At 39.9% G+C, this 115,343-nt stretch carries 111 protein-coding genes, 1 tRNA gene, 6 pseudogenes and 1 riboswitch (1 of these 119 running past the window's edge); of the genes and pseudogenes, 83 read left to right on the top strand and 35 right to left on the bottom strand.

Features of this window, described 5'->3' with window-relative positions; all coding sequences use genetic code 11:
- On the bottom strand, positions 1–875 hold the beginning of the coding sequence (gene acsA, locus AB1A03_RS05535; RefSeq protein WP_354623604.1) for an acetate--CoA ligase. It extends 880 nt beyond the left edge of the window; only the first 875 of its 1,755 coding nucleotides appear in the window; the start codon lies at positions 873–875; the stop codon falls past the left edge of the window.
- 516 nt (positions 876–1,391) lie between these two features.
- Between acsA and AB1A03_RS05530 the strand changes: the two genes are divergently transcribed.
- The 5 genes from AB1A03_RS05530 (at position 1,392) to AB1A03_RS05510 (ending at position 6,199) form a co-directional block, all read left to right on the top strand.
- The gene (locus AB1A03_RS05530) at positions 1,392–2,597 is read left to right on the top strand and encodes a cation:proton antiporter (protein WP_354623603.1); all 1,206 of its coding nucleotides are present in this window, start codon (positions 1,392–1,394) and stop codon (positions 2,595–2,597) included.
- A 138-nt stretch (positions 2,598–2,735) separates the two neighbouring features.
- Complete coding sequence (locus AB1A03_RS05525; RefSeq protein WP_354623602.1) at positions 2,736–4,139, top strand: DUF4397 domain-containing protein; 1,404 nt, start codon at positions 2,736–2,738, stop codon at positions 4,137–4,139.
- 293 nt (positions 4,140–4,432) lie between these two features.
- Positions 4,433–4,999 (top strand): PEP-CTERM sorting domain-containing protein, encoded by a 567-nt coding sequence (locus tag AB1A03_RS05520; RefSeq protein WP_354623601.1) that lies wholly within the window; start codon positions 4,433–4,435, stop codon positions 4,997–4,999.
- A 646-nt stretch (positions 5,000–5,645) separates the two neighbouring features.
- Positions 5,646–5,870 (top strand): hypothetical protein, encoded by a 225-nt coding sequence (locus AB1A03_RS05515; protein WP_354623600.1) that lies wholly within the window; start codon positions 5,646–5,648, stop codon positions 5,868–5,870.
- 161 nt (positions 5,871–6,031) lie between these two features.
- Positions 6,032–6,199 (top strand): PEP-CTERM sorting domain-containing protein, encoded by a 168-nt coding sequence (locus tag AB1A03_RS05510; protein ID WP_354623598.1) that lies wholly within the window; start codon positions 6,032–6,034, stop codon positions 6,197–6,199.
- Positions 6,200–6,264: 65 nt separating this feature from the next.
- Here the strand turns inward: AB1A03_RS05510 and AB1A03_RS05505 are convergent.
- From AB1A03_RS05505 to rpsU, 5 genes are all read right to left on the bottom strand, one after another.
- Positions 6,265–6,341 (bottom strand) — tRNA-Ile (locus AB1A03_RS05505).
- Positions 6,342–6,563: 222 nt separating this feature from the next.
- Positions 6,564–8,411, bottom strand: a complete 1,848-nt coding sequence (gene rpoD, locus AB1A03_RS05500; protein WP_354623597.1) for an RNA polymerase sigma factor RpoD — start codon at positions 8,409–8,411, stop codon at positions 6,564–6,566.
- Between the two features lie 83 nt (positions 8,412–8,494).
- Positions 8,495–10,246 carry a DNA primase gene (gene dnaG, locus AB1A03_RS05495; protein ID WP_354623596.1) on the bottom strand — a complete coding sequence of 584 codons (1,752 nt, stop codon included), beginning with the start codon at positions 10,244–10,246 and terminating at the stop codon, positions 8,495–8,497.
- Positions 10,247–10,359: 113 nt separating this feature from the next.
- Entirely contained in the window at positions 10,360–10,803 is a 444-nt protein-coding gene (locus AB1A03_RS05490; RefSeq protein WP_354623595.1) for a GatB/YqeY domain-containing protein, read from the bottom strand.
- A 21-nt stretch (positions 10,804–10,824) separates the two neighbouring features.
- Positions 10,825–11,040 (bottom strand): 30S ribosomal protein S21, encoded by a 216-nt coding sequence (gene rpsU, locus AB1A03_RS05485; protein WP_011768738.1) that lies wholly within the window; start codon positions 11,038–11,040, stop codon positions 10,825–10,827.
- A 254-nt stretch (positions 11,041–11,294) separates the two neighbouring features.
- Here rpsU and tsaD point away from each other — a divergent pair, with 254 nt between their 5' ends.
- The 4 genes from tsaD to AB1A03_RS05465 all read left to right on the top strand — a co-directional run bounded on the left by tsaD (position 11,295) and on the right by AB1A03_RS05465 (position 15,951).
- Positions 11,295–12,314, top strand: coding sequence for a tRNA (adenosine(37)-N6)-threonylcarbamoyltransferase complex transferase subunit TsaD (tsaD, locus tag AB1A03_RS05480; RefSeq protein ID WP_354623594.1), 1,020 nt, complete (start codon positions 11,295–11,297; stop codon positions 12,312–12,314).
- A 282-nt stretch (positions 12,315–12,596) separates the two neighbouring features.
- On the top strand, positions 12,597–13,769 hold the full coding sequence (locus tag AB1A03_RS05475; protein ID WP_354623593.1) for a phosphoglycerate kinase: 1,173 nt from the start codon (positions 12,597–12,599) through the stop codon (positions 13,767–13,769).
- Between the two features lie 124 nt (positions 13,770–13,893).
- Positions 13,894–14,970, top strand: a complete 1,077-nt coding sequence (gene fbaA, locus AB1A03_RS05470) for a class II fructose-bisphosphate aldolase (RefSeq protein ID WP_354623592.1) — start codon at positions 13,894–13,896, stop codon at positions 14,968–14,970.
- Between the two features lie 288 nt (positions 14,971–15,258).
- On the top strand, positions 15,259–15,951 hold the full coding sequence (locus AB1A03_RS05465; protein ID WP_354623591.1) for an SIMPL domain-containing protein: 693 nt from the start codon (positions 15,259–15,261) through the stop codon (positions 15,949–15,951).
- Between the two features lie 25 nt (positions 15,952–15,976).
- Here the strand turns inward: AB1A03_RS05465 and AB1A03_RS05460 are convergent, their stop codons facing one another.
- The 5 genes from AB1A03_RS05460 to AB1A03_RS05440 form a co-directional block, all read right to left on the bottom strand.
- A complete protein-coding gene (locus AB1A03_RS05460) occupies positions 15,977–16,336 on the bottom strand; it encodes a hypothetical protein (RefSeq protein WP_354623590.1) in 360 nt (119 codons plus the stop codon).
- Complete coding sequence (locus tag AB1A03_RS05455; RefSeq protein WP_354623589.1) at positions 16,336–16,791, bottom strand: hypothetical protein; 456 nt, start codon at positions 16,789–16,791, stop codon at positions 16,336–16,338. The genes AB1A03_RS05460 and AB1A03_RS05455 overlap by 1 nt, the downstream gene beginning before the upstream one ends.
- 5 nt (positions 16,792–16,796) lie before the next feature.
- A complete protein-coding gene (locus tag AB1A03_RS05450) occupies positions 16,797–17,474 on the bottom strand; it encodes a potassium channel family protein (RefSeq protein ID WP_354623588.1) in 678 nt (225 codons plus the stop codon).
- Positions 17,475–17,693: 219 nt separating this feature from the next.
- Positions 17,694–18,335, bottom strand: coding sequence for a cAMP-activated global transcriptional regulator CRP (crp, locus tag AB1A03_RS05445; protein WP_354623675.1), 642 nt, complete (start codon positions 18,333–18,335; stop codon positions 17,694–17,696).
- 242 nt (positions 18,336–18,577) lie between these two features.
- Complete coding sequence (locus AB1A03_RS05440; RefSeq protein ID WP_354623587.1) at positions 18,578–18,802, bottom strand: YheU family protein; 225 nt, start codon at positions 18,800–18,802, stop codon at positions 18,578–18,580.
- 46 nt (positions 18,803–18,848) lie between these two features.
- On the opposite strand from AB1A03_RS05440, the gene can reads away from it, so the two are divergent.
- Both can and AB1A03_RS05430 read left to right on the top strand, forming a co-directional pair.
- Entirely contained in the window at positions 18,849–19,478 is a 630-nt protein-coding gene (can, locus tag AB1A03_RS05435) for a carbonate dehydratase (RefSeq protein WP_354623585.1), read from the top strand.
- A 30-nt stretch (positions 19,479–19,508) separates the two neighbouring features.
- A complete protein-coding gene (locus tag AB1A03_RS05430) occupies positions 19,509–19,742 on the top strand; it encodes a c-type cytochrome (protein WP_354623584.1) in 234 nt (77 codons plus the stop codon).
- Between the two features lie 152 nt (positions 19,743–19,894).
- Here the strand turns inward: AB1A03_RS05430 and AB1A03_RS05425 are convergent, their stop codons facing one another.
- From AB1A03_RS05425 to AB1A03_RS05405, 5 genes are all read right to left on the bottom strand, one after another.
- The gene (locus tag AB1A03_RS05425; protein ID WP_354623674.1) at positions 19,895–20,500 is read right to left on the bottom strand and encodes a peroxiredoxin C; all 606 of its coding nucleotides are present in this window, start codon (positions 20,498–20,500) and stop codon (positions 19,895–19,897) included.
- A 141-nt stretch (positions 20,501–20,641) separates the two neighbouring features.
- Positions 20,642–21,484, bottom strand: a complete 843-nt coding sequence (gene menB, locus AB1A03_RS05420; RefSeq protein WP_354623583.1) for a 1,4-dihydroxy-2-naphthoyl-CoA synthase — start codon at positions 21,482–21,484, stop codon at positions 20,642–20,644.
- Between the two features lie 59 nt (positions 21,485–21,543).
- A complete protein-coding gene (gene menH, locus AB1A03_RS05415) occupies positions 21,544–22,341 on the bottom strand; it encodes a 2-succinyl-6-hydroxy-2,4-cyclohexadiene-1-carboxylate synthase (RefSeq protein WP_354623582.1) in 798 nt (265 codons plus the stop codon).
- Entirely contained in the window at positions 22,325–24,067 is a 1,743-nt protein-coding gene (gene menD, locus AB1A03_RS05410) for a 2-succinyl-5-enolpyruvyl-6-hydroxy-3-cyclohexene-1-carboxylic-acid synthase (RefSeq protein WP_354623581.1), read from the bottom strand. The genes menH and menD overlap by 17 nt, the downstream gene beginning before the upstream one ends.
- Positions 24,068–24,077: 10 nt before the next feature.
- A complete protein-coding gene (locus AB1A03_RS05405; RefSeq protein ID WP_354623580.1) occupies positions 24,078–25,355 on the bottom strand; it encodes an isochorismate synthase in 1,278 nt (425 codons plus the stop codon).
- Between the two features lie 122 nt (positions 25,356–25,477).
- Between AB1A03_RS05405 and menA the strand changes: the two genes are divergently transcribed.
- Both menA and fusA read left to right on the top strand, forming a co-directional pair.
- Positions 25,478–26,401: a 1,4-dihydroxy-2-naphthoate octaprenyltransferase gene (menA, locus tag AB1A03_RS05400; protein WP_354623579.1), complete on the top strand. Its 924-nt coding sequence runs from the start codon at positions 25,478–25,480 to the stop codon at positions 26,399–26,401.
- A 230-nt stretch (positions 26,402–26,631) separates the two neighbouring features.
- The gene (gene fusA, locus AB1A03_RS05395; RefSeq protein WP_354623578.1) at positions 26,632–28,731 is read left to right on the top strand and encodes an elongation factor G; all 2,100 of its coding nucleotides are present in this window, start codon (positions 26,632–26,634) and stop codon (positions 28,729–28,731) included.
- Between the two features lie 64 nt (positions 28,732–28,795).
- On the opposite strand, the gene AB1A03_RS05390 is transcribed toward fusA, so the two are convergent.
- Positions 28,796–29,638, bottom strand: coding sequence for an MBL fold metallo-hydrolase (locus tag AB1A03_RS05390; RefSeq protein WP_354623577.1), 843 nt, complete (start codon positions 29,636–29,638; stop codon positions 28,796–28,798).
- On the bottom strand, positions 29,631–30,125 hold the full coding sequence (locus AB1A03_RS05385) for a PaaI family thioesterase (RefSeq protein WP_354623576.1): 495 nt from the start codon (positions 30,123–30,125) through the stop codon (positions 29,631–29,633). Before AB1A03_RS05385 ends, AB1A03_RS05390 begins: the two co-directional genes overlap by 8 nt.
- A gap of 92 nt (positions 30,126–30,217) precedes the next feature.
- Between AB1A03_RS05385 and nqrM the strand changes: the two genes are divergently transcribed.
- The gene (gene nqrM, locus AB1A03_RS05380; RefSeq protein WP_354623574.1) at positions 30,218–30,406 is read left to right on the top strand and encodes a (Na+)-NQR maturation NqrM; all 189 of its coding nucleotides are present in this window, start codon (positions 30,218–30,220) and stop codon (positions 30,404–30,406) included.
- Here nqrM and AB1A03_RS05375 read toward each other — a convergent pair.
- Both AB1A03_RS05375 and AB1A03_RS05370 read right to left on the bottom strand, forming a co-directional pair.
- Positions 30,403–30,870 carry a NifB/NifX family molybdenum-iron cluster-binding protein gene (locus tag AB1A03_RS05375; RefSeq protein WP_354623573.1) on the bottom strand — a complete coding sequence of 156 codons (468 nt, stop codon included), beginning with the start codon at positions 30,868–30,870 and terminating at the stop codon, positions 30,403–30,405. The genes nqrM and AB1A03_RS05375 overlap by 4 nt on opposite strands.
- Positions 30,871–30,998: 128 nt before the next feature.
- Positions 30,999–31,289: a DUF134 domain-containing protein gene (locus AB1A03_RS05370; RefSeq protein ID WP_354623572.1), complete on the bottom strand. Its 291-nt coding sequence runs from the start codon at positions 31,287–31,289 to the stop codon at positions 30,999–31,001.
- A 195-nt stretch (positions 31,290–31,484) separates the two neighbouring features.
- Here AB1A03_RS05370 and dmeF point away from each other — a divergent pair, with 195 nt between their 5' ends.
- The 16 genes from dmeF to AB1A03_RS05295 all read left to right on the top strand — a co-directional run bounded on the left by dmeF (position 31,485) and on the right by AB1A03_RS05295 (position 45,979).
- Positions 31,485–32,462, top strand: coding sequence for a CDF family Co(II)/Ni(II) efflux transporter DmeF (dmeF, locus tag AB1A03_RS05365; protein WP_354623571.1), 978 nt, complete (start codon positions 31,485–31,487; stop codon positions 32,460–32,462).
- Positions 32,463–32,882: a MarR family winged helix-turn-helix transcriptional regulator gene (locus tag AB1A03_RS05360; RefSeq protein ID WP_354623570.1), complete on the top strand. Its 420-nt coding sequence runs from the start codon at positions 32,463–32,465 to the stop codon at positions 32,880–32,882.
- A gap of 55 nt (positions 32,883–32,937) precedes the next feature.
- A riboswitch (TPP riboswitch) is annotated at positions 32,938–33,089 on the top strand.
- 87 nt (positions 33,090–33,176) lie between these two features.
- Positions 33,177–35,153 (top strand): phosphomethylpyrimidine synthase ThiC, encoded by a 1,977-nt coding sequence (gene thiC, locus AB1A03_RS05355; RefSeq protein ID WP_354623569.1) that lies wholly within the window; start codon positions 33,177–33,179, stop codon positions 35,151–35,153.
- 112 nt (positions 35,154–35,265) lie between these two features.
- A complete protein-coding gene (locus AB1A03_RS17335; protein WP_502945925.1) occupies positions 35,266–35,667 on the top strand; it encodes a bifunctional hydroxymethylpyrimidine kinase/phosphomethylpyrimidine kinase in 402 nt (133 codons plus the stop codon).
- Between the two features lie 20 nt (positions 35,668–35,687).
- Positions 35,688–36,671 carry a thiamine phosphate synthase gene (gene thiE / locus AB1A03_RS05350; protein WP_502945924.1) on the top strand — a complete coding sequence of 328 codons (984 nt, stop codon included), beginning with the start codon at positions 35,688–35,690 and terminating at the stop codon, positions 36,669–36,671.
- Positions 36,672–36,688: 17 nt separating this feature from the next.
- Positions 36,689–37,438: a HesA/MoeB/ThiF family protein gene (locus AB1A03_RS05345; protein ID WP_354623568.1), complete on the top strand. Its 750-nt coding sequence runs from the start codon at positions 36,689–36,691 to the stop codon at positions 37,436–37,438.
- Positions 37,439–37,639 (top strand): sulfur carrier protein ThiS, encoded by a 201-nt coding sequence (gene thiS / locus AB1A03_RS05340; protein WP_354623567.1) that lies wholly within the window; start codon positions 37,439–37,441, stop codon positions 37,637–37,639.
- A 4-nt stretch (positions 37,640–37,643) separates the two neighbouring features.
- Positions 37,644–38,444, top strand: coding sequence for a thiazole synthase (locus AB1A03_RS05335; RefSeq protein ID WP_354623565.1), 801 nt, complete (start codon positions 37,644–37,646; stop codon positions 38,442–38,444).
- Positions 38,441–39,562 (top strand): 2-iminoacetate synthase ThiH, encoded by a 1,122-nt coding sequence (thiH, locus tag AB1A03_RS05330; protein ID WP_354623564.1) that lies wholly within the window; start codon positions 38,441–38,443, stop codon positions 39,560–39,562. The genes AB1A03_RS05335 and thiH overlap by 4 nt, the downstream gene beginning before the upstream one ends.
- A gap of 18 nt (positions 39,563–39,580) precedes the next feature.
- On the top strand, positions 39,581–39,940 hold the full coding sequence (locus AB1A03_RS05325; protein WP_354623563.1) for an RNA-binding S4 domain-containing protein: 360 nt from the start codon (positions 39,581–39,583) through the stop codon (positions 39,938–39,940).
- Between the two features lie 10 nt (positions 39,941–39,950).
- Positions 39,951–40,313 (top strand): VanZ family protein, encoded by a 363-nt coding sequence (locus tag AB1A03_RS05320; protein ID WP_354623562.1) that lies wholly within the window; start codon positions 39,951–39,953, stop codon positions 40,311–40,313.
- A gap of 118 nt (positions 40,314–40,431) precedes the next feature.
- Positions 40,432–41,874: a sodium:proton antiporter NhaD gene (gene nhaD, locus AB1A03_RS05315; protein ID WP_354623561.1), complete on the top strand. Its 1,443-nt coding sequence runs from the start codon at positions 40,432–40,434 to the stop codon at positions 41,872–41,874.
- Complete coding sequence (locus AB1A03_RS05310; RefSeq protein WP_354623560.1) at positions 41,875–42,024, top strand: hypothetical protein; 150 nt, start codon at positions 41,875–41,877, stop codon at positions 42,022–42,024.
- A 501-nt stretch (positions 42,025–42,525) separates the two neighbouring features.
- A complete protein-coding gene (locus AB1A03_RS05305) occupies positions 42,526–42,936 on the top strand; it encodes a pilin (protein WP_354623559.1) in 411 nt (136 codons plus the stop codon).
- A 6-nt stretch (positions 42,937–42,942) separates the two neighbouring features.
- Positions 42,943–44,631 carry a type IV-A pilus assembly ATPase PilB gene (pilB, locus tag AB1A03_RS05300; protein ID WP_354623558.1) on the top strand — a complete coding sequence of 563 codons (1,689 nt, stop codon included), beginning with the start codon at positions 42,943–42,945 and terminating at the stop codon, positions 44,629–44,631.
- Between the two features lie 118 nt (positions 44,632–44,749).
- Entirely contained in the window at positions 44,750–45,979 is a 1,230-nt protein-coding gene (locus AB1A03_RS05295; protein ID WP_354623557.1) for a type II secretion system F family protein, read from the top strand.
- A 64-nt stretch (positions 45,980–46,043) separates the two neighbouring features.
- Here the strand turns inward: AB1A03_RS05295 and AB1A03_RS05290 are convergent, their stop codons facing one another.
- The 3 genes from AB1A03_RS05290 to nagB all read right to left on the bottom strand — a co-directional run bounded on the left by AB1A03_RS05290 (position 46,044) and on the right by nagB (position 49,320).
- Positions 46,044–47,273 (bottom strand): ROK family protein, encoded by a 1,230-nt coding sequence (locus AB1A03_RS05290; protein WP_354623556.1) that lies wholly within the window; start codon positions 47,271–47,273, stop codon positions 46,044–46,046.
- 64 nt (positions 47,274–47,337) lie between these two features.
- Complete coding sequence (nagA, locus tag AB1A03_RS05285; RefSeq protein WP_354623555.1) at positions 47,338–48,480, bottom strand: N-acetylglucosamine-6-phosphate deacetylase; 1,143 nt, start codon at positions 48,478–48,480, stop codon at positions 47,338–47,340.
- A 39-nt stretch (positions 48,481–48,519) separates the two neighbouring features.
- Entirely contained in the window at positions 48,520–49,320 is an 801-nt protein-coding gene (gene nagB / locus AB1A03_RS05280; protein ID WP_354623553.1) for a glucosamine-6-phosphate deaminase, read from the bottom strand.
- A gap of 303 nt (positions 49,321–49,623) precedes the next feature.
- Between nagB and nagE the strand changes: the two genes are divergently transcribed.
- Positions 49,624–51,081 (top strand): N-acetylglucosamine-specific PTS transporter subunit IIBC, encoded by a 1,458-nt coding sequence (nagE, locus tag AB1A03_RS05275; protein WP_354623552.1) that lies wholly within the window; start codon positions 49,624–49,626, stop codon positions 51,079–51,081.
- Positions 51,082–51,229: 148 nt separating this feature from the next.
- Positions 51,230–51,463 (top strand): YecH family metal-binding protein, encoded by a 234-nt coding sequence (locus tag AB1A03_RS05270; RefSeq protein ID WP_354623551.1) that lies wholly within the window; start codon positions 51,230–51,232, stop codon positions 51,461–51,463.
- Between the two features lie 202 nt (positions 51,464–51,665).
- Here the strand turns inward: AB1A03_RS05270 and rsmD are convergent, their stop codons facing one another.
- Both rsmD and AB1A03_RS05260 read right to left on the bottom strand, forming a co-directional pair.
- A complete protein-coding gene (gene rsmD / locus AB1A03_RS05265; protein ID WP_354623550.1) occupies positions 51,666–52,286 on the bottom strand; it encodes a 16S rRNA (guanine(966)-N(2))-methyltransferase RsmD in 621 nt (206 codons plus the stop codon).
- An 87-nt stretch (positions 52,287–52,373) separates the two neighbouring features.
- Entirely contained in the window at positions 52,374–52,985 is a 612-nt protein-coding gene (locus AB1A03_RS05260; protein WP_354623673.1) for a pentapeptide repeat-containing protein, read from the bottom strand.
- On the opposite strand from AB1A03_RS05260, the gene ftsY reads away from it, so the two are divergent.
- The 9 genes and pseudogenes from ftsY (at position 52,933) to AB1A03_RS17330 (ending at position 58,112) form a co-directional block, all read left to right on the top strand.
- On the top strand, positions 52,933–53,862 hold the full coding sequence (gene ftsY / locus AB1A03_RS05255; RefSeq protein ID WP_354623672.1) for a signal recognition particle-docking protein FtsY: 930 nt from the start codon (positions 52,933–52,935) through the stop codon (positions 53,860–53,862). The genes AB1A03_RS05260 and ftsY overlap by 53 nt on opposite strands.
- 14 nt (positions 53,863–53,876) lie before the next feature.
- Positions 53,877–54,557, top strand: coding sequence for a cell division ATP-binding protein FtsE (ftsE, locus tag AB1A03_RS05250; RefSeq protein ID WP_354623548.1), 681 nt, complete (start codon positions 53,877–53,879; stop codon positions 54,555–54,557).
- On the top strand, positions 54,550–55,194 hold the full coding sequence (locus AB1A03_RS05245; RefSeq protein ID WP_354623547.1) for a cell division protein FtsX: 645 nt from the start codon (positions 54,550–54,552) through the stop codon (positions 55,192–55,194). The genes ftsE and AB1A03_RS05245 overlap by 8 nt, the downstream gene beginning before the upstream one ends.
- Complete coding sequence (locus tag AB1A03_RS05240) at positions 55,143–55,325, top strand: cell division protein FtsX (protein ID WP_354623546.1); 183 nt, start codon at positions 55,143–55,145, stop codon at positions 55,323–55,325. The genes AB1A03_RS05245 and AB1A03_RS05240 overlap by 52 nt, the downstream gene beginning before the upstream one ends.
- Positions 55,310–55,537 (top strand): cell division FtsX domain-containing protein, encoded by a 228-nt coding sequence (locus AB1A03_RS05235; RefSeq protein ID WP_354623545.1) that lies wholly within the window; start codon positions 55,310–55,312, stop codon positions 55,535–55,537. The genes AB1A03_RS05240 and AB1A03_RS05235 overlap by 16 nt, the downstream gene beginning before the upstream one ends.
- Before the next feature lie 381 nt (positions 55,538–55,918).
- A complete protein-coding gene (locus AB1A03_RS05230; protein ID WP_354623544.1) occupies positions 55,919–56,236 on the top strand; it encodes a hypothetical protein in 318 nt (105 codons plus the stop codon).
- 134 nt (positions 56,237–56,370) lie between these two features.
- Positions 56,371–57,216, top strand: a complete 846-nt coding sequence (gene rpoH / locus AB1A03_RS05225; RefSeq protein WP_354623543.1) for an RNA polymerase sigma factor RpoH — start codon at positions 56,371–56,373, stop codon at positions 57,214–57,216.
- 69 nt (positions 57,217–57,285) lie between these two features.
- A pseudogene (locus AB1A03_RS05220) lies at positions 57,286–57,770 on the top strand (prephenate dehydratase domain-containing protein); the annotation flags it as partial.
- Positions 57,768–58,112: an ACT domain-containing protein gene (locus AB1A03_RS17330; RefSeq protein WP_502945927.1), complete on the top strand. Its 345-nt coding sequence runs from the start codon at positions 57,768–57,770 to the stop codon at positions 58,110–58,112. The pseudogene AB1A03_RS05220 and the gene AB1A03_RS17330, both read left to right, overlap by 3 nt.
- Before the next feature lie 3 nt (positions 58,113–58,115).
- On the opposite strand, the pseudogene trmA reads toward AB1A03_RS17330, so the two are convergent.
- Positions 58,116–59,212, bottom strand: a pseudogene (gene trmA / locus AB1A03_RS05210) (tRNA (uridine(54)-C5)-methyltransferase TrmA).
- A 107-nt stretch (positions 59,213–59,319) separates the two neighbouring features.
- Here trmA and AB1A03_RS05205 point away from each other — a divergent pair.
- Both AB1A03_RS05205 and AB1A03_RS05200 read left to right on the top strand, forming a co-directional pair.
- On the top strand, positions 59,320–59,655 hold the full coding sequence (locus AB1A03_RS05205) for an aspartate/glutamate racemase family protein (protein ID WP_354623540.1): 336 nt from the start codon (positions 59,320–59,322) through the stop codon (positions 59,653–59,655).
- Positions 59,652–60,137, top strand: a complete 486-nt coding sequence (locus AB1A03_RS05200) for an aspartate/glutamate racemase family protein (protein ID WP_354623539.1) — start codon at positions 59,652–59,654, stop codon at positions 60,135–60,137. Before AB1A03_RS05205 ends, AB1A03_RS05200 begins: the two co-directional genes overlap by 4 nt.
- 51 nt (positions 60,138–60,188) lie before the next feature.
- Here the strand turns inward: AB1A03_RS05200 and malK are convergent, their stop codons facing one another.
- The 3 genes from malK to AB1A03_RS05185 all read right to left on the bottom strand — a co-directional run bounded on the left by malK (position 60,189) and on the right by AB1A03_RS05185 (position 64,148).
- Positions 60,189–61,322: a maltose/maltodextrin ABC transporter ATP-binding protein MalK gene (malK, locus tag AB1A03_RS05195; RefSeq protein ID WP_354623538.1), complete on the bottom strand. Its 1,134-nt coding sequence runs from the start codon at positions 61,320–61,322 to the stop codon at positions 60,189–60,191.
- 271 nt (positions 61,323–61,593) lie between these two features.
- A complete protein-coding gene (gene malT, locus AB1A03_RS05190) occupies positions 61,594–63,858 on the bottom strand; it encodes an HTH-type transcriptional regulator MalT (protein WP_354623671.1) in 2,265 nt (754 codons plus the stop codon).
- Positions 63,859–63,893: 35 nt separating this feature from the next.
- Positions 63,894–64,148, bottom strand: a complete 255-nt coding sequence (locus AB1A03_RS05185; RefSeq protein ID WP_354623537.1) for a hypothetical protein — start codon at positions 64,146–64,148, stop codon at positions 63,894–63,896.
- Between the two features lie 681 nt (positions 64,149–64,829).
- Between AB1A03_RS05185 and malE the strand changes: the two genes are divergently transcribed.
- From malE to AB1A03_RS05165, 4 genes are all read left to right on the top strand, one after another.
- Entirely contained in the window at positions 64,830–66,014 is a 1,185-nt protein-coding gene (gene malE / locus AB1A03_RS05180) for a maltose/maltodextrin ABC transporter substrate-binding protein MalE (RefSeq protein WP_354623536.1), read from the top strand.
- A gap of 78 nt (positions 66,015–66,092) precedes the next feature.
- Positions 66,093–67,655: a maltose ABC transporter permease MalF gene (gene malF, locus AB1A03_RS05175; RefSeq protein ID WP_354623535.1), complete on the top strand. Its 1,563-nt coding sequence runs from the start codon at positions 66,093–66,095 to the stop codon at positions 67,653–67,655.
- Positions 67,656–67,667: 12 nt separating this feature from the next.
- Positions 67,668–68,564, top strand: coding sequence for a maltose ABC transporter permease MalG (gene malG, locus AB1A03_RS05170; RefSeq protein WP_354623533.1), 897 nt, complete (start codon positions 67,668–67,670; stop codon positions 68,562–68,564).
- 158 nt (positions 68,565–68,722) lie between these two features.
- On the top strand, positions 68,723–70,798 hold the full coding sequence (locus AB1A03_RS05165; RefSeq protein ID WP_354623532.1) for a S9 family peptidase: 2,076 nt from the start codon (positions 68,723–68,725) through the stop codon (positions 70,796–70,798).
- Positions 70,799–70,842: 44 nt separating this feature from the next.
- On the opposite strand, the gene AB1A03_RS05160 is transcribed toward AB1A03_RS05165, so the two are convergent.
- A complete protein-coding gene (locus tag AB1A03_RS05160) occupies positions 70,843–71,313 on the bottom strand; it encodes an RNA recognition motif domain-containing protein (protein ID WP_354623531.1) in 471 nt (156 codons plus the stop codon).
- A 480-nt stretch (positions 71,314–71,793) separates the two neighbouring features.
- On the opposite strand from AB1A03_RS05160, the gene lepA reads away from it, so the two are divergent.
- From lepA to AB1A03_RS05100, 12 genes are all read left to right on the top strand, one after another.
- Positions 71,794–73,590: a translation elongation factor 4 gene (gene lepA, locus AB1A03_RS05155; RefSeq protein ID WP_354623530.1), complete on the top strand. Its 1,797-nt coding sequence runs from the start codon at positions 71,794–71,796 to the stop codon at positions 73,588–73,590.
- A gap of 204 nt (positions 73,591–73,794) precedes the next feature.
- Positions 73,795–74,709: a signal peptidase I gene (gene lepB, locus AB1A03_RS05150; RefSeq protein WP_354623529.1), complete on the top strand. Its 915-nt coding sequence runs from the start codon at positions 73,795–73,797 to the stop codon at positions 74,707–74,709.
- Positions 74,709–75,395 carry a ribonuclease III gene (rnc, locus tag AB1A03_RS05145; RefSeq protein ID WP_354623527.1) on the top strand — a complete coding sequence of 229 codons (687 nt, stop codon included), beginning with the start codon at positions 74,709–74,711 and terminating at the stop codon, positions 75,393–75,395. The genes lepB and rnc overlap by 1 nt, the downstream gene beginning before the upstream one ends.
- Positions 75,396–76,298, top strand: a complete 903-nt coding sequence (era, locus tag AB1A03_RS05140; RefSeq protein WP_354623526.1) for a GTPase Era — start codon at positions 75,396–75,398, stop codon at positions 76,296–76,298.
- 9 nt (positions 76,299–76,307) lie between these two features.
- Complete coding sequence (gene recO / locus AB1A03_RS05135) at positions 76,308–77,009, top strand: DNA repair protein RecO (protein ID WP_354623524.1); 702 nt, start codon at positions 76,308–76,310, stop codon at positions 77,007–77,009.
- A gap of 15 nt (positions 77,010–77,024) precedes the next feature.
- On the top strand, positions 77,025–77,759 hold the full coding sequence (pdxJ, locus tag AB1A03_RS05130) for a pyridoxine 5'-phosphate synthase (RefSeq protein WP_354623523.1): 735 nt from the start codon (positions 77,025–77,027) through the stop codon (positions 77,757–77,759).
- A gap of 72 nt (positions 77,760–77,831) precedes the next feature.
- A complete protein-coding gene (locus AB1A03_RS05125) occupies positions 77,832–79,058 on the top strand; it encodes an aminotransferase class V-fold PLP-dependent enzyme (protein ID WP_354623522.1) in 1,227 nt (408 codons plus the stop codon).
- Between the two features lie 42 nt (positions 79,059–79,100).
- A complete protein-coding gene (locus tag AB1A03_RS05120; RefSeq protein ID WP_354623521.1) occupies positions 79,101–80,531 on the top strand; it encodes a DUF2867 domain-containing protein in 1,431 nt (476 codons plus the stop codon).
- 26 nt (positions 80,532–80,557) lie between these two features.
- On the top strand, positions 80,558–81,376 hold the full coding sequence (gene mazG, locus AB1A03_RS05115; protein WP_354623519.1) for a nucleoside triphosphate pyrophosphohydrolase: 819 nt from the start codon (positions 80,558–80,560) through the stop codon (positions 81,374–81,376).
- Positions 81,377–81,763: 387 nt separating this feature from the next.
- Positions 81,764–83,401, top strand: coding sequence for a CTP synthase (gene pyrG, locus AB1A03_RS05110; RefSeq protein WP_354623518.1), 1,638 nt, complete (start codon positions 81,764–81,766; stop codon positions 83,399–83,401).
- A gap of 111 nt (positions 83,402–83,512) precedes the next feature.
- Positions 83,513–84,811 carry a phosphopyruvate hydratase gene (eno, locus tag AB1A03_RS05105; protein WP_354623517.1) on the top strand — a complete coding sequence of 433 codons (1,299 nt, stop codon included), beginning with the start codon at positions 83,513–83,515 and terminating at the stop codon, positions 84,809–84,811.
- A gap of 84 nt (positions 84,812–84,895) precedes the next feature.
- The gene (locus AB1A03_RS05100; protein WP_354623516.1) at positions 84,896–85,471 is read left to right on the top strand and encodes a phosphopyruvate hydratase; all 576 of its coding nucleotides are present in this window, start codon (positions 84,896–84,898) and stop codon (positions 85,469–85,471) included.
- 103 nt (positions 85,472–85,574) lie between these two features.
- On the opposite strand, the gene AB1A03_RS05095 is transcribed toward AB1A03_RS05100, so the two are convergent.
- Positions 85,575–86,852: a maltoporin gene (locus AB1A03_RS05095; protein WP_354623514.1), complete on the bottom strand. Its 1,278-nt coding sequence runs from the start codon at positions 86,850–86,852 to the stop codon at positions 85,575–85,577.
- A gap of 618 nt (positions 86,853–87,470) precedes the next feature.
- Between AB1A03_RS05095 and ftsB the strand changes: the two genes are divergently transcribed.
- The 17 genes and pseudogenes from ftsB (at position 87,471) to AB1A03_RS05010 (ending at position 100,225) form a co-directional block, all read left to right on the top strand.
- Entirely contained in the window at positions 87,471–87,749 is a 279-nt protein-coding gene (gene ftsB / locus AB1A03_RS05090; protein ID WP_354623513.1) for a cell division protein FtsB, read from the top strand.
- Positions 87,749–88,451 (top strand): annotated as a pseudogene (ispD, locus tag AB1A03_RS05085) (2-C-methyl-D-erythritol 4-phosphate cytidylyltransferase). Before ftsB ends, ispD begins: the two are co-directional and overlap by 1 nt.
- 18 nt (positions 88,452–88,469) lie before the next feature.
- Positions 88,470–88,964 carry a 2-C-methyl-D-erythritol 2,4-cyclodiphosphate synthase gene (gene ispF / locus AB1A03_RS05080; protein ID WP_354623512.1) on the top strand — a complete coding sequence of 165 codons (495 nt, stop codon included), beginning with the start codon at positions 88,470–88,472 and terminating at the stop codon, positions 88,962–88,964.
- Entirely contained in the window at positions 88,961–89,761 is an 801-nt protein-coding gene (gene truD, locus AB1A03_RS05075) for a tRNA pseudouridine(13) synthase TruD (protein WP_354623511.1), read from the top strand. The genes ispF and truD (AB1A03_RS05075) overlap by 4 nt, the downstream gene beginning before the upstream one ends.
- Positions 89,733–89,993 (top strand): tRNA pseudouridine(13) synthase TruD, encoded by a 261-nt coding sequence (truD, locus tag AB1A03_RS05070; RefSeq protein WP_354623510.1) that lies wholly within the window; start codon positions 89,733–89,735, stop codon positions 89,991–89,993. The genes truD (AB1A03_RS05075) and truD (AB1A03_RS05070) overlap by 29 nt, the downstream gene beginning before the upstream one ends.
- A gap of 98 nt (positions 89,994–90,091) precedes the next feature.
- Complete coding sequence (locus AB1A03_RS05065) at positions 90,092–90,673, top strand: YqaA family protein (RefSeq protein WP_354623509.1); 582 nt, start codon at positions 90,092–90,094, stop codon at positions 90,671–90,673.
- A 1-nt stretch (position 90,674) separates the two neighbouring features.
- Entirely contained in the window at positions 90,675–91,550 is an 876-nt protein-coding gene (locus tag AB1A03_RS05060; RefSeq protein WP_354623508.1) for a peptidoglycan DD-metalloendopeptidase family protein, read from the top strand.
- A gap of 240 nt (positions 91,551–91,790) precedes the next feature.
- Positions 91,791–92,726 carry an RNA polymerase sigma factor RpoS gene (gene rpoS / locus AB1A03_RS05055; protein ID WP_354623507.1) on the top strand — a complete coding sequence of 312 codons (936 nt, stop codon included), beginning with the start codon at positions 91,791–91,793 and terminating at the stop codon, positions 92,724–92,726.
- Positions 92,727–93,092: 366 nt separating this feature from the next.
- Positions 93,093–94,712, top strand: coding sequence for a response regulator (locus tag AB1A03_RS05050; RefSeq protein ID WP_354623506.1), 1,620 nt, complete (start codon positions 93,093–93,095; stop codon positions 94,710–94,712).
- Between the two features lie 32 nt (positions 94,713–94,744).
- Entirely contained in the window at positions 94,745–95,284 is a 540-nt protein-coding gene (locus AB1A03_RS05045; RefSeq protein WP_354623504.1) for a GspH/FimT family protein, read from the top strand.
- Positions 95,278–95,892, top strand: a complete 615-nt coding sequence (locus tag AB1A03_RS05040) for a prepilin-type N-terminal cleavage/methylation domain-containing protein (protein ID WP_354623503.1) — start codon at positions 95,278–95,280, stop codon at positions 95,890–95,892. The genes AB1A03_RS05045 and AB1A03_RS05040 overlap by 7 nt, the downstream gene beginning before the upstream one ends.
- Before the next feature lie 238 nt (positions 95,893–96,130).
- Positions 96,131–96,607 (top strand): FxsA family protein, encoded by a 477-nt coding sequence (locus tag AB1A03_RS05035; RefSeq protein ID WP_354623502.1) that lies wholly within the window; start codon positions 96,131–96,133, stop codon positions 96,605–96,607.
- A gap of 159 nt (positions 96,608–96,766) precedes the next feature.
- Complete coding sequence (locus AB1A03_RS05030) at positions 96,767–97,018, top strand: DUF1107 domain-containing protein (protein WP_354623501.1); 252 nt, start codon at positions 96,767–96,769, stop codon at positions 97,016–97,018.
- 141 nt (positions 97,019–97,159) lie between these two features.
- Positions 97,160–97,450, top strand: a complete 291-nt coding sequence (locus AB1A03_RS05025; protein ID WP_354623500.1) for a co-chaperone GroES — start codon at positions 97,160–97,162, stop codon at positions 97,448–97,450.
- A gap of 82 nt (positions 97,451–97,532) precedes the next feature.
- Positions 97,533–99,170 (top strand): chaperonin GroEL, encoded by a 1,638-nt coding sequence (gene groL / locus AB1A03_RS05020; RefSeq protein ID WP_354623499.1) that lies wholly within the window; start codon positions 97,533–97,535, stop codon positions 99,168–99,170.
- A 472-nt stretch (positions 99,171–99,642) separates the two neighbouring features.
- Positions 99,643–99,942, top strand: coding sequence for a type II toxin-antitoxin system ParD family antitoxin (locus AB1A03_RS05015; RefSeq protein ID WP_354623498.1), 300 nt, complete (start codon positions 99,643–99,645; stop codon positions 99,940–99,942).
- Positions 99,935–100,225, top strand: coding sequence for a type II toxin-antitoxin system RelE/ParE family toxin (locus tag AB1A03_RS05010; RefSeq protein WP_354623497.1), 291 nt, complete (start codon positions 99,935–99,937; stop codon positions 100,223–100,225). The genes AB1A03_RS05015 and AB1A03_RS05010 overlap by 8 nt, the downstream gene beginning before the upstream one ends.
- 157 nt (positions 100,226–100,382) lie before the next feature.
- On the opposite strand, the gene AB1A03_RS05005 is transcribed toward AB1A03_RS05010, so the two are convergent.
- Entirely contained in the window at positions 100,383–100,733 is a 351-nt protein-coding gene (locus AB1A03_RS05005; RefSeq protein ID WP_354623496.1) for a DMT family protein, read from the bottom strand.
- Between the two features lie 665 nt (positions 100,734–101,398).
- On the opposite strand from AB1A03_RS05005, the gene AB1A03_RS05000 reads away from it, so the two are divergent.
- Positions 101,399–102,910 carry an AbgT family transporter gene (locus AB1A03_RS05000; protein ID WP_354623670.1) on the top strand — a complete coding sequence of 504 codons (1,512 nt, stop codon included), beginning with the start codon at positions 101,399–101,401 and terminating at the stop codon, positions 102,908–102,910.
- 119 nt (positions 102,911–103,029) lie between these two features.
- Here AB1A03_RS05000 and AB1A03_RS04995 read toward each other — a convergent pair whose 3' ends face one another.
- Positions 103,030–103,839, bottom strand: a complete 810-nt coding sequence (locus AB1A03_RS04995; protein WP_354623495.1) for a PhzF family phenazine biosynthesis protein — start codon at positions 103,837–103,839, stop codon at positions 103,030–103,032.
- Positions 103,840–104,170: 331 nt separating this feature from the next.
- Between AB1A03_RS04995 and AB1A03_RS04990 the strand changes: the two genes are divergently transcribed.
- Positions 104,171–104,683, top strand: a complete 513-nt coding sequence (locus tag AB1A03_RS04990; protein ID WP_354623494.1) for an Sbal_3080 family lipoprotein — start codon at positions 104,171–104,173, stop codon at positions 104,681–104,683.
- 63 nt (positions 104,684–104,746) lie between these two features.
- Here AB1A03_RS04990 and AB1A03_RS04985 read toward each other — a convergent pair whose 3' ends face one another.
- Together AB1A03_RS04985 and AB1A03_RS04980 are read right to left on the bottom strand one after the other, a co-directional pair.
- Positions 104,747–105,787 carry an IS481 family transposase gene (locus tag AB1A03_RS04985; RefSeq protein WP_354623493.1) on the bottom strand — a complete coding sequence of 347 codons (1,041 nt, stop codon included), beginning with the start codon at positions 105,785–105,787 and terminating at the stop codon, positions 104,747–104,749.
- A 193-nt stretch (positions 105,788–105,980) separates the two neighbouring features.
- Positions 105,981–106,925, bottom strand: a complete 945-nt coding sequence (locus tag AB1A03_RS04980; RefSeq protein ID WP_354623492.1) for a LysR family transcriptional regulator — start codon at positions 106,923–106,925, stop codon at positions 105,981–105,983.
- Between the two features lie 165 nt (positions 106,926–107,090).
- On the opposite strand from AB1A03_RS04980, the gene purE reads away from it, so the two are divergent.
- From purE to AB1A03_RS04955, 5 genes and pseudogenes are all read left to right on the top strand, one after another.
- The gene (gene purE, locus AB1A03_RS04975) at positions 107,091–107,570 is read left to right on the top strand and encodes a 5-(carboxyamino)imidazole ribonucleotide mutase (protein WP_354623491.1); all 480 of its coding nucleotides are present in this window, start codon (positions 107,091–107,093) and stop codon (positions 107,568–107,570) included.
- Positions 107,570–108,676: a 5-(carboxyamino)imidazole ribonucleotide synthase gene (locus AB1A03_RS04970; RefSeq protein ID WP_354623490.1), complete on the top strand. Its 1,107-nt coding sequence runs from the start codon at positions 107,570–107,572 to the stop codon at positions 108,674–108,676. Before purE ends, AB1A03_RS04970 begins: the two co-directional genes overlap by 1 nt.
- A gap of 36 nt (positions 108,677–108,712) precedes the next feature.
- Positions 108,713–110,372: pseudogene (locus AB1A03_RS04965) on the top strand (SulP family inorganic anion transporter).
- A 302-nt stretch (positions 110,373–110,674) separates the two neighbouring features.
- Positions 110,675–114,241: pseudogene (locus tag AB1A03_RS04960) on the top strand (NAD-glutamate dehydrogenase); the annotation flags it as partial.
- Positions 114,236–115,343, top strand: a pseudogene (locus tag AB1A03_RS04955) (NAD-glutamate dehydrogenase); the annotation flags it as partial. The pseudogenes AB1A03_RS04960 and AB1A03_RS04955, both read left to right, overlap by 6 nt.

Raw genomic sequence — 115,343 nt, 5'->3', positions numbered from 1 at the left:
TGACGCGCATCGAATTCCGCTTCATCAATGATCAAGGTGACACGATTGCACAGTGGCGAAATGACACCATAGGAAGTGCCCGTCACCCAGCCTGGATCGGCGGTGCACCAATAACAGTCGCCAGGGCGAAGGTCGAGTGCATAAAAACCAGAAATACTATGGTAAATGACCGCCCTATGAACATGCATGGCTCCCTTGGGCTTGCCCGTTGTACCAGAGGTGAAATGCAATAGCGCGAGCTGTTCAGGATCGCAGAAACGAGTAGTAAATTCTGCGCTACTTTGTGTTAGTAACTTATCCAGATCGTAACAACCTTCAGGTAATTCAACGCTCACATTGTATAACAACACCCATTTTAATTGTGTTAGCTCGTTGCGCCATGCTTGCACTTTTTTTCGATAAAGTGCTTCGCTAGTGACCAGAACACGTGCATCACCAATTTCCATACGTGAGCGTATGGGCTCGGGGCCAAATGCAGAAAACAATGGTGAAAAAACGGCGGCAAATTTAAGCGTTCCAAGTAATGCGATGTACAGTTGCGGGACGCGTGTAGAGAGGGCAAATACAGTCTCACTCGGTTGCACACCAAGATCCTGTAAAATATTCGCAAAGCGGTTACTTTGCGCCTTTAAGTGTGCATAGCTAATGTTTGTTTGTTCGCCTTGCTTGCTTAGCCAACGGATAGCAACTTGCTCGCCGAAACCTTCGTCAACGTGACGATCCACCGCTTCAAAGGCGATATTTAACTTTTTATCATGACCGCTAAGTCGTGCGTCTGCTATTTGCCAATTAAAGTGTTGGTAAGTGTCATCATAGGATACAAGATTATGATCGCTTGCCTGTAAGGGATTTTTTTTGATTTCAGAGAAATGCACAACAACCTCCTAAACAACAATAAATGCCACACTTCAATGTTAGGAGAGGATTGACCTTAGCGCACAGCAAAACGCTGATATAGATCATTTTGTTAAGAAATATATGGGCAGCTATTTTGAACTAAAAAAAATGGACCAACCAAATCACTATTAAGCCAGTACTAGCGGTCATTGATAGTGGCAGGAGAACTTTCAAGGCCATGTTATTGCCTGCTACGATCGCGGCAACATCGGTAATACTAAAAATACAGCAAAGATAAGTGTTGATTGTAACGCTAATGGATTAACTAAATGGGTGACTTCTTGCGCTTCACGCCGTATTCAACATCGATTAATAGGTCGACAGCAAGTGCTATACTGAGAAGTGAAATTTGTTTTGCATCAGCAAATTCGTTCACGTTAGGCTCCATTACAGCAATATTAATATTATGACTTAGGGAGTTATCTTAACTAATAAGTATCGTACTAATTGGTTGTAAAAACAGCCTAAATGTCATTATTAAATAAGGGATTATTATGTATGCTTCTTTATCTGTTTTAGCGCTTTTTGTGTTTTTTTATAGCATAGCAAGCGGGGGACTTGAGAAAACGCCAACCAGTGGTGCGATTGTTTTTACTGCATTTGGGCTGATATTTGGTCCACTGGGTTTTGCGGTGATTGCTGGGCGTATGGAAATTGAAATGTTACGTACACTGGCTGAATTGACACTGGCTATTCTATTATTCGCTGATGCAGCTAATGCCAATCTAGCAGTATTAAAGCGTAATATTGGTATTCCGGGGCGTTTATTGTTAATTGGCTTACCGTTAACTATCTTGCTCGGCTATGCCTTTGGTATTTTACTCTTTGACCAGTTGACGTTATTCGAAATTGCGTTGCTTGCAACCATGCTTGCTCCTACCGATGCAGCATTAGGTAAAGCGGTTGTAACCAATGAAAATGTACCAGCTAATATCCGTGAAGGATTGAATGTTGAGAGTGGATTAAATGATGGCATTTGTGTCCCCATCCTGTTTATTATTATTGCCCTAATAGCAGGAGATGCAAGTCAAGAAAATACCAGCCTGTTAGCGTTGACATTAGTTGCTGAAGAGATTGGCATTGGTGTCGTTGTTGGTGTTGGGCTTACCTTTTGTGGTTATCATTTACTGCACTTTTGTACGCAGCGAAACTGGGTAACTGAAAGCTGGCAGCAGTTGCCCGTTGTGACGATGGCACTAGCTTGTTTTAGTGTTGCTCAGTGGTTAGGTGGTAGTGGCTTTATTGCGAGCTTCGTTGGTGGATTACTGTTTGGTGCGATTGCGAAAGCACATAAACATAAACTTTTAGTGGCTGCAGAGGGGACAGGAGATACCTTAGCCCTGATAACATGGGTTGTATTTGGGGCGTTGGTGGTTGGACAGTCAATTGAGTTATTTAGTTGGCATATTATCTTTTATTCAATATTAAGCTTAACGGTGATTCGAATGTTGCCAGTCTTTGTTGTGCTAACAGGGCAAAAACTACGTACTGATGAGAAGCTCTTCATTGGTTGGTTTGGTCCGCGAGGTTTAGCCAGTATTGTCTTTGCATTAATTGTACTTCAAGAGCAGCTTCCCGGCGGTAAAACCTTAGCGATGACGGTAGCCTGTACTGTTATTTTAAGTATTGTTGCTCATGGATTAACGGCGAATAAATTTATTGCATTATTAGTTGCGCGTATAAAACTAGACAAAAAATAATTTCACGTAAATATCACCAATTCAATCATATCGTTGGTGATATTTACGAACCTGTTTTGAATTTTCTTTTTATCAATAGTGATCTTTTTTTCACCCTCCTCGTAATGATTAAAACACGTAAACAAGAGGGTATAAAAAATGAAATACATCAAAAACTTTAAAAATATGTTATTCGTCTCTTTCGTTTCAACTTTATTAGTTGCTTGTGGTGGGGGAGGAGGCTCTTCGAGTGTTGATAGCCAATCAACCACCTCCTTAAGAGTTTATCACGCCTCACCGGATGCTCCATTAGTGAATGTTTGGTTAGATGGTAAGCCTGCTTTAACTGGCGTTGACTACCAGCAAAGTTCCGGTGCCTTGTTTGTATCAGAAGGCGTACATAGCGTACAAATAGATGCGATTTTACCTGATGGCTCCACACTCACCGTATTACCCGAAACAACCCTAGATTTGATGGCTGATAGTGAATATAACGTTATCGCTTTAGGTAAAGCTGCGCTTATAGGAACGGGGGATGAAAAAGCATTTGCACCAAAAATTGTTGCTCGTGAACAACTTAGCCCATCTGGTGCACGTGTTCAGGCAATTCACGCTGCGCCTGATGCGCCAATGGTTGATATATTCATCACTGCTTATAATGATGATTTAACTGATGCGATCCCCTTTGCTGATAATGTTGAATATTTAGCTGCTACGGAAGCTGTCGAAGTACCAGCTGGTGATTATCAAATCCGTATTACCGATGCCAACGATCCATCTGTGATCTATTTTGATTCCGGTATGGTATCAGTCCCCGCTGGTGGAGATTGGGTTGCTGTTGCGACAACGAATACTGGTGCTGGTTCATCTCCTGTTAGTTTGCTAGTTGATACTGGGGATGCTTCGCTAGTGGTCAACGATATCAATAATGGTGCAGATATTCGTGTGGTGCATGCTATTTCTGATGCTCCGGATGTCGATGTTTGGGTTAACGGTACTGCGCCAACGATGGAAAGTCCCTTGTATGACTTAGGATTTAAAGCATTTACTGATTATATCGCTGTAGCCGCAGGAGATTATACCTTCAACGTGGCTGTCAATGGCAGTGATCCCGTTGCCGTGGTTGATGCCTTAACCCTTAATGCTACGCTATCTGCAGGAAATAATTATACGGCTGTTGCGATAGGTAATCTTGCCGATGGTGCTGAAAATGAACAATTATATGTTCTTGAAGACAATACTCGTCGTATAGCGACTGCGGCTAAATTGCGTGCTTTTCATGCTTCTACATTGGCAGGTAATGTAGACATTTACCTCAGTTCAGACAGTACACCAAGTGCAGATGATGTGGTTTTAAAAGATATACCCTATAAAGGTGATAGCGGTTTATTAGATGTAACACCAGGAGAAGTCTATATCATGGTGACCCCTGCCGAAGATATGAACACCATTGCTATTGGCCCTGTGATGCTAGAGTTAAGTGCAAACAGTATCTATACATTAGTGGCTATTGATGACAATGAATCTGCAAGCGGTGTGTCAGTAATTAGCTTAGATGATTAAAACATAAAAGTAATACAATTAAAAAGAGAAAACGGGTTGTCTTGCCCGTTTTCTACTTCCTAGAAATTCATATCAATCAGCTTTGTTATAAAATCTCTATGATAAAAAATGTTAGCTATTAGCGTAGAAAACATGTTGGTTTTTCTTACACACTTAATTTGTGGTATTGTAACTTGCTGATAAATGAGGGTTATATATTTGGTTTGATATATGCTTGAGTATATATGACGTATAAAAACAATTTCGATAATTGATACGTTTTCTTATCGTTTTGTATACATGAGGAGTTTGACATGGATATTATGCGACATAAATTAAAAATGGTACTAGGGGGAGTTGGAGCTTTGTTACTGGCTCTTACCTCTACGGCAAATGCAGGGCTTATCACTTGCCAAGATACCGCTAAGAATTACATGACTATGGAGGATACTTATGCGACAGGATGTGTTGCTTCTGGCGTCGGTAATATTAACGGAAATGCAGGTACTGATGATTTTTTAACCGCAGGAGGTACTACAGCTGGTTATATAGGGGCGAGTGTTGGTACTGATTTTTATAATAATGGGGAGGACGCTGGTACGTGGTCTGTAGATTCATTTGTTGAAGCGATTGGTTTTAAATTTGGTACGGGTAATACGGCAGATAATTGGTTTATCTTTGACCTTAAAGACGGTGTTACATCTGGTACTTGGGTGTTTCATGATGTATTAGCTCCTGGTAAGGGAGGTGATCGTCTTTCACATCTACAAGCGTATAACTACGATGGTGGCGGTACGACTGATGTGCCTGCGCCAGATTCTTTAGTGCTATTACTAATGGGCGTTGGCTTTGTTTTAATGCGTCGTAGAGTCGGTAAATAGGGATTTTGTTAACCATAGGGAAATATCTAATCCTAAGCTTAAAATAGCTAGGGTGATATTCAAATATTGCCCTAGTGTATTTTTTATTAAAGATCATATTCTTGCGATTGTCGAAAAATTTATCACATGATGAAAAAATTTTCATGCAACTCCATCTCAAATCATTTTTTTTCAATAAGTATACCTTCATAAACGATAGATATATGTGAACTCCCTTTACTATTAATTAGTTACATTATTATTATTTATATTATAAATAATAATAATGATGACCTGGATATATAGTTCAATATAAATAATCTCAAATCCATACATAAATTATGTGTTTGTGGTTAACGTGATGTAAAAATCCTGTTAATTACAAATGAAATCATCTTTTTTTTGTCAAAAAAAAGTGTCGAGAAATGTAACAGATTACTTTTTCTTATTATGGGTTTGTATTTAAGTTATTGTTTTTAAGGGTAAATATAATAAGCCTATTTTTGGTGTGGTTTATGCTTTATTTGTATCGTTAGACTTTACTAACCACGGCATCTTATCCACTAGATGTGATATCCAACCGGTTTCTCTGCATGATAAAGTGACATGGTGAGAGTGTTGATAATGGCAGAATCTAATCGGTATCTTGAAAATATATGGAGTAATTATGATGAAAAGTTATCTTTTAGGTTTAATACTTGCTTGTTGTGCCTTATCTGTCTCTGCTATGCCAATTAATTTTGCTTTTGATGGGGATCTGCTAGTGCAACTGGCGCAGTCGGAATCGGTTCTTATACTGGATATTCTGGTTCTGCCTCCCTTGATGATGGCGAATCAGCGAACTTTACCTTTGGTAATGCTGCATTTGTCGGCTATGGTGACGGTGAATTAAGTATTGGTGTTAATTTTATTTCCCCTATCTTTGGTGAAGAAAGCGTCACTGGGGCATATGAAATTTGGTCGCTAGGTTTTATTGCGGGTGGTAAATTTGCTGGTGGTAGCACTATTTTTGATTATATTGCTGGCGATTATGTCGGCAGTGCTGAGCTTACTTTGGATCCTTTTGATGTCAAAATGCAATGTGGGGCATGTTTTAATTTTGATGGTAAAATTACCAACTTAGGTTCGGTTAATACACAGGAAGTGCCTGAGCCTCTTTCTGCTGCATTTTTAGGGCTAGGTTTACTGGCGTTTGGTTTAACGCGTCGTCAACGTCGTTAATCATCCGCTGCTCAATCTGAATCGGAAAACAAAAAAGGCGCTAAAAGCGCCTTTTTTGTTGAATGTGGTGGCCCCACCCTGACTTGAACAGGGGACCTGCCGATTATGAGTCGGATGCTCTAACCAACTGAGCTATGGGGCCAAATTTTTGTCTAGAGCATTTGCTCTAACCCTATACCAATAAAAGGCTATGGGCCTAAATTTGAGATGCGATTATATAAGCTTCAATTTCCTCTGTCTAGCATATAGAGTGCGTTTGCTTATAATTTCAGCGCAGTTTTCAATATTGATTGTAAAAAATTCCTTTTTACTAAAAAAAATCCTGCGAATGCAGGACTTTAGTAAAAATAATATGATCTATCGGTTATTCATCAAGGAAGCTACGCAACTGTTCACTACGACTTGGATGACGTAGTTTACGTAATGCTTTGGCTTCAATTTGACGAATACGCTCACGTGTTACATCAAATTGTTTACCCACTTCTTCGAGAGTGTGGTCGGTATTCATATCGATACCGAAACGCATACGTAATACTTTTGCTTCACGAGCAGTTAACCCTTCTAACACTTCATTCGTTGCATTTTTCAGGCTTTCAATTGTTGCACAGTCTACTGGAAGCGCTATGGTCGTATCTTCAATAAAATCACCTAAATGAGAATCTTCATCATCACCGATAGGAGTTTCCATTGAAATCGGCTCTTTGGCGATTTTAAGTACTTTGCGTATTTTATCCTCTGGCATCATCATACGTTCAGCTAACTCTTCCGGCTGAGGTTCACGGCCCATTTCTTGTAGCATTTGACGAGAAATACGATTTAGTTTGTTAATCGTTTCAATCATATGCACTGGGATACGAATGGTGCGTGCTTGGTCTGCAATAGAACGGGTGATTGCTTGGCGAATCCACCAAGTTGCATAGGTTGAGAATTTATAACCACGGCGGTATTCAAATTTATCCACCGCTTTCATCAATCCGATATTACCTTCTTGGATTAAATCTAAGAATTGTAGGCCACGATTGGTGTATTTTTTAGCAATAGAAATTACTAGACGTAAATTTGCTTCAACCATCTCTTTTTTAGCTCGGCGAGCTTTTGCTTCACCTACGCTCATGTTGCGAGAGATCTCTTTTAAATTGGTGATGGTAAGGAAGCTTTGCTCTTCGATAGAGAGCATTTTTCGGATACAACGCTGTAAATCTTCACTTGATTCAGCGATACGTCGTCCGTAATCGGTATTACTCGAAATGATAGCATCTAACCATGATTGGTTAGTTTCATTGCCTTTAAATAGAGTAATAAACTCTTTTTTAGGCATTTTATTTATTTCAACACAGATTTTTAAAATTAAACGTTCTTGCACACGTACTGCATACATGGATGAACGAATCGCTTTAACAATGCGATCAAATTGTTTCGGAATAAGTTTAAATTGTTGGAAAAATTCGGCTTGCTCATTGATCGCCTTACGTGTTTCAGGATGTGCTCGACCATTTTTAGCAATAGAATCTTCTACAATTTTGTTTAAATGTCGAAGTTCTGTAAATTTTTCCGCAGCTTCTTCAGGACACGGTCCTTTAGGACCTTCTTCTTCCTCATCATCAAGTAAATCATCGTCATCTTTATCATCTTCATCTTCTAATTCTAAGTCAGATAATTCAGAGCCAATATGAATCGCACTAACTGCCATTGATATTTCATCATTAGGATCAACAAAACCACTAATCAAATCAGTGAGTTTCATATCTTCTGCTTGATAACTATCCCAATTGTCGAGTAGGCCGGTTATGGTGCCAGGATATTCTGATACCGCTGTTTGTACTTCGTTAATGCCCTCTTCGATACGTTTGGCGATCACTATTTCGCCTTCGCGAGTAAGTAACTCAACCGTACCCATTTCACGCATATACATACGCACAGGATCTGTTGTACGTCCAATTTCTGATTCAACCGTTGCTAGCACTTGTGCTGCGGCTTCTACGGCATCTTCATCGGGTTCCTCGTTACCAGACAATAGTAGATCGTCATCATCAGGGGCTGTCTCAACAACACGGATCCCCATGTCATTGATCATTTGTACTATATCTTCAATCTGCTCTGATTCAACAATATCTTGTGGCAGATGGTCATTAACTTCTGCATAGGTTAAAAAACCTTTTTCTTTACCTTTAATAATAAGCTCTTTGAGCTGTGACTGAGGTGATTGAGCCATAGATACCATCCAAATAGAGAGATACAATTAAAAAAATACAAGCGCTCGATTATACGCCTATTTCGTTATTTTTTCCAGTTTCATTAATGTTGTTTTTGCTCTACAAGCAGTGCTGCAAGCTGTTGTGTTTCTTCACTGGTTAATGCATTGCCTGTTCTAGCTTTTTGTTTTAAATATTCAATTTTATACTGAAGATGAAGATTCAGAAAGTTCTCTAATGTGTCTAAGAAAAATGCTTCGTAATTATCGTCATCAATGTTATTTTCCCATATAGCTAGGGTCTGTAGTTGTTTGTATTCAGGCGCATCACGCCAATGTTCGAGTAACTGACCTGTGGTTATATTGGGGCTGTTACGACAAATTTCAAGTAATGAATTTAATAATGGTAATCCAGGTAAATTCATTTCTTGAAATTCAGGAAACAGAGGTAAATCAAATGCGACATTAGGGTGCTGTAATAATACAGAGATAGCTAAACGCATCGGTGTCGCTTTTTGTTTTATTTTATTTTTATTTTGCTCTTGTGACCTGGGTAGTAATTTTTTTAACCCTTCTTTTTCAATACCGAGTAGATTAATGAGCTTTTCATCCATCATTTGCCTAAAGACGCTCTCTGGTAATTGCTCTAGCAGCGGAATGGCAAGCTGAGCCAGCTTTGATTTGCTGTCTGATGTGCTCATATCCACTTTGCTTAATAATTGTTGAAAAAGAAAATCAGAAAGCGGAAGAGCTTCAGCGATTAACTGTTCAAAGGCTTGCTTACCTTGCTTTTGAATTAAACTATCAGGATCTTCTCCATCAGGTAGAAACATAAAGCGCAGTGTTCGGCCATCTTGTATATAGGGTAGGGCATTTTCTAATGCCCGCCAAGCAGCATTTCTGCCCGCTTTATCTCCATCGAAGCAACAAATAATTTCGCTGCTGTGACGAAAAAGAGTTTGAATATGGTCACTACTCGTACTAGTTCCTAGTGATGCAACGGCATAATTAATCGCAAATTGCTCTAGTGCAACGACATCCATATAGCCTTCAACAACCAATATACGTTGAATCTCTTTATGGGTTTGCTTTACTTGATATAAGCCATAAAGTTCTTTACCCTTGTGAAAAATGGGTGTTTCAGGTGAATTTAAGTACTTTGGTTCTTGGTTATCTAAAACGCGGCCACCAAATCCTATCACTCGTCCTCGGCGGTCATGTATTGGAAACATTAAGCGATCACGAAAGCGGTCATAACTGCCTGTTTTATCTTTCGCAATAAGCATGCCGATATCAATGAGTTGCTTTTCTAATTGCGCAGTTAAAGCAAAACGTTTACGTAATTCATCCCAACCATCCGGGGCGTAACCAATTTTAAAGTATTTAACGGTTTCACCGGATAATCCTCTACCCTTTAGATAGTTAATCACTTTTTCACTGTTTTTGTGACTGCGCAGCTGCTGTTGATAAAAAATGGTGATCTCGGCCATCAATTGGTATAGATCTTTGCGATCAACATAATTATTGACCACTGTTTTGCCATTGCCAATATCTTCACGAGGTACTTCAATGGACAGTTGTTCAGCTAAGGTTTCTACTGCATCGACAAATTCAATGCCATCATATTCCATGACAAAGCTCAGTGCGTTACCACTGGCACCACAATTAAAGCAGTGATAAAACTGTTTATCTGCACTAACGGAAAAGGAGGAGTCGTTATTACCGTTATGGAAAGGGCAGCGAGCGCGGTAGTCTTTGCCTTTCTTTTTTAATTTTACACGGCTATCAATGAGGTCAACAATATCGGTACGTGCGATAAGGTCATCAATAAATTGTCGAGGAATACGTCCTGCCATGTATTAAACCATTAAATTAAGTTGTTTATTAATAGGGGGTAAGTTTAGTGGTAAAACAAAAAAGCCCCAAGCTTACGAATAAACTCAGGGCTATTATTTAACAAGCATCAGAATTAAGCTAAGCCAGCTCTCACAAGCGAGCTTACTTCACCCATATCTGCTCGTCCTTGAATATCTTCTTTGAGTAGCCCCATTACCTTACCCATATCTTGCATGCCAGTTGCACCAGAGGTCGCAATAGCCTGCTTGATTAAGTCTTTGACTTCATCGGAAGTTAGTGGTTGTGGGAGAAACTCTTGCAATATTGCAAGTTCTGCTTTTTCAATATCAGCAAGATCAACGCGATTCGCATTTTCAAACTGAGCAATTGAATCTTTACGCTGTTTTACTGATTTAATGACAATAGCCATAACTTCATCATTATTTAGTTCAACTTGCGTATCAATTTCAACTTGTTTGATTGCTGCTTGCAACATACGGATAGTGCCTAAACGTGCCTTATCCTTCGCTCGCATCGCGAGTATTTGTTGCTCTTTTAATCTTGCTTTTAAAGACATCAGAAACCTTTAACTAAGAAATTAGTACAGGCGAACGCGACGTGCGTTTTCACGAGAAAGTTTTTTCAAGTGACGTTTAACAGCAGCAGCTTTAGCACGTTTACGAACTGTAGTTGGTTTCTCAAAGAATTCACGTTTACGAGTTTCTGCTAAGATACCTGCTTTTTCACAAGAACGTTTAAAACGACGAAGTGCTACGTCAAATGGTTCGTTTTCACGAAGTTTAATTACTGGCATGTGCCTATTACCTTTATGGTTACGGTCGTATATTGACCAGTGCTTTTAAAATGGTGCGAGATTTTAATCTTATTTGCTATAAAATGTAAAGGATTACTGTATTAAATATAGTTAAAAAAAGATAAAGGGGGAATTGTATTATTAGAAAAAGGCATTTATGCATTGAAAATGACGCTCTCTATTAAAAAAAAAGTTACTCGTGATAATTTTGCGGTAAACTAAGCTGTTATTTTATTCATTAGAGGCTTGGCGATATGCGTATTTTAGGCATTGAAACTTCATGTGATGAGACGGGCATCGCAATTTATGATGATCAGTTAGGATTATTGTCACATCAATTATATAGCCAAGTAGCATTACATGCTGACTATGGCGGTGTTGTTCCTGAGCTTGCATCGCGCGACCATGTTCGTAAAACGATTCCGCTGATTAAGGAAGCGCTCGCTAATGCCGATTGTAGTAAAGATGATATTGATGGTATTGCTTATACAGTGGGCCCTGGATTAGTTGGCGCCTTGTTAGTTGGCACTTGTATTGGGCGAAGTTTAGCCTATGCATGGAATAAACCAGCTATTGCCGTGCATCATATGGAGGGCCATTTATTAGCTCCGATGCTCGAAGATAATCGTCCAGAATTTCCTTTTTTGGCTCTCCTTATTTCTGGTGGACATACCCTACTAGTACAGGTCGATGATATTGGTGAATATACGGTACTCGGAGAAAGCATTGACGATGCAGCAGGTGAGGCCTTTGATAAAACAGCCAAATTACTTGGTTTGGATTATCCGGGCGGACCTCGTTTGGCGAAAATGGCTGAAAACGGTGTTGCAGGGCGCTTTCACTTTCCAAGACCAATGACTACCAAACCTGGGCTTGATTTTAGTTTCAGTGGATTAAAAACGTTTGCCGCCAATACCATTGCCGAAGAGGGCAGTGATCCGCAAACGCAGGCGGATATTGCATTGGCATTCCAAGATGCCGTGATTGATACTGTTGCCATAAAATGTAAACGCGCCCTAAAGCAGACGGGGCTAAAGCGATTAGTTGTGGCCGGTGGTGTCAGTGCCAATAAGTCATTACGTGAACAATTGGCTGTGATGATGAAGTCGTTACAAGGGGAGGTTTTTTATCCACGTAATGAATTTTGTACAGATAATGGTGCAATGATAGCCTATGCGGGCATGCAACGTCTCAAGGCTGGCCATTTACAGGATTTAAAAATAAAAACCAAACCCCGATGGCCTTTAGAAGAGTTACAAAGTATTAAAAGTTAATGTTATCTTTTGTAGGAAAAGGTTGGGAATGTTGTTATTTTTTAGTGATTTTGAAATAAAGTTACAGAAAATGATATAAATCAAACCCTAACCCCCTATTAAGAAGGTAAATTACAGGGCATTGTGATCGATGTAACAAAAAGAATCGTCTATAATGCTACGAGTAATTTCAAGACAACGGAAGAATGTTGTACTAAAACGAGTTCGATAGCAAAATCTGGATCGTTATTCAGGTATAAAATATCAGTTTGTTAGTTTTAAAATTAAATAAGAGGACACATCATGTCAGTAAAAAAAATGGTAGATCAGGATCTAGCTGGTAAACGCGTATTTATTCGTCAAGATCTTAATGTGCCAATTAAAGAGGGTAAAGTGACATCGGATGCACGTATCCGTGCGTCTATCCCAACAATCAAACTAGCCTTAGAAAAAGGCGCTAAAGTGATGATCACTTCTCACTTAGGTCGCCCTGTTGAAGGCGGTACTGCTGAAGAAAATGCAGCTGCAACTTTACAGCCTGTTGTTGATTACCTAAACGAAGCGCTAGATGTGCCTGTTCGTTTAGCAACTGATTACTTGAACGGTGTTGAAGTAAATGCGGGTGAAGTTGTTGTACTTGAAAACGTGCGCTTTAATAAAGGCGAGAAAAAAGACGATGAAGTACTTGCTAAGCAACTGGCAGCACTTTGTGATGTTTATGTAATGGATGCATTTGGTACGGCTCACCGTGCGCAAGCATCAACTCATGGTATCGCTAAATTTGCACCTATCGCTTGTGCTGGTCCCTTATTGGCGGCTGAGCTGGAAGCATTAGGTAAAGCGATGGATAAACCTGCGCGTCCTCTAGTGGCTATCGTTGGTGGTTCTAAAGTATCAACTAAACTAACTGTACTTGAATCTTTATCGAAAATTGCCGATCAACTTGTTGTTGGTGGCGGTATTGCAAATACATTTATTGCAGCGCAAGGGCACAATGTTGGTAAATCATTGTACGAAGCAGATTTAGTTGAAACAGCTAAAGAATTAATGGTTTCTTGTGCAATTCCAGTAGCAACAGATGTTGCCTGTGCAAAAGCATTCGATGAAAACGCAGAAGCTGAAATAAAAAATGTTGAAGACGTTCAAGATGACGATATGATTTTCGACTTAGGCCCTAAATCAACTGCTGCGCTTGCTGAAATCCTTAAAGGTGCAAAAACAATTCTTTGGAATGGCCCTGTTGGCGTATTTGAATTCAAAAATTTCGAAGCGGGTACAGCTGGGATATCTAAAGCGATTGCAGAGTCTTCTGCGTTTTCTGTTGCCGGTGGTGGTGATACGTTAGCGGCTATCGATAAATTCGATATTGCTGCTGATGTTTCTTACATCTCTACAGGTGGTGGCGCATTCCTTGAGTTTGTTGAAGGTAAAATATTACCAGCAGTGGCAATGTTAGAGTCACGTGCAAACGATTAATATACTATACAAAGCGAGATAAGATCTCGCTTTTTTATTGCGTGTTTTTTGTCACATAATTGTGTATAATATCACGCGAAATTAAACCGTATTTAATTTAACTAAAATAGATAGGATATATCTCATGACTAAGATTTTAGACGTTGTAAAACCTGGTGTTATCACTGGTGATGATGTTCAGAAAGTATTTGCAGTTGCAAAAGAAAACAAATTTGCACTTCCAGCGGTAAACGTTGTTGGTTCTGATTCAATCAACGCAGTACTTGAAGCAGCAGCTAAAGTTAAAGCGCCTGTTGTTGTTCAATTCTCTAACGGCGGTGCTGCATTTAACGCAGGTAAAGGTCTTAAACTTGAAGGTCAAGAAGCGGCAATTCTTGGTGCTGTTTCAGGTGCTAAGCACGTTCACGCAATGGCTGAAGCTTATGGTGTACCTGTTATTCTTCATACTGACCACGCAGCTAAAAAATTGCTTCCTTGGATTGACGGGCTACTAACTGCATCTGAAGAGCACTTTGCTGCAACTGGTAAACCTCTTTTCTCTTCACACATGATCGATCTTTCTGAAGAGTCTTTAGAAGAGAACATCGAAATCTGTTCTAAATACCTAGCACGTATGGCTAAAATGGGTATGACATTAGAGATTGAATTAGGTTGTACTGGTGGTGAAGAAGACGGTGTTGATAACTCAGGTATGGATGAGTCTCTACTTTATACTCAACCTTCTGAAGTTGATTACGCGTACACTGAACTTTCTAAAGTTAGCCCTAACTTCACAATCGCAGCTTCTTTCGGTAACGTACACGGTGTATACAAGCCTGGTAACGTTAAGTTAACACCAACTATTCTACGTGATTCTCAAGCTTATGTTTCTGAAAAACACGGTCTTCCAGCGAATACATTAAACTTCGTATTCCACGGTGGTTCTGGTTCATCTGAAGCTGAAATCCAAGAGTCTATCGGTTACGGTGTTATCAAAATGAACATCGATACAGATACACAGTGGGCATGTTGGGATGGTATCCGTGGTTACGAAGCTAAAAACCACGATTTCTTACAAGGTCAAATCGGTAACCCAACGGGTGAAGATGCACCGAATAAAAAATACTATGATCCACGTGTATGGTTACGTGCAGGTCAAGAGTCTATGGTTGCGCGTCTTGAAAAAGCGTTTGCAGACCTTAACGCTATCGACGTTTTATAATTTAACGAGCCGACATTATCGTTGGCTTTATTAAAATATAACAGACTATTAATAGAGCCAGCCTAGTTTATCTAGTTGCTGGCTTTTTTTGTTACGTTTTATACCAATTCCGATAAATAGCGGATTTATTTTACTGGTTAAAACAACTTACTGCTGCGTTGTAATTTTCGCAAAGGGAATAACCATTTACGTCAAATTACGCCTTGAATTAAGCTGTTTTTCCTGCGCAAAATCTAGATCACATACTCACCGGAATTGGTATTACCATGAGAAAATGAGAGGCTTATTATGCGAGTGATTAATTACTGTATTGTTTTGTTAACCTTTATTGTATCCACTTCAACTTCCGCTGAGGCATTGCCTAATCAGCCTTCTATATCAGTGACTGGTATTGCTTCCTTGGCTGTTATGCCTGATCAAGTGACTATTAAGTTTCGCGCCCAAGCGCTAGAAAAAGATGCCAAAGAAGCAAAAATGAAGGTTGATTCACAAGTTGAGGCTTTGTTGGCTAATTTAAAAGCAGCTGGATTTGATACGGCGCTTTTACAAAGGGCTGATCTATATAGTGGTGAAGAGTATCAATATGACGATAGGAAACGTACCTTAGTCGGAATACGCGCAATACGTGATTTAAGTTATCTGTTAACGAACATCGATGGGTTAAATCGCTTTTTAGATACGGTTTTATCGTCTCAAATAGAGTCAATCAATGCATTGGAATATAGTTTAGCTTCACCGGAGCAATGGCGAGCAAAGATTAGACAAATGGCCATAGAGGATTCATTGATGAAAGCGGAGGTGTTAGCTACCGCCTACGGAGCTAAATTGGGTCAGATCTATTCGATTAATTATCAGAATAATTATGTGCAGCCGATGATGATGATGAAAAGTATGCAAGATGAGCAAGCTGAAGCAACTTACCAGTCGAAAAAAATGACCTTAACGGACAGGGTACAGGCGGTATTTTTATTGAATCCTTAACTATTTCTTCACACCAGGGAAGGGGTTAGTGGGGATGTAAACTTATCTGTAACGCACTTTGCTCTGTTGAGTTAAAACACATTAAATGACTCTGTTGTGGTTTGAATAGTTTTACAATATGCGCCATCAGTGCCTTGCTGTTAGCGTTGTTAAAACTGGTTTCCACACTTAGATAGCTACTTAACTTTTCAGGAGTAAGGTGAATAGTTAAGTAGTCATTTGCGCAGACCGCATTTAATGAATAGCCCTTAGGTTCAAAGGTAAATTGATCAATGATAAGGTCGTCGAAAAAGCAATTAATGGAGAGATAACTCTCCATCTCTGCCGTTGAAAGTAAACCGGATTGCGCCTTTTCCGTTAACTCACCTGTTAAGTTATGACACATTAAGATTTGTTTGTAATCGGAGTTAGGCTCTTTATTTGTAAAATAGAATAGATCGCCTCGATAATCGCCTCGCCAGTGCTGAGTGATACCATTAAGATTGCCGTTAAAAGTTGACTATCTTGTTCAAAACTACTTTTTTGTCGATTTGGCTGTATCGCTTGGTGGCGGTGAAATAGTAATGAAATAATATTCTTTTTGGGGATTTTTTTTTGGAAATATTGTGCCGCTTTCACTAAATGCGTGTTACCGCAGGTGATGAGCAAAATTTTATTATGCCAAACAAATAGGCTCGATTCTGATAATAAATAGGCACTAATATGTTTATTTTTAATTTGTGAAAGGATATTGGTATTCGCTTCACTGACCATCTCTATCCAAAATGACTCTGAATATTCTAGTAGGTTATGCCCAGTTATAATTATTTCTAAACGTTTTTCTCTCCCTTCATAAAACATACGGTCTAGCTTTTACGCTGCATTGCTGCACCCACTAAACTAGAAACGAAGATTGCCATGTAAAAGACACCCACAATGGCTTCCATATAGGTTAAGAAACGTGCAGTGGGAGAGAGCGGTAATATATCGCCGAAGCCTAATGTGGTTAAGGTAACAAAGCTATAATAGATGATCCCTGAGAAATTACCTGGCCATGTATCTTGCGGTAGACCGGAGAATGAGTTAGGCATTAATTCAATGGTGATTGAGTAGAGTAGCAGCCAAATAATGCCTAACAATAAAAAAATACAAATTGAGCCCGCTAAACTATTCCCTGTTATTTTATCGCTGGAAAACAGTACTTGTTGTATAGCTAATTTTATCTGCATGGAAAAAAATATTAACATTAAAACAAGTTGTGTAATAGCGAGGTCGGCTTCCCTAAAGTTTGTGATTAGCGTTGTCATTACGATAATCGTGATAATTAACCCGATTGCCGATTTAAACGCGATGCCGCTGGAACGTAAACCGAAAATGGATATGGACATAGAGGTGATGGTTAATAGGGTAAATAATTCATGAATAAATAGAGAATCAAGAAAAAATTGTTCAATGCAGGCATTAGAGAAAAGTAAAAGTATCAGGCTGATTAGCATGTAATAGAAATTATCTTCCCTAGAAATAGGTTTTATTATTTTTCTCATGAGTAAGCCTAAATAAGTATGGTCGTGTTTGTTGATTATATTAAATTATAACGGTTGTGGCAGTTTAGATAAATATTGTTAGTACTTTATCTTTATGAAAGCGTTAGTTTTGTGCTGTGAAAGTAAATAATCACTCATAACTTATGCGGATTGTTATTAAAGGATATAAAAAAACCGCTATATTAAGCGGTTTTTGTTGCTTGGTCTGCGCACTTTTAATTAGCGGGTGCCAAATACCACAATGGTTTTACCGTGGGCTGAAATTAAGCCTTGGTCTTCGAGCATTTTTAAGATTCGACCAACCGTTTCACGCGAGCAACCAACAATTTGACCAATTTCTTGGCGTGTGATTTTAATTTGCATGCCATCAGGGTGAGTCATGGCATCGGGTTGTTTAGCAAGGTCAAGTAAAGTATTCGCGATACGTCCAGTTACATCTAAGAAAGCGAGGTTGCCAACTTTTTGGCTCGTGATCTGTAGACGATTAGCCATTTGACGAGATAAACGCATTAAAATTTCTGGGTTTACGGTGATCAGCTGAGTGAATTTTTTGTAGGATATCTCTGCAACTTCACAAGATGTTTTCGCTTTTACAGAAGCACTACGAATCGGGTTTTCTTCTTTATCAAATAAGCCTAATTCGCCAATGAAATCACCTTGGTTTAGATATGATAAAATCATCTCTTTACCGTCTTCATCCTTGATCACAACGGCTACCGAACCCTTTACAATAAAATAAAGAGTGTCTGCTTTTTCTCCAGCATGTATAAGCATACTTTTTGCTGAATATTTATGTGTGTGGCAGTGTGATAAAAACCACTCTAATGTTGGGTCTGCTTGAGGTTTGGTAATGATCATAATATTCCTTTAATTAGGTATTGACTAGCTAATGAGCTATCTCTTGTTATTATTTATGACGTGGCACTAACCAAGAGATTGTATCTCTTTTTAGATGCGTCCGATAACACTTATCGGCTTTTGTCACTGCAGAAATTAGATCTTCATCAACAAACTTATCTTTTTACAAAGGCTTTTCTTGAAAATGAACTAATAGATTTAGTGAAAAAAGCTTGTGAATATAATCCGTTATTTTTTAATATTAATCATTGTTGTTTTTTTAAATCATCCTTATCGATTAAGGTGACACTATTCGACAATTGCGAATAGAGTATTACAATACAACCTTGTTTTAGCTGTTGCAAGATTGAATGCTTCTTTTCGATGAGAGAAATTTCGAACTCACCATAGTCTGTCCCTTCTCGTAAAATAAAAGATTCAATTAAATTATCTAATGCCTCTGAACTTAGTTCTTGATATGGTATAAGCATAAATATCCTGCTAACTTATTATAATTAAATTATATAGAGAAGAATTATGAGCTTATTAAGTGATCTATTAAAGCAAAATGAAGAATGGGCTGCAAAAATAAATGAAGAAGACCCAACGTTTTTTTCACAGTTAGCGAATCAACAATCCCCAGATTATTTATGGATTGGTTGCTCGGATAGTCGAGTTCCCGCGAATCAACTATTAGATTTGATGCCGGGCGATATTTTTGTCCACCGTAATATTGCCAACTTAGTGATACATACTGATTTAAGTTGTATGTCAGTGATTCAATATGCCGTTGATGTATTAAAAGTAAAACATATTATTGTTACGGGCCATTACGATTGTGGTGGGATCAAAGCCGCAATGCAAAAGCAGTCCTATGATTTAATCGATGGCTGGTTACGTAATATTAAAGATATTTATGTTAAACATAGTGATCAGTTATCGGCTGAAATGAGTGATGAACAACGGTTGGATTTATTGACCGAGCTGAATGTTATCGAACAGGCAAAAAATGTCTGTCATACCACCTGTGTGCAAGAAGCTTGGGCAAGGGGGCAGGAATTAGTTGTGCATGGTCTAGTTTATTCCGTGAAAGATGGCCGTTTAAAGGATCTTGAAATGAACTTTGACAATCTGGATAAAATTAACGCGTTGTACCACATTCGTTAATTTTTGTTAAAAATAGAGAAAGGAGCTCGAATGAAAAAACGATTACTTGCATCAATAATGTTGCTTTCACCCATGCTTTGCGTTGCTGCTGACGCTGAGTTGGGGAAAGCGAAATCAGCTATTTGTGCTGCTTGTCATGGTGCTGATGGCATCTCTGCGGTGCCGATTTATCCTAATTTAAAGGGGCAACAAGAGGCTTATCTTGTATCTGCTTTAAAGGCCTATAAATCGGGTCAACGTCAGGGGGGATGTCTGCGATTATGAAACCACAAGCTGATATGCTCTCAGATGAAGATATGGCAAATATAGCGGCTTATTATTCATCATTAAAGTAAAGCTGGGCAATGATTCGCAGCATACAAAAAAGGCCTCATAGCATGAGGCCTTTTTTAGCTAAATAAAACAATAGATAACCATTATAGGTCGTCGTTATGATCCGCTAAGTATTTAGCCACACCTTCTGGAGAAGCTTCCATACCAGCTTTGTCTTTTGCCCATTGTGCCGGGCAAACTTCGCCATGCTCTTCGTGGAATTGTAATGCATCAACCATACGTAACATTTCATCAATATTACGTCCAAGTGGTAGATCATTAACCACCTGATGACGAACAATACCGTTTTTATCGATTAAGAAAGAACCACGTAGTGCAACGCCTGCATCGGCTAATTCAACATCGTATGCTTGGCATATTTCATGTTTAACATCTGCAACGAGTGGGTACTGAACAGCACCAATACCGCCATCATTGATAGCCGTGTTACGCCATGCATTATGTGTAAATTGAGAATCAATTGAGATACCGATAACTTCAACGCCACGTGCTTGAAATTCACCAAAACGTTTATCGAAAGCGATTAGCTCTGAAGGACATACAAATGTAAAATCAAGAGGATAGAAGAATATAACAACTTCTTTACCCTGTGCGAAAGCTTTTAAGTTAAAGCTATCTACAATTTCGCCGTTACCTAATACTGCTGCCGCTGTAAAATCAGGAGCTGATTTGCCTACTAATACCATGATATTTCCCTCTGTTGATTAAGTAATATGTTTATGTTTTATAGCATGCGTGAAAAATCACTAATAATCGAATCGTTTATTTCAATTAAATTGATAGCTTAAGGCTATTGAAATTTGATTAAATTAGCCACTTTCTTTTAATGCTTATGGATTACGTTGGAACTTGGTAAAGTCAGGTTTACGCTTTTCATTAAAGGCATTTCGACCTTCTTGCCCTTCTTCACTCATATAGAATAGCATAGTTGCATTACCTGCAAGTTCTTGTAGTCCAGCTTGCCCATCACAATCTGCATTGAGTGCTGCCTTTAAACAGCGTAATGCCATTGGGCTATTTTGCAAGATTTCGCGGCACCATTTTATCGTCTCTTTTTCTAAATCGGCGAGTGTCACGACGGTATTGACTAAGCCCATATCAAGAGCCTCTTTGGCATCATACATACGACATAAAAACCAAATTTCGCGTGCTTTTTTCTGTCCGACGATACGTGCCATATAGCTAGCGCCCCAGCCACCGTCAAAAGAACCAACTTTGGGGCCAGTTTGCCCAAATTTTGCGTTATCCGCTGCGATAGTTAAATCACACATCATATGTAAAACATGGCCACCACCGACGGCATACCCTGCTACCATGGCAATAACTGGTTTTGGACAAGTGCGGATTTGACGTTGGAAATCAAGTACATTTAGATGATGCCCACCAGTCTCATCGCGATAACCTGAGTCACCGCGCACGCTTTGATCGCCACCGGAGCAAAAGGCAAGGTCGCCCTGTCCTGTTAATATAATCACGCCAATTTTTTCATCGTAGCGAGCATCGCTGAGCGCTTGCATCATTTCATTGACTGTTTGTGGACGAAAAGCATTACGGACCTGTGGGCGATTAATGGTGATTTTAGCAATCCCCTCGGCTTTATGGTAAAGAATATCGGTAAAGTTTAAGCCACTATCTTGCCAGGTTATCGGTGCATAAAAATCTTGTTCAGGCATCATTTTCTCTTATTATCTGTTAGCTGTGGAAAGTAAGGGTGAATATTATTCGTTATTAGTTATTTATGTATATTATCTATTATAAATTGGGCGTATTGTCGCGGTTGCTGTTGATGAATATTATGACCGACACCGTTGAACTCAATAATATTAACACAGTTAAAGGAAGTTAATTGTTTCGCAAGTGCGATGAATTTTTTATCTTCACTACCCACGCAATAGTCGATAGGTAATGGCGATGTAGTTTGACTATTGTTTTGCAGGTAATCCCAGCTATGGTCTTGCTTTGCTAAGCTTGTCGAAAGCAGCATGCCCGCTAAACAGACGCCATAGTTTTGGCTCCGTTTATTTATGATGTCGTCTTTTTGCTGCGGAGATAGGTTATCGAATAGACTCTGTTCATACCACTCATATAAACTTTGCTCTATATGCTGCGTGGCAAAGCGCTTTGCCCAACTTTTATCGTGTTGATAGCGGACTTTTTTTTCAGCTTCAGAGTGTAAGCCTATATGCGAGGATTCCAAAATAAGGCGCTGTAAGTTAGCATCTTTTTGAGTGCGCGCGTAATCTAGTGCAATACGTCCACCAAGGGAGTAGCCGACGAGAGTAAATGTCGTCACTTGTAATTCTTGTAAACATTTTTTGATTAAACGATGGCAATGTGCAAAACCATTTTCGATGGGGGCATTTGTGGCGATAGAGTGGCCATGACCAGGTAAGTCTATGCAAATGCAATAAAATCGCTCCTTAAGCTGAGTAATGGTTTCATTCCAATCATCACTATTACCTAAAAAACCATGTAAGAAAACCAAGGTAGGGTTACTTCGTTGACCATCTACTCTATAAAAAAGTGGCATATTTAAGCTGCTCTTTGAGTTGTTCAAGTTGTTTGCTAGTTTGCTCGTTTTTTACACAAATCTCAATTAAAGATGCTCTATTCTTTACTGCTTTTTGATAACAGAGTTGGAATTCTTGCAAATGTGCTGGTTGATAATAATCGATAGAGAATTGTTTACAGGTGTCTGCAAAGGTTAAACCATGGGGAAGTTGATAAAACCTTTGTTTATGTTGTTCGGGTACGGGTAAAAGATTAAATATAGCACCGCCATCATTATTGATAACAACAATGATAAAAGGCGAGTGTAACTGTTTTAACAGTGCTAATGAATTCAAATCATAGAGAAACGAAGTATCACCCAGTAATAGTGTGGTTGTACACCCATGATTTTTCGCAACACCGACAGCTGTTGCGACTAAACCATCGATACCGCTTGCTCCGCGATTAGTGAATATATCAATTTCATCGTGGCTCATAAACATATCGGCAATACGGATTGGCAGGCTATTACCAATAAAGAGCGAATTATTTTTGCCGATCAGTTTACCGAGTTGATGGGTAATATTTATTTCGCAAAAAACAGAGGAGTTAAGCAATGGTGATATATGGTTTTCTGTTATTTGTAGATCATATTCTATTAAATTAGTCAGCCAGTTGACGTTACTTGCAGTTAACGCGCTCTGCTGATTAATCCATTCGCTGCTTGTGCAGTTAAATCGTTGTTGCAGTTGATGATGAGGATCGATGCACTGGTTACCCTCTTGAATTAGCCAATATTCGCCCGTGAATTGTGTAATAAACTCCCCTAATCGTTTGCTGACTATTTGATCGCCAAATTGAATGATGATATCAGCTTCTGCTAACTTTGTTGTAAAGCTTGGATTGAGCAAGAGTAGGTCATAATAGGTAATCTGTTGATTATGCTTTGCAAGTGACGATTGAATGTCGGCAAACAAGGGGTAATGATTAAGCTTGGCAAACTGAGCAATTTGTAATGCTTGTTCTTTATTGGTCAAACGTCCTGTAATAATCAGTACTTTTTTGCCTGAACGGTGTTCTCTCGTGTCGAGCCTATCGCTAACGTTATCTTGCATATAAGAGGTAAAGGGGATTGAGTTTGTTAACCAACGTTGTAAAGGGGCTAAATAATCTTGATAATTAATCAGCTCTTCGCGCGGATAAAGGGGCTCTGAAAATGCAATATTAAAGTGAATGGGGGCTGGGCTACTCTGTTGTTTGGCGAGGCCTTGATTAATGGTTGTTAATAGGTAACAGGGCGTTATCTCTAATGTCGCCATGGGCAGTTGTTTAAAAAATATCGGGTAATTGGCAAAAATAGCATACTGGTCAATGGCTTGATTTGCGCCGCAATCGAGCAAATGTGGCGGCCTGTCAGCGGAAAGAATGATTAAAGGGTGCTGACTTTGTCTCGCTTCAATCACCGCCGGATAGAGGTTGGCAACGGCAGTACCTGATGTCGTGATAATTACAACTGGTTTGTTAGTGGCTTGACTGATCCCTAATGCGAGGAAGCCGAGTCCTCGCTCATCAAAATGGAGATGTGTGTTGACATCGCTACGGGTCGCAACGGCAAGAGTAAGTGGTGTTGAACGAGAGCCGGGTGCAATACAAAAATCACGAATACCATTACGGACCAACTCCTCAATAAAAAGAGTTGCCCATAGTTGATTAATATTGGCAAAGTGCGTTGGAAATGAATTGTTTTGGTGACAAGGAGTCTGCATCGCGTTCTACTTATTGTTGTGACGATAAAATAGTTAATATAGTATGAATTTTATTATCGAGCTCCTGCCATTCTTGTTGTGCGATAGAGCCCGTGACAATCCCCGCACCTGCAAAGAGTTTAATTTTGTTATCTTTTACTAAGGCACTACGAATTGCGACACTAAAATCACTTTTCTGTGCGCTCAAATAACCGACGGCCCCTGCATACCAACCACGTATATAGGGTTCATTGTCGTTAATGAATTGTAGGGCGGGATGTTTTGGTGAACCGCCAACCGCGGGGGTGGGGTGCAACTTATGGAGTAGACTTGCATCATTGGTGTTAGCTGCGAGGGTTGCCTTAATAGGGACACACAAATGCTGTACATTCTGTAGTTGCATCACCCGAGCATCATCACAGCAGACCGTCGCTTTAAGTTGTTTGAGATTGGCAATTATAAATTCTTGTACCAAATAGTTTTCACGGTCGATTTTTTTATCCGTTAACAGGCTTTGTAATAAAAATTGATCTTCTTTTTCATTACGACCACGGTTGATAGTACCTGCTAACGCTTCCGTATTAAGTTGATTACCATTACGGCAAAAAAGCCGTTCCGGTGAGCAGCCAATAAAGGCATGTTTTTGTGAAAATTGAAAAGAAAAATGAAAACTCGCTTTATTGGCCTTTTGCCATTCAGCTAATAAATCAACATGGTTAATTTTTTTTGCACAGATTATTTCCGTCTGCCGCGATAGCACTACCTTGGGGAGTAATGCTTTGTATTCAATAGCCAGTTCGACTAAATCAGCCCATTGTTGTTGATTGGGCCGCTCCGTACGAGACAATATGGTGCTGTGATTTTTACTTAAGGGGGCGATAGTCTGTAATTGTGTAACTAATGCATCGGTGCTGTGAATGCCATTCTGCCCATTAAAGTGACAGGTTAATGTTACTTTATCTGCGTATTGTTTAAATTCCAATGCCGGGCGAATGAAACGAACCGCTGGAAAATCAGGCCACTGTTCCCCTTGTTGTTGAAAGGCTAAACCGCCAAAATAGCAAGCTTGTGGATCTGTTACGTTGGGCACGCAATAATGCTCTTCGATTTGTCCTAAACAGACAATCGTTTGTTGTTGATTTCTATCTTGCCAATAGATACTCGGGTAAATGGGTGATGGGGCTAATGTTTGACCTTTTAAAAATGCGAGTAAATCGAACAGAGGTAATGAAATCACTAAATTGTCACAGGGTGTCTCTCCATGTTGCTTAGCGAAAAGGTGTAATTGCTGTTTAATAAAACTAATCATGTTTGTTAGGTTGTGTTCCGTGACAAGATGCGTTGATGATAACAGTTTGCTATTGTAGATTCAGGTTTGTTAATGTAGCGCGATTAAATGCTTCTGCATAGTTAGAAATTAGGAAAAAGTTAATGAACAAGCTTGTAATTTGGATAAGCGCACTACGGTTACGTACCTTGCCACTGGCAGCGGCTTCTATTATTTTATCGGCAGGCCTTGCTGCCCAAGCGCACATCTTTGATCCCGTTATTTTTACTTTTACATTGATCACCGCCTTGTTATTACAAATTTTATCGAATCTTGCTAACGATTATGGTGATGCAATTAGCGGTGCGGATAATGACTTTCGTGTTGGCCCTACTCGGGCAATGCAAACGGGGGTTATTAGTAAAAAGAGCATGAAACGGGCAATATTGATTACCGTTGTTGTGACTATTTGCAGCGGTGTGAGTCTCTTATTTATTGCCTTAGGTAACGACTTAACCAGTTGGCTGTTGTTTCTTGCATTAGGGGTATTAGCGTTAGCTGCGGCAATTACCTACACCATGGGGAAGTTACCCTACGGATATCGTGCATTAGGGGATCTATCTGTTTTTATTTTTTTTGGTCTGTTAGGTGTGATTGGTAGTTATTACCTTTACGCACATACCTTTCATTATGGCTTACTGCTACCCGCATGCAGTATCGGTATGCTCTCAGCGGCAGTGCTTAATATTAATAATATGCGCGATGTCTTTAATGATAAGGCGGCCAATAAAATAACTCTGGTTGTATTGTGGGGGAGACGAAAGGCATACATATACCATCTTTTTTTACTTTTTACCTGCCAGTTATTGGCATGCCTATATCTATGTACCTTAATTGATGTCGCTGCATGGCAATATCTTTTTTTATTAACATTGATCCCATTTAGTAAAAGTTGTTTACGGTTATCTGTTGCAATTAATGGAGATTGTCGAGATGGCGATATTTTTAATCAAGAATTAAAAAACACAGCGATTAGCAGTTTTGTCTTTGCACTGCTGTTTGCATTGCTCTTAATCCCAGTTTCTTAAATTTTTAATCGCTGCGTTGTTTAGTCCGTTTGTCATTTATCGGTAAGACAACGGAAAAATAGCCGCAAATTTGCTAAAAAAAGGCCTTTTTTTAAAAATCAATCAAAATAATGGTGAAAAAAGAGACAAATTTTATATTTATTCTTAATTCTGTGTTCTGTTTAACTTTAAAAATTGTATAATGCGCCGGGAATATTGGTTTCGATTTTTTACTAAACAGAGTATAAAAAATGACAGATTTAACAAAATACAGAAATATTGGTATTTTCGCGCACGTTGATGCGGGTAAAACCACTACAACAGAGCGTATCCTAAAACTTACTGGTACTATCCATAAAACTGGTGAAGTTCATGATGGCGAATCTACTACTGACTTCATGGAACAAGAAGCTGAGCGCGGTATTACTATCCAATCGGCAGCGGTAAGTTGTTTCTGGAACAACCACCGTTTAAACGTTATCGATACTCCTGGACACGTTGACTTTACAGTAGAAGTTTACCGTTCACTTAAAGTATTAGATGGTGGTATCGGTGTATTCTGTGGTAGCGGTGGTGTTGAACCTCAATCAGAGACTAACTGGCGTTATGCGAATGACTCAGAAGTAGCACGTATTATCTTCGTAAATAAATTAGACCGTATGGGTGCTGATTTCTTCCGTGTTGTTAAGCAAACTGAAACAGTGCTTGCTGCTAACCCATTAGTAATGGTGTTACCAATCGGTATCGAAGATGAATTCTGTGGTGTTGTTGACCTACTTACGCGTAAAGCACACATCTGGGATGAGACAGGTCTTCCTGAAAACTTTGAAATTAAAGATGTGCCTGCTGATATGGTTGACATGGTTGAAGAATACCGTGAAAAACTAATCGAAACTGCCGTAGAGCAAGACGATGACCTAATGGAAGCGTACCTAGAAGAGGGTGTTGAGCCTTCTCTAGAAGAGATCAAACGTTGTATCCGTAAAGGTACACGTACAATGGAATTCTTCCCAACTTACTGTGGTTCTGCGTTTAAAAACAAAGGTATTCAACTTGTTCTTGATGCTGTTGTTGATTACTTACCAAACCCAATGGAAGTTGATCCACAACCGCTTACCGATGAAGAAGGTGCACCAACAGGTCGTGTTGCAACAGTATCTGCTGACGAAACACTGAAAGCTCTAGCATTCAAAATCATGGATGACCGTTTTGGCGCATTGACTTTCGTACGTATCTACTCAGGTAAACTGAAGAAAGGCGATACCATCATGAACGCAGCAACAGGTAAAACTGAGCGTGTTGGTCGTATGGTTGAAATGCAAGCGGATGATCGTAAAGAATTAACTTCAGCACAAGCGGGCGACATTATCGCTATCGTTGGTATGAAGACAAATGTTCAAACAGGTCACACACTATGTGATCCAAAAGATCCAATCATTCTAGAAGCAATGGTATTCCCTGAGCCAGTTATCTCAATTTCTGTTAAACCTAAAGATAAAGGTTCAACTGAGAAAATGGGTATTGCTATCGGTAAAATGGTTGCTGAAGATCCAACATTCCGTGTTGAAACTGATATTGATTCAGGCGAAACGATTCTTTCTGGTATGGGTGAGCTTCACTTAGATATCAAAGTAGATATCTTAAAACGTACTTACGGTGTTGATTTAATCGTAGGTGAGCCTCAGGTTGCTTACCGTGAAACTATCACACAAGCTGTTGAAGACTCATACACGCACAAGAAACAATCTGGTGGTTCTGGTCAATTCGGTAAAATCGATTACCGTATTAGACCTGGAGAGCCTGGTTCTGGTTTTGTATTCAAATCAACAGTTGTTGGCGGTAACGTACCAAAAGAGTTCTTCCCTGCGATCGAGAAAGGTTTCGAAGGCATGATGGCAACGGGTGTACTAGCTGGTTTCCCTGTATTAGATGTTGAAATTGAACTTTACGATGGTGGTTTCCACGCCGTGGATTCATCTGCAGTTGCGTTTGAATTAGCTGCACGTGGCGCATTCCGTCAGTCTATCCCTAAAGCGGGTGCACAACTTCTAGAGCCAATCATGGCGGTAGACGTATTTACGCCTGATGATCACGTTGGTGACGTTATCGGTGACCTTAACCGTCGTCGTGGTATGATCTCTGGTCAAGAAGCGGGTGCAACAGGTGTGCGTATTAAAGCAGACGTGCCACTTTCAGAAATGTTTGGTTACATTGGGTCACTACGTACGATGACTTCAGGCCGTGGTCAGTTCTCTATGGAGTTCAAACACTACATGCCTTGTCCTAACAGCGTTGCTGAAGGCGTAATTGAAAAAGTTAAAGCAGAGAAAGCGGCTGCAGCTAAGAAATAATTTTTCTTAACTAAGTTGTTATCTGTAAGCCCCTGCTATGAAAATAGCAGGGGCTTTTTTATTTTTATTGAATAGATAATGTTAAACCTGCATAACAACTTTTCACCGTACCATTAAATTGACTTTTTAAATATTGGCTAGACTCTACTCCTGTGCAATGTGCGAGATAAAGTTTAGATATGTTTGTTTCGTGCAAGTAATTAATGGTGTTATCTAGTTTGTTTTTGTCCGCATTGTGTAGGTGTAATCCACCCAATAGCGTTGTCGTTTTTTTCTGATGATTATTCTGTTGTATATGCGTTAAGGTATTAATCACACCTGCATGGCAGCAGCCAGATATGACAATGACTTCTGTTGTAGTCTCAATCCATAGGCTTTGATCATCAAGCAGTTTATCCAGCGTCTGTTTAAATGGATCTAAATAAAATGGCGTCTTTTTTCCATTCTCATTATGGATACGCGGTATTTCACCACTAATAAAAAGTTGCTCAGTTATTTGTGTAATGGATTTATTAAAGACTTTTTGCTCAGCGGGAAATTGCTCGATAGCTGCGAGAGTTTCCTCTGTTAATGAAATGACGCGAACTGCTTTGTTAGGATGTATCGAATAGCGTATTTGTAAACAATCAGGGTGTAAATATAAGGTGGTATTGGGATTGTCATGTAATAATTTTTTAATATTACCACCATGATCAAAATGACCGTGGCTGAGAATAATGCCATCGAGATCCGTTAATACAATATTTAATCTATTAGCGTTTTCAAAAAGAGCTTCTCCTTGCCCAGTATCAAACAGAAAACGCTGCTTGTTACTTTCAATTAAGAGTGCAAAGCCATGTTCGGCTATAAATCCTGACTGCGCGATATTATCCGCTAAGATGGTTAGTCTAATGTCTGCTTTACTCATGTTTAGGCTTCGCAAATAATTTGTCCATAAAACGTGCACTACTTTTGACCATTAATTTGTTTTGAACATAAAGTTGTGCCTCAACATTATAGAGGGGGTGGCGTGATGGTAATACTTTAGCGCTAATTAAAACCTGACTATTGGCAGGTACTTCATGTAAATATCGAATCTTTATCTCTGCGGTGACTGCTTCTATACCTTGATTGAAAATAGCTTGGCACATAGCGGCATCAAGCAATGCGGCTAGAAATCCCCCATGCAATATACCGGTGTAACCTTGGTGGTGAAACTCACCCATTGCATGTGACCATACCTTTTGATCTGCGGTGTAGAAAAACGCTAGCTTAAGACCGAGCGGGTTCTGTAAACCACACAACATACAATGTTTATGGCTTGCGTTTTTATTAATAGGCATTAAATCATCGTTTTTTAAATTCGGATAATGTGATTGGAGCATTTTCAATAATCTATTTTTTGATTTACTCACTTTGCTCTCCTTTTGCATACGTTATAGAATAATATTTAGCATATGCTATTAATTGTAAGAAGTAGTATAAAATGTCAACGTTAGGAGAAATTATGGAATTAATTATTACATTCGTTATTTTTTTATTGGTTATTTTAGCCATGGCCATTGGTGTTATATTTAACCGTCAGCAGTTACAAGGGAGTTGTGGTGGATTAGCTACTTTACAAATAGAGCGAAGTTGTGATTGTGAAACTAGCTGTGAACAACATCGCTTATATCAAATCCAAGAACCTAATTAATGGCAGCAGCTATTTTTGATGGCCGATTTAGGGCCATTTTTATGCTTTCTATGGCAACACTTTCCGTGATGATGCTTAGGCTCTTGTGAATCGCCGCAACAATTGGTTTTTTTAGCTCTGTGTGTGAGGGGCTCTCTTCCCTGTTGTGCATCGATCAGTTCTATTAAGCCGTTTGTATTGAATATATCGCTATCAAAATGGCCACTTTCAGCTTGTAATACTTGTATTCCCGCTTGTAACAGTTTAGCCAAACTGCGTTGGCCAATGTTGCGAACGATGACGCGTTGCGTTTGCTCTGTTGTAAGTAGTTTGTGTAGCGCACTTTTACCGCAGCAATCTGCGCCGAAGGCTGGATTTTTCTTGGTTGTTTGGATCGAACCATTTTTGTCTAAGAAAATAAAATGGTCAGCTTTGGTAAAATGGCTAGCAATACGATCATCTTTCATTGGAATGGCTGTTTTCATTGAATTTATTCCTTGTAATAGGTGGTTGAAAATAGCCAATATTATAAATAAACAGATTTATTTAATTGGCATATGCTATATATAGCACTCAAATATAGCATATGCAATAAATAAATGGTTAAGATCAGTTATTCTTTGTCATCATGGGGATGCATGATTAATGCTTTGCCATTGACTAAACAGTCGACTACTTTAGCTCGTGCTTTTTTCACTAAATTAGCGAGAGTTTGTCGTGATATACCCATCACAATGGCGGCTTCTTGTTGTTGTAATCCCTCTAAATCAACTAAGCGTAATGCCTCAAATTCATCTAGTGCTAGGTGTAGCTGCTGTAATTGACTTATCGGGATGCCGTTTGGTTTAAAACAACTATCGGCTGGGGTTCCACAAATATTGCGTGGGATCTTATGACGACCCATGAAATCTCCTTGATAATTTTAGATAAAATAGTGATGTCTCTATTCAATAGCAAAGCTCTCCCGTGAGCAAGCGCTGAAGAGTCATTACGGTTAATTTTATGATTTGCGATTGATAATAAATGGTTGTAATAATAGTTCGCTTTTAATATAGTTTGAAAATCAAATTACATGCAAATCAAACTAAAGAGAAAGCAGATGACGAAGCTAACAGCGGCTCACCGTAAATGGCAGCAGCAACATAATTTTTCAGCGAGCAATAATAGAGGGGAACGTAACACCTGGTATGTGTTCTACTTGACCGTTATTACGATGGTGGCAGAAATTATCGCTGGGAGCATTTACGGTTCAATGGCTCTGTTGGCCGATGGTTGGCATATGGGCACGCATGCCGCTGCATTTTTAATTACTTTGTTTGCCTATGCCTATGCGCGTAATCATAATAATAACCCACAATTCTCCTTTGGTACGGGTAAGGTGAGTGTACTTGGTGGGTTTACCAGTGCGATTGCATTAGGTTTAGTTGCTTTGATTATGGCGGTTGAATCGGCTGTACGACTTTTTAACCCCGAACAAATACATTTCCAAGAAGCTATTTGGGTCGCTGTTATTGGCTTGATAGTCAATGTCGTTAGTGTGTTTTTATTAAAGGATGATCATGCACATGGTCATACTCACACGCACCATTCACATGCAGATAGCCATCATGCTCATCACCATCATGGACAGGATCATAATTTACGCGCGGCTTATTTTCATGTCATGGCGGATGCGTTAACCTCTGTATTAGCGATTGCTGCATTATTGATGGGTAAATACTTTGCTTTAAATAGTTTAGATCCACTGATGGGAATCGTTGGCGCATTAATTATTACCCGTTGGTCATGGGGACTTTTAAAGCAGACAGCGCCGATACTATTGGATAAAAGCATTGAACCTGAGTATCAACGTGCCATTATTAAGGTAATAGAAGAGCATCATGACCATGAAGTTGCTGATATTCATATTTGGTCTGTGAGTGCTGACCACTATGCTGCGGTTATATCCATCGTATCGCACCGACCATTTACTACACAATATTATCAAGAACTACTCAATCAATTTGAGCGCTTGAGTCATCTCACAATTGAAGTGAACCAATGTACTCAAGATGAATGTTTACAAGAGATGAAATAGATGAAAACAATAACCGAAAAATTGAATCACGCTTTTATCGAGTTTTATGAAAAGCTCTCTGCTTGGGAGGCGAATACGGTAAAAGATAATGGTCTCACTTTAACCTTGGTACATGCCGTGGAAATATTAGGGATCTTCGGTGCCATGCCAATGAAAACTTTGGCGAGTAAAGTAGGGGTGACGACGGGAACATTAACGGTGCAAGTGGATAAGCTCGTCGCTGCTGATTTAGTGCGACGCGTTGCCCATGAGAGCGATCGCCGCTCGATCCTAGTCGAACTTAGTGATCAGGGGCATAATCTATTTTTGCAACATGATCAGTTACATCAGAAACTTACTGAAGAGTTAACAGCTGATTTTACGGAAGAAGAGATAGCGCAGTTGATGAATTTATTAACGCGTATTAATAATAAATTTTAATTTACATACAATTAACTAATACGGTTCCACTGCTATAAATTTTCTTCTATACTAGGGGCTCTTGTCGGAGCGCCCTTGGGCTGAGACCACTATACTCGTCATCTTATGTAGGGTATATCTTGATAGTTAGTTTTAATTATCATTAACGTGGAATCCGTGGAACCTGATTAGGTTAGTACCTACGAAGGGAACAAGCATAAAAAATAATGGGTCATTCTCAGTTTTTTACTCTTTCCACAGATCTTTCGTCAAGCACTCTTATCAACTTTTATTTATGTTAAGGTAAAGAATGCTATGTCAAACACCGTAAATTCAAATCTAAAAACGTCTAGTCGTAACAACTTATCTCGTCGAGAATCTCGTCAAGCCGCACAGGATTATATTCATAATTTAAATAATGAATCCTATCCAAATTCAGAGAAAATCTATATTGATGGAAAAATCCATCCTATTAAAGTGGCGATGCGACAAATTCTGCAAGCGGATACCTTCGTAGGGGGAAGTGAAGAACAGCCCATTTATGAAAAAAACGAAGCGATTCCCGTTTATGATGCCTCTGGCCCCTATACCGATCCAAACACGGTTATTGATGTTCATAAAGGTCTTGCTAAGTTACGAAAAAGTTGGATTGAAGCACGTGATGATGTTGAAGAACTCGACTCTTTAAGCTCAACATTCGCACAAACGCGCTTAGCCGATGAAAGTTTAGATGAGCTGCGTTTTGCAAACTTGCCAAAACCATTGCGTGCGAAAAAAGGTAAATGTGTTACCCAAATGCATTATGCGCGTCAGGGCATTATAACCCCTGAAATGGAGTATATTGCCATTCGTGAAAATCAAGGACGCGATCGCGTGAAATGTGAGGCGTTACATTTCCAGCATCCTGGATACAGCTTTGGTGCAAATCTACAGGAGGCGATCACCCCTGAATTTGTGCGTCAGGAGGTTGCGGAAGGGCGCGCCATTATTCCTGCCAACATTAACCATCCAGAGTTAGAGCCGATGATTATCGGTCGTAACTTCCTCGTAAAAGTGAATTCCAACATTGGTAACTCATCGGTCACTTCATCCATTGAAGAGGAAGTGGAAAAATTGGTTTGGTCAACGCTTTGGGGCGGTGATACGGTGATGGATTTATCAACGGGGCGTAATATTCATGAAACCCGAGAGTGGATCATGCGTAATGCGCCAGTACCAATTGGTACTGTGCCCATTTATCAAGCGTTGGAAAAGGTCAATGGCATTGCTGAAAACCTCACTTGGGAAGTGTTTCGTGACACCTTAATCGAACAGGCCGAACAGGGGGTTGATTACTTTACCATTCATGCTGGTCTGTTATTACGCTTTGTACCGATGACGGCAAAACGGGTGACTGGGATAGTATCTCGCGGAGGTTCGATCATGGCTAAATGGTGTTTATCGCACCATAAAGAGAATTTTGCCTACCAACATTTCCGTGAAATTTGTGAAATATGCCAGCAATATGACGTGGCACTCTCCCTCGGGGATGGCTTACGTCCCGGATCGATTGCTGATGCCAACGATCAGGCGCAGTTCTCTGAGCTAGAAATATTAGGTGAACTCACCAAAGTGGCGTGGCAATACGATGTTCAGGTGATGATTGAAGGCCCCGGTCATGTCCCCATGCAGATGATCAAAGAGAACATGGATAAACAGCTTAAAGATTGTTTTGCAGCACCATTTTATACGTTAGGGCCATTAACCACGGATATTGCACCGGGATACGATCACATTACATCGGCTATCGGTGCGGCGCAAATTGGTTGGTATGGCTGTGCCATGCTCTGTTATGTCACCCCTAAAGAGCATTTAGGATTACCCAATAAAGATGATGTTAAAGTGGGGCTAGTGACCTATAAATTAGCTGCCCATGCAGCGGATTTAGCGAAGGGGCATCCGGGCGCACAAATTCGTGATAATGCCTTGTCTAAGGCGCGTTTTGAATTCCGCTGGCAGGATCAGTTTAATCTCAGCTTAGATCCTGTTACTTCTCAGGAATACCATGATCAGACATTGCCGAAGGAGTCCGGCAAAGTGGCGCACTTTTGCTCCATGTGTGGGCCAAAATTCTGCTCCATGAAGATAACCCAAGATGTGCGCGATTTTAGCAAAAAGCTAGATGATGGTGAGATCTCCATTCAATTACTTGATCAAACGGTTACCGTTTCAGCGCAACAGGGCATGACAGAAAAAGCCAAGGAGTTTGCTGACTCAGGGGCTGAAATATATCAGATAAGGTTTAATGAGTAAGGCCTATTATGAATAACATTGTTTGGACTATTGCTGGCTCCGATAGCAGCGCAGGTGCAGGGCTCCAAGCGGATCTTGTACCTTTCACGATTTAGGGGTTGTTGGTTGTTCGGTGATCAGTGCTGTTACTGCACAAAACTCGACTATGGTGAGTTTAGTTGAAGCGGTTTCCGATAAGATGTTCACTGAACAGTTAGATTGCTTGGCGGAAGATATGCCCGCTAAAGTGATTAAAATCGGATTAATCGCAACCATCGAACAGGTCAAAATTTTAGCGGAAAAACTCGCTTTTTATAAACAGACATGGTCTAACAAGCCCTTTGTTATCTACGATCCCGTTGCTGTTGCCTCGACGGGGGATAATATGGTGGAAGAGGGGATTAACGCCTATATTAAAGCGCACTTATTAGCGCAAGTGGATCTGCTAACCCCTAATGGTCACGAGTTATTAGCGCTATCGGGGCATGCTTTGATTTCTGGAGAGTCCTTAAAAAACCGGCTGCCAATAAATTAATCTCGATGGGCTGTGCAAGTGTGCTTATTAAGGGCGGCCATTTTCCGCTCTTTGATGCTATCGCGCTCGATTATTGGTGTGATGGTGAACGGGAAATTGCCTTAACCAGTCCGCGTATACAGGCGGCTCACACACATGGTAGTGGTTGTACGTTATCCAGTGCCATTGCTGCATCTATCGCCTTAGATTATGTTATCGAAGATGCCTTAGTGATTGCCAAAGCCTATCTTAATCAAGGGCTGAAAGGAGCTAAGGCGCTTGGCAAAGGGGAGGGGAGCGTCGCGCATTTAGGTTGGCCAAGGGAACGCGCCGATTTCCCTGACGTGGTTTTGCCTGAGTCGAAGATAGGTTATGAGTTAGATTTACCCGGTACGCTAGAAGCGGGCCACGGTTTTGCCTCTTGTCAGACCTTAAAGCTTGGCTTGTATCCCGTCTTAGATTGCATCGAGTGGATCGAGCGCGTCTTAAAAATGGGCGTAAAAACACTACAACTGCGTATCAAAGATAAACAGCCAGAGCAGGTTGAGGCGCAGGTGATTGCCGCCATTGCGCTGGGGAAAAAATATAATGCCCGCCTATTTATTAATGATTATTGGCAACTCGCCATTAAGCATGGTGCCTATGGGGTACACCTTGGTCAGGAAGATATCGACGTTGCTGATTTAGTGCAAATAGCCGATGCAGGTTTGCGTTTAGGGCTGAGTACGCATGGATATTATGAGTTGTTGCGAGCGCAGCAATTAAAGCCAAGTTATATTGCGCTCGGCCATATCTTTCCCACACAAACCAAAGAGATGCCCTCTAATCCACAGGGACTAACTCGGTTAGCGAACTATGCCCATTTGCTTGCAGATACGCCTACCGTTGCCATTGGTGGCATTAATCTGGAGCGAGCGAGCGCGGTCTGGCAGTGTGGCGTTGGCAGTATCGCGGTAGTGACTGCCATTACGTTAAGTGATGATCCCGAGCGAGTGGTCAGGGAATTTAATGAAATTATGCAATAATTTGATTGGAGCAGAATATGTTATCTGATGCAGAAACGATCCGTTATAGCCGCCATTTATTGTTACAGGAAGTGGGAGACGTTGGTCAGCAGAAGCTAAAAAACGCTAAGGTGTTGATTATTGGTCTGGGTGGACTAGGGACACCCGCTGCACTCTATCTCGCTGCTGCTGGGATTGGTCATTTAGTGTTAAATGATTTTGATCATATCGAAATGAGTAATTTGCAACGGCAAATAAGCTATCAAGAGAGTGATATTAATGCTGAAAAAGTGGTTGTTACTAAACAGCGATTGCAGCACTTAAATTCACAAATTCGAGTGCGCACCATTAAGCAAAAAATGACCGCAGAGCAATTAGCGATGGAGTTAATGATGGTGGATCTGGTGCTCGATTGTAGCGATAACATGGCGACAAGGCAGATCATCAACGCTGCCTGTGTAGAGGCGAAAGTACCGTTAATCGTCGGGGCTGCGATCCGCCTTGAAGGACAGTTAATGTTTTTTGACCATCGCCACGATGACGCTGCTTGTTACCATTGTCTTTTTCCCTCTAGTGAAGAAGCGCAACTCAACTGTAGTAATTCTGGTGTGTTAGGCCCCGTTGTTGGCACTATTGGCACCTTGCAAGCGCTGGAAGCGATTAAACATTTCCTTGGTTTGCCTTCTGGTATTAAAAATAAATTGAAATTATTTGATGCGAAAAGCCTCGATTGGCAAACCTTTGTGATCAATAAAGATCCTCAATGTCGCGTCTGTGGGAAAAGTTAGATGAAAATATTTGTCAATGAGCAACCAATTGAAGTTGCTGAAAATTGTAATATCAATGCGTTATTAACATTATTAGAAAAACCGCTCAATGGCAGTGCAGTGGCGGTTAATCAGCGCGTTATCAGTCGCGGTTCATGGTCACAATTCGGTTTAAATGAAGGTGATCAAATCTCTCTCTTTCAAGCAATCGCAGGGGGCTAATCGCATGTTATTTAAAGAGATGTTGGTTAATGACCAATTAACCATTGGCGATAAAACATTTACCTCGCGCTTATTCACTGGAACGGGGAAATTTAATGACCAGCAAACCATGATCAATGCCTTACGGGCATCACAATCACAACTGGTTACTATGGCATTGAAACGTGTGGATATGCAGCACAAAGATGATGATATTCTCGCGCCATTGATTAAAAATGGTATGCAGCTACTACCCAACACATCGGGGGCGCGTAATGCCAAAGAGGCTGTCTTTGCCGCGCAACTGGCACGCCAAGCACTGCAAACCAATTGGGTGAAGTTAGAGATTCATCCCGATCCTAAATATTTATTACCCGATCCCATCGAGACATTAAAAGCGGCGGAAGCCTTGGCGCTAGATGGTTTTGTAGTGCTACCCTATGTGCATGCTGACCCCGTGTTGTGTAAACATTTAGAGGCGGTCGGTTGTGCCGCCGTGATGCCGTTGGGCGCACCGATTGGCTCTAATAAAGGGATTAAAACCGCAGATTTTTTGCAGATTATTATCGAGCAGGCAACTATTCCAGTGATTGTTGATGCAGGGTTAGGTAGCCCTTCACACGCCTCTTTGGCGATGGAAATGGGCGCTGATGCCGTATTAGTTAACACCGCCATTGCCGTTGCGCATGATCCGGTTGCCATGAGCGAAGCCTTTGCTAAAGCGGTGCAAGCAGGGCGTCAAGCTTATCTTGCGGGATTAGGGGGGCAGAGCCACTATGCGCAAGCTTCGAGTCCATTAACTGCGTTTCTTGAGGCAAGCCTGTGACCTTTAGTGAAAAAATAAAAGCGTATCAATGGGATGATGTGCGCCTCTCTATTTATGCAAAAAACGCTGCCGATGTGCAGCGTGCATTAAGTAAAGCGCGTTTAGATTTAGAGGATTTTAAAGCCTTGATAAGCCCCGCTGCTGAACCCTATTTGGAGCAGATGGCGCAAAAATCACAGCAATTAACCCAACAGCGCTTTGGTAAAACGCAGCAGTTCTATATTCCTTTATATCTCTCTAATATGTGCAGCAACATCTGCACCTATTGCGGCTTTTCCATGCATAATGCAATTCGTCGCAAAACGCTTGATATGGAGGAAATTGAACGCGAATGCATCGCAATTAAAAAAATGGGCTTTGCGCATATTCTATTGGTGACGGGGGAGTCGGAGCGTAAGGTAGGCATTGATTATTTCAAACAGGCATTGCCTATCATCAAGCGATATTTTTCACATATCACCATTGAAGTACAGCCATTGCAGCAAGAGGAGTACAGTGAGTTGATTCAATATGGAGTCGATTCAGTGTTAGTCTACCAAGAAACCTATAATCCTGTGACCTATGCTGAGCACCATCTAAAGGGGAAAAAAGCCGATTTTAATTATCGTTTAGATACCCATGATCGTTTAGGTAAAGCGGGCGTTCATAAAATGGGGTTAGGTAGCCTAATTGGTTTGGAAGAGTGGCGTACCGACTGTTTTTATGTGGCTGCCCATTTAAGCTATCTTGAGAAACAATATTGGCAATCCCGTTATACCATCTCTTTTCCTCGCTTGCGTCCGTGCACGGGCGGCATGGAAATTAAATCGGTGATGAGTGATAAACAGTTAGTACAACTTATTTGTGCCTATCGTTTGTTTAATCCCGAAGTCGAGTTATCCTTATCGACACGGGAATCGCAACACTTTAGAAATCACGTCTTGCCGCTCGGGATCACCTCCTTAAGCGCAGGTTCAAGCACACAACCGGGGGGGTATGCCGAGCAATCGGAAAAAGCGTTAGAGCAATTCGCAATTAGTGATGAGCGTTCTGCGCAAACTATGGCAGAATTAGTCAAAGCGCAGGGCTATGAAGTGGTTTGGAAAGATTGGGATCATAGTTTAACCGAACAGAGTTAACAGAGATAAGAGAGTAACATGTCAGAGCAAGATATTTATGCGACATTAATTGAGATAAAAGCGGAGCCAACGGAACTCTATAAAATATTGAAATTTGAGAATTTAGTCTCTGGAGGAGGGGAAGCGAAACAGGTCATTAGTGACGGCTATGTGTACTTAAATGGTGAAGTGGAAACGCGTAAACGTAAAAAAGTGTATGCAGGGGATGTTATCTATTTTAATGAGCAATATTTTCAAATTGCGCTAGTTGGGCAAATTGAACAGTATGAAATGGGTACACAAGCACCTGTTGAAAGCCAAAGGCAACAAGCGCCAGTTGAGCAAACCGAATCGACAAAAGTTGAGGGTAAAAAAGCCCGTAAACCAATTAGTTTTTAGTGCATCACTGATGAATAGATTAATCACTAAAATGCGGGATTATTGGTTATATATTTCATTGTCGATATTAGCGGTGATTATTACTTTGTCACTGTATCCCGTCAGCCAGCTTCCCGATGTGCCCGGTACGGATAAGCTACACCATTTTATCGCCTATGGGGCATTAATGTTTCCGGTGGCGCTACGAAAGCCCAAATATTGGCGCTGGATAGCCCTGCTGTTTATCCTAGCGAGTGGCACCATTGAATTAATCCAGCCCTATGTCAATCGTTATGGCGAGTGGTTAGATTTAGCGGCTAATTGTCTTGGTCTACTTTGTGGCTTTATACTCGCGCAACTCATTGCGTATCTCAGTGTTAAGCGAGAGAAATAACAGCACCAATTAACACATATAGATAAAACCTCTTTTATTGTATTGAAAATCAATCTTCTATGTTAATATCGAAAAAATTTTAACTCGCACTGTTTTACTTTCTTTAAGGATGAATGAAATGTTATCTAAAACTAAGTCTTTAAGTGTTTTTCTGACACTTATTAGCCTTTTCTTTTCACCGAGCCTGTTGGCTAGTAGTGGAGAGTCCATGGACTTAACGTCACACAGCATTGGTTATGCCGCATTACTGTTTTTTGCGATTGCCTACGTTTTAGTGATGCTCGAAGATGTGATCCACCTGCGTAAATCGAAACCCGTGCTAGTTGCTGCGGGTATCATTTGGGCAATGATTGGTTATTATTATACGCAACACGGTATGAGCCACGATGCCGAGCTCGCTTTTCGTCATAATTTATTAGAATACGCAGAGCTATTTTTCTTTTTATTAGTGGCGATGACCTATATTAACGCCATGGAAGAACGTCAACTTTTTGATGCCCTGCGCGCTTGGATGGTTAATAAGGGCTTTACGCTCCGCCTTATTTTTTGGTTAACGGGTATCTTGGCATTCTTTATTTCGCCTATCGCCGATAATTTAACAACGGCACTACTGATGTGTGCTATTGTCATGAAAGTAGGTGGTGAAAACAAAAAATTTATTGCCATTGCTTGTATTAACATTGTTGTTGCTGCGAATGCGGGTGGTGCCTTTAGCCCCTTTGGTGATATCACCACATTAATGGTTTGGCAAAAAGGTATGGTCCAATTCGGTACTTTCTTCTTACTATTTATTCCTTCCGCGGTTAACTTTTTAGTACCCGCTATTATTATGAGCTTTTTTATCTCTAAGGATGTTGCGCAAGGTGATGGCATTCAGGTACAGACCAAACGCGGTGCACTGCGTATCGTGGCGCTATTTTTAGTGACCATCTCCTTTGCCGTGTTAGGCCATTCATTCCTTGGTATGCCTCCCGTGCTTGGTATGATGACAGGTCTTGGTCTGTTACAGTTCTTTGCTTTCTTTTTACGTAAAACACAAAGCTCTTATTATAAAAGTGCAATACATAAAACCGATGATACGGTGGAGCATGAACGTTTACGTGATTTAGGTAATGGTGCGCCCTTTGATATCTTTAATAAAGTCGCCCGAGCGGAATGGGATACCTTACTATTTTTCTACGGGGTGGTACTTTGTGTTGGTGGATTAGGATTTATTGGTTATCTACATATGATTTCCGAAGCTATGTATAGCAACTGGGATGCAACCTATGCCAACGTTACCGTGGGGGTTTTATCGGCAATCGTGGATAATATTCCGGTGATGTTTGCGGTGTTAAGTATGCAACCAGACATGAGCACGGGACAATGGTTGTTGGTAACATTAACCGCAGGTGTGGGCGGCAGTATGCTTTCTATTGGCTCCGCGGCTGGTGTCGCATTAATGGGGCAAGCGCGTGGTATCTATACCTTTGCCGTGCACCTAAAATGGGCGCCCGTTGTTGCTTTAGGATATATCGCCAGTATCTTTACTCACTTATGGATCAATTCAGCACTTTTTTAAATGGTCGATATTATACTTGTCGGTGAATTGCCGACAAGTGCGCGCAATCGTTGCGTGTTTGTCGCAACATTATGTGCGTTATTGCCCCCTTTTGCTGTCGCTAATCGCCGCTCTATTTTCGCCTTTAATCCGTTCCCTTTTGCTTGTTAATTGTGCAAGGTGAGCTCTCTCAATGGGCAAGCGTTTGAATTCGCTATGCTATTATGGCGATTTATAGCCGCTCTGTTTTTTTGTGCAAAGTAGTGCTATTGAAAAGTTCGCTTAAAAAAGCGGCGTTCAACTAAATTTTTATTAGATCTTGCTCATAGAGTTGCCGTTTATGGGCTTGTTCCACGACTATAGTTCTGAGAGAATAGAAAAACGCAAAGTGAAGTGGCTAACCGTTTATTAGCAGTAAATTGTGCGCTACTTAACTTTTCCCACATAACTTGATATAAATTAAAGATTTTAAACACTTTTTTATATGTTAAGTTTATAACATTAAGGTAAACTAGGCGCTGTTTTACAAATTAGGTTGCAAGACCTACTAACAAATAGTTAAACAGCATAATAACGCAAGATCGCTTAACGATTTACTCCACTTCTCTAGGGAAAGAGTTAACATTTTAAGCAATACGTTAAATGAAAATACATTACATTAAGGATGACAAAATGAAAAAAGTACAACAAGGTTTTACATTAATCGAGCTACTCATTGTAATCGCGATTATCGGTATTCTAGCAGCAGTGGCACTGCCTGCTTATAATAGTTATACAGCTAAAGCAAAATTTGCGGAAGTAGTGCAGTCTGTTACTGGTCTGAAAACACAAGTAGAGCTGTGCGCTATGGAGCTTAGTACTGTTACAGGCTGTACTGATGGTGCATCTGGTTCTACGTACAATATTGCAGCACTTGGTGCATATGGTTATGTAACTTCTGTAACAACTACAAACGGTGTAATTACAGCAACAGCTGTTGCTGGTGAAGGACTTGGTAGTGCTACTTATACAGGGACACCTACTCGCCAAGCTTCAGGGCAGGTTACTTGGGGTTTTGTGTGTAGTAATAGTGCTTTCTGCTAATTCCTAATGGCAACCCATCATATTAGCGGCTTGGCGTCTAGCCTCGCCGCTCGCGGTCTACTCCCCTTTGCGAAACTCCAACAGATAACCTCCGCTGCCGCTAGTCAAAAAAAAGCACTGGTTAGCTATTTGGTGGAAAATAATTTTATCTCTAGTGTTGAGCTGGCTCAGTTCTGCGAAGCTGAATATGGTATTCCTCTATTAGACGCTGCCTCTCTGGACCTCGATGAGATTCCAGAAAAGTTTATTAATCAGAAACTCATAGAGAAACATCATGCGCTGCCCGTCTATGTGCAGCAGAAAACCCTCTATATCGCCATGTCCGACCCGACTAACGTCGCGGCTCTGGAAGATTTTGGCTTTAGTTTTGCCATCCATACCGAAGCCTTATTGGTGGAAGAGAGTTACCTTAATAAAGCCATTGAAAAGCTCTTAGAGGATGATGTCTCCTCCCTTGGTGATATGGGCGATATCGACGATATCGAAATTGACGAAGGTGAATCACGCCTTGACGAGGCGCAGGGCGACAGTGAAGATGATGCCCCGATCGTTAAATATATTAATGGCATTCTGCTCGATGCGGTGCGCAAGGGCGCCTCGGATTTACACTTTGAGCCCTATGAAAAAAAATACCGCGTCCGTTTTCGTGTTGATGGTATTTTACATGAGGTTGCTACGCCACCGGTTAATTTAGCGAACCGTTTTTCGGCGCGCCTTAAGGTGATGTCGCGTTTGGATATTGCCGAGCGCCGTCTGCCCCAGGATGGTCGTATTAAGCTGAAAATATCGAGCAAACGTAATGTTGACCTGCGTGTTAGTACGCTACCTACCATGTGGGGCGAAAAAATCGTAATGCGTATTTTAGACTCCTCGGCTGCAAGCCTTGATATCGACCGTTTAGGTTACAGCGATGAACAAAAGGCGAAATATTTACATGCCCTGTCAAAACCGCAGGGGATGATCCTCATTACTGGGCCAACGGGCAGTGGTAAAACCGTTTCTCTCTATACGGGACTGAATATTCTCAATACCGTGGAGCGTAATATCTCAACAGCGGAAGATCCCGTGGAGATCAACCTTGCTGGTATTAACCAAGTACAGATCAATAATAAAGCAGGGCTGACCTTTGCTTCAGCACTGCGCTCTTTTTTACGTCAAGATCCTGATATCGTGATGGTCGGTGAGATTCGAGATTTAGAGACCGCCGAAATCGGCATTAAAGCCGCACAAACGGGCCATTTAGTGTTATCCACATTGCATACCAACTCGGCAGCAGAAACCTTAACGCGTTTGTTAAACATGGGCGTTCCCGCCTTTAACATCGCCTCTTCGGTATCCCTGATTATCGCACAACGTTTAGCGCGTCGACTCTGCCCTGAGTGTAAAGCGGTAGATGAGTACAGTGACAAAGAGTTACAGACGATCGGCTTTAATCATGAGCAAATTGCAGCAGGGATAACACTTTATAAACCTGTCGGTTGCGCTAAATGTACAGATGGGTATAAAGGACGTGTGGGTATTTATGAAGTAATGCAGATGTCCGACAATATTAGTCACATCATCCTCAATGAAGGTAATGCGATGCAAATCGCCAATGTCGCCGAGGCTGAAGGGATGGATACATTACGTCAATCGGCACTGCAACAGGCGATCAGAGGCATTACCAGTTTAAAAGAGGTGACCCGCGTTACCTAATATTGCCATTTTAAATCAGTTAATAAAAGCTGTTGTTTAAAAGATGGCAGCTCCTCTCATCGTCGTTTAACACCGACCCAGTTGGAGGTTCATAATAATTATAATTTAAGGAAGAATTATGGCTGCACCTAAAAAACCTCAAGCTGTTGTTATTCATAGCTTTAAATGGAAGGGGTTTAACCGCAAGGGCGGAAAAGTCTCTGGCGAGATACAAAGTGCTTCGTTAGTGGAAGCCAAGGCGGAACTGCGTCAACAGGGGGTAAATGTTACCCGCATCACCAAAAAACCAAAAGATCTCTTCTCCTTTGGCAATAAAATATCGCCAATGGATATCGCCATTGTTTCACGACAAATAGCGACCATGCTAGGTGCTGGTGTGCCCTTAGTACAGAGCCTACAGTTAATTGCTAAAAGTAATGAAAAAGCGTCCTTACGGGAACTGATGACCTCCATTGCCACGGAAGTAGCGACGGGTACACCGCTCTCTAAAACCCTGCGTACGCATCCTAAGTATTTTGATGATCTCTACTGCGATTTGGTGGATGCTGGTGAAGAGTCGGGTGCCTTAGAGGCGATTTATGATCGTATTGCCACCTATAAAGAGAAGTCTGAAGCGCTGAAGTCGAAAATTAAAAAGGCGATGTTTTATCCTGCTGCGGTATTGGCTGTTGCAGGGGTGGTGACGATGTTGCTACTACTATTTGTTATTCCGCAGTTCCAAGATATTTTTACCGGTTTTGGTGCCGATCCAGCCTTTACCCTGTTTGTATTGGGCATCTCCGATTTAGTACAATCTTATTGGTACATTATCGCTGCGGCGGTGATAGCGGCCATTTTTATATTTAAACGCGCCCATGCCGCCTCGCAGAATGTACGCGATAATACCGATAAATTCGTGCTTAAAATTCCCGTCATTAGCACCATTTTAGATAAAGCCGCCGTGGCCCGCTTTGCGCGCACGCTATCGACCACCTTTTCTGCCGGTATCCCGTTAGTGGATGCCTTAATTTCTGCCGCAGGGGCATCGGGTAACTATGTTTATCGTAGTGCGATTACCAATATTCGTACCGAGGTAATGGCGGGGATGCAGATGAATGTGGCGATGAAAACGACCACTGTTTTTCCTGATATGGTTGCACAAATGGTGATGATTGGTGAGGAATCCGGTGACCTTGACGGCATGCTAAGTAAAGTGGCGGATATCTATGAGCAGCAAGTTGATGACGCCGTTGACGCTTTAACAAGCCTATTAGAGCCGATGATCATGGTGGTGTTAGGTGTGGTCGTTGGTGGTTTGATTGTGGCGATGTATCTGCCTATCTTCCAATTGGGTAGTGTTATTGGTTAATATTTTCCGTTGATGCCCGACTGCTATTTGTAGTCGGGTATCTGATGTTACTCGTTATTATTTATTATTTATTATTTATTTTCTGCAGTAAATCCCCTTCATAAATGGCTTGTTTTGCCAATGCAAAGGCGGCAATGGTTGGATTCTCAGCTAATGCTGTCGGTAGTATTTGCAGTTTTTCACGGAAAGCATGCAAGGTTTGCTGACTGATTGATTGGCGCAAGGTTGAAAAGAGTAAATTACCACAGAGGGTAATTTTCCCTGAGATAATAATTTTTTCAGGATTAAGGATATTAATCAAAATAGCAACGGTTTTACCGAGGTAGTTGACCATATCGGTGACGATTTTTTGGCAGAGCGGATCGCCATCGGCAGCTGCTTGGTATATATTCTCGCTACTCAATTCCTCTACGCTTAATGATGAGATGGCGCCTCGATTAAGTGCCTCTTGTACTTTTTCTATAATAGTATCATCACTGACTTCTGTTTCTAGGCAACCAAAGTTACCACAGTGACACTGTTTCCCGGCGGGATTTACCTGAATGTGACCAATTTCACCGATGTTATATTTTTCACCCAGCAGCCGCTTACCCTGCATAATAATGCCAGAACCGACACCATGGTGAATGCTAATTAAGATAGAGTCTTTACAATCCTGAGAGGCACCAAAGTAGTGCTCCGCTAGGGCTAAGCAACGCGTGTGATTACCTAAATAAGCTGGAATATTAAAGCGTGTTTGAATGAGCTCGACTAAACAGATATTTTCTAGGGAATAGCGCGATGAGTAGAGTATTACTCCTTTGATCGGGTCTATCAGACCTGCATGTGTTAGGGTGATAGCGGATATTTTTTCATCTCGTTGCGTGCAATCGACAATGACCAATTCAATTTCAGACAAAAGCTGGGCAAGCAGTTGCTCGGCATTTTCTGCCATGACAGGTACTTGTTTTTTAAACAGCTGCACACCGGCTAAGTTATAACGGCCAATGGAAAGCTGTTTACGACCGATTTTAATTGCGAGTACATTAATCGCTGATGCATTTAGCTCTAAAGATATTGCGCGTCGACCGCCGGTTGAAGCTTGTCGAGCCGTCTCGGTCAGTAAGCCATTCTCTAGCAGCTGGCGTGTTATTTTGGTGACACTGGCAGGAGCAAGCTTGCTCACTTTAGCGACGTCGACACGTGAAATAGGGGCATTTTTTTCAATGACCTTATAAATAGCAGCGTAATTGACTTGCTTTATATGATCAATGTTAGCAATAACGGACTCATTGCTAGATGTGTATTCTTCCATTAATATTCACTTCAATTGATTAGATAGCCACTACACAACGTTATGTAATGGCTAGGATAAAAATTTACAATTCATTCCTTGCGAAATGACCATTAACGATAGTTGCGAGCACTTGATAGTTATTGTTAAAAATCGCTAAATTAGCAACTTTATTTACATCGATGCTACCAAGGGTTTGTTCGGCAGAAATGGCCTTCGCTGGATATAGGGTAGCCATGCGGATCGCTTCTTCCAATGAGATTCCGACATGTTTCACACACTGCTCAATCGATTCTATCATGGTTACCGCTGAACCGCCTAGTGTTCCATCTTTAGAGAAACATTTGCCATCTTTATAGTAAACGGTGGTACCGACAAAATCGAATTCGCTAATGTTCGCCCCAGCAGGTGCGGTGGCATCGGTCACTAAGAATAATTTTTCACCCAGAATTTTTTTAGAAATACGTACATTTTCATAGGCAACATGGAAACCATCGACAATGATACCCGCGTAGATAGCTGTATCATAAATCGCGCCAACGATACCCGCTTCTCGCCCACTCATGGCACTCATCGCATTGAATAAATGGGTTGCACAGCTGGCACCATTATCAATCGCCATTTTTGCTTCTTGATAGGTTGCGTTACTGTGGCCGATAGAGACGACTATGCCAGCATCAGTGAGTTGTTTAACAATTTCTGCTGGTGTATTTTCTGGTGCCAGGGTGACTTTGGCAACGATATCGGCATTCGCACAGATTAAATCTATCATCTCCTGAGCTGGTTTACGGATATATTCTGGACGATGAATGCCTTTTTTTTCTAGGCTAAGAAATGGTCCTTCAAGATGCAAACCTAACACTTCATTTTTTGTTTTATCCATAAAGCTGCGGGCAACTTGTAATGCTGTTTTAATATCTTCATCGGATGAGGTAATTAATGTTGGTAAATAACTGGTGCAACCAGATTTTAAGTTAGCCGCTTGCATTGTTACTAGAGTTTGCTCAGTTATTTGATCATTGAGCATGACACCACCACAGCCATTTAGTTGTAAGTCAATGAATCCGGGGCTGACATTTGCCCCTTTAAGGTCAACTTTGGTTATATAATCGCTATTAAGTTCAGAGAGGGGGATAATTTTTTCAATTTTCTCACCATTTATAACAATAGCGTGGTCATGTAACACGTCCTGTGTGGTATAGATGGTGCAGTTGGTTAATGCATACATAGTAAAATCTCCCTCAATCTTTTTTAATTAAAATTTAAATTATAATTTATTAACATTCTCAACTTCTAATTCACTGAAGTATTTAAGCGTTTTGACTTTTAGCTCCATGGTGGCGTCTTGATCACAGGCAATAATCGCCTTAGCATGGAGTTGTAAAGCAGAAACAGTCCAAAGATGATTAACACTTCCTTCAACGGCCGCGGCAACGGCCTGTGCTTTATTGAATCCACATACCAGAATAAGCACCTCTGCGGCATCTAATAGCGTTGCAACACCAATGGTCAATGCTAATTTAGGCACTTGATCAATGTCATTGTCGAAAAATCGAGAGTTAACTTGTCTGGTGTGTGGCGTTAAGGTTTTAATGCGGGTACGCGATGCTAATGATGAACCTGGTTCATTGAATGCGATGTGACCATCTTCACCAATGCCACCCATGAATAGATTTATTTTGCCGTAGCTTTTTATTTTTTCTTCGTAACGTAAACATTCAGCCTCTAAATCTTCTGCGAGGCCATTTAATAGATTAATGTTCTCTGGCTTGATATCAATATGATTAAAGAAGTTGTTATGCATAAAGCTATAGTAGCTTTCTGGGTGTGATGGTTCGATGCCGACATATTCATCCATATTAAATGTTACGACATTAGCAAAACTAACTTCACCTGCTTTATGCATCTCAATTAGACGTTTATAGGTAGCTAACGGAGTTCCCCCTGTTGGTAAGCCTAATACGAATGGCTTTTCTGCCGTCGGGGCAAATTTATTAATGGCATTTACAATGTGGCGAGCAGACCAAAGACCAACATCAGTACTTTTTTTTAGAGGGATTAAGCGCATTCTATTCTCCTAATTTATTGTCGAAGTTAGATTATATATTATGTTTCCAATATAACTTAATTCTTAATGTAAAATAAGTTTGTGTTTTTTACCAGTAAAAAAATCAAAAAGTCGAGTTTTTAGTGATTTCGATTGCGTTTTAGTCGTTTTGTATTTGCGAAATGCCATTAAAACTTTAATCTTAGTTGCAAGATTTGTCATTTTTACAACTGTAGCTTAATTTGCAAGCGTAAAGTTGACTGTTAATAATTAGTGCGAAATAATTCTAAGCACTTTACGTTTAATCAATAAGGAGAGTTCGTTGTGAATATTCTAGGTTACTTCCAAAAGGTAGGTCGTGCGTTAATGGTGCCAGTTGCTGTACTGCCAGCTGCGGCAATTTTAATGGGTATTGGTTACTGGATTGATCCAAATGGTTGGGGGGGGGATTCTGCTCTTGCTGCCTTTTTGATTAAAGCTGGTGCTGCTGTTATTGAGAACATGGCATTACTATTTGCTGTTGGTGTTGCTTATGGTATGTCTAAAGATAAAGATGGTGCTGCTGCGCTTTCTGGTTTAGTGGGCTGGTTAGTTGTTACAACACTACTCTCTCCTGGCGCGGTTCAACAAATTACAGGCATGGATGCACATGCATCATTTGGCAAAATCAATAACCAGTTTGTGGGTATCCTTGTGGGTATTATCTCTGCTGAGTTGTATAACCGCTTTTCAAGTGTTGAGCTGCACAAAGCCTTAGCATTCTTCTCTGGTCGTCGTCTCGTACCTATCGTGGTATCTGTGGTTATGATCGGTGTATCTTTTGTATTAATGGCTATCTGGCCTGTGATCTTCGAAGGTCTACAACACTTTGGTGAAACTATCTCTGGTTTAGGTGATGTCGGTGCTGGTATCTACGCATTCTTTAACCGTTTATTAATTCCAGTTGGTCTACACCATGCACTTAACTCTGTGTTCTGGTTTGACGTGGCGGGTATTAACGATATTCCGAACTTCCTAGGCGGTCAAACAACGATTGATGCATTTACTGCGCAAGGTAAAGAAGCGGTTGGTGTTGTCGGTATGTACCAAGCTGGTTTCTTCCCAATTATGATGTTTGGTCTTCCTGGTGCTGCACTTGCTATCTACATGACGGCAAAGCCAGAAAACAAAGAAAAAGTTGCATCAATTATGATCGCTGCGGCTTTAGCTTCTTTCTTCACTGGTGTTACTGAGCCTCTTGAATTTTCATTCATGTTTGTTGCGCCACTGCTATATGTTGTACATGCATTTTTAACGGGGATCTCTGTATTTTTCGCAGCATCAATGCAGTGGATGGCAGGTTTCGGTTTCTCAGCAGGTTTAGTGGATATGGTACTATCTTCACAAAATCCATTAGCTGTTAAATGGTACATGCTACTTGTTCAAGGTGTTGTTTTCTTTGCACTTTACTACTTCACTTTCGTAGCGCTAATCAAAGGATTAAACCTTAAAACACCCGGTCGTGAAGACGCAGATGCTGACGCAGTAACGACAACTAAAAGTCAAGATGCTGGTGAACTTGCGACAGCTTATGTAGCAGCGTTAGGCGGTTTAGATAACCTAACTGTTATTGATGCTTGTATCACTCGTTTACGTCTAACACTAAAAGATTGTAGCTTGATTAATGAAGCTGAATTGAAAAATTTAGGTGCGATGGGCGTTGTCAAATTAGGTGAAAATAATTTACAAGTTATTATTGGTCCACAGGCAGAAAGTATTGCTAACCGGATGAAAAATGCATAAGTGATTAACTAGTTAATGAATATCAAAGCACTCTTCGGAGTGCTTTTTGTTAGAATATGAAAACCGTTCGCTTTTTGTTTAATATCAATACTTGACTTAATTACTGTGATTATACTCTAGGGGCAATCTAATCTAATTGGAGTAATCAATGAGTCAATCAATTCATGGGCATCAGGTCATTGATTCGGTTTCGAACAGTGAAATACTTTTCACCACATCGACCTTAAAAATAGCCGTTGCCGAGCAGTTTGGTGACGATAGCCTGTTTCACACCTGCATGGATAGTAATCTTACGGCTGAGGATCTTATTAATTTTCTCGTTAGCAAAGGAAAATTCATTGAAACAGAAGCGGGATTTATCGCTGTGACGGGGTCTTGTTAAGGCGAGGACCACAATAGCAATTGTTCTCCTCCCTTGTTCTACTAGGATAGTGAGGCTTTAATACCAATCGGATTAAGTATGTGATTTAAATTTTGCGCAGGAAAAATGGCTTAATTTGAGGCGTAAGTTGACGCAAATGGTTGTTCCCTTTGCGAAACTTACAACAAAAAAGTAAGTTATTTTAACCCGTAAAATAGATCAGCTATTTATTCCGATTGGTATAAGCTCGATAAAGTTGGAACCTCACTTGCCCTGCACTTTTCTCTTTGATTAACTGCCAATGGCTAGGTAATTGATTGCTTGATAAATTAGACTCTGTTTCTATATATATCAATGCGTTATCTGATAAGTAGCCGTTTTTTGTTAATAGTTCACAGCATGGTTTTACTAAACCTTGCATAAATGGCGGGTCAATAAACACAATATCGAAGGGGTGCTGTGCTTGTGCATTTAAAAAATGCAGGGAATCCGTTGCAATGACCTGTGCATTATTGGCTTGTAATGTTTGTAAGTTAACCTGTAATTGTGATGCCGCCTGTGTATCGCGTTCGAGCAGTGTGACATGTTGAGCAGAGCGAGATAATGCTTCGAAAGCTAAGCTGCCACTACCGCTGAAACAATCTAAACAGTTTGTATCTCGAATATCATGCATTAGCCAATTAAAGAGTGTCTCTTTATTGCGATCTGTGGTTGGACGCAGCCCTTCTTTATCTAATACCGGTAATTTTTTACCTCGCCATTTCCCCGCAATGATGCGAATAAATCCACTTTTGATCAGTTTTTTACTTTTTTCATGTAATTTATTGTGTCGATTGTTAACCATATAATTTTTAGTCCAAGGATATAATGGTAAGATACGCTTATCGTTGCTATTTTAGCAGCACATATTGCATGTTAGTAAGGTTTTTAATTAATGACTAAGAAGAAAGGTATGTTTTCCTGGTTTGGAAAAAAAACTCCGCAAGAAGAGACGCAAAAGAAAGATCAAAAGTGAAAAAGAAGCGTTACTTGAATTATTGAAGCAAGAAGCATTACAGAATAGAGATGAAAATATAGAAATAACGCTTTTTGATGATGAAGATGTAACGGTTGATTTAGAAAACGAAAAGCGACAAGCGGATAAAGTTGCTGCTGAAAAGTTAGAAGCTGAACAGTTAGCCGCTGAAAAGTTAGAAGCTGAAAAGTTAGAAGCTGAAAAGTTAGAAGCTGAAAAGTTAGAAGCTGAAAAGTTAGAAGCTGAAAAGTTAGCCGCTGAACAGTTAGCTGCTGAAAAGTTAGAAGCTGAAAAGTTAGAAGCTGAACAGTTAGAAGCTGAAAAGTTAGAAGCTGAAAAGTTAGAAGCTGAAAAGTTAGCCGCTGAAAAGTTAGAAGCTGAAAAGTTAGAAGCTGAAAAGTTAGCTGCTGAAAAGTTAGAAGCTGAAAAGTTAGAAGCTGAAAAGTTAGAAGTTGTAAAAGAAGAGAAAAAGCCATTGGGTTTCTTCGCTCGATTTAAAGCTAGCTTAACGAAAACGCGTTTATCTATTGGTAGTGGGCTTTTTTCGCTTTTTAAAGGTAAGAAAATAGATGATGAGTTGTTTGAAGAGCTAGAGGAGCAGCTAATTGTTGCTGATATTGGCGTTGATACTACCTTAAAAATTATTAATAACTTAACCTCACATGCTAATCGTAAGCAATTGAAAGATGCTGAAGCATTATATGCGCTCTTAAAAGAGGATCTATCCGATATTCTACAAAAAGTTGAACAGCCATTATGCATTGATGAAAGTAAGTCTCCCTATGTTATTTTGATGGTGGGTGTAAACGGTGTGGGTAAAACAACCACTATAGGTAAATTGGCTAAAAAATATCAGCAGCAGGGCAAGTCTGTGATGTTAGCAGCCGGGGATACTTTCCGCGCTGCCGCGGTTGAGCAACTTCAAGTGTGGGGAGAGCGTAATGATATTCCTGTCATTGCTCAACAAACTGGTGCTGATAGTGCCTCCGTTTTATTTGATGCGATGGATGCCGCTAAAGCTCGAGGTGTCGATATATTAATAGCGGATACAGCGGGTCGTTTACAGAATAAAAACCACTTAATGGATGAATTAAGTAAAGTTGTTCGCATTATGCGTAAGAAAGATTCCAGTGCACCTCACGAAATTATGCTTACGATTGACGCTAGTACTGGGCAAAACGCCGTTAGCCAAGTACAATTATTTAACCAAGCCGTTGGTTTAACAGGAATTACATTAACAAAGCTAGATGGTACTGCAAAGGGGGGAATTATATTTTCGATTGCTGATAAATTTAACTTACCCATTCGTTACATCGGGACTGGTGAAGGGATTGATGATTTGAGGGAGTTTAATGCCAAAGAGTTTATCGATGCACTTTTCTCGAATGAGGAACATTCAGAATAAGGTGACAATAAATAATGATTGTATTTGAAAACGTCAGCAAAGTTTACGCTGGGAATTTTAGCGCGCTGTCAGATGTCAATTTTCATCTAAAAAAGGGGGAAATGGCATTTTTAACTGGGCACTCAGGATCTGGTAAAAGTACGCTGTTACGATTAATTAGTTTGATGGAGCGTCAAAGTACAGGGCGTATTCTTTTAAATGGTAATGATATTAGTGCGATTAAAGGAAGTGACATCCCTTATATGCGCCGACATATCGGTATGATCTTTCAAGATCACCGTTTATTAATGAATCGAACTGTATTAGAAAACGTAGGTTTGCCACTGTTAATTGAGGGGTATAACCCCTATGAAATAAAGCGCCGTAGTTTAGTTGCTTTGGATAAAGTGGGGTTGTTAGGGAAAGAGGACTATTTACCTATTCATCTTTCAGGTGGTGAGCAGCAACGTGTTGGTATCGCCCGTGCGATAATCAATCAGCCGCCATTATTACTTGCCGATGAACCGACAGGTAATCTCGATCCTAAATTATCTTTAGAAATTTTAAGCTTATTTGAATCTTTGAATGAGTTTGGTATGTCGGTGTTAATTGCCACTCATGACTTAGGTTTGATCGCAAAAATGCGTTATCGCACATTGACCCTAAAGGATGGGGAAATGATTAATGATGGATTAATGAGAGAACGTCATGGCTAAGCAAAAAGAAAACAGCAATGCATTATCCGGAACACCTCGTATCAACAAGGTGTCACTATTTGGACGTGTGATATCTGGATTTCAGCAAAATTTTAAACAAATTTTTAGTAGTTTTTCTGAGTTATGGAAAACCCCCTTTGCGACGGTAATGACCATTTTAGTGCTCGGTGTAGCCTTATCATTACCTAGTGTATTTCAGGTGATCTATAAAAACACAGAACGTGTAACGAATCAGTGGGATAAAGCGTCTGAAATTAGTCTATTTTTAAAGAAAGATATATCAGAACAGCGTGTTCAGGTATTGATTAATAAGTTAAGTTTATATAGCGATATTGAAACGGTCACTCATATCACTTCTAATCAAGCATTAGAAGAGTTCAAAGAGATGTCTGGCTTTTCCAAGGCGCTTGATTACTTAGAGGATAATCCATTACCCGATGTATTGGTGATTGTACCTACACCCGATGCAATGAATATCGCTTCAAGTAAATTACTGGTAGCCAAATTGCAACGAGAGCCTGATATCGACCTTGTGCGTGTGGATATAGATTGGATAGAAAAGTTACAAGCGATTTATCTGTTATCGTGGATATTGTCATTGCAATTGCATTGTTGCTGTTGCTATCGGTTCTATTAATTATCAGTAATACGATTCGTTTAAATATTTTAAATCAGCGTGCTGAAATCGAAGTATTGAAGTTAGTGGGGGCGACAAACAGCTTTATCCAACGTCCATTTTTGTATGTTGGCGCTTGGTTGGTTGCCTAGGTGGCGTCATTGCCTGGTTATTAACATTTGGCTTAGTGCAATGGTTACAATCTAGTGCTGGAAGCTTGATGGGCCTATATAAGGTAGATTTCCAGATCTTAGCAATGAATATAGAAGAAGTGGCTATTTTAATCGGTGTCTCTACCTTCCTTGGCTTTATTGCTTCCTTTATTTCTGTGAAACAATATTTGGTAAAAATAGAGCCTAAGTAAGCGATTGTTGCTAACGTAGTTTTGGTAAATAATAAAAAGAGATCAAGCTTGATTCCTTTTTTATTGCCTGTAATATGTGAGCGAACATTGATTTCACTAATTAATTCTTCTAATTGCAAAATAATAGCAATCGGATTAAATATGTGATTTAAATTTTGCGCAGGAAAAATGGCTTAATTTGAGGCGTGAGTTGACGTAAATGGTGCTCCCTTTACGAAACTTACAACAAAAAAGTAAGTTATTTTAACCAGCAAAATAGATCAGCTATTTACTCCTCTTGGTATAAATAACAAGAGTGAAACGGGGTTTCACTACAAGCGAGTATTCATTTTCACCAGCATTAATGAGTAGATAACTATAGGATTTGGTATTGGGCTTCTTATGAACAAAATTATCGATATTACCGCTACCTCTCTTTTTTCGCCATTATGCCAGACCCTAATCAATGAAACCTCCATTGAGCAACGTTGTGAATTAATCAACATTGGTATTGCCAGTGAATTATTAATTATTCGTTTAGATGGCGTGGTAATTGGCTATACGACATTTACTGTGGTAGACAACCTCGATATAGAAATTAACAATATCTATATCCGCAGTATTATTAAAGATCAGACATTAGCTGAATATTGGCTCTCTCGTCATTTAAAGCGCTTTTTACGTAATAATACGTATCATAATGTCAGGCTTGCTAGTTAGCGCCTGATAAAGCTTCAGACCTAAGATGGGTATAGATTTGCTTATCCTAAATTGAGGTTATATAATCACTGCGTTAACGCTCTATCACGGCAATGGTATCGTTATATTAGCTATATATATCAATAAGGAAACACATGAGTAATACAATAAATTCAATGAGTTTAGTTCCTCAGGGAAGTATTGGCGCCTATGTTCAATCGGTTAACCAGTTTCCAATGCTTAGTGCAGAAGAGGAAAAAGAGTTGGCTGAACGCTTATTTAATGAGGGGGACTTGGATGCGGCTAAAAAATTAGTCATGTCTCATTTACGCTTCGTTGCTTATATTGCTAAAAGTTATGCTGGGTATGGCTTACCTCAAGCTGATTTAATTCAAGAAGGTAATATTGGCTTAATGAAAGCTGTAAGACGTTTTGACCCATCTATTGGCGTTCGTCTCGTCTCCTTTGCTGTGCACTGGATAAAAGCTGAAATTCATGAATATGTTATTCGTAATTGGCGCGTGGTTAAAGTAGCAACCACTAAAGCACAACGTAAACTCTTCTTTAATCTTCGCAAAGCAAAGAAACGTTTGGGTTGGTTAAGCCAAGATGAAGTTGAAACAGTTGCAGAAAATTTGAATGTTAGTACCAAAGATGTATTAGAAATGGAATCTCGTTTGAATGCACAGGATCAATCCTTTGATTTAAGTGCTAGCGATGATGAAGACGGTAATTTTTCTCCTGTCCAATACCTTGAAGATAAGAGTGCTGATGTCGCGGTTGTTGTTGAGAAAGAGTACACTGAAAAGTCGCAAAAAAATAAGCTTTATGCCGCGTTATCTATGTTGGATGAGCGCAGCCAAGATATAATTAATAGCCGTTGGTTAGATGATTCTAAAGCAACACTACATGATCTTGCTGCACGTTATGAAATATCCGCGGAGCGTGTGCGTCAACTTGAAGCAAATGCACTTAAAAAATTACAATCGCATATGATTTAACTAATATAATTAAGGTGAGCAATAAGCTCACCTTTTTATTTTCCCTACTTATCCATAGTTCGGTGGCTCATGCCTAAAATAGCAACGCTTGGCCCTAAAGAAACATTTTCAGATTTAGCCACACAGCAATACTTGCGTAGCCAAGATAAACATTATGATATTCAATATTATCCGACGCTAAGTGAGACCTTTGATGCCATTGGCAAAGAGTGTGAGTGTGGGGTATTGCCGATTGAGAACTTATCTGAAGGGTATGTACAAGTTGTTTTAGAACGCCTCATCGATACGCATTTAATTGTTATTGCTGAATTACTATTACCGATTCAATTCTCCTTTGTTGGTTATTGCAAAGATTTTTCGCAATTAACAGATTTTATGTACAGTTTGTTGCGCATGGACAGTGCTCTGAGTTTATTAATAAGTTAGCAAATATTAAAATCCATAATACACAGAGTAATATAGAGTCGTTAATGCGCGCTAAGCAGCAAGGTCAAGGAGCTGGAGCTATTATTCCTAAGCATGCATTAGAACTTGCTGATAGTAACTGTTTGATGAAGGAAAATGTGACTAATTATGAGAATAATCAGACACGCTTTTTAGTGATTAGCCATCAAGCGCAGGCACGTGTTTTCGATGCCAATTATAAAACCACCGTTGTTGTGAAAAATGATAAGGATTGTCCGGGTGTATTGGGCAATATCGTCAATGCATTTTCTCAGCAAAAAGTAAACTTAACATCGATCATGTCACGTCCGACCAAGTCCCAATTTGGAAAATACCACTTTTTTATTGATGTGGACGGCCATCAACTCGACGATAATGTCGCCCACGCCTTTGATATAATCAGTAAGCAATATTCGCTGACAATTATTGGCTCCTATATCAAAGTCCAATAAAGGCTAGCGTCTTACTAGATAGACACCCGCTTCGCTATGGTGTGTATATGGAAATTGATTAAAGAGCGCAAAACGCTTAATTTCATGGGTTTCATTAAATACGAGCAAATTATTATATAAGGTATCAGGGTTGCAGCTGATATATAAAATATTGTCATACTTTTGTACCATTTTTACCGTTTCATCATCAAGACCCGATCTAGGAGGATCGACAAAAATGGTATTGCATTGATAATCTTGTAAATTAATACCCTGTAAACGATTAAACTCACGCTCTCCATTAATAGCCTGTGTAAACTCTTCAGCAGACATGCGAATAATAGTGACATTATCAATGTTATTTTTGGCAATATTGAACTGTGCAGAATGAACAGAGGGTTTAGCTATTTCGGTTGCTAGCACTTTGTTAAAGTTTTTTGCCAGTGCAAGTGAGAAATTGCCATTACCGCAGTATAGTTCAAGTAGATCACCTTCACTATTCCGGGTGCAATCAATCGCCCACTCCAGCATTTTTATCGCGACTTGAGCATTCGGTTGAGTAAAGCTATTTTCGATTTGTTGATAGCATAATTTTTCTCCATCAACCTCTAACTCTTCTAATACATAGTCTTGATTTAATACAATTTTTTGCTTTTTAGCACGTCCAATAACGTTAATGTCGAAATGCGCTGATAGTGATGTTTTAAGTTGTGTTGCTTGTGCTACCCACTGTTCATCTAACGGTTTATGATATAGCAGGCTAATCACGATTTGGCCACTTAAGCTAGAGATAAAATCCACTTGAAATAGTTTGTAGCGTAATATCGTATTGCTTTTTAGTGCCGCAATTAATTGTGGCATAAGTTGATTTATTAGCGCGCTGGCTGGGGGGAATTGATCAACTCTAATCTTCGCTTTAGTTGCTTGGTCGAACATAATATAAAAAAGGTCATCTCCTTCATGCCAGACACGAAATTCTGAACGCATACGGTAATTGATGACTGGAGAGGGGAACGACTTAGAGGAGGCAGTTTGAATGTTGCAAATTGATGGTTAAATTGTGTTTCTTTGGCAGCTAACTGCTGTTCATAATTATCTGGATCGACAAATTGCAGATTCATTTAAACCTCTTAATTATTGTATAATGTGCGAATTTTAAAGTAGCGATACTAAGTTGACCAGATAAATTCAGATAATTTATTTCACAGGGTAAAATAGTGGCAATTTCATGAAGCAAGCAAAACAGATTTTAATTTTCGATTCAGGTGTTGGTGGTTTATCCATATTTGAACAAATAACACGTCTTAATAGCCAAGTCGATTGCCTCTACTTATTTGACAATGCTTACTTCCCCTATGGTGAGTTAGAGGATGATTTTCTCATTAAGCGCTTAACTGAACTGTTATTAGCGGTTGTTGAAAAGCATGCTATTGATTTAATCGTTATCGCTTGCAATTCTGCTAGTACTGTCGCATTACAAGTATTAAGAGCGCATTTTACTATTCCTATTGTTGGTGTTGTCCCTGCCATTAAACCTGCAGCACAGTTAACAAAAAATGGGTGATTGGTTTACTTGCAACACCTGCAACTATCAATCGAGAATATACCAAATTACTGATCGATGAATTTGCCCCCAATTTAACTGTATTGAAAATAGGCTCAACCGCTTTGGTCAAAATGGCAGAGCAAAAGTTGCGTGGCATAGTGGTTGATCAAGCCAACTTACAAAAAATATTTGAGCCGTGGCTAACGCTGTGTGAAAAACCAGATGTAATTGTACTCGGTTGCACTCATTTTCCATTGTTAAAAGAGGAAATTGCAGGTTGTTTTGAACGGCAGGTTCAGTTGGTCGATCCTGGTGTTGCGGTGGCAAATCGTGTTAATCAATTATTGGGCAAGCAAACGGAGAGTAACTCCGTGACTGGGTATCGTGCTTATTATACAAAGGAATATAGTGAAACTGAAAAAGAGAATTTGGCTGCATTAAAGCAGAATTTTTTTGACTATGGTTTTGTTGAGCTTTGTTATTTAAATGAATTGCTATAACCAAAAAGGAGCCTTAAGGCTCCTTTTTGGTGGTTAAAGCATCATTACTATTTAAAGGCTACCGATTTCTTTAAAGGTACGACGGCATGCTGTGCCATCTTCTTTAAATAGGTGGCAACGATGAGCTGGGAATTTAAACGCAATCTCTTCGCCTAGAGCCACTTTAGCAACATCAAAGTAACGAATGATTAAGTCACTTTCAATGCCTTTAGCTTCTACATAAATTTGTGTTTCATGGCCTAATTGCTCAAGTACTTGGATTTCACCAACGAGACAATCTTTTTTGCTTCCATCACCACATTGAACAGAGCATGATGTATCAATATGCTCAGGGCGAATACCAACTGAAACGGGATCACCAATTTTTAATGTATCGTGCTCAACTTGTACCGTGATTAGTGATTTATCAGCTAATTGAACTACAACGCCTTCATCATTTAACTCTTGAACTCGTGCATTTACAAAGTTCATTTTTGGTGAACCGATAAAGCCTGCTACAAAACGATTTTCAGGATTATGGTATAACTCAAGAGGTGTACCAAGTTGTGCCACTCGACCACCTTCTAGTACTACGATACGGTCAGCCATTGTCATCGCTTCAACCTGATCATGTGTAACATAAACCATAGTTGAATTTAGACGTTTGTGCAGTTTGGTAATTTCAATACGCATTTGTACACGTAGTGATGCATCAAGATTTGATAGTGGCTCATCAAATAGCAATACTTTTGGACGGTTTACTAGCGTACGACCAATTGCCACACGTTGTTGTTGACCACCTGATAACTCTTTTGGTTTTTTATGTAGCTGAGAACCAAGTTGTAAAATTGAAGAGGCATAGTCAACACGCTCTTGAATTTCAGCTTCTGGTGTTTTCGCTAAACGTAAACCAAAGGTCATGTTGTCCTTAAGGTTTAAGTGAGGATAAAGTGCATAGGATTGAAATACCATGCTGATAGAGCGTTTTGATGGAGGTGTGTCATTAACACGTTCGCCATCGATATAGAGGTCACCGGATGTAATATCTTCTAATCCAGCAATCATACGTAGTAGTGTTGTTTTACCACAGCCAGATGGGCCAACAAAGGCTATAAATTCACCATCAACAATTTCTAAGTCAATATCTTTTTGAACAACAACATTACCAAATGCTTTTGTTATTTTTTTTAATACAACGCCTGCCATTAACTTTACCTTCTCTATTATTGATGTTTATAGGATTTAGTTTATTTCTTATGTATTAGGAATCTAATCAAATGCATAGGAGATAATATAAACCAAAATATTCTAGATAAATATTCTGAGCTATGGTCGCTTCATAAGCATCCTCCTCAAGGGGGCGTAGGCCTTATTTGAGGGGGCGTAGAGTTGGCTTTTGAGAAGCAGATCTCGTTATTTTTGATTATCTATCTCATTTTACATTCCTATTATGGACTATTTTTTTTACTGTGAATGGCTATTCATCAATAAGTGTGACCAACTCTTCACTTAAAACCATTGCCTCATTACGATCACCTAAGCCTAGTTTTTGGTAAACGTTACGAATGTGAGATTTTATAGTTGTTGGTGCAACGCCCATCATTTTTGCTATTTGATGATTTCGGTAACCTGCATACATCATCCCCAATACTTCCCACTCCCTAGGCGTTAGCTGAATATTTTTTACTAACATAGGAACGCGAGGATGCGCTTGAATTTTTTTTACACTTTCAGGCGTAAAAGGGATTTTCTGTGGCTCGTTTACGTTAATGCCAGATAGGGAGAGCAAATAAGCTAATCGTTCTTTTACGGAATGAAGTAGTGAATCATCATCCGCTAATTCTAGGTAAACTGATTTTAAATTACCTGATTCTCGGACAAAGCAAGTTGTTAATCCCGTTAATAGGGATAACTCTAAAGCTTGTAATAAATGTTTCTTAGCTGATTCTAATTTCTTTAAGCGGCAGTCGACAGTTGTTAATAAGATTAAATTACGATTGACTTCCTGTAATAGTTCGCACGCTTGGGCATCGGCAATATTACTTTCTAATAACGTCTCTGCTTTGTCTAAATCCCCTAGCTGTATATAAGCACGAATGCGATTGCGATTGTGGCATTGATCAAAGTGATTGCGAGCATGCTCAGGAATAGGTGCATTTTCTAGCCAACGTTCAATCGCGGTGATATCGTTGCAAGTACGCCAGTATTTTATGCGAACATAGTTTGCAGATGCTATCCAATCACTATGAAAATGTTGTTTTCGTATTAGTCTTTCAATCTCTTCAATTAAGGGCGCGGTTTGGTCACTATCTTTTTTCTCCAGCGCTATCTTTGCTTGTAACGTATAAGTATATAAACGCCACTGTTCTCCATAGGGAGAAACCACTTTTAAAGCACTTTTACAAAGGTGTTCTGCAAGTTCAAAGTCGCCCTCTTGATAGGCCTTTTGTGCTTTAAAATGTAGTGGAAAAGCATATAGGGGTAATTTCTGCAAATGATACTTGTTGATCAAGCTGATCGCTGCATCGATATGTCTTTCAGCTTCGACATGATTACTCTGTGCATGAAGTATTTCACCCTGTTGGTAAAAAGCCCAAATCACACTTTGGTGCATGTGCTGTCCATTGGCGAGCATTTTCACTTCTTGAAAATATTGATATGCGAGCGGTAGATTACCAAGGCAGTGGTATGCTTCCCCCATGATTGCCTGTGCAACAATATTAACCCGTATGCTATTTGTTTCCATGGTTAATAATGTTTTTTGAGCCTGACTCAAGGCATCTTCAATTTTTCCGTGATTTATTGCTATTTGTGCATGAATCACGGGTAGCTCATTTTTTACTTGTTCAGAGAGGGAAATATTTTTCTCTGCAAAAATTGCTTCTGCTTTCTTGATAAGGGGCTCGACTTTGTAACCTTGATGGCGACTGCGTAGCATCCATAATTCTAGTAGTACAAGCTCTGGATATTCCCATATTGCATCTTTAATAATGTCAAAACATTCATCGAGACTACTTAAGTGGCCATCGTCGAGTAGTTGCCAACCAGCCCCTTTAAGTAAATCAATAATTAATTGTTGGTCTTGGCTTTTTAGGGCATGGGGTAATGCTTCTTCGATATTCTGTTTAGATAACCAAAGTCGTGCAATCTTTGTATGGTCGCTCTTAATCCCCGGAGTGTTTTTGCATTTATGCAAGAGGAAGGTTTTAAAGAATGAATGAAATGTGAACCACTCTTTTTGATTGTTGTTAGCTACGATAAAAGCACCTTGTTCTTGTAGGCGCTCTAACTGTTCTTGACCATTATCAATTTGACAGAGGCTATTAACAATATCCGCATCAACTTTGTTAAGTGGTGCAATCGTTAATAGCAAGGTCTGCAATTTTGGATTAAGTAGAGAAAAAACTTCCTCATCAAGATAATCCCAGAGATAGGCATGATTACTTTTACCTATTTGTTCAGCACATTCATTAAATGTATCGCTATCTTTACTTAGAATTGAAACCAGTTGTAAGGCGGCTGGCCAACCATCTACACTTTTGCGTAATGCCTGTTGTTTTTCAGGGTCGCGGTAAAAATCAGTGCAAAGTGCAAAAAAAGAATCAGTTTCTAAATCGGTAAATGCTAATTCAGCTTCGGATATCTCAAAAAGCTGCTGCTTAAGGCGTAAATTGGAAACTGGTAAATTTGGGTGTGTGCGACTGGCAATAACCATTTGCCAAGTATTAGGCATGTTTTTAATAAAAAAGCTGATACCTTGGTGAATAACTGGGTTTTTTATGTGGTGGTAGTTATCCAGTTAATACAAATTGGCACGTTATATTCAGATATTTCACTAATAAAGAGAGTGAAGAGATCGATCAGGTCAGGGTATTGACTCTGTTTGACAGCTTCTAGTGAAGCAGGGCAATTAATGGCATTTATTTCATTAATGGAGTGGATAAAATAATTACTGAAGCGGCTGATGTTATCATCAAATCGATCAATGCTAAACCAAGCTAAATGTTTTTTACTTTGTGCCCAATCTGTCATTGCAGTGGTTTTTCCATAACCTGCAGGTGCGCAAATTAACCCTAATTTGCAATTCCCTAGGTTGTGCATCAGTCGCTTGCGGACTATGCTTCTTTTAAGTGGAGTGGGGAGTGATAATTTTGATTTGATAATCATACTAAACCTTTAATTAAAGCAGCATCTAATACTAGTTAAGTAGCTTCGTTAGATACTTAATTTCTTCCTTGATTCGACTATTTGATGCTGCTATCGCTTTCATTCGCGCTTTAATACAGCTTTACATCAATCCTATCGTCGTAAATAGCAAACATTATTGTTTGATTTTACAGTAAAATGTTAGGCGTAATGATAGTTAGTTAATATATGTTAACGTTTTATGGATGAAGAATATAGATGTGCAGTTAAATAAGCTACGCCCTTCTATAAATAACCTCCTCCCAGCGGCGTTTAAAATGCAATAAAACGATATCCATTGCAACTAACTCGTGCGGCTTTTAACCCTAATTTAGTGCGTTAGGTAACATTATTTACATTAACATGGCATTGTTTAGGGGGGGCGTAGAGGGAGGGGGGGTGACGATTTTTTTGGGGGGGGGCTATTGTCTCCCTCGTTTTTAAGGTTATTAGATAAACCAGATGAAAAACGAAGTTGAAGAATGATACAAAACTAAAAACTACCATTTATATTTTAAAGGAATTTTTATGAAAAAAGTATTAGGTACATTAGCTGTTTCAGTATTGGTTGCACTAGGCAGTGTAAATGTTGCTCATGCAAAAATGGACGGTGGCAAAATCACTATTTGGATTAATGGTGATAAAGGCTATGACGGCTTAGCTGAAGTTGGTAAAAAATTCGAGTCGGACACTGGTATAGAAGTCATTGTTGCACATCCTGACAAATTAGAAGAAAAATATGGTCAAGTAGCAGCGACTGGTGCTGGTCCAGATATCGTATTCTGGGCTCATGACCGTTTCGGTGGTTGGGCTAAAGCTGGTTTACTAGCTGAAATTAAACCAAGTAAAGAGTTAAAAGGTAAAATGGCTGACTTTACTTGGGATGCGGTAATGTATGACGGTAAATATATCGGTTACCCAATCGCTGTTGAATCTCTATCTTTGATTTACAACAAAGATTTAGTACCTAATCCTCCTAAATCATGGGAAGAGATGGCTGCCCTTGATGCGAAACTTAAAAAAGATGGTAAATCAGCAATCATGTGGAACTTAAAAGAACCGTTCTTCACATGGCCTTTACTAGCTGCTGACGGTGGTTACGCATTCAAATTTGCTAACGGTGGTTATGACGTTAAAAATACAGGTGTAAATGAGCCTGGTGCAAAAGCGGCACTACAATTCCTACTTGATATGATTTCTAGCAAACAGATCAGTGCAGATGTTGATTACTCAGTTGCTGAATCTGCATTTAACGCAGGTGAAACAGCGATGACTATCAATGGTCCTTGGTCTTGGGGCAATATTGATAAAAGTGGCGTTAACTATGGCGTAACAATTTTACCTACATTTAAAGGTAAAGCAGCGAAACCATTCGTAGGTGTATTAACTGCAGGTATTAATATTGCGAGCCCTAACCGAGAGCTTGCAAAAGAGTTTATCGAAAACTATCTATTGACTGATGCTGGTCTTGAGTTAGTAAATAATGATAAACCACTTGGTGCTGTGGCATTGAACTCTTTCCAAGCTAAGCTTGAAGCAGATCCTCGTATTGCTGCAACAATGCAAAATGCTCAAACTGGTGAGTTAATGCCTAATATACCTGAAATGTCAAAATTCTGGTATGCAGAAGGTGCTGCAATCAACAATGCTGTACAAGGTCGTCAGACTGTATCAGCTGCGCTAGATGCTGCAGCTGCACGTATTGTTAAATAACAATAGTAAGTAAAAAGAGGCTCTTAGGGTAGTCACTCTAAGAGTCTTTATTGATTGAGTTTTACCTCTGAGGAATTTATGGAACTATCTATTAAATCGGAAAATGCACCGTCTTCTAGTGCGAATTGGATTAAGTGGGGATTATTAACACTTATTTCATTAATAGCGGGTTATGCAGTTGTTTTGATGTATGCACAAGACGAAATTGTGTTTGCGTTAGTAACCCTTGTTTTGGTCTCCTCGGGTGTGGTTGTTTTTGCACGTCAAGATACATACGCTCATCGTTATGTATATCCTGGCATAGCGGCAATGTTCTTATTCATCATATTCCCACTTATGTATACGGTCGGTATCGCCTTTACTAACTATAGTGGTGCGAATCAATTAACATTTGAACGTGTTGAATCACAATTTCTAGCACAAACCTATGAAAAGCCAGGAACAAGTTATAAATTTGATGTCTATATTTTAGATGACGAAAAGATTCAGCTTTACTTAAGTAAAGGTGAGGACGTTTTTGTTACAGCCCCGTTAACATTAAGTTCAGTTGAGGAAAATGTTAACTTAAAAGTCGCTGGTGATGAGAGAGTTGGTGAGCTTGCTAAAGTTCGATTCCTTGTTCAAAACCGTAGTAATTTAAGTAAATTAAAACTGTATACCATTGATGAAAAAGTTCTCTCTATGCAGGGATTACGTAAGTTTTCTGAAGTTGTACCTCTGTATGCTGCTGCTGATGATCAAGGTACATTAATTAATCAAGTTGATGGCACGACTATTAAACCGAATTTTGAAGTCGGTAATTATCAGGGTGTTGATGCAAATGGTAATTTCTCAGGTCAGTTATTGACACCTGGATTTGTGGTTAATAACGGTTGGGATAATTTTGCTCGTATTTTCCTCGATAAAGGTATTCAAGGACCATTCTTACAAATTTTTATCTGGACAATTATTTTTGCTGGTGGCTCAGTATTCTTTACTCTGGCTGTGGGCCTTGTACTAGCAACGGTTGTGCAGTGGGATGAGTTAAAAGGTAAAGCAATTTACCGTATGCTGTTAATACTGCCATATGCGGTACCCGCTTTTATATCTATTTTGATATTTAAAGGTTTATTTAACCAAAGCTTTGGTGAGATAAATGGACTTCTAAATGCAATTTTCGGTGTTCAATTAAAGTGGTTTACTGAACCTTATTTAGCAAAAGCAATGCTCTTAATTGTTAATACATGGTTAGGTTACCCCTATGTAATGATCCTATGTATGGGTCTATTAAAATCAATTCCGAGTGATTTATATGAAGCCTCTGCAATTGATGGTGCGGGACCGTTAGATAATTTCTTTAAAATAACTTTCCCATTAATCATTAAACCGTTAACGCCACTACTGATTGCAAGTTTTGCCTTTAACTTTAATAACTTTGTATTGATTCAACTATTAACCAACGGTACGCCGGATATTATCGGTTCTTCGACTCCAGCTGGTCATACAGACTTATTGGTTAGTTATACATACCGTATCGCCTTTGAAGGTGGTGGTGGTCAAGACTTTGGCTTGGCAAGTGCGATTGCAACAATAATCTTCTTGATGGTTGCTGTGTTAGCATTTATTAACCTACGTGCTTCGAAAAAACAACAAGCTTCTTAAAGGAACAATCTAATGGCTATTGTTAAATCTAAAAATGAACAAAAACGCGTCTGGTTTGCCCATGCATTTTTATTAATCTTTTGTGCAACGATTTTATTTCCACTATTGATGATTATTGCCATCTCGTTTCGAGAAGGTAACTTCGCAGCGGGATCGTTAATTCCTGATAACCCAACGCTAGATCACTGGCGACTTGCATTAGGTTTAAGTGTCACTAATGCCGATGGAACTATTTCAGCGCCTCCATTTCCGGTTTTGAGCTGGCTATGGAACTCGGTGAAAGTAGCAGGTATTACGTCAATATTAGTTGTTGTATTATCAACAACATCTGCTTACGCATTTGCTCGAATGAAATTTGCGGGTAAAAAAGTATTGTTAGAAGGGATGTTAATATTTCAAATGTTCCCAGCTGTGCTTGCGTTAGTGGCGTTATATGCATTATTCGATAAAGTTGGTGACTATATCCCATTCCTTGGTTTAAATACTCACGGGGGCTTAATCTTTGCTTATTTAGGCGGTATTGCATTACATGTTTGGACTATCAAAGGTTATTTTGAAACGATTGATGTTTCTCTAGAAGAGGCTGCATCGTTAGATGGTGCGACACCTTGGCAGGCATTTAGGTTGGTGTTATTACCGCTTTCTGTGCCTATTCTAGCCGTGGTATTTATCCTGTCATTTGTGGCTGCAGTTACTGAAGTGCCAGTTGCTTCATTATTGTTAGTTGACGTCCCTGTTGAGAACTATACCTTAGCGGTTGGTATGCAACAGTATCTGCACCCACAAAACTATTTATGGGGCGATTTCGCAGCCGCAGCGGTTCTATCGGCAATACCGATTACCGTTGTGTTCATGCTCGCACAAAAATGGTTAGTAGGTGGTTTAACCGCAGGTGGTAATAAAGGTTAAATCAATACATCAAACAGCTCCCTTGGGAGCTGTTTTTTTATATCCATTTACTCTTCTTGAATTAATGCTTCCTTTCACTACTCTATTTCAAGGCATGCTTTGCCAATCTATTAGCGAGTGTTAATATTTCCCCTCTTTAAATCATCATTGAGCAAGCCATGCAAACTGCTAATAAACGTTATGCCCCTTACGCACCGAAAAAACGGTATATTCACGAGATGCATGGTCATCAACGCTGTGATGATTATTTTTGGCTACGAGATGATAAACGCGAATCCGCTGACGTGTTAAATTATCTTAAACAAGAAAATGCCTATACAGAGCATGAAATGGCACCATTAGCGACATTACAAAATACCTTATATAAAGAGATGGTCGCGCGACAAGAGCCTGCGCTAAGTACGGTTCCTTATTTTAAAAATGGCTTTTACTATTTATCGCGATTTGATGAAGGCAAAGATTACCCTATTTATAGTCGACATGAAGGAACAATGGATGCTGCAGATGAGATTTATCTGGATTGCAATCAGCGCGCAATAGGGCATGAGTATTATGAATTAGGTGATTTAACACTATCAAGCAACGCCATGCTATTGGCTTTTTCTGAGGATGTTATTAGTCGTCGGCAATATCGGCTCTATTTTAAAAACTTGCAAACGAACGAGGTACTTGATGACATCATTGAAGATGTTTCTGCCGTCGTTTGGGCAAATGACAATAAAACGGTTTTTTATGTTAAGCAACATCCTAAGACTTTATTGCCCTATCAAGTTTATCGGCATACGCTCGGGGATGCGATAGAAAATGACCAATTAGTTTACCAAGAAAGTGATGAAAGCTTTTATGTTGATATATATAAAACGCGTTGTGAACAATATGTCGTTATTTATATTGAAAGCAGTACAACGTCGGAATGCTTGCTGTTAGATGCTAATTATCCGCTACAGCCGCCGCAGATATTTTTGCCGCGATCAGAAGGGCATGAATATCGGATTGACCATTTCCAAGGCCTATTTTACATACGCACGAATTTATCCGGTAAAAACTTTGCTTTACAAACTTCCCGTGTATCGGTTAATAGTGATAGTGCACATTGGAAAACGTTAATTTCAGCTCGAGAAGCGGTATTACTTGAAGACTTTGAATTAATGTCTGATTGGTTAGTTGTTGAAGAACGGTCTGCAGGATTACCTCAGCTACGCCAAATTCACTATAATAGCGGCGAATCTAAACTCATTACATTTAATGATCCTGCCTATAGTGTGTTTAGTCATTACAATCCCGATCCTAATAGCAGTAAATTTCGTTACCAATATACCTCTTTTACCACGCCTACAACCGTTTATGAGCTTGACTTAAATAGTGGTGTTACTGAGATATTAAAACAGCGCATTGTGATGGGTGGTTTTGAAAGTGGTGATTACAAAAGTGAACGAATTACCATAGTAGCCCGCGATGGTACCAATATTCCCGTCACTTTGGTCTACCGACGTGCACTTTTCAATAACCATAATCCTATTTTAATCTATGGCTATGGTTCCTATGGACACAGTTTAGATATTACCTTTAGTGCTGCTAATCTCAGTCTATTAGACCGTGGTTTTGTATATGCGGTGGCCCATGTCAGAGGAGGTGAGGAGCTTGGGCGTGCTTGGTATGAAGATGCAAGGCTGCTAAAAAAGAAAAATACATTTAATGATTTTATAGATGTGACCAAAGGATTAATTACACAAAATTATGCAGATCCTAGTAAGGTTTTTGCCATGGGAGGCAGTGCTGGAGGATTATTGATGGGGGTGGTTATCAATGATGCGGCCGAGCTATATTGCGGTATTGTTGCTGCAGTCCCCTTTGTTGATATTGTGTCGACTATGCTCGATGAATCTATACCTTTAACAACGGGAGAGTATGATGAGTGGGGAAATCCTAATATTGAACACTATTATCATTATATGCTCTCATATAGTCCATATGATCAAGTAAAAAGGCAGGATTATCCAAACATGTTAGTCACCACAGGCTTACATGATTCGAACGTCCAATATTGGGAGCCCGCGAAGTGGGTTGCCAAGTTGCGGGCATTAAAAACTGATAACAATCAATTACTGTTGTATACGGATATGGAAGCGGGTCATGGTGGTAAGTCTGGTCGATTTAAGCCTTTTCATGATACGGCGAGGGAATTCGCTTTTTTAATTAACCTCGCCTGCAATGATAATATCGAGCAGGCATAAAAAAACGCCCAAAGGGCGTTTATGCAGATAGCAATAAATATTGACTAATTTTCGCTATTATCATCATTGCGTGGTGCTCTTTCATTCGCTTCACGCACTTTTAATGAGCGATCTTGAAATTCATACTCATTTAATGCAGCGATAGCATTTTTAGCATCTTCCTCGGGCATTTCTACAAAACCAAAGCCACGACGTTTACCGGTGTGCTTATCTTTCATTAAACGTACTGAAATAACTTTGCCATGCTCTGAAAACAGTGTACGGATAGCCATCTCATTTGCGCGATAAGGTAAGTTTCCAACATAAAGTGTCGCAGTTGTAAAATCTGCAGTGTTTGCTTCTTCACTTGTGTTCGTTGATTTAGTTGTTGGAATAAATTGAATGGCAAGCCCCGTTGCTAAAGCGCCAATAACAAATAAATATTGACCAGGTATATTAATGCCTGATACAGAAATAACGATAAATCCTAATATCGCCACTGCGACAGAAAGCAACACAGATGTGTTTGATTTCATAATTAAATAACCTCAAAGATAGATAGAAAAACATCGACATCGATAGATGCGATATGGATTGAATAATGATTAAGAATCTCTTTTTTCGGTTGTTGGCTGCACAAATTAATTTGCTCCTTGCCGTTACTGTTCCCTAAAAAAAGCAAACATATTGTAAGCTAAAACGATCAATTCTGTTAACAATAATAGGTGCTTATTGAACATAAGTAGGTTGGTTTTGTGAAATAGCACACGCTTAAAAAGGATTGGTGAAAAATTAAAAGTGATTATTTTCTATTCTATTGGCGATATCTTTGTTTGCTATCTTTATTGAAAAGGGGATTGTGTCATAAAGATAGCGGTGGATTGATTAATTCGTTAGAATGCGTAGCATTTATATATCGAAGCTTCTTGCTCCATTTTAAAGTCTAGAAAGCGTCGCTATGAAAGCCCATATTACAGCGCATGCAGCATGCAATAACACAGGTATTTAATGTATTCATGAAAAATATTCGTAACTTTTCAATAATCGCCCATATCGATCATGGCAAATCAACGTTGTCGGATCGTTTAATCAGCATTTGTGGTGGCTTAACGGTTCGAGAAATGGAAGCGCAAGTACTCGATTCAATGGAGATTGAACGTGAACGCGGAATTACCATTAAAGCACAAAGTGTGACGCTCGATTATAAAGCCAAAGATGGTCAAACTTACCAGCTTAATTTTATCGATACGCCGGGACACGTCGACTTTTCCTATGAAGTATCGCGTTCATTAGCAGCCTGTGAAGGGGCATTGTTAGTGGTCGATGCAGGGCAAGGCGTTGAAGCACAAACACTTGCTAACTGTTATACCGCAATGGAGATGGACCTAGAAGTTGTACCTATTCTGAACAAAATAGATTTGCCTGCGGCCGATCCTATTCGTGTTGCTGAAGAGATAGAAGATATTATCGGTATTGATGCGACGGAAGCTGTCCATTGTTCTGCTAAAACCGGGCTTGGTGTCGATTTGGTGTTAGAAGAAATTGTGCGTGCTATTCCGCCACCAGTGGGGGATCTTGATGCGCCATTACAAGCCTTAATTATTGATTCATGGTTTGACAACTATCAAGGTGTTGTTTCCTTAGTGCGTATTAAAAACGGCCAAATTAAAGTTGGTGACCGCATGAAGGTGATGTCTACTGGTCAGGTTCACTTAGTTAACAAAGTGGGCTATTTCACGCCTAAACAGAAAGAAACGGGGATCTTAAAAGCGGGTGAGGTGGGCTACGTTATTTCAGCCATTAAAGATATTCTTGGTGCGCCAGTTGGTGATACATTAACACTTGCTAACAACGAAGCAAGTGCACCTTTGGCTGGATTTAAGCGCGTGCAACCACAGGTTTATGCTGGCTTGTTCCCCGTGAGCTCCGATGATTACGAAAGTTTTCGCGATGCCTTGGGTAAGTTGAGTATTAATGATGCATCACTATTTTATGAACCAGAAAATTCATCGGCACTCGGTTTTGGTTTCCGCTGTGGATTCTTGGGTTTACTGCATATGGAGATTATTCAAGAGCGTTTAGAGCGTGAATATGATCTTGATTTAATTACTACTGCACCAACGGTTATTTATGAAGTAGAAACGAACGATGGCAAAGTTCAACATGTTGATAGTCCTGCTAAACTACCCGCGATAAATAGCATTAAAGAGATTCGTGAACCAATTGCGGAGTGTAATATTTTAGTACCGCAGGAATATTTAGGTAATGTTATTACGCTCTGTATCAATAAACGCGGTGTGCAAAAGAAAATGGCCTATCATGGTAATCAGGTTGCGCTAACCTATGATATCCCGATGGGAGAGGTGGTGATGGATTTCTTTGACCGCTTGAAATCAACCAGCCGTGGTTATGCTTCACTGGAATATAATTTTATTCGTTTTGAATTGGCGGATATGGTGCGCGTGGATGTGTTAATAAATGGTGATCGTGTAGATGCGCTCGCGCTCATTACGCATCGTAGTAACTCCGAAAACTATGGTCGAGATCTCGTTGAAAAAATGAAAGAGCTTATTCCTCGCCAAATGTTTAATATTGCAATACAAGCGGCGATAGGCGGGAAAATTATTGCCCGTTCCACGGTAAAACAGCTTACTAAAAATGTACTTGCAAAATGTTATGGCGGCGATATTAGCCGTAAGAAAAAACTATTGAAGAAACAAAAAGAGGGTAAAAAGCGAATGAAGTCTGTCGGTAATGTTGATATTCCTCAGGAAGCATTCCTTGCGGTGTTGCATATTGGCAAAGATAAATAGCTGTCCCAACCCATAGAGTAAATGGCAAAAATGCGCTGTTTTTTTAAACAGCGCATTTTTCGCTTTATATAAACAGGTCAAAAATCTGCGTATTCAAGTTGTTTACGCATAATTGGTAGTCATATTAGTTAAACGGATATGTGCCTACATGTCAGCTTAAATAATCTGATTGAATAAAAGAAAATCTAAATAATAGGAATGAAAATGGCAAATACGTTTGCACTTATTTTGGTTATATTAACCTTTGTTACCGGTATTGTCTGGCTGCTTGATAAATTTATATGGGGGCCTAAACGAGTTGCTGCTAGACAAGCAGCACAGGATAAAGTGGAAGGGGTATTAGATGAACAAACATTGGCAGGTATCTATCCTGAAAATGTGATCATCGAAAATGCGCGATCACTGTTTCCCGTCATTGCGATTGTTTTTGTCTTGCGCTCTTTTTTATATGAGCCTTTTCAAATTCCATCGGGTTCAATGATGCCCACCCTATTAGTTGGTGATTTTATTTTAGTTGAAAAATTTTCCTATGGTGTCAAAGAGCCTGTTTGGCAAAATACACTGATCCCAGTTGGCGAGCCTAAACGCGGTGATATCGCGGTATTTAAATACCCAGAAGATATTCGTGTTGATTACATCAAGCGTGTTGTTGGTTTACCGGGGGATAAAATTGTTTATAAAGATAAGCGCCTTTATCTTGTTCCTGCATGTGAAAAAGAAAAATGTGGTAACTATAAAGCCGTTGATACGCAGTATATCGGTGAGCAAGATTTTGCCGATGAAGAGAGTATGATGCAAGTTTATAGCGAAATATTAGGTGAAGTGGCCCATAAAGTATTAATCAATCCGCTGCGTAGCGACCATGTCGCTTATTATTATCAGCAAGCAGATACCTACGCCTATGAATGGATTGTGCCTGAAGGTAATTACTTTGTCATGGGGGATAACCGAGATAACAGTAAAGATAGCCGTTATTGGGGATTTGTTCCGGAGCAGAATTTAGTGGGTAAAGCCGTTGCAATTTGGGTAAGTTTTGAGTTCTACCGTCACCGCGATGATTTTCTTCCTACTTGGGTACCCAGTGGTATTCGATTTGATCGTATCGGTGGTGTTAAGTAATGAGTATTAAGAATGACGAATTAAAACGTTTAGAAAGACGCATCGGTTATACCTTTAAAGATTTTAATTTACTCAAACAAGCGCTCACTCATCGCAGTGCCTTGGGAAATCATAACGAACGATTGGAGTTTTTAGGGGATTCAATCTTAAGTTTTGCAATTTCGACGGATCTTTACACCCGTTTTCCTAATGTGGATGAAGGTGATTTAAGTCGCATGCGTGCGACCTTAGTGTGCGGAAAAATGTTAGCTGAAATAGGGCGTGAATTTGTTCTAAGTGATTGCTTGATTTTAGGGCCGGGAGAGTTGAAAAGTGGTGGTTTTCGCCGCGACTCCATTATCGCTGATAGCGTTGAAGCGATTATTGGTGCGGCTTTCCTTGACTCGGATATTGATACTGTTAAGGGTTTGATTTTAGGCTGGTTTGATAGTCGTTTAAAGACGATTAAACCGGGAATTAGCCAAAAAGATCCGAAAACGCGTTTACAGGAACGTTTGCAGTCACGTAAAAAAGCACTACCCGTCTATGAAGTGATTGAAATCAAAGGTGAAGCGCATAACCAGCGTTTTACAATGAGCTGCACTATTGAAGGTTTACCCTCGGTGATGGGGCAGGGGACAAGTCGACGCAAAGCGGAGCAAGTGGCCGCCGAAAAAATGTTAGCATTTTTACTGGGAGCACAATAAATGAGTACAAAATGTGGATTAGTGGCAATTGTTGGTCGTCCAAATGTGGGTAAATCAACATTGATTAATGCCTTATTAGGTCAAAAAGTGAGTATCACTTCACGCAAAGCGCAAACGACTCGTCATCGCATTTTAGGTATAGATACCGTCGGCGAGTATCAAACTATTTTTGTCGATACTCCGGGGCTACATGTAGAAGAAAAACGTGCGATTAATCGTTTGATGAATCGCTCTGCAGCGAGCTCAATTAATGATGTTGAAATGGTGATTTTTGTCGTTGAAGGGACACACTGGAACGAAGATGATGAAATGGTACTGAGTAAATTACAGTACTTAAAATGCCCGGTAGTGTTAGCCGTTAACAAAATTGATAATGTTGAAGATAAAGAGCTTTTATTACCGCACTTAGAAACATTAGCTAAACGTTATAATTTTGCTCACATTCTGCCAATGTCTGCTAAAAAAGGCGATAATGTGGAAAAAATCCGTCAATGGGCGCAACAGGCTTTGCCTGAATCTGAGCACTATTTTCCTGAAGATTATATCACTGATCGTTCGTCACGCTTTATGGCGTCAGAAATAGTCCGTGAGAAGCTAATGCGTTTTCTAGGTGATGAGCTTCCCTATTCAGTCACCGTTGAAATTGAGCAATTTAAACAGCAAGCAAATGGTGTGTTGCATATTAATGCATTGATTTTAGTTGAGCGAGACGGTCAAAAACGGATGGTTATCGGCAATAAAGGTGACAAAATTAAAGAGATTAGTAAACAATCTCGCCTTGATATGGAAGAACTTTTTGATGCGAAAGTCTTTTTAGAAGTTTGGGTGAAAGTTAAATCTGGCTGGGCTGATGACATGCGTGCGTTACACAGCCTTGGCTATGGTGATGATTACAGTAAGTAAGCATTTACTATGTCAATTGAGTCTCATCAAGCTTTTATTCTACATCGACGCCCCTACGGTGAAACCAGTCAATTAATTGATCTGTTCTGCCAAGATGTAGGGAAAGTGAGTTTAGTGTATAAGGGGGCGCGTAGTAGTTCGCGTATGAAACGCGGTATGGCGCAACCTTTTACCCTGCTACAAGTGAGTTATTTTGGACGTGGCAGTTTAAAAACGGTTAAGTCCATTGAGGCCATTACTCAGGTCGTGCCATTAAGTGGTGATCGCCTCTATTTAGCAATGTATATTAATGAATTATTATACCGCCTTCTAGAGGCTGAAACTTCCTGTGATGGTTTATTTACAGCTTATCAGCAGACATTGCTAGAAATCGCTGCGGCAGGTAACCCACAAATTACATTACGTCGTTTTGAATTTAGCCTATTAGAAAATTTAGGTTATGGTGTTAATTTTCATGAAGATATTTACAGTGGTGAATTAATCGAAGCGGGTTATGAATATCAATATCAGCAACAGGCAGGTTTTTTCGCTAAACAAGCGATTCATAAAAAAGATCAAGTCTATAAAGGTGAAGAGATACTCGCATTGGCTAATCGAGATTTTTCTAGCCCGACTATTTTACACACGGCAAAACGTTTTTGTCGTCAAGCATTAGCCCACCTATTGGGTGGCAAACCATTACATAGCCGCAGTTTATTTGCGGCGAAATAAAAGGACAACGTAGCAATGAGTAAGATTTTATTAGGTGTAAACATTGATCATATCGCCACATTGCGCAACGCGCGTGGGACTTGCTATCCAGAGCCTGCCCATTTAGCTGCTGTAGCCGAATGTGCGGGTGCCGATGGTATCACGATCCATTTACGTGAAGATCGCCGCCATATTATCGACCGTGATGTTGAAGTGTTAGCACAGACATTACAAACACGAATGAATTTAGAGATGGCGGTAACCGATGAAATGGTTGATATTGCCATTAAAACCAAACCAGCCTTTGTCTGTTTAGTACCAGAAAAACGTGAAGAGTTAACCACTGAAGGGGGGTTAGATGTGATTGGCTCTTTTACTAATATCGCCAGTGCCGTCGCCCGTTTAAATGCGGCTGGTATTCAGGTCTCTTTGTTTATTGACCCTGAAAATGCGCAGATAGATGCAGCGTTTAAAACGGGCGCTGCCTATATCGAATTACATACGGGTCAATATGCCGATGCAACCAGCGAAGCGATTCAAGAATCGGAATTAGAGCGTGTTGCTAAAGCGGCTACCTACGCACACCAAGTTGGTTTAAAAGTGAATGCAGGGCATGGTTTAAACTATCATAATGTGAAACCTATTGCGGCATTGCCAGAAATCATCGAACTGAATATTGGTCATGCGATTGTTGCTCGTGCGCTAGTTGATGGCTTTGCTAACGCAGTGAGTGAAATGAAACGTCTAATGGTTGAAGGGCGAAATGGCTAAAGGCTGTTGTTGGCTATCGGTTGTGATTTCTAACTGCTGATAGCCTTCTTAGATTGTAAGTGAGTGTTTACCTTGGTTGAATCTACATTTTCTATTGAACAATTGCGTTTGCAGTTTCCTGCCCTACAGCAAACCATTAATGATCACCCTTTGATCTATCTCGATAATGCCGCTACGACCCAAAAACCGCAGGCCGTTATTGATGCAATCACCTCCTATTATGCTAATGATAATGCCAACGTTCACCGTGCTAGTCACCAACTGAGTAACCGCGCAACGATGCGCTTTGAAGCGGTACGCGAAAAAGTAGCGACCTTCATTAATGCTCAAAATAGCAAAGAAATCATTTGGACGAAGGGGACGACCGAGGGGCTTAACTTATTAGCTAATACGTTAGCCAAAGGGTTACGAGCAGGTGATGAAATAATTATCAGTGAGCTTGAACATCACGCGAATATTGTTCCATGGCAAATGTTGGTTGAGTCAATTGGCGTTGTCCTAAAAGTGATCCCCCTTGATAAACAGCATTGTTTAGATATGGATGCCTATAAGTCATTACTAAATGATAAGACTAAACTTGTCTCTGTTAGCCATATTTCTAATGCATTAGGTGTAATTAACCCCGTTAAAGAGATCACCTTTTTAGCCCACCAAGTTGCTGCGCAAGTTATTATTGATGGCGCGCAAGCGGTTGCGCATGAAGTGGTTGATGTACAAGATATAAATTGTGATTTTTATGTTTTTTCTGGGCATAAGCTATTTGCTCCAACGGGCGTCGGTGTAGTGTATGGCAAGCTGCATTTATTAGAAAGTTTGCCACCGTGGCAGGGCGGTGGAGAGATGATTAAAAGCGTTACTTTTACGCAAACCATTTATAATGATCTGCCCTTCAAGTTTGAAGCGGGCACGCCCAATATTGCAGGGGTTATCGGTTTAGGTGCTGCGATTGATTTTATACAACAGTATGATAGGCAACAATTAAAAGCCCACGAACAGGCTTTGCTTGTGTTTACAGAAAATGAATTGGTGAAAATAAAAGGTATCACCGTTTTTGCCCAAGGTGAGCAAAAATCAGGAGCATTGAGCTTTACGGTGCAGGGTGAACACCCCGCTGATATCGCCATGTTATTAGATGCTCAAGGTATTGCGGTGCGCAGTGGTTCTCATTGTGCCATGCCATTAATGGCAATATTAAATTGCAATGGCAGCGTGAGAGTTTCTTTTTCAATGTATAATACCTTACGGGAAGCTGAACATTTTATTAGCGCATTAAAAAAGATATTGCAGATGTTAGCGTAAGCTTATTTATTGCAGCATGCTTTTAAAAGCGGGAGTCGTTAGATGAAAATATTAGTGATAGGTGCGCTAGGAACGGTGGGGAGAAAATTAGTACCTGAGTTATTAGCCGCGGGACATCAAGTAGCAATATCTTCGCGCTATGCCAGTAAAATTGCACCTTGGCCTGATTCGGTTTGTCGTCGCTTCACGCTCAATTTGCTTTATTATGATTCAATACCGCCAGCTTTAGATGGGGTTGAATTAATCTATTATTTAATGCACGCAATGAGTGATGGGCAGACGCATACAAGTAAGGAAGTTATTGCGGCTAGAAACCTTGCCCATGCAGCAGCTAGTGCAGGGGTTAACCGTATTATCTATTTAGGCAGTTTAGTTTCAGCTCGGCCTAAATCTGACCATATGCTTGCGCGCATTGCCACTGGCGAGGCATTATCATCTAGTGGTATTGCTGTAACAGAGTTGCGCGCAGGGATTATTATTGCACCGGGCTCTGCCGCCTTTGAAGTGATGCGTGATATGGTTGGTCATATGCCTTTCGCCTTGGTTCCTAACGCCATAGAGACACAAGCGCCTCCCATCGCGTTGGTCAACGTGCTTCATTATTTGGTTAAATTAGCTGACATGCCGGAAACCGCAGGGATGATACTTGACGCAGCAGGACCGCAATGGTTGAGTTACCGACAGTTGATGCTTAAAATCGCTAAAAAATTTAATAAAAATATAAAGATAATTGCCATTCCCGGTCTGCCAATACGGGTAGCGTGTACGGTGTTAGGGGTGGTAACGTCGGTGCCGCAAAATTTAGCAAAGTCACTAATTGCCGGTTTAGCAGAGCAACTTCAGGCCCGCCCTGAGTCATTACGTAAACTCATACCGCAGTCATTAATTAGCGTTGAGCAAGCCATTGATGATGTTTTCAAACAAGAACAGATATTATCCTATCCAGAGCGTTGGGAAGATGGTGTTCCTGCCTTTCGTAATTTTTCATCGCTACATGGTTTTTATGCTAAAAGTGCAAAAAATAGTATCACCATTCAAGCTAGCCCTGAGCAAATTTGGCAGGTTATCAATTTACTCGGTGGTGAACATCGCTATTTTTATTTTAATAGCCTTTGGGCATTACGAGAGTGGATTGATTACCTGTGCGGTGGTGATGGGCGTCATCATGGTCGAACCGATAGCTCGCAGCTAAAAGTGGGGGATCGAATAGATTCATGGACAATACTCAGCGTCGAAGAAAGGCGTTGTTTAGTGATGCGTTTTGGTATGAAGGCCCCCGGTGGCGGTGGAATGCAAATAACAATTGATCCCGATCGCGCAGATCGTAGCATTCTTAAAATTGCATTATACTGGCATCCTGCTGGGATTTGGGGTTTAGTCTATTGGTACTTTTTTGCTCCGTGGCATAAATTGTTACTGACTGGCATGTGTAAAAAAATAGCGCAGTTAGCGCAGCAAATAAAAACGCCTTGATGGGGTGTAAAACATAAGGAATAGTCATGGCTTCTTCAAATTTATCATCCCTGTTAAAGATCATGCAACAATTGCGCGATCCTGAAACAGGCTGCCCCTGGGATGCCAAACAAACATTTACATCGATTGTGCCTCATACTATTGAAGAGGCCTATGAGGTAGCGGATGCCATCGAGCAGAAAGATTTCAATGAGTTGAAAGGGGAGTTGGGAGATTTACTTTTTCAAGTTGTTTTTTACGCACAACTCGCAAAAGAACAAGGTCTGTTTGACTTTGATGAGATTATCTCAACCTTAAACGAAAAATTGGTGCGTCGTCATCCCCATGTTTTTAGTGCTGCGGAATTTGCAAATGAAGCGGAAATTCATGCCAATTGGGAGAGAGAAAAGGAGAAGGAGCGAGCGAAAAAAGCAAGCTTAGAGAATAAACCAAAAAGTGTTTTAGATAATATTCCAATGGCGTTGCCAGCATTAAACCGCAGCTATAAAATTCAAAAACGTTGTGCTCATGTCGGTTTTGATTGGCATGATTTAGCTCCGGTTGTTGATAAAATTAAAGAAGAGCTTGATGAAGTATTGGTGGAAGTTCAGCGCAAAGATTTAAGTGAGCAACAAAAACAGTTACGTATAGAAGATGAGCTTGGCGATCTATTATTTGCTAATGTCAACTTAGTGCGGCATCTAAAATGCAACCCTGAGCAGGTGTTGAGACAAGCTAACAGTAAATTTGAAAAGCGTTTTCGCTTGGTTGAAATAGAAGTGATGGCTCAGGGGAAGCGGATGCAGGAATGTTCCTTAGAAGAATTAGATGCTATTTGGGAGCAAGTTAAAAAAATAACCATATAGCCACTTTCTATAATATTGATATTGTATAATAAGATGTTTTTTATTGCGTTGTTTTATCAATTTCAAGATGTTGATTTTTCATGATATAGCGCGATTCTAGCGCTTCGTTGATGCTATTTCCCCTCCAGCTACAATATTGGTGCGGTTTACCGTTAATTATTCTATTTTCAGTGAATCTGTTATAAAAGATTGTCGAAAATAAGCGCGCTTGCTATACTGTATTCCCATCTAAATGTCCTAAATTCTCATTTATAATTACAGTAAATTGATGCCAGTAGCGAAAACCAGCAATTATCTTTAAGTTGGTGTTTTTTTGTGTTTGTATCTTTATCTCTTTTAATGAGTAAATAAAATTTCTTTTTTAATTCCTAATATCTCAGGGTTACTATGACGACAAAATATATTTTCGTAACTGGTGGTGTGGTTTCATCGCTAGGTAAAGGCATTGCCGCAGGCTCTTTAGCCGCTATTCTCGAAGCGCGTGGTTTAGATGTCACGATTATGAAACTTGATCCCTATATTAATGTTGATCCAGGCACAATGAGCCCTATTCAACATGGTGAAGTATTTGTCACGGATGATGGCGCTGAGACGGATCTGGATTTAGGTCATTACGAACGTTTTATTCGCACTAAAATGACTAAGCGTAATAACTTTACAACGGGCAGAGTTTATTCTGAGGTGTTGGCAAAGGAGCGTCGAGGCGATTATTTGGGGGCAACTATTCAGGTTATCCCACATATTACCAATGAGATTCAAGATCGCATTATTGCTGGTGGTGAAGGGCATGATGTCACTATTGTTGAGTTAGGTGGTACCGTTGGCGATATTGAATCGCAACCCTTTTTAGAAGCCATTCGCCAATTGGGGTTAAGAGTCGGTCAAGCTAACGCCATGTATATGCATCTAACGCTATTGCCTTATTTAAAAACCGCTGGCGAAGTCAAAACTAAACCGACACAACACTCTGTAAAAGAGTTACGTAGTTTAGGTATTCAGCCTGATATTTTAGTTTGTCGCTCTGAAGTGAGCATTCCAGTTAATGAACGCGCTAAAATAGCGTTATTTTGTAATGTTCAAGAGAAGTCGGTTATTTCCCTGCGTGATGTTGATTCAATTTACAAAATTCCCGCATTGCTTAAGTCGCAGGGATTAGATCAAATTTGTATTGAACGATTTGGTTTAGCGTGCCCAGAAGCTGACCTAAGTGAATGGGAGCAAGTTGTTTCTGAAGAAGCGAATACCTCCCATGAAGTTGTGATTGGTATGGTCGGTAAATATACCGAGTTACCTGATGCATATAAATCGGTGAATGAAGCATTAAAACATGGTGGTTTAAAAAATGCGGCTTCAGTTAAAATTAAATATATCGATTCACAGGATGTTGAAGTTCGTGGAATCTCTATTTTAGAAGGTGTTGACGCAATACTCGTACCGGGTGGATTTGGAGAGCGTGGCATTGAAGGTAAAATATTGGCGGCAAAATATGCGCGTGAAAACAAAATACCTTACCTTGGTATTTGTTTAGGTATGCAAGTTGCGTTAATTGAGTTTGCTCGAAATGTTGCTGGCCTTAAAAATGCACACTCCACCGAATTTAAAGCCGATACTGAGCAACCCGTTGTTGGCTTAATAACAGAATGGATAGATAAAACAGGTGAAATTGAACAGCGTTCAGAAAATTCTGATTTAGGTGGTACAATGCGCGTTGGTGCGCAACTATGTCACCTCAAAGAAGGGTCTAAGGTTGCTGCAATGTACGCTAATTTAGAGATATTCGAGCGTCATCGTCACCGTTATGAAGTAAATAATAATCTTTTGCCTATTATAGAAAAGGCTGGATTAGCAATAACTGGGCTATCGGAAGATAAAAAGTTAGTTGAGATTATTGAAAACCCTAATCACCCTTGGTTTGTTGCTGCGCAGTTCCACCCCGAGTTCACTTCTACACCTCGAGATGGGCATCCTTTGTTCAAAGGATTCATAAAAGCTGCGATAGATCATCAACAGGGTCGATTTAAATAGTTTTTGTTGACCAGATCACTTTGTTTTGTTTAAATTCGCAGCATAACGTGTTGCTAGGTCACATAAATAAATTTTTAATATTATTTTTTAATACAATCTAAAGGAACAATTATGTCTACTATCGTAAAAGTACTTGCTCGCGAAATCATTGATTCACGTGGTAACCCAACTATTGAAGCTGATGTTTATCTAGCTGACGGCTCTATGGGTCGTGCTGCAGCTCCTTCAGGCGCATCAACTGGTTCTCGTGAAGCGTTAGAATTACGTGACGGTGATAAAGCACGTTTTCTAGGTAAAGGTGTACTTAAAGCAGTTGCTGCTGTTAACGGTCCAATCGCAGATGCATTAGTAGGTAAAGATGCACTTGCACAAGCTGAACTAGATCAAATCATGATCGATTTAGATGGTACTGAAAACAAAGCTAACTTTGGCGCGAATGCAATCCTAGCTGTTTCTCTTGCAAATGCTAAAGCAGCTGCAATTTCTAAGAAAGTTCCTTTATATGCTCACATTGCTGACTTAAACGGTACTTCTGGTGTTTACTCTATGCCTCTTCCAATGATGAACATCATCAATGGTGGTGAGCACGCTGATAACAACGTTGATATCCAAGAATTCATGATTCAACCAGTTGGCGCTCCAACACTTAAAGAAGCACTACGTATCGGTGCTGAAATATTCCATAACCTAGCTAAAGTATTAAAAGCTAAAGGCCTAAGCACTGCTGTTGGTGATGAAGGTGGTTTTGCTCCTAACCTTGAGTCTAATGCTGCTGCACTAGCTGCAATCAAAGAAGCTGTTGAAGCTGCTGGTTACGTACTAGGTAAAGACGTTACATTAGCGATGGACTGTGCTGCATCTGAGTTCTACGACAAAGAAGCGGGTAACTACAACATGAAAGGCGAAGGTAAAATCTTTACTTCTGAAGAATTTAACTTCTACCTACAAGATCTTGCTAACCAATACCCAATCGTATCTATCGAAGACGGTCTTGACGAGTCTGATTGGGATGGTTTCGCGCACCAAACTAAACTAATGGGTGATAAAATTCAATTAGTTGGTGACGATCTATTCGTAACAAATACTAAGATCCTTAAGCGTGGTATCGACAATGGTATTGCTAACTCAATCCTGATTAAATTTAACCAAATTGGTTCTTTAACTGAAACGTTAGCAGCAATCAAAATGGCTAAAGATGCAGGTTATACAGCTGTTATCTCTCACCGTTCTGGTGAAACTGAAGATGCAACAATTGCTGATCTAGCCGTTGGTACTGCAGCAGGTCAAATCAAAACTGGTTCAATGAGCCGTAGTGACCGTGTTGCTAAATACAACCAACTAATCCGTATCGAAGAAGAGTTAGGCGCAAAAGCACCTTTCAACGGTCTTAAAGAAGTTAAAGGTCAGTAATTACTAATTACTGCGCTTGATTAATTTCATAGTAATCCCCGCTACGGCGGGGATTTTTTTTGGTTTTTTTTCATGGAAATGTATATGAATATCATTGTCGAAGTACTCGGTTGGACAAGTGTTGCTTTTTATATTTTATTGTTGTTATTTAATGGCATGAAAAATATGCGGTTGGCGTCTTTTTTGTCAGTTGCTAACGATGTGGTATGGGGATTCATGATTGGTGTCATGCCCAAGGTATTACTGAATTTGGTCGTTGGAAGTGTTACCTTCTATCGCTATATTTGTGATTTCACTAATACACCTAAAAAAGTGACCTACATTTTATTGGCCCTAATGATACTTGGCATCGGCTATTTCACCCACTTTGCTATTAACGATTATTTGGCTAATCCATCATTGGGCTTACTGCTGACTTGGGTTGATTTTGCACTAATACTCATTGCATTAAGCGTTAAAAGATTACGCATTTTTCAACTGTTTATGCTGACCTCTGCTTTTGTTGGTGGTTTTGCTTATTATCTTTTAGGTATTGAGCAAATGGTTGTTATCAAAGCGATAGTAGGGGGGATCACCAGCTATAAGTTATTCATCCATCCTTTTTTTCCACAATTAGAAAGCAAACTGTTATTTTGGAAGTCTAAGAAGTCTGGTGCATAAGCGAGTTGCAGCTTTACAAGACAGAAAAAAACCCTTAACAGTTGCCTGATAAGGGTTTAATTGAAATCACAGGCTTATAATTCAAGCCTGTAAACAGTGTGGATTACCACCAAGCTTCAGCTTGAAGACCAACACTAATGTTTTTGTCTCTGCCTTCACGGAATTTGTTGTCATCATCAGATTTAGCATAAGTTACATAGGCACGAAGTTCTGGACGAGCCCAGAAGCTGCTACCCGCAGTTAAAGCTTGAGCAAAAGTAACTTTAGTTAGATCTTCTTTTTGACCCCAGTCTGGGTTGTCAGTACTGTCGTAACCAATTTCGATGATTGATTTCATTGTATCAGACCATTTGTACACTGGACGGATACCTACAGAAGTCCATTTATGGTCGTTGTCGCCTTTGTAGTCTACTTGTGCGTAAATCGCGTTGTAGCCCATTTCAATTTTGTCACTAAGTTGGATCACACCCCAGTCGATAATACGGTAACCGCTAGAATCTTTATCCATCCAAGCGCCGAAGTAAGAGCCTGAGTGGTTGCTCATTAGTTCATGAGCTGAAGCGCCATCTGCATATTGAACAGTGAATTTGTTAAAGCCACCTAAAATACCACCTTGGGTATATTCAGCAGTCAATAATGTACCAGTGTCATCATTCAGACCAGCTTTATCTTGCTCATCAGTAATTGTAGGAACGTAAATGTTTGCACCTAATTCTAATGAAGCATCTTTCCACATTTGAATACCAGCCCAACGTAGGTCGATATTGTTTGTGTTGTATTGGTTAACTTTGTCTTCGTTACCAGATGGGCCGCCATCGTTAGTCACTACACGTAACCATGCAGCAGATAGTGTGCCTAATTGATCGTTAATTTTGAAGTTTTCAACACCGCCCCCGTAACCAGATGTATTCCAGTAGTAGAAGTCTAACCAGTGGATATCATGACGTTGGTAGTATTTTTTACCAGCCCAAACTTTAGTACCAGCTTCGTTAGTATATTCAACATTTGCTTGACGGAATGCAAATGCAGCATTACCCCAAGGATTTGAATCATCTGCTAAGATCTCATCACCATGACCACCGTCACGAGTATCCTGCCAATCTGCACCATTACCTGCTTTAATCGCAACCATAGTGTTTAGACGGAATTTTTTACCATCTTTTTCATATAAATCTTGTCCTAGACCAAGTTCTAAGTAAGATTCACATTCGTTACCAAGACGGTATTTAGTTGGAGCACCGTTTGCTTGAGCACAAACTTGATTGCCGCCATCTGTATTTTGGCCGATACCTGCACGCATATAACCGTTGAAATCTACCGCTGATGCGCTAGCTGACAACAATGCAACTGCTACCGCAGCCGAAAGAGTTTTGATTTTCATAATTATTCCTTTGATTCCATTATTTATTATATTTAAATATCCATCACTCTAATTCTTTAGAGTGAGTTAGCTGGGATAACAATTAAAATGGTAATTGAAGTTCCAATTAACTTGAGCGCATTATATGTGTGGAAGTTTCCTTATGGCTACGACGTTCGTCACACTTTTATTAATATAATAAAATCTTTGCGGAACTTTTGCGAAACTTTGAGCGACACACAACAAAAAATAAACTGAGTTGGGAGATGGGGAGTTAACAATGGCACTACTTTAGTACACTTTTATATTTAATGTTTATTAAATGTCACAAAAACAAGAATTAATAGCTAGATGGTGCAATATATTGCAGTCCTATTGCTAAAGCGATACAACTTATCTGTTCAGATATTTCCATGTTACCTCAAGATACGTTGTCTGTTGCAGGCTCCCGCAGAGCAAGCAAAGAGCTCTCCCTCTGCTTTGTGATAAAATCTCGATGTAGGATACTAGACTTTTACTTTGTAATTCGCATATTGATACGCTTTTTCTTGCTGACTTTGCATATTGAAGTACCATGGCTATATATGTGAGAATAGATCTTTGTAGGTAGAGGTAGGCATTATTGGAGTCCTTGAGTTCATGAAATTATTTGTATTGCTACTTATTTGTTTATTCGCACTACAGCAGTATCACTTATGGTTTTGCAAGAATGGGTTGCAAGATAACTACAGGTTGGAAAAAGAAGTGGCTTTAATCAAGGCTGATACGGAGCAGTTAATGCAACGTAATCAAATGATGTTCTCGGAAATTGAAGATTTAAAGCAGGGTCATCAGGCCATTGAAGAGCGTGCTCGCAATGAATTAGGATTAGTTAAAGAGGGGGAAACGTTTTTCCGCATTGCTTCTAAAGAAGATTAATGAATGTCATCAATATCGAGAAAAAAATGCATAAAACTAATTTAGTTGCGGTTATCGCAGCCGCTGGTATTGGTAAGCGTGTTGGTGCCGCTATTCCTAAGCAGTATTTAACTTTATTAGGTAAAACGATTGTTGAACACAGTATACAACCTTTTCTTGATCATCCCGATATTCATCAAGTTGTCGTCTCTATAGCAAAAAACGATACATGGTTTGTCAATTTGCCTATTGCTACTCACTGTAAAATACAATTAGTAGAAGGGAGCTGAACGCGTTGACTCGGTGCTTTCAGCATTACAGCTAATTGACCAAGATGCCTATGTCTTAGTGCATGATGCTGCTCGGCCGTGTATTACTCGAGGAGATATTGATAGCTTGATCGACCATGTTTGTTGTTCTCAGCAAGGTGCTATTTTGGCAACATCTGTGCGCGATACAATGAAACGCACCGATGCACAGGGAAATATCATTAAGACCGTTGAACGCACCCATCTCTGGCACGCGCTAACCCCGCAGATGTTTAATAATCGATTATTAATTGCAGCCATTAAAGCCGCGGATAATCTTGACAAAATCACCGACGAAGCTTCTGCATTAGAGTTGGCGGGAATACCCGTTGGCATCGTCGAGGGGCGTGGCGATAATATCAAAGTTACTCGGCAAGAAGATTTAAAACTAGCCGAGTTATACCTTACACAGTAATTAATAAAAGGAGCTATCATGATTCGTATTGGCCATGGTATTGATGTGCATAAATTTGGCGGTGAAGGGCCAATAACCATAGCTGGTGTGCAAATACCTTATCATAGTGGTCTACTCGCTCATTCAGATGGAGATGTAGCATTGCATGCACTGTGCGATGCGCTTTTGGGGGCTTTAGCGCTGGGCGATATTGGCCATCATTTTCCCGATAATGATCCTGCCTATGCAGGTATTGATAGTCGTAAATTATTACAAAGGGTTTTCTCTGAAGTTAAAGCTAATGGTTACAAAATTGGCAATGTAGATCTTACTATTATTGCCGAAATGCCTAAAATGGCTCCCCATATTTACGCAATGCGAGAACAAATAGCGGCTTTATTAGAAACTCAAATTTGCAATATTAATGTTAAAGCGACCACCACAGAAAAACTGGGTACGATTGGCAGAAAGGAAGGCATCGCTTCTCATGCTGTTGTATTAGTGAGTAAAATAACCAATGAAGAGTCAAAATGAGTGAAATAGAAGTTCCACAATTTAGTTTAAATTTTAGCTATTTATACGGGTTACCAAAAAGTTCAGGTATTTTCAAAGCATCTTGCAGTGATTTTTATGTAGAAGAAAAACTGGGTTTTGAATTAACTGGCGAAGGTGAACATGTCTGTTTGTGGATTGAAAAAACGGGAGAAAATACAGAATATGTTGCTAAGCAACTTGCAAAGTTTGCAGCAATTCCTGCGCGTGATGTGAGTTATGCCGGTTTAAAAGATCGCCAAGGTGTCACTAAACAGTGGTTTTCATTACATATCCCCGGAAAATTAAGCCCCGATTTTTCGCAGTTCGAATTACCCGGGGTGACCATACTCAAGGTGCTTCGCCACAATAAAAAAATAAGAACGGGCGCACTAGCTGGAAATTACTTTACGATTATTTTACGTGAAATAAGTGATAAAGAAGCCTTAGATAGCGCATTACTCAACGTTAAAAACGGCGTACCGAACTATTTTGGTAAGCAACGTTTTGGTTATGCGGGACATAATATCAATGCCGCTATGCAGATGTTTTTAGGTCGAAAAATAAAAGACCGCTTTAAGCGTGGTATCTATTTGAGTGCCGCACGTAGCTATCTGTTCAATCATGTTGTTTCTGAACGTATTAAGGATGGTTTATATAATCAGCCTTTATTGGGCGATTGTGTTCAATTTGTCGCTAATCGATTCTTTTTTTCCATTATTAGATCTTCAGCCAAGTACCTTGCAACGTTTACTGGATTGCGAGGTCTGTTTGACCGCCCCGTTGTGGGGGGCCGGTGACTTAACCTCTCAGGAAGATGCGCAAACCTATGAATTAAAAAAATTATTGAATTATCAAGCGATACAGGCCGGATTAGCTAAAAATGGTTTAAAACAGGAACGGCGACCGTTGTTACTAATACCTGAAGAATTATCATCGACTTGGCTTAATGATACGAGTGTCAAAATCGATTTTTATTTACCCTCGGGTTGTTATGCAACGAGTGTATTACGAGAGTTAATACGTGAATAATTTGTTATCTGAGTGAATAGTCATTAAATTAGGTGAGCTATTTGTTCCTATTAATATCATCAACTTAACAATTTTAAATTTACTTGAAAAGAGAAAAAATGAAAATATTTTCACCACTGTATAGCAAGGTTATGACATGGTCTAAACATAAATATGCGCCATATTATTTATATTTGACAGCGTTTGTCGAGTCTATTTTTTGGCCAATACCCGTTGATATTATGCTGGCACCGATGGCGTTGGCTAAGCCTAAATTAGCGTGGCGTTATGCACTTGGGGCGACCTTATTTTCTGTGCTTGGTGGGGCATTGGGTTATTATATTGGTCATGCTTTATATGAGCCCGTTGTATTGCCATTTATCGAGTTTATGCAGTATCAAAGCAAGATGCAAACGGCACAGGAGTGGTTTTCATACTGGGGGGTTATGATTGTTTTTATCGCCAGTTTTACACCCATCCCCTTTAAAGTTTTTACTATTACAGCGGGTGTCATGAGTATGGCTTTTATTCCTTTTGTATTAACTGCATTAGTTGGGCGAGGTTTGCGTTTCTTTCTTGTCGCGGGTTTGATGGTGTTAGGTGGAGAAAAAATGGAAGCAAAATTGAGTAAGTACATCGATATATTAAGCTGGATAACAATTGTGCTCGCCATGTTGTTATATTTTTTGCTTAAGAGCTGATATGCCAATGCTGTTTCCTGTTTTAGCTTTTTTGTTGTTGATATCTGGGTGTTCATCATCCGGGCACCGTGCGCCTGTCTCTGACCTGAGCTTAAATAAGGAATCTGTCGCAACGGTTAAACAGGTCAACAAGCCAAGTGATTATGAAAACGCAACACATTATAAAGTTGAAGCAGGGGATACACTTTACAGTATTGCTTGGAAAACTGGGGTGGATGTCAATAATATAGCTAAATATAACAACCTTAAAGCTCCCTATACTATTTATCAAGGAAGAAACTTAAAGCTGCGTCCCTCATTAGCTAAAAAGAGCCATAGCGGGACTGTCACTACAGTGAAAAAAACTTCCTCTACAGCAAAGAAAATAAAAAGTAGTTGTGTAAGTGAGATCTGTGTACAAAATAAGAAAGAAAAGGTTGTTGCAAGTAACGCAAAGGAATACCATAAGCACAGTAATAAGCCCAAGGCAAGTCAAATTAACGTGAATGACAAAGGTGGGGGTAAAATAAGCAATTGGCGTTGGCCTGCAGCTGGGAAGCTTAGTAAAACATTTTCTTCCTCCCAGGCAGGGATGAAAGGTATCAGTATATCGAATCAACGCGGAGCGCCAGTTTATGTAGCTTCCCCTGGCTTGGTTGTTTATGCGGGTAGCGCGTTACGTGGTTACGGTAACCTTATCATTATCAAGCATAATAACGATTATTTAAGTGCCTATGCCCATAATGAAAAACTCTTGGTCAACGAAAATGAGCAGGTGACGGCTGGGCAGGTGATAGCGACAATGGGGGATAGTGGAACAGAAACTGTTCATCTGCATTTTGAAATCCGTTATCGGGGTAAGGCTGTCGATCCTCAGCGTTATTTGCCAAAGCGTTAATGTGGATTGTTGGTCACATAATTAATTGATATTGCTTTACTGTTGTTCAAAGGAGTGATTTTATTGTTAGCTATTCCTTATTAGCGAATAGCAGAGGTGCTATCAATGGGAGTGATAGCAAAGGCGAAATTGCAAACAACAACTAAATAAAAAAATAATGAAGGGTTAGCCTTTTCAATATATATCAAAAAAAAGTAAATGATGGGTTAAGTGTAAGTATCGATTAAGGGGTAGTGAAATATGCAAGTAGCTGATGATATTATAATCGAAGTAGATGATGATAGTGACTTGATTGATGATGACACTGAGGTTGAAGAATTAACCGTTGATAATCAGTTTAAGGTAATGGATGCGACGCAGCTATACCTTGGTGAAATCGGCTTTTCTCCATTATTAACTGCTGCAGAAGAGATTTATTATGCGCGCCGCTCACTCCGTGGTGATGAAGTTGCACGTAAGCGAATGATCGAAAGTAATTTACGTCTTGTGGTCAAAATATCCCGTCGTTATAACAACAGGGGCTTGTCTCTGTTAGATTTAGTCGAAGAAGGAAATTTAGGTTTAATTCGTGCTGTTGAAAAATTTGACCCTGAAAAGGGATTCCGTTTCTCCACCTATGCAACATGGTGGATAAGGCAAACTATCGAACGTGCCATAATGAATCAAACTCGCACCATACGTTTACCCATCCATATCGTAAAAAAATTGAATGTTTATTTGCGCACTGCACGTGAAATTGCCCACAGTTTAACACATGAACCAACTGCTGAAGATATTGCTGAAAAATTAGGAGTATCAGCCAAGGAAGTCGCCCATATATTAAAACTCAATGAACGAATTAGTTCAGTTGATATTCCCATTGGTAATAATTCTGATAAAGAGCTATTAGATATCATCCCTGATCGTAGTGAAGCTTCACCAGAAAATGAGCTACAAGATGATGACATGAAGATACGTATTGTTGAGTGGTTAGAAGATCTAAATCCTAAACAACGAGAAGTACTAGCGAGACGATTTGGACTGCTTGGCTATGAAGCAGCAACGTTAGAGAATGTTGGCAAAGAGATTGGCTTAACACGGGAGCGCGTTCGTCAAATTCAGGTTGAAGCGTTGAGAAGTTTACGTGATGTCCTTTCCCAACAAGGTTTGTCAATAGAATCATTATTTAGACTATAATAGTTATTTTCTAAATCCTTTTTATCTGTATTGTTTAGATACACGTGTTGCGTGCATAGCATACTCACCAACACGTGGAATGTTTAAGTTTAATACCAATTATTTTAATTATCTAATACCGTGAACAGTTATATGCCTCTCACGAGGCAAGTGTGATAAAGCTAAGGAGTTCATCGCTTTATTACTTTTTACCTTATACCAATCTGGATAATATTGTGGTCATCGCTTGTGAGTAAATGAGAGAGCAAAGCATATGATTGAGTCATAGTCGACTATTACGATTGAATGCAACGCACCTATTTATTATTTTAAGCAACAAGATAGATCAGATACTTATGTAGATATGTATTACATAGCTAGGGAATTATGGCCTTACCCAGTAATTTTTTTGCAACACAATCTGTATTAGTTGTTGATGACATCGATACAATCCGAAATGCTGTTAAAGGGATGTTGCAAATGTTTGGCTGTCGCGATGTTGCCCTTGCGAGTAATGGTGACCGAGCGCTTGAGTTGTGTGAGTTGAAAGCATTTGATTTTATTTTATGCGATTTTAACTTAGGAAAAGGTAAGGATGGTTACCAGTTATTTGAAGAGTTAAAATTACGTTTTCTACTAAAAACGAATGCGGTATTTATTTTAATTAGCGCTGAAATGACGCAGCAAGTTGTGCATGGTTTGGTAGAACTTCAGCCCGATGATTATCTATTAAAACCCTTCTCCTATAAAACCCTTGAAACCCGTTTAGTCAGAGCCTTAGAGAAACGTATTGCTCTAGGGGGAATTTATGATGCTCTGGCGAATAAAGATTACACTAAAGCGTTGTCGGAATGCGCTAAAGCCAGTAAAGAGAGCAATAAATATACGCTAATGGTTACTCGTTTGAAAGGGGAAGTGTTACTACATTTGCAACATCCGCAATTAGCTTTGGATCTCTATGATGTCATTCTGCAACATAGAGATTTTTCTTGGGCTAGGCTGGGTAAGGCGATCGCCTATTACCATTTAAATGATTACAGTCGTGCTGAAAAGCTGCTATATGCATTATGTGATTTAAATGAAACACGCATCGAAGCACTGAACTGGTTATCTAGTATTTATGCGCAGAGGCAACGCTTTGCCGATGCGAAAAAACTATTAGTGGAATCGCTTAAACTCTCCCCAAAAAACATATCTAGGCAACGAGCTTTAGCTAACATCGCCTTATTAGAAGGTGATAACGAAACCGCCGCGCGTTGTTTTAAGGTGATATTAAGTAATTCCCACTTTTCGGTACATGAACATATTGTTAACAGTTTTAATTATATTCATTGCCTATTAGATCAAGCGAAAACAGGTAATGAGCTGCAACAGGCAAAAACGTTTTCACAGGTACAAGTTATTTTAAAAAATGCTTCTCAACGTTTTGATAAAAAACAATTTTGCGAGTTAGAGAAAATAGCTGCAGCGCGTATGCGGATAGTGAAAGGCGCATTAAAAGAGGCCTATCGATTACTCAATGATTGTGACATCGATGTTATCGTAGAGAGTGGGCGAGACACTGTTTTAGCACTAGCTAAAACGTGGCTTGAGCTAGGAGAACATAGAAAACATCATGAAATAATGGCGCTTATTTCACTACCAGAGGAGAGCAATAACATCGAAGTGATGAGCTATTTATTACTTATCAATAAGAGTAAGAAAGAGAGCAATGAGTTAATTAGAAAACTATTGGAGTTGAATGAAAAGGGTATTAATTTATATCGCAATGGTCTATACCCCGCCGCTACCGCAACGTTTCTGGATGCGCATAAAATTATGCCTAACAATATACAGCTGTCACTCAACTTAGCACAATCACTGGTTAAAGGCTGGCCCACTAATGAGCCATTTTCGTTGAAAAAAAATATAGCAAAACAATGTGTTAATGTTATTGAAGCTGCGGAACTTGATGAGGTTTCGATGCAGCGGTATCGCTGTTTTGAATCCGCACTTAAGGCGCTTTAAGTTGTTTTAATCATAAATTTCAGGAGTACAGGGTGGTTAGAAAAGGTGCTTATTATAGCCGAGGTTTGACACTCATCGAATTACTGATCACCTTGGTTATATTAGCCATTCTCATTTCTACTGTTAGAGCAAGTTATTACGCTCTTTTTGCCCACCAAGCTTTAATACAACGCGCCGAAAAACTACATCGTATATTAAGTTTAACTAGCTCGCAGGCGATCCGAAAAAACAGTGTGGTATATGCTCATTTTTGTCCGATGCAGGTTAGCGGTGCATGGCAGGTCATCACAACGGATGTCGATAACTGCGATTGCATCAATATTAACAGTTGCTTGTTCGATGGTTTACTCGTGAGTGAGCAAATAAGTGATGGCAACAAGGTCTCAACTTCTGCCGCAGACATCAATTTTTCTAGCCAACAAGCCTCCTATGGAGCGATGCGATTTAATGTTAATACGGGCAGTGTGAAATTTTCCACTCCCGATGGGGCACAGTTAAAAGTTATTCAATCCACAATGCGATTAAGAATATGTTCTCCTAATGAAGCACTGTTAGGGTATAAAAAATGTTAAAAGGTAAGTGCGGCTTTTCATTAGTTGAACTATTAATCGCTTTGTTATTGGGTTCACTGTTATTGACAATGATCATTAGTTTATATCTGTTTAGCGTTTCAGCGGGGGCTAAAAGTTTAAAACAGTCTCGTTTACGTACTGATTTACAATCACTCATCGCCGTGATGGAAAATGATATTCGCCGCGCAGGTTATGGGGGACGTGACTACTTGGTGGGTAGTGGGGCTGTAAAAACGGTCGATACGATCCATGGCGTAAGTGAAAATTGTATCATCTATTATTATAACCAAGATCATTCAGAGTCCCTTATTCACAGTAATAAAATGGCATTTAGGTTTGATGCTGATAATCAGCGAATCCAATTTGGTCGAGGGGTCGCCCCATTGGCGGCAGATTGTTATAACAGTGGTAACGGACATTGGGAAGCCATGACGGATAATAAATTCATAAAAATCACCAAGTTGGTTTTTACTGAAAGCGAAGTCTCGAGTGCGTCAGCGACGCTGCGTAGCGTATTTATCGAGTTATCTGGAGAGCTTAGCGCTGATAGTCAATACAAACATTTTATCAAGACGAAAGTGCAAGTTCGTAATTTAGAATACAAGTAAATTCAATATTCACTATGTTAATTAAGTACGCTTTACTATAGTCTTAATAACCATGCTACTTCAAGATGCAAAGTCAGCAAGCAAAAGCGTACCGAGATGCGAGGCTTCAAATAGAAGTATAGTTATTCTACCTAGAGATTTTATAACATCGCCGACTGCTACTCTTGTTATTGCCCTAACGCCTGACAAAGCATACTGAGGTAACTGGTTATATTTTCTACCAAAAATAGGAATGAATATGTTTGCTCGATTATTTTTACTTTTTACTGCCGTTTCCCTACTAGAAATTTTTGTCCTGGTTAAGGTTGGTAGTGCTTTAGGTGCTTGGCCAACGGTGTTATTGGTTATTATTACCGCATTAGTTGGGTCTGCCTTAGTGCGCAGTCAAGGTCTACAACTTATCCAAGATTTACAACAACGCGTTGCACGTGGCGAGATGCCGGGGCAACAGATGGTTGAAGGGCTAATGCTATTTGCCTCTGGAATTTTATTGGTCACGCCTGGTTTTGTTACTGATACCTGTGGTTTGCTACTTTTACAGCCATCCATTAGGAAAAGCATCGCACGAATGGTTTTGGCAAATATAAAATTAAATCCAAACGTGACGATGGGAGGTGCATTTCAACAGGGGGGAGCCCACTCACCTTTTTCTACTAAAAAAATGTCGGATGATGTCATTGAAGGAGAATTCGAACGTAAAGATGACAAAGAGTAAATTTTTAAATTGCGGTCACATATCTCTCTTTTTTTATTTGATAAATCTCATTTGCAACGGCATTGTATAGAAAGTCTATATATTTCATTGTTTTGTCATATATGGCGAGTACGTTAATGCGCCTAAAGTGATTTACAAAAAACAAAAGGGTCAACTGTTGTGAGTATAAAGAATTCAATTACATTAAGAGTTTTTAAAAAATATCAACCTCGTCAAATAGCTAAGTTTGTCAAAGCCTTTTTTAACGGACGTATTTTTATTGTTGGCTTGGGGCGGTTTCGTGTTATCAAAGGAAAATTGGTCGCATATCGTCATCAACAAAGCGACAAAAGCATATTGATTGCAGTAAGTGAAATTAATCGAATTATTAATGAACTCGCATCGCCGAAGATAAAGTCACCATCTACTTAACCTTGTTTAATCAAATTTTAATAGCCTATATGAATATATAGGCTTTTTTTTTTGCAAAAAAATACACTTTTGCACTTGAAAGTTTTACTCCCCCTCCCCATATCGCTTGTACATCCAAACGTCAATTTAGAAGGAAAAACCATGACTATTCGTCCATTACATGATCGTGTTATTTTAAAACGTACCGAGCAAGAAACTAAATCTGCAGGTGGCATCGTGTTAACGGGAAGCGCTGCGGAAAAGTCTACTCGCGGTGAAGTGCTTGCTGTTGGTAAAGGCCGCCTACTAGATAGCGGTGAGGTAAAGCCACTTGATGTAAAAGTGGGAGATATTGTTATTTTTAGTGAAGGTTACGGTCTGAAAACTGAGAAGATTGAAGGCCAAGAAGTGCTTATATTAAGTGAAAGTGACATTCTTGCTGTTGTTGAATAATTCGCTATTTTAATTGTACTTTACTTTTTCGTCGTAAAGTAATGTCAGTATCTTAAAATCGTAAAGAATAAAGGAAAATAAAATGTCTGCAAAAGAAGTTAAATTTAGTAACGATGCGCGTATTAAAATGTTAGCCGGTGTTGATGTCCTAGCTAATGCAGTTAAAGTAACATTAGGTCCTAAAGGCCGTAATGTAGTTATCGATAAAAGCTTTGGCGCTCCACAAATTACTAAAGATGGCGTAACTGTTGCGAAAGAGATTGAACTTGAAGATAAGTTTGAAAACATGGGCGCACAAATGGTTAAAGAAGTTGCTTCACAAACCAATGATGCAGCTGGTGACGGAACAACGACCGCAACCGTATTAGCGCAAGCGATTATTAAAGAAGGCTTAAAAGCAGTCGCTGCGGGTATGAACCCAATGGATCTTAAACGTGGTATTGATAAAACCGTTAAGTCTGCCGTTGCTGAATTGAAAAAATTATCAACCCCTTGTGCCGATTCAAAAGCGATCACACAAGTAGGTACTATCTCTGCAAACTCAGATAGTGAAATTGGTGAAATTATCGCATCTGCAATGCAGAAAGTCGGTAATGAAGGCGTTATTACCGTTGAAGAAGGGCAAGGCCTAGAAACAGAATTAGACGTAGTAGAAGGTATGCAGTTTGATCGCGGTTACCTATCGCCATACTTCATCACTAATCAAGAAGCGGGCACCATTGAGCTTGATAATCCATACATTCTATTAGTTGATAAAAAAATCGGTAACATTCGTGAATTATTACCAACCTTAGAAGCTGTTGCTAAAGCGTCAAAACCACTATTAATTATCGCAGAAGATGTTGAAGGCGAAGCATTAGCAACGCTAGTTGTGAATAACATGCGTGGCATAGTGAAAGTAGCAGCGGTTAAAGCGCCTGGTTTCGGTGACCGTCGTAAAGCAATGTTACAAGATATTGCGATTTTGACAGCGGGTACGGTTATCTCTGAAGAGATCGGTTTAGATCTTGAAAAGATCCAACTAGAAGATTTAGGTCAAGCAAAACGTATCGTTATCAATAAAGATGAAACCACAATTATTGATGGTGTTGGTGCACAAGATGCGATTCAAGCTCGTGTTGCGCAAATCAAACAACAAATCGAAGCCTCTTCATCTGATTACGATAAAGAGAAGCTACAAGAGCGTAGTGCAAAACTTGCAGGTGGTGTTGCTGTTATTAAAGTAGGCGCATCGACTGAAGTTGAGATGAAAGAGAAGAAAGACCGCGTTGATGATGCACTACATGCGACACGCGCAGCAGTTGAAGAAGGTGTTGTTGCCGGTGGTGGTGTTGCACTTGTGCGTGTTGCTGCATTATTAAAAGACCTAAAAGGTGATAATGATGAGCAAAATGTGGGTATTCGTGTTGCACTACGTGCAATGGAAGCACCACTGCGTCAAATTGTTGCTAACTGTGGCGAAGAAGCCTCTGTGGTTGCTAACAAAGTGAAAGAAGGGTCTGGTAACTTTGGTTATAACGCAACAACTAGTGAATATGGCGATATGTTAGAAATGGGTATCATTGACCCAACTAAAGTAACCCGTAGCGCATTACAATTTGCCGCATCGGTTGCCGGATTAATGATCACGACAGAGTGTATGATCACAGACCTACCAACGAAAGCAGAGCCTGCAATGCCTGATATGGGCGGAATGGGTGGTATGGGCGGTATGATGTAGTAAAACACACTCTAGATAGCTTTCTTTAAAAGCCATAACATGTTGATGTTATGGCTTTTTTGTTTCTTAGGTTTGATGAAGCTTTATCATTTTAGGGGTATAAAGTGGGGTACCAATAAAGCCTCCCATATGGATACTCTCTTAAAAGCAACGTGGTAATACCAATTCCGATAAATAGCTGATTTATTTTACTGGTTAAAACAACTTACTGCTGCGTTGTAATTTTCGCAAAGGGAATAACCATTTACGTTAAATTACGCCTTGAATTAAGCTGTTTTTCCTGCGCAAAATTTAGATCACATACTTACCGGAATTGGTATAAGTCATAAATGGGATGCATGATATGGGTTTGGGTTGGTTTAATGCCTCAATAACCTGAACATCTAATATCCACATTATCTTCTTTAATTTTGATACTAAAATTTCTCAAACTTGAATTATGTGTATATCATGCGCATAATATGATAAATGAATGATTGGAGTGCTAATTATGAATATTACTTTAGGTAAAGAATTCGAGCGAAGAATTACTGAAAAGGTATCTGATGGTTTATATACTTCTGCAAGTGAAGTGATCCGTGATGGTTTGAGGCTATTATTTGAGAAAGACGTTGCTAAAAACCAGCAACTAGAAATATTACGCGAAGAAGTCGCTAAAGGATTCGAACAGCTAGCTGCTGGCGAATCGTCAAAGCACAGTGTAATGGAAATATTTGAACAAGCTTCTCTTTCAGTCGCTAACAAGTCAGCGAGCGATAATACTAATGCCTAGCTATAGGTTATCTCCTTTAGCTGAAAAAGATTTATTCAAAATAATTTCAACAACGATTGAATCTTGGGGAAGTACACAGGCAAAAGTGTATGCTCAAACTATCGATGCAGCCTTATTGAAGTTAGCTCAATACCCTGACTTCGGCAGGGAAAGAAATGATGTTTATGTTGGTGCTAAAAGTTTTCCCGTAGAAAAGCATATTGTCTTTTATCAGATTAGTGATAATGGCATCGAAGTGGCTCGTCTTCTTCATCAGCGTATGGATCCCTCAAAACATTTCTAGCCGTATTTGGGTAAGCTTTATTAAGGTAAATGATAGTCATGCCTGAAAACCATATTAATAAACTTGCCCAAATAGATGCTCGTCTTCAAGTAATAAATGAAGAGAGACTTACGTTACTTAATGAGAAACGCCAATTGAGAACACCTATTTCGCAGTGTTAGGAAAATTTGCTGCGGAATGCAAAGTACACAGCGCCAACCAAACAAAAACCAGCCCATAAATAATCTAATTTTAGAGGCTCTCTAAGATAGAAAACCGAAAATGGCACGAATACCATTAACGTAATGACTTCTTGAAGAATTTTTAGTTGGCCAACATTAAGAGCGGTATAACCTATCCTATTCGCAGGAAATTGTAGCATATACTCAAAAAGAGCTATTCCCCAACTAACTAGAGCAGCTATTACCCACGGTTTATTATTAAGTTCTTTTAAATGTGCATACCATGCAAAAGTCATAAAAACATTACTACAAACAAGCAGTGAAATACTGATTACTATCGGATTCATTAAATATCAAACTCATACAATAGCCCACCATTTTTAAAAGTGATGAGCGGTGCCGAAAATCGGCACATTCTACTGCTGGTGTTGTAAAGCGTAAATATCTATTTGCGTAAAACCCAAAAGACTAGCTAAGGGTGTAATCAGGGATATAAATGACTCTTAGTCTATTAAAAACAGATCTTTTGATAATGAAGAATCAACAAATTAGCTTTAATTGCAGTCGCTCTGACGGTAAAAATACTAAAGCGTTCACAGACGTGTCTAAGATTTTCTACCCGCTAACGAGTACGGTTAACAATTTGGGACAGGCAAACCTTTTATTAATGTAAATCAATAAAATATTTGGATGTCCGCGATTTCTACTCAGGTGATATATCTTTTTGTGTCGCTTCCATTAACTTTCTGTATTATGTGAAGCGCTGATTTAATCGAAACAGCATCGAATGATAATTGGGGCAGTAAAAATGATAATCCCATCAATTATGTGAGGGCAAAGCGGCTTATATTTAAAAAGTTGAGTGATAAGCCGTAATAATAATTTCCTTGTAGAGGAATATTCAAACAATTCAACTTTCTAGCTAAAAACAGGAGTTTTAATGAGTAACCAAGCGATCAATGGAGATGTGCAAACTTCATTAGAAGGAAATGCACAAACTACATCCAAAGGAATGGATCGTTTTTTAAATTTTATCGAAAGAACAGGTAATAAAGTACCTGATCCAGCACTTCTTTTTTTCTGGGGGCTACTGCTAGTATGGGGGCTATCTGCGTTATTTTCGCAATTTTCCTTTGGTCTAGTACATCCTGTAACAGAAGCAAGTATTGAAGTTAATAACCAATTAACCGGAGATTCTTTAGCAAGTTTTTTAGCTAATATGGTAACAACCTTCACAGGTTTTGCTCCGTTAGGCATTGTACTGGTCGCTATGTTAGGTGTCGGTGTTGCTGATTCTTCTGGCTTTATTAATACAGCGCTTAAAAACATGTTGCGCTTTACCCCTGCTAAACTATTAACACCGATGTTAATTTTAGTGGCGATTGTTTCGCATACTGCTGCCGATGCAGGTTACGTACTGGTTATTCCATTAGGGGCAATTATTTTCCAGGCGGCAGGTCGTCATCCTCTAGTGGGTATCGCAGCTGCTTTCGCGGGGGTATCAGGTGGTTTCTCTGCTAACTTTATCCCATCAGGTATTGACCCGTTAATTGCTGGTTTTACACAATCGGCAGCACAAGTATTTGATTCTGATTACATTGTTAATCCGTTATCAAATATTTACTTTACCGGGTTATCTTCAATCCTAATTGTAGCTGTGGGTTGGTGGGTAACGGATAAAGTGATTGAACCTCGTTTGAGTAAAATTAAAATCGATGATGATGCTGAAGAGAGTGAAAAATTAGGAGTTATTACTGAGCTTGAAGGACGTGCATTCAAGTTCGCTCTGTTTACTATGTTAGCGGGTATTGCGGTATTAATCGCACTGTTAATTCCTGAAAACTCAGCACTTCGCTCTCCTACTGGAGAGTTAACAGCATTTGATGCGCCGATTATGCAATCTATCGTGCCACTTATCTTTATTATCTTTATTATCCCTGGCGTTGTATATGGGCGTATGGTGGGTAAATTTAAAACCAATGATGACGTCATTAAATCAATGTCATTTACCATGGGTACAATGGGCAGTTACATCGTCATGTCATTTTTCTGTGCACAGTTCCTAGTGGCGTTTAGCCAATCTAATATCGGTGTTGTTTTGGCGCTTTACGGTGCTCAATTCTTGCAATTCTTAGATTTACCTGGACAATTTACGATTGTTGGCATGATCCTGTTAACGGCATTTATAAATTTACTTGTTGGCTCAGCATCAGCCAAATGGGCATTAATTGGTCCAATTTTAGTGCCAATGTTAATGGCGGTGAATATCTCTCCTGAGCTATCGCAAGCGGCTTACCGTGTTGGTGATTCTGTTTCTAATATCATCTCTCCATTAATGGTATTCTTCCCTCTGGTTGTTGTTTACTGTCAACGCTATGTTAAAAGCACTGGTATCGGTACATTAGCGTCAATGATGATGCCATATTCCATTGCAATGTTAATTGGTTGGACATTATTCTTATTGGCTTACTGGGCATTAGGTATTCCACTGGGTATTCAAGCTTCTTACACTTACCCCTTATAAGTAATGCCGTGTGGTTAAGCTTATTTTAGGCTTATATCTTAGTGCCAATTGAGGACATCCAGATGTCCTGACTTTTGGCGCTAACTTTTTAATTTACGTTCGTATCACCTATTTATGGGTTATATGATTGGTACTTGTATCGTTCCTTTGATTACCGTTACTGCAGAGCCCACCAACTTTGTGCGTCCATTGGGTAAAAGTTCGGTAGCGACATATCCACCACGGGTTGATGCTTGAAACCCCTTTAGTTGTATTTTTCCTAATTTCTCCGACCAATAAACGGTCAAAGCACAATGTGCCAATCCTGTTACAGGGTCTTCATTTACACCAACCCAAGGAGCAAAGTACCTTGAGAGAAAGTCTAAATTATCACTTTCTGAGCGTGTTGTAACCAGAACACCACGACCATTAAGTTGTTTTAAAGCATCAAAATTAGGCTGAAGATTACGTAAGGTTTTTTCACTATCAACTTCAATCAAAAACTTTGAATCAAAGTGACCAAAGGATATGATTTTACTCTTTTCGATACCTAGATAATCAAGTAACTCAGGCGGTTGAGTCACATCAAAGTTGATTATCGGTGATGGGAAGTCAAGTTCGATCGTCGCTTCGTTTATGAGTGCTGTTAATGTACCAGATGCTGTTTCAAAATTGATTTGATCGCCTTGTTTAAGTAGCCCTCGTTCGGTGAGTACATGGGCAACAGCAAGTGTTCCATGGCCACATAATTTTACTTCTGCCTTGGGAGTGAACCACCTTAAGGTCATATCCGAAAGTGATAAAAATGCAGTTTCAGATACCGCCATTTCTTCAGCAATGGAAAGCATTAAGCGTTCAGCTATACCATTCTTCGTTATACAAACCCCAGCAGGGTTTCCTTTGAATGCTTCAGTTGTAAACGAATCAACTTGATAGATCTCTAAGTCCATGAATATTCCCTATACCCCTGTTATCTCAGATGCTTTGTCTGGCGTACTTTTTGTTGTTAATTTTGTCTTTTATTAACTGGACTAACAATTTGGGACAGCCAAACCTTTTTATTAATGTAAATCAATAAAATATTTGCATGTTCGCGATTTCCAATATCATCAACCATTGAATAATGGGAAACCCCATATATTGCTTTTTGTTACCTGATATTTGTATACGAGTAATATTAAACTTATCATCAAATATTCAAGTTATTATCATAACTGCTTAACATGGATACGCAACTATATCGTTTGCGTATAGCTATATTTAATTTAAAGGGATGTTTACGTGAGAAATATAATACTCGGTTTGGTTTTAGTCGCTGTAACGGGATGTTCAAGCAATGGTCTAACAACGTTGAAGCAAATGGATCCAAATTTTGAAAAAGAAATAGTTATGACAAACGATCCAAAGCAAACCGCAAAAGTTAGGAGTATTGTTACTAATTGGATGGTTGATAATGGTTATAACGTATCTAAGGAAACGGCAAGCCCAAATGCAGCGTTAAATGATAATCAAGTGATGTTTGAATTTAATGCTAATTGGTGGTGGGATATGGCAACGTACATGCGTTACGTAAACTTAGATGTTACTGATAGTAAAGGAGAGAAGGTGGCTGAGCTTGACTTCGATTCAGTTAGGTATGGCGGAATGGATAAATTTGGAAATGCAGAAGAAAGATTAAATCTAATTATGGCGGTTTTTTTTCAGAAGATATCAGTACAAGATGCTGAACGTCAATTAGAGCATGGAAAAGATAGAACTAATCAATCAGCACCCACCTGCGCTTACGATTGTTAGCAAAGAGTGTAGTAGCTCAGACTTAATCTGACAGTTACCCATTTTGTAATGGTGACTGTTAGTTTAGATTTGAGCTAAATTCTTTTCTGCCCAAATCGATTTACCATCAATTAATGTTTCAAGTGGTGTTCGTCCACAACACATTTTACCTTGATGGGTACGTTCATTGTTATAGTAATTGATCCATTCGTCTAGATCTTTTTGCAGCTCCTCCAAACTGCTATACAGTTTTTTCCTAAAAGTAATTTGATAAAACTCGTTCAATATCGTCTTATGGAAGCGCTCACAGATACCATTAGTCTGCGGAGACATCGCTTTCGTTTTAGTATGATCGATATCGTTAATAGCAAGATAGAGCTGATAATCATGCTGCTCAACTCTTCCACAGTATTCAGTACCTCTGTCAGTTAAAATCCGTAGCATAGGAAGCTCATACTGCTCAAAATACGGTAATACTTTGTCGTTAAGTATATCGGCAGCTGTAATTGGGGTTTTGGTGGTATAGAGCTTGGCGAAGGCTACTTTGCTATAGGTATCAACAAAAGTCTGCTGATAAATACGACCAACACCTTTCATATTGCCGACATAAAAGGTGTCTTGAGAGCCTAAATAACCTGGATGTACCGTTTCTATCTCACCACACGCCTCATCATCATGCTTTTTCTTTTCTAGTGCTGCGACCTGTGCTTCCGTTAGAATAATGCCGTCGTTAGCGACTTTTTCTTCAAGTGCTTTTAAGCGTTTTTTGAAATTTTCAAGGTTATTCCGCAACCAAATAGAGCGAACACCACTACCGGATACAAATACACCTTGTTTGCGTAATTCATTGCTTGTACGGTGTTGGCCGTGAGCTGGTTGTTCAATGGCATACTTAATAACAGCTTGTTCTGTTGCTTCATCAACACGATTTTTAAGATTGGGTGCTCGTCTGGTTTTGTTGATCAGAGCATCAACACCACCTTCCTCCACAAGCTCTTGATAACGATAAAATGTATCTCGTGATACACCCATGACTTTACAAGCTCTAGATACGTTGCCTAATTCTTCTGCTAAATTAAGTAAACCTGCTTTGTGTTTAATGATTGGATTGTTAGTATGAAACATGAGAGTTACCTTTTGTTGTTTTGAAATAAAGATTCGACACCTTTATCAAAACGGGTAACTCTCAACTTTTCAAGTCGAAATGTCAAATCTAGTCTGAACTAATACAAAAGAGGGTTAAAAACTTTAACATCTGTAATTTTTTCGCTGTAAGGAGTAGGCTTCGCTAGGGCAGTCAAACCTTATAGCGCTCACCTTACTCCAACCCATTCTTATCAAGTTCATCTTGTAGCAACTTGCGACCATTAGCCTCAATATGCTGTAAAAATGCCGAGGCGATTAAGGTGGGGCGTTTCGCTGCTGACCACATAAAAAACCAGTGTGAATCTATCGGTAGCTCTTTGATAGGTAGACGTACTAAGCCGCTTTGACCACCATAGGTGAGGGTGTGAGCCGAAATAATCGACACCCCCAATTTAGACATGACCGCATGTTTAATCGCCTCGTTGCTTTCTATGGTCATCTTTATGTTGGCTTGTAACTTATGTTTTTTAAAAAAACGTTCAATCGCGTAACGGGTGCCCGAACCCTTTTCACGCATTAGAAAAGGCGTTTTACATAGGTCATCAAGGGTAATTATTTTTTGTTTTACCAGTGGGTGGTCTTGATGCGCTATGGCGACTAAGGGATTGTCGAGAAATTCTATGCTGTTGGCCTCGATATCTTGAGGGGGGTGGCTAAAGACATAAAAATCATCCACCCCCTGTTTCATTCGTTCAATGGTTTGCTCGCGATTGCCGATTTTCAGTTGGATATCGATATTTGGAAACGCTTCACAAAAGGGGCCTAAAAGGTGCGGAATAAAATATTTGGATGTGGTTACAACGGCCAAGCGTAGGGTACCCGATTTGAATTCGCGGAGATTGCCTAGGGTCATATCTAGGCGAGCAAAGCTATCAAGCACTTCGACTGCGGTTTTCACTAGCTCTAAGCCGATATCCGTAAAAACCAATTGCCTATTGATATATTGATACAAAGGCTCACCAATCGCTTCGGTGAGTTTGCGCATTTGAATTGATACTGTCGGTTGAGTTAAAAAAAGCTCCTTGGCCGCTTCATTAATACTGCCTTTATCATGCACAGCCAATAGTATTTCTAGTTGCCGCATTGTACCTACATGGGCATGCAGTCGTGATTGCATTCGAAATCCTTCACGGTATAAGAATAAATGTACATAGATATTAGTCTATATATGGATTAGATAATATCTATTTTTATCTATGGCTTGTTGTTGTCATACTCACTCCGTCCAAGGAAAACTATATTAATTTGCACTTTTTAGTGAATCAATTACGGAGTAAAAACAATGCCTACACATAAAGTCGCTATCATAATGGGTTCTCAATCAGACTGGCCTGTGATGCGTCACGCCACCACCTTGCTTGAAGCGTTTGCTATTCCCTTTGAAGCGATGGTGGTCTCCGCGCATCGTACCCCACAACGGTTATATGAATTTGCGCAAACAGCGGAGAATAATTACAGCGTGATTATTGCTGGCGCAGGTGGTGCTGCTCATCTTCCAGGCATGACTGCGGCGTTAACCTGTGTCCCTGTGATTGGCGTTCCTGTACAAAGTAAAGCACTCAAGGGGATGGACAGTTTATTATCCATTGTGCAAATGCCTAAGGGCGTTGCGGTTGCAACGCAAGCAATTGGTGAAGCGGGGGCCTTTAATGCGGGCTTGTTAGCCGCTCAACTGCTTTCAATTGGAGACCCTGACTTACAACATAAAGTGAAAGCATGGCGTGAACAGCAAACAGAAAGTGTTACGTGGGAGGTTGAATAATGCGTATTGCCATTGTTGGCTGTGGGCAGTTATCACGTATGATGGCGCTTGCGGGTTTACCATTGGGGATTAAATTTAGCTTTATTCATGATGATCTTAGCCAAAGCCTTTCTTGTGTCGAGGGGCTTGGGGTGGTCAAAGAATTGCCAGCGGCAACAAAAGGGAGTGATGGTTATGATAGACAGAAAATCGAGCAACTATATAAAGCGTTAGGTGAGCCTGATTGTATTAGCGTTGAAAAAGAACAAGTTGACCCCGCGCTATTACAAGCCTTGGCAGAATTTTGTCCTATTTATCCGGGTATTGCCGCGATAAAGGCGTGTCAACACAGAGCTAAAGAGAAACAGCTATTAGCGGATTTGGCTATTCCAACCTCGCCATTTTTTTATAATAGCCGTGTCTTAGAGGCGGGGCAGGTTTTAGGTTATCCGGTCATGGTTAAATCATGTCGCGAAGGCTACGACGGTAAAAACCAATGGCTTATCAAAAATGAGGATGAGGCAAATGCATTCGATAAGCTCACTATTGAAGACTATATTATCGAGGCATTTGTTGCATTTGATAAAGAGATCTCCCTGCTTTCTGTGCGCAGTCAAAGTGGGCAGATTAAGCACTATTCGTTAACCGATAATGAACATGAACGAGGCATGTTAAAACAATCCTATGCGCCAGCAATGGATATTTCCAATGCCATGGAGCAACAGGCACAGCAGTATATGGAAATGCTACTGAATAAATTGGATTATGTTGGGGTGATGGCTATTGAGTTTTTTGTTGTTGGCGATAAGTTAATGGTTAATGAATTAGCGCCCAGAGTTCACAATAGCGGTCATTGGACGCAGTTGGGTACTCTTACTTGCCAATTTGAAAATCATATCCGAGCATTAGCTGGGTTGAGCCTTGGCAGCACTCAGCAAATAGGGGCTGCGGGAATGGTTAACCTTATCGGTACGGCAAAGCCTCCCTTTGATGCATTAACTGAAAACGCCAAATTGTATTGGTATAACAAAACCGTGAAAGCCAATAGAAAGTTAGGTCATGTTAATTTCATTGCAGAAAATCAGGCGATAGTTAAGCAACAAATTGCACAATTTGAATGTTGTTAAAAAATTCACAACAGACTTTCTACAGGAGTGACCGTGGTGCTTGGACATCGTTTTGATAATATTAATGTGAAAGGGGATCTCTTCGCTGGCGTCACAACCGCTATCATCTCTTTACCCTTGGCGCTTGCCTTTGGTGTTGCCTCTGGCGCTGGTGCGGAGGCTGGGTTGTGGGGGGCGATTCTGGTTGGTTTTTTTGCTGCTCTTTTTGGTGGCTCAACGAGCCTTATTTCAGAGCCTACTGGCCCAATGACGGTTATTATGACGGCCGTTTTGACCAGTATGATGGCTAAATATCCAGAATCGGGCATGGCAATGTCTTTTACCGTGGTGATGATGGCGGGGGCTTTTCAGATATTGCTCGGCACGCTTAAACTCGGTAAGTATGTAACGTTGATGCCATATAGCGTTGTTTCGGGATTTATGTCTGGTATCGGTGTGATTTTAATTATTCTGCAATTATCGCCATTGCTTGGACATTCGGCGCCAGCAGGAGGAGTATTAGGGACGCTTTCTGCGTTACCGCAGACGTTATCAGAGATAAAATTTAGTGAACTTTTCCTTGGTGTTATTACTTTACTATTACTATTTTATTTCCCTAAAAAATATCGAAAATTTGTTCCCGCGCAACTGGTCACTTTAGTTGCTGTTACATTTTTGTCGGTGATATTATTTGATAAAGAGAGTATCCGTCGTATTGGCGAAATACCTGCTGGATTACCTTCCTTGGTATTGCCATCTTTTAATGCTGATATGTTTACTACCATGGTACTCGATGCGTTAGTACTGGGGACTTTAGGTTGTATTGATACCCTGTTAACAGCTGTCATTGGTGATTCCTTAACGCGTAAAGAGCATGACTCTGATAAAGAGTTGCGTGGCCAAGGTTTGGCAAACATGATTTCTGGTTTATTTGGCGCACTACCGGGGGCTGGGGCAACCATGGGCACGGTCACCAACATACAGGTTGGGGGGCGTTCTCCCATTTCAGGTATGTTGCGCGCCCTTGTGCTGGCGCTGGTTGTGCTCGTTGCGGGTGGGCTAACCGAACCCATACCCATGGCGGTGCTGGCCGGGATTGCTGTTTATGTTGGTTTTAATATTTTAGATTGGAGCTTTATTCAGCGAGCTCACAAGGTTAGCCTGCCTGCGATGATGATAATGTATGGCGTGATGCTACTGACCGTCTTTGTTGATTTGATGGTCGCAGTGGGGTTAGGGGTCTTTATTTCCAATATTTTGATTATTGAAAAGCTGGTAAAGAGCAGAACGGCAAGTTAAAGCGATCAGTGATGCCAATCAAACCGATTTACCTTTAACCGTTAGCGAACGATTACTTTTAGATAAAGCGGATGGCAAAGTGCTGTTTTTTTACTTATCAGGGCCAATGATATTTAGTGTATCAAAAGCAATATCACGACAACATGCAACCATTGACGACTATCAAGTGATGATTTTAGATTTAACCGATGTACCGATGATTGATGTGACGGTTGGCTTGGCACTAGAAAATGCGATAAAAGATGCACTAGAGGCAAAATGTGAGGTGTTATTATTATGCCCTCATATACAAACGCGCGACCAATTAGAAAAATTGAATGTCTTGGATTTAATTGCCAAGAGTAATAATTACAGTTCACGTGAGCTAGCCTTGCAAGCCGCACTTACTCATGTTGATGGTGTGACAAGGACACGCTAATCGCATTTTATGAAGCGCGTAAAGGGAGCTTTTACGCGCTTTTATCATTGTCCCCATTGTGAACACTAATACCCATCCTATATTTATATTCCTGCCACTTTAAAATGCAAAGTCAGCAAGAAAAAGAGTGCCGAGATGCTCGGGGCTATTTCTTTCAGGGGCATTTTTGCACTGCTCTTTTTTACTCACATTTCGAAGCAAATCAAATATTTACTATAAAGTAATTTTTATTGCGTGGGTTGCATGGTTAATTCTTTATTGTGCTCTAGTCTTACAAAAGAGCATTTATGTAATGGGGGGCAATGATGACTTCTTCAAAATTAGATCAAAAAAGCGATATATTAAAACAGATTTTTACGCATTTAAAAACGCACTTCTCTGCGGCGACACAAAAGGTATTAGAGCAATTTATCAGCCGACTTTATCGTGATGTAACCATTGCCGATTTAACGCAAATGTCACCAGAAGATCTCACAGGGCTGACCGTCTCTTTGTGGCGTGAATGTCAGCAATGGTCTGGAGATAATGCCAAGGTACTGGTATTTAATCCTGATGTTGAAAAAGATGAATGGCAATCCTCGCATACTGTTATTAGTGTGTTGTGCCGTAATATTCCCTTCGTGATTGATACATTAAAACTCATTATTAACGAGCAAAATATTAAAGTTCATCGTGTTTTTCATAGCGAAATGACCACCAGTAGAACGAAAACGGGTAAATTATCCTCTTTTAATGGCAAGGAAAAGGGGGAGTTATTACTCTATTTAGAGATAGACCAAACAAGTTCAAAAGTGGAACGAGATCAGTTAACGGCTAAGATCCAACTCGCTATGCAAGATGTTGTTTTAGTTGTTGATGACTTCTCTAGATTAACGCAAACATTAAAGGATGCGGTGCAGGTTAGTTGTACGGATAAATATAATAAACAGATCCCTGACTTAAAAGAGCAGCAAACTTTTTTATCTTGGTTGTTAAATGATCACTTTACCTTTATCGCTTGTGACCAATTTGTAATAGAAAAAGGGCAACTTATTTCTTCTCAGGAGAGTCGTTTAGGGCTACTTAAACGTGTAGGTTTTATGGCGGAAGCTCTCCAATTCGAAGCCTTTGATGTGTTAAATCGTCCCTCTTTGTTGCATTTTAGCAAGGCCTCTCAGCGGGCGATGGTCCATCGGGCGGCCTATCCCGATGTGATTTATGTTAAACGTTTCGATGAACAGGGGCAGTTAATTGCTGGTTATCGTTTTATTGGTTTATATACTTCATCCGTATATCGTGAAACGCCATCCTTGATCCCTGTCGTTTCTAGTAAGTTAAAGCATATATTAGAAAAATCAGGTTACAGTCCAGGTGGCCATTATTACAAAGAGTTATCGCAAATTATTTCCACTCATCCAGCAGAAGATCTGCTACTGTGTGATACGCAATCCCTATTAGAAAATGCTTTAGTGGTTTTACATGCGCAAGAGCGTAAACAGTTGAAGCTATTTTTGCGCAGCGAAGGTAATCACCTCTTTGTTATTGCGACGCTCTATGTTCCTCGCGATGTTTATAACACTAAAATTCGATTGGCTTTTGAAGAGTTAATTTGCCGCACCTTAGATGTGATTGATAGTGATTTTCAAATCTATATGAGCGAGTCGAATTTAGCGCGTCTCCGTTTATTGTTGCGTTTAAAAGGACCATTGAAGCAAGAGTTAGAGGTGCAAGCGATAGAAGATCGTATGTGCCAGTTAACTAAGCCTTGGGATTATCAATTACATGAGTCTTTAGTTGACCACTTTAGTGAAGAGCAGGGGATAAAGCTTGCCAAAAAGTATCAGTCAGCCTTTTCAAGTAGTTATCAATATGTCTTTAGTAGCCGTATTGCAGTGACTGATATTGAACGAATTGAGTCATTGTATGCAGATAAAACACGCTCAATGGCATTGCGTTTTTACCGCTCTATTGAAGTTAATGAGAGTGAATTAAAATTAAAACTATTCCATCAAGATGGTGCATTATTGCTTTCGGATCTTATCCCTGTCTTGGAAAACTTAGGCTTAAAAGTTGCTGAAGAGTATCCCTATAAAGTCGCTCCGGAGGGTGAAGAGTCGGTTTGGTTGTATGATTTAACGTTAAAATATTCGCTCGTTGATAATTTTGATCCCGAAGCATATCGAGATCTATTTTCCGATGCCTTTTTATCAATTTGGTATGGTCAGGCGGAGAGTGACTCTTTTAATAAACTCATTCTCAGTGCCGGACTTTCTTGGCGTGAAGTCAGTTTATTACGTGCCTATGCTAAATATTTAAAACAAATTCGTTTTGGTTTTAGCCATTTAGCGATTGCTAAAACACTGCTCGCCCATAGCCAATTAGTACAAGATATTATTCGTTTATTTAAGTTACGCTTTGATCCTGTGACAAGTTGCCATCTGGATAAGCAAGTTAAGTTGCAGGATAAGATTTTAACGGCCCTAAATGATGTCAGTAATCTCAATGAAGATCGCGTTTTACGTCAATATGTTGAGCTTATTATGGCAACATTGCGTAGCAACTACTTCCAACGAGATAGCGGTATTGATAAACCCTATATCAGCTTTAAATTTGACCATGACCAATTAACCGAACTGCCGCTTCCGCGCTTAAATTATGAGGTGTTTGTTTATTCACCTTGCTTTGAAGGGGTTCATCTGCGTGGTGGTAAGGTGGCTCGTGGTGGGTTACGTTGGTCTGACCGTGGTGAAGATTTTCGAACCGAGGTACTTGGCTTAGTAAAGGCGCAGCAAGTGAAAAACTCGGTGATTGTCCCGGTTGGTGCTAAGGGGGGCTTTGTTGCGAAAAAATTAAAAACGAATATGGACAGAGAAAGTTTTATGGCCGAAGGTATTCGTTGCTATCGAATGTTTGTCAGCGCGTTATTAGATATTACCGATAATCTTCAACAAGGTGAGGTCGTCCCGCCCGTCGATCTGCTTCGCTATGATGGCGATGATCCCTATCTTGTGGTAGCGGCAGATAAAGGTACGGCAACTTTTTCTGATATCGCGAATCAATTAGCACAGCAAAGAAATTTTTGGCTCGATGATGCCTTTGCCTCGGGAGGCAGTAATGGTTATGACCATAAAAAAATGGGAATTACCGCACGCGGGGCATGGAAAAGTGTGCAACGTCATTTCAGATGGCGGTGTTGATGTGCAGCAACAAGCCATTAGTGTGGTTGGTATTGGTGATATGGGAGGGGATGTTTTTGGTAATGGGATGCTCAGGTCAAAATATATTTCACTGATTGCCGCTTTTAACCATTTACATATATTTATTGATCCCAATCCGGTTGATTTAAAAGCTAACTTTGATGAAAGATTGCGTTTATTCAATACCCCGCGTAGTGCTTGGAGTGATTACAATGCGGCACTACTCTCTACGGGTGGTGGTGTCTATTTACGTAGCGCTAAAAGTATTAAAATTACACCTGAAATGGCAAAACGTTTTGATATTGATAAAAAACAAGTTTCCCCAACGGAGCTGATTGGTTTGTTATTAAAAGCACGCGTTGATCTTCTCTGGAATGGGGGAATCGGCACCTATGTTAAAAGTAGTGACGAAAGCCATGCTGATGTTGGCGATAAGGCTAACGATTGTTTACGTATTAATGGTAATCAACTGCGCTGTGCCGTAATTGGTGAAGGTGGAAATTTAGGTTTTACACAACGGGCACGAATTGAGTATGCCGGTATGGGGGGCTCTGCTTTACTGACGCCATCGATAATGCTGCAGGCGTTAATTGTTCAGATTTAGAAGTTAATATTAAAATTCTGCTGGATAAGTTAGTTTCACAGGGGGATTTAACGGTTAAGCAGCGTAATCTTTGCTTAGGAAAAATGACCGATGATGTGGCGCATTTAGTGCTTTGCAATAATTATCGCCAAGCCCAGTGTGTTAGTTTGACGCATATTGGCAGCTATAAGCGTATGGAAGAGTTTCGTAATTTTATTAATGAATTGGAATCTAAGGGAAAATTAAACCGTGAGCTGGAGTTTATTCCCTCCGATGAAAAGCTATGTGAACGTAAAAGCGCACACCTTGGTTTGAGTCGCCCGACTATTTCGGTTGTGCTTGCCTATGCAAAAAATGAGATGAAACAGGAACTAGCAGATGCTCACATTGCCAGTGATCCTTATCTTATTGGTGAAGCAGAAAAAATATTTCCAGCATCCTTAGTTAAGCAATATCCCAATGAGATACAACAGCATCCATTAATCAATGAGATTGTTGCGACACAAGTGAGTAATGATCTTTTTAATATAATGGGGCCAACCTTTGCGTATCGTATTATGTCTAGCTCGGGCTGTTCATTTTTAGACCTGAGTAAGGCGTGGATTGCTAGTCGGGATATTTTTGTACTTAACAATATTTTGCAGGAGATAGAAGCCTTAGATCATAAGGTTGATTGTGCCCTACAGAACGATATGATTTTTAAACTGCAAAGTATGATTTATCGCAGCACGCGTTGGTTGATACGTAATCATCGTGATGAATTAGAGACTGGTAAGTTAATACGTCAATATCAACAGCCCTTGCAATCGGTGGCGGCTAATATTGAAAAAGTCTTAATGGGCAATGTGGTTGATTATCGTATTGCTGCTATTAATCCTCTTTTAGAAGCTTCTGTTCCTGCTTCTTTGGCGGCAAAAATCTCCTGTACGGAGCAGTTTTATGCCTTATTGAGTGTGATTTCTGTGGCGCTAAAACTACAGGTTGATCCCCATTTAGCAGCTAGAGTCTATTTTTATGCATCTTACAAATTGAAGTTATTTGATATTGCTAAACAGCTCAATTTACTGCCCGTTGATAATAATTGGCAATCATTGGCTAAGGAGGCGATGTGTGATGACCTTGAATGGCAACAGCAACGTATTGCGAGGACGTTGTTGACGATGATGAAAGGGGAGGATGTTGAGCAAACCTTTAATGACTGGGAAAGTAATA

This window comes from Psychromonas sp. MME2 (assembly GCF_040566515.1).
In the GTDB taxonomy this organism is placed as follows: Bacteria; Pseudomonadota; Gammaproteobacteria; order Enterobacterales; family Psychromonadaceae; genus Psychromonas.
This window is presented reverse-complemented; position numbering and strand designations above follow the sequence as displayed.

What these genes read in the sequence shown, in the direction of transcription:
- AB1A03_RS05530 (WP_354623603.1), top strand. Translation starts at nt 1,392, where the DNA reads ATGTATGCTTCTTTATCTGTTTTAGCGCTTTTTGTGTTTTTTTATAGC.
- AB1A03_RS05525 (WP_354623602.1), top strand. Translation starts at nt 2,736, where the DNA reads ATGAAATACATCAAAAACTTTAAAAATATGTTATTCGTCTCTTTCGTT.
- AB1A03_RS05520 (WP_354623601.1), top strand. Translation starts at nt 4,433, where the DNA reads ATGGATATTATGCGACATAAATTAAAAATGGTACTAGGGGGAGTTGGA.
- AB1A03_RS05515 (WP_354623600.1), top strand. Translation starts at nt 5,646, where the DNA reads ATGATGAAAAGTTATCTTTTAGGTTTAATACTTGCTTGTTGTGCCTTA.
- rpoD (WP_354623597.1), bottom strand. Translation starts at nt 8,411, where the DNA reads ATGGCTCAATCACCTCAGTCACAGCTCAAAGAGCTTATTATTAAAGGT.
- dnaG (WP_354623596.1), bottom strand. Translation starts at nt 10,246, where the DNA reads ATGGCAGGACGTATTCCTCGACAATTTATTGATGACCTTATCGCACGT.
- AB1A03_RS05490 (WP_354623595.1), bottom strand. Translation starts at nt 10,803, where the DNA reads ATGTCTTTAAAAGCAAGATTAAAAGAGCAACAAATACTCGCGATGCGA.
- rpsU (WP_011768738.1), bottom strand. Translation starts at nt 11,040, where the DNA reads ATGCCAGTAATTAAACTTCGTGAAAACGAACCATTTGACGTAGCACTT.
- tsaD (WP_354623594.1), top strand. Translation starts at nt 11,295, where the DNA reads ATGCGTATTTTAGGCATTGAAACTTCATGTGATGAGACGGGCATCGCA.
- AB1A03_RS05475 (WP_354623593.1), top strand. Translation starts at nt 12,597, where the DNA reads ATGTCAGTAAAAAAAATGGTAGATCAGGATCTAGCTGGTAAACGCGTA.
- fbaA (WP_354623592.1), top strand. Translation starts at nt 13,894, where the DNA reads ATGACTAAGATTTTAGACGTTGTAAAACCTGGTGTTATCACTGGTGAT.
- AB1A03_RS05465 (WP_354623591.1), top strand. Translation starts at nt 15,259, where the DNA reads ATGCGAGTGATTAATTACTGTATTGTTTTGTTAACCTTTATTGTATCC.
- AB1A03_RS05460 (WP_354623590.1), bottom strand. Translation starts at nt 16,336, where the DNA reads ATGTGTCATAACTTAACAGGTGAGTTAACGGAAAAGGCGCAATCCGGT.
- AB1A03_RS05455 (WP_354623589.1), bottom strand. Translation starts at nt 16,791, where the DNA reads ATGTTTTATGAAGGGAGAGAAAAACGTTTAGAAATAATTATAACTGGG.
- AB1A03_RS05450 (WP_354623588.1), bottom strand. Translation starts at nt 17,474, where the DNA reads ATGAGAAAAATAATAAAACCTATTTCTAGGGAAGATAATTTCTATTAC.
- AB1A03_RS05440 (WP_354623587.1), bottom strand. Translation starts at nt 18,802, where the DNA reads ATGCTTATACCATATCAAGAACTAAGTTCAGAGGCATTAGATAATTTA.
- can (WP_354623585.1), top strand. Translation starts at nt 18,849, where the DNA reads ATGAGCTTATTAAGTGATCTATTAAAGCAAAATGAAGAATGGGCTGCA.
- AB1A03_RS05430 (WP_354623584.1), top strand. Translation starts at nt 19,509, where the DNA reads ATGAAAAAACGATTACTTGCATCAATAATGTTGCTTTCACCCATGCTT.
- menB (WP_354623583.1), bottom strand. Translation starts at nt 21,484, where the DNA reads ATGCCTGAACAAGATTTTTATGCACCGATAACCTGGCAAGATAGTGGC.
- menH (WP_354623582.1), bottom strand. Translation starts at nt 22,341, where the DNA reads ATGCCACTTTTTTATAGAGTAGATGGTCAACGAAGTAACCCTACCTTG.
- menD (WP_354623581.1), bottom strand. Translation starts at nt 24,067, where the DNA reads ATGCAGACTCCTTGTCACCAAAACAATTCATTTCCAACGCACTTTGCC.
- AB1A03_RS05405 (WP_354623580.1), bottom strand. Translation starts at nt 25,355, where the DNA reads ATGATTAGTTTTATTAAACAGCAATTACACCTTTTCGCTAAGCAACAT.
- menA (WP_354623579.1), top strand. Translation starts at nt 25,478, where the DNA reads ATGAACAAGCTTGTAATTTGGATAAGCGCACTACGGTTACGTACCTTG.
- fusA (WP_354623578.1), top strand. Translation starts at nt 26,632, where the DNA reads ATGACAGATTTAACAAAATACAGAAATATTGGTATTTTCGCGCACGTT.
- AB1A03_RS05390 (WP_354623577.1), bottom strand. Translation starts at nt 29,638, where the DNA reads ATGAGTAAAGCAGACATTAGACTAACCATCTTAGCGGATAATATCGCG.
- nqrM (WP_354623574.1), top strand. Translation starts at nt 30,218, where the DNA reads ATGGAATTAATTATTACATTCGTTATTTTTTTATTGGTTATTTTAGCC.
- AB1A03_RS05375 (WP_354623573.1), bottom strand. Translation starts at nt 30,870, where the DNA reads ATGAAAACAGCCATTCCAATGAAAGATGATCGTATTGCTAGCCATTTT.
- AB1A03_RS05370 (WP_354623572.1), bottom strand. Translation starts at nt 31,289, where the DNA reads ATGGGTCGTCATAAGATCCCACGCAATATTTGTGGAACCCCAGCCGAT.
- dmeF (WP_354623571.1), top strand. Translation starts at nt 31,485, where the DNA reads ATGACGAAGCTAACAGCGGCTCACCGTAAATGGCAGCAGCAACATAAT.
- AB1A03_RS05360 (WP_354623570.1), top strand. Translation starts at nt 32,463, where the DNA reads ATGAAAACAATAACCGAAAAATTGAATCACGCTTTTATCGAGTTTTAT.
- thiC (WP_354623569.1), top strand. Translation starts at nt 33,177, where the DNA reads ATGTCAAACACCGTAAATTCAAATCTAAAAACGTCTAGTCGTAACAAC.
- AB1A03_RS05345 (WP_354623568.1), top strand. Translation starts at nt 36,689, where the DNA reads ATGTTATCTGATGCAGAAACGATCCGTTATAGCCGCCATTTATTGTTA.
- thiS (WP_354623567.1), top strand. Translation starts at nt 37,439, where the DNA reads ATGAAAATATTTGTCAATGAGCAACCAATTGAAGTTGCTGAAAATTGT.
- AB1A03_RS05335 (WP_354623565.1), top strand. Translation starts at nt 37,644, where the DNA reads ATGTTATTTAAAGAGATGTTGGTTAATGACCAATTAACCATTGGCGAT.
- AB1A03_RS05325 (WP_354623563.1), top strand. Translation starts at nt 39,581, where the DNA reads ATGTCAGAGCAAGATATTTATGCGACATTAATTGAGATAAAAGCGGAG.
- AB1A03_RS05320 (WP_354623562.1), top strand. Translation starts at nt 39,951, where the DNA reads ATGAATAGATTAATCACTAAAATGCGGGATTATTGGTTATATATTTCA.
- nhaD (WP_354623561.1), top strand. Translation starts at nt 40,432, where the DNA reads ATGTTATCTAAAACTAAGTCTTTAAGTGTTTTTCTGACACTTATTAGC.
- AB1A03_RS05310 (WP_354623560.1), top strand. Translation starts at nt 41,875, where the DNA reads ATGGTCGATATTATACTTGTCGGTGAATTGCCGACAAGTGCGCGCAAT.
- AB1A03_RS05305 (WP_354623559.1), top strand. Translation starts at nt 42,526, where the DNA reads ATGAAAAAAGTACAACAAGGTTTTACATTAATCGAGCTACTCATTGTA.
- pilB (WP_354623558.1), top strand. Translation starts at nt 42,943, where the DNA reads ATGGCAACCCATCATATTAGCGGCTTGGCGTCTAGCCTCGCCGCTCGC.
- AB1A03_RS05295 (WP_354623557.1), top strand. Translation starts at nt 44,750, where the DNA reads ATGGCTGCACCTAAAAAACCTCAAGCTGTTGTTATTCATAGCTTTAAA.
- AB1A03_RS05290 (WP_354623556.1), bottom strand. Translation starts at nt 47,273, where the DNA reads ATGGAAGAATACACATCTAGCAATGAGTCCGTTATTGCTAACATTGAT.
- nagA (WP_354623555.1), bottom strand. Translation starts at nt 48,480, where the DNA reads ATGTATGCATTAACCAACTGCACCATCTATACCACACAGGACGTGTTA.
- nagB (WP_354623553.1), bottom strand. Translation starts at nt 49,320, where the DNA reads ATGCGCTTAATCCCTCTAAAAAAAAGTACTGATGTTGGTCTTTGGTCT.
- AB1A03_RS05270 (WP_354623551.1), top strand. Translation starts at nt 51,230, where the DNA reads ATGAGTCAATCAATTCATGGGCATCAGGTCATTGATTCGGTTTCGAAC.
- rsmD (WP_354623550.1), bottom strand. Translation starts at nt 52,286, where the DNA reads ATGGTTAACAATCGACACAATAAATTACATGAAAAAAGTAAAAAACTG.
- ftsE (WP_354623548.1), top strand. Translation starts at nt 53,877, where the DNA reads ATGATTGTATTTGAAAACGTCAGCAAAGTTTACGCTGGGAATTTTAGC.
- AB1A03_RS05245 (WP_354623547.1), top strand. Translation starts at nt 54,550, where the DNA reads ATGGCTAAGCAAAAAGAAAACAGCAATGCATTATCCGGAACACCTCGT.
- AB1A03_RS05230 (WP_354623544.1), top strand. Translation starts at nt 55,919, where the DNA reads ATGAACAAAATTATCGATATTACCGCTACCTCTCTTTTTTCGCCATTA.
- rpoH (WP_354623543.1), top strand. Translation starts at nt 56,371, where the DNA reads ATGAGTAATACAATAAATTCAATGAGTTTAGTTCCTCAGGGAAGTATT.
- AB1A03_RS17330 (WP_502945927.1), top strand. Translation starts at nt 57,768, where the DNA reads ATGAAGGAAAATGTGACTAATTATGAGAATAATCAGACACGCTTTTTA.
- AB1A03_RS05205 (WP_354623540.1), top strand. Translation starts at nt 59,320, where the DNA reads ATGAAGCAAGCAAAACAGATTTTAATTTTCGATTCAGGTGTTGGTGGT.
- malK (WP_354623538.1), bottom strand. Translation starts at nt 61,322, where the DNA reads ATGGCAGGCGTTGTATTAAAAAAAATAACAAAAGCATTTGGTAATGTT.
- AB1A03_RS05185 (WP_354623537.1), bottom strand. Translation starts at nt 64,148, where the DNA reads ATGACAGATTGGGCACAAAGTAAAAAACATTTAGCTTGGTTTAGCATT.
- malE (WP_354623536.1), top strand. Translation starts at nt 64,830, where the DNA reads ATGAAAAAAGTATTAGGTACATTAGCTGTTTCAGTATTGGTTGCACTA.
- malF (WP_354623535.1), top strand. Translation starts at nt 66,093, where the DNA reads ATGGAACTATCTATTAAATCGGAAAATGCACCGTCTTCTAGTGCGAAT.
- malG (WP_354623533.1), top strand. Translation starts at nt 67,668, where the DNA reads ATGGCTATTGTTAAATCTAAAAATGAACAAAAACGCGTCTGGTTTGCC.
- AB1A03_RS05165 (WP_354623532.1), top strand. Translation starts at nt 68,723, where the DNA reads ATGCAAACTGCTAATAAACGTTATGCCCCTTACGCACCGAAAAAACGG.
- AB1A03_RS05160 (WP_354623531.1), bottom strand. Translation starts at nt 71,313, where the DNA reads ATGAAATCAAACACATCTGTGTTGCTTTCTGTCGCAGTGGCGATATTA.
- lepA (WP_354623530.1), top strand. Translation starts at nt 71,794, where the DNA reads ATGAAAAATATTCGTAACTTTTCAATAATCGCCCATATCGATCATGGC.
- lepB (WP_354623529.1), top strand. Translation starts at nt 73,795, where the DNA reads ATGGCAAATACGTTTGCACTTATTTTGGTTATATTAACCTTTGTTACC.
- rnc (WP_354623527.1), top strand. Translation starts at nt 74,709, where the DNA reads ATGAGTATTAAGAATGACGAATTAAAACGTTTAGAAAGACGCATCGGT.
- era (WP_354623526.1), top strand. Translation starts at nt 75,396, where the DNA reads ATGAGTACAAAATGTGGATTAGTGGCAATTGTTGGTCGTCCAAATGTG.
- recO (WP_354623524.1), top strand. Translation starts at nt 76,308, where the DNA reads ATGTCAATTGAGTCTCATCAAGCTTTTATTCTACATCGACGCCCCTAC.
- pdxJ (WP_354623523.1), top strand. Translation starts at nt 77,025, where the DNA reads ATGAGTAAGATTTTATTAGGTGTAAACATTGATCATATCGCCACATTG.
- AB1A03_RS05120 (WP_354623521.1), top strand. Translation starts at nt 79,101, where the DNA reads ATGAAAATATTAGTGATAGGTGCGCTAGGAACGGTGGGGAGAAAATTA.
- mazG (WP_354623519.1), top strand. Translation starts at nt 80,558, where the DNA reads ATGGCTTCTTCAAATTTATCATCCCTGTTAAAGATCATGCAACAATTG.
- pyrG (WP_354623518.1), top strand. Translation starts at nt 81,764, where the DNA reads ATGACGACAAAATATATTTTCGTAACTGGTGGTGTGGTTTCATCGCTA.
- eno (WP_354623517.1), top strand. Translation starts at nt 83,513, where the DNA reads ATGTCTACTATCGTAAAAGTACTTGCTCGCGAAATCATTGATTCACGT.
- AB1A03_RS05100 (WP_354623516.1), top strand. Translation starts at nt 84,896, where the DNA reads ATGAATATCATTGTCGAAGTACTCGGTTGGACAAGTGTTGCTTTTTAT.
- AB1A03_RS05095 (WP_354623514.1), bottom strand. Translation starts at nt 86,852, where the DNA reads ATGAAAATCAAAACTCTTTCGGCTGCGGTAGCAGTTGCATTGTTGTCA.
- ftsB (WP_354623513.1), top strand. Translation starts at nt 87,471, where the DNA reads ATGAAATTATTTGTATTGCTACTTATTTGTTTATTCGCACTACAGCAG.
- ispF (WP_354623512.1), top strand. Translation starts at nt 88,470, where the DNA reads ATGATTCGTATTGGCCATGGTATTGATGTGCATAAATTTGGCGGTGAA.
- truD (WP_354623511.1), top strand. Translation starts at nt 88,961, where the DNA reads ATGAGTGAAATAGAAGTTCCACAATTTAGTTTAAATTTTAGCTATTTA.
- AB1A03_RS05065 (WP_354623509.1), top strand. Translation starts at nt 90,092, where the DNA reads ATGAAAATATTTTCACCACTGTATAGCAAGGTTATGACATGGTCTAAA.
- AB1A03_RS05060 (WP_354623508.1), top strand. Translation starts at nt 90,675, where the DNA reads ATGCCAATGCTGTTTCCTGTTTTAGCTTTTTTGTTGTTGATATCTGGG.
- rpoS (WP_354623507.1), top strand. Translation starts at nt 91,791, where the DNA reads ATGCAAGTAGCTGATGATATTATAATCGAAGTAGATGATGATAGTGAC.
- AB1A03_RS05050 (WP_354623506.1), top strand. Translation starts at nt 93,093, where the DNA reads ATGGCCTTACCCAGTAATTTTTTTGCAACACAATCTGTATTAGTTGTT.
- AB1A03_RS05040 (WP_354623503.1), top strand. Translation starts at nt 95,278, where the DNA reads ATGTTAAAAGGTAAGTGCGGCTTTTCATTAGTTGAACTATTAATCGCT.
- AB1A03_RS05035 (WP_354623502.1), top strand. Translation starts at nt 96,131, where the DNA reads ATGTTTGCTCGATTATTTTTACTTTTTACTGCCGTTTCCCTACTAGAA.
- AB1A03_RS05025 (WP_354623500.1), top strand. Translation starts at nt 97,160, where the DNA reads ATGACTATTCGTCCATTACATGATCGTGTTATTTTAAAACGTACCGAG.
- groL (WP_354623499.1), top strand. Translation starts at nt 97,533, where the DNA reads ATGTCTGCAAAAGAAGTTAAATTTAGTAACGATGCGCGTATTAAAATG.
- AB1A03_RS05015 (WP_354623498.1), top strand. Translation starts at nt 99,643, where the DNA reads ATGATTGGAGTGCTAATTATGAATATTACTTTAGGTAAAGAATTCGAG.
- AB1A03_RS05010 (WP_354623497.1), top strand. Translation starts at nt 99,935, where the DNA reads ATGCCTAGCTATAGGTTATCTCCTTTAGCTGAAAAAGATTTATTCAAA.
- AB1A03_RS05005 (WP_354623496.1), bottom strand. Translation starts at nt 100,733, where the DNA reads ATGAATCCGATAGTAATCAGTATTTCACTGCTTGTTTGTAGTAATGTT.
- AB1A03_RS05000 (WP_354623670.1), top strand. Translation starts at nt 101,399, where the DNA reads ATGGATCGTTTTTTAAATTTTATCGAAAGAACAGGTAATAAAGTACCT.
- AB1A03_RS04995 (WP_354623495.1), bottom strand. Translation starts at nt 103,839, where the DNA reads ATGGACTTAGAGATCTATCAAGTTGATTCGTTTACAACTGAAGCATTC.
- AB1A03_RS04985 (WP_354623493.1), bottom strand. Translation starts at nt 105,787, where the DNA reads ATGTTTCATACTAACAATCCAATCATTAAACACAAAGCAGGTTTACTT.
- AB1A03_RS04980 (WP_354623492.1), bottom strand. Translation starts at nt 106,925, where the DNA reads ATGCAATCACGACTGCATGCCCATGTAGGTACAATGCGGCAACTAGAA.
- purE (WP_354623491.1), top strand. Translation starts at nt 107,091, where the DNA reads ATGCCTACACATAAAGTCGCTATCATAATGGGTTCTCAATCAGACTGG.
- AB1A03_RS04970 (WP_354623490.1), top strand. Translation starts at nt 107,570, where the DNA reads ATGCGTATTGCCATTGTTGGCTGTGGGCAGTTATCACGTATGATGGCG.